At 70.7% G+C, this 106,852-nt stretch carries 105 protein-coding genes and 1 riboswitch; of the genes, 46 read left to right on the plus strand and 59 right to left on the minus strand.

All coding sequences use genetic code 11. The annotated features are described in order from the left end of the window. On the minus strand, positions 1-628 hold a 628-nt coding region (locus ACFPZ3_RS52085), incomplete at its 3' end, for a DUF5931 domain-containing protein (protein ID WP_379521889.1). A gap of 112 nt (positions 629-740) precedes the next feature. Between ACFPZ3_RS52085 and ACFPZ3_RS52090 the strand changes: the two genes are divergently transcribed. Both ACFPZ3_RS52090 and ACFPZ3_RS52095 read left to right on the plus strand, forming a co-directional pair. After that, positions 741-1,592: an MHYT domain-containing protein gene (locus ACFPZ3_RS52090; RefSeq protein ID WP_379521890.1), complete on the plus strand. Its 852-nt coding sequence runs from the start codon at positions 741-743 to the stop codon at positions 1,590-1,592. A 137-nt stretch (positions 1,593-1,729) separates the two neighbouring features. Beyond that, the gene (locus tag ACFPZ3_RS52095; RefSeq protein ID WP_379521891.1) at positions 1,730-2,470 is read left to right on the plus strand and encodes an MHYT domain-containing protein; all 741 of its coding nucleotides are present in this window, start codon (positions 1,730-1,732) and stop codon (positions 2,468-2,470) included. A gap of 135 nt (positions 2,471-2,605) precedes the next feature. Here ACFPZ3_RS52095 and ACFPZ3_RS52100 read toward each other — a convergent pair whose 3' ends face one another. From ACFPZ3_RS52100 to ACFPZ3_RS52110, 3 genes are all read right to left on the minus strand, one after another. Further along, positions 2,606-3,631, minus strand: a complete 1,026-nt coding sequence (locus ACFPZ3_RS52100) for a 6-phosphofructokinase (RefSeq protein WP_379521892.1) — start codon at positions 3,629-3,631, stop codon at positions 2,606-2,608. Positions 3,632-3,749: 118 nt separating this feature from the next. Then, positions 3,750-5,114 (minus strand): N,N-dimethylformamidase beta subunit family domain-containing protein, encoded by a 1,365-nt coding sequence (locus ACFPZ3_RS52105; protein ID WP_379521893.1) that lies wholly within the window; start codon positions 5,112-5,114, stop codon positions 3,750-3,752. 52 nt (positions 5,115-5,166) lie between these two features. Beyond that, positions 5,167-6,078, minus strand: coding sequence for a lactonase family protein (locus tag ACFPZ3_RS52110; RefSeq protein ID WP_379521894.1), 912 nt, complete (start codon positions 6,076-6,078; stop codon positions 5,167-5,169). Between the two features lie 94 nt (positions 6,079-6,172). Between ACFPZ3_RS52110 and ACFPZ3_RS52115 the strand changes: the two genes are divergently transcribed. After that, positions 6,173-7,033 (plus strand): bifunctional helix-turn-helix transcriptional regulator/GNAT family N-acetyltransferase, encoded by an 861-nt coding sequence (locus tag ACFPZ3_RS52115; protein WP_379521895.1) that lies wholly within the window; start codon positions 6,173-6,175, stop codon positions 7,031-7,033. Here the strand turns inward: ACFPZ3_RS52115 and ACFPZ3_RS52120 are convergent. After that, on the minus strand, positions 6,990-9,149 hold the full coding sequence (locus ACFPZ3_RS52120) for an MMPL family transporter (protein ID WP_379521896.1): 2,160 nt from the start codon (positions 9,147-9,149) through the stop codon (positions 6,990-6,992). The two genes, ACFPZ3_RS52115 and ACFPZ3_RS52120, sit on opposite strands and share 44 nt — an antisense overlap. Before the next feature lie 90 nt (positions 9,150-9,239). Between ACFPZ3_RS52120 and ACFPZ3_RS52125 the strand changes: the two genes are divergently transcribed. Then, positions 9,240-9,833 carry a TetR/AcrR family transcriptional regulator gene (locus tag ACFPZ3_RS52125; RefSeq protein WP_379521897.1) on the plus strand — a complete coding sequence of 198 codons (594 nt, stop codon included), beginning with the start codon at positions 9,240-9,242 and terminating at the stop codon, positions 9,831-9,833. 35 nt (positions 9,834-9,868) lie between these two features. Here the strand turns inward: ACFPZ3_RS52125 and ACFPZ3_RS52130 are convergent, their stop codons facing one another. The 4 genes from ACFPZ3_RS52130 to ACFPZ3_RS52145 form a co-directional block, all read right to left on the minus strand. Further along, positions 9,869-10,891 (minus strand): alkaline phosphatase PhoX, encoded by a 1,023-nt coding sequence (locus tag ACFPZ3_RS52130; RefSeq protein ID WP_379521898.1) that lies wholly within the window; start codon positions 10,889-10,891, stop codon positions 9,869-9,871. A 122-nt stretch (positions 10,892-11,013) separates the two neighbouring features. Further along, positions 11,014-11,625 carry a methyltransferase domain-containing protein gene (locus tag ACFPZ3_RS52135; protein WP_379521899.1) on the minus strand — a complete coding sequence of 204 codons (612 nt, stop codon included), beginning with the start codon at positions 11,623-11,625 and terminating at the stop codon, positions 11,014-11,016. Then, positions 11,622-12,428, minus strand: coding sequence for a TIGR04282 family arsenosugar biosynthesis glycosyltransferase (locus ACFPZ3_RS52140; RefSeq protein WP_379521900.1), 807 nt, complete (start codon positions 12,426-12,428; stop codon positions 11,622-11,624). The genes ACFPZ3_RS52135 and ACFPZ3_RS52140 overlap by 4 nt, the downstream gene beginning before the upstream one ends. A gap of 99 nt (positions 12,429-12,527) precedes the next feature. Then, positions 12,528-12,995: a Dps family protein gene (locus ACFPZ3_RS52145; RefSeq protein ID WP_379521901.1), complete on the minus strand. Its 468-nt coding sequence runs from the start codon at positions 12,993-12,995 to the stop codon at positions 12,528-12,530. Between the two features lie 117 nt (positions 12,996-13,112). Between ACFPZ3_RS52145 and ACFPZ3_RS52150 the strand changes: the two genes are divergently transcribed. The 3 genes from ACFPZ3_RS52150 to mmuM all read left to right on the plus strand — a co-directional run bounded on the left by ACFPZ3_RS52150 (position 13,113) and on the right by mmuM (position 17,264). Continuing rightward, entirely contained in the window at positions 13,113-13,832 is a 720-nt protein-coding gene (locus tag ACFPZ3_RS52150; RefSeq protein ID WP_379521902.1) for a helix-turn-helix domain-containing protein, read from the plus strand. Next, a complete protein-coding gene (locus ACFPZ3_RS52155; protein WP_379521903.1) occupies positions 13,829-16,243 on the plus strand; it encodes a VIT domain-containing protein in 2,415 nt (804 codons plus the stop codon). Before ACFPZ3_RS52150 ends, ACFPZ3_RS52155 begins: the two co-directional genes overlap by 4 nt. Positions 16,244-16,397: 154 nt before the next feature. Further along, positions 16,398-17,264, plus strand: coding sequence for a homocysteine S-methyltransferase (gene mmuM, locus ACFPZ3_RS52160; protein ID WP_379521904.1), 867 nt, complete (start codon positions 16,398-16,400; stop codon positions 17,262-17,264). Between the two features lie 194 nt (positions 17,265-17,458). On the opposite strand, the gene ACFPZ3_RS52165 is transcribed toward mmuM, so the two are convergent. Then, positions 17,459-17,884, minus strand: a complete 426-nt coding sequence (locus ACFPZ3_RS52165; RefSeq protein WP_379521905.1) for a DoxX family protein — start codon at positions 17,882-17,884, stop codon at positions 17,459-17,461. An 83-nt stretch (positions 17,885-17,967) separates the two neighbouring features. On the opposite strand from ACFPZ3_RS52165, the gene ACFPZ3_RS52170 reads away from it, so the two are divergent. Then, positions 17,968-18,429, plus strand: a complete 462-nt coding sequence (locus ACFPZ3_RS52170; RefSeq protein WP_379521906.1) for a MarR family winged helix-turn-helix transcriptional regulator — start codon at positions 17,968-17,970, stop codon at positions 18,427-18,429. 31 nt (positions 18,430-18,460) lie between these two features. Here the strand turns inward: ACFPZ3_RS52170 and ACFPZ3_RS52175 are convergent, their stop codons facing one another. Then, complete coding sequence (locus ACFPZ3_RS52175) at positions 18,461-19,168, minus strand: lysophospholipid acyltransferase family protein (protein WP_379521907.1); 708 nt, start codon at positions 19,166-19,168, stop codon at positions 18,461-18,463. Between the two features lie 172 nt (positions 19,169-19,340). Between ACFPZ3_RS52175 and ACFPZ3_RS52180 the strand changes: the two genes are divergently transcribed. Together ACFPZ3_RS52180 and ACFPZ3_RS52185 are read left to right on the plus strand one after the other, a co-directional pair. Then, on the plus strand, positions 19,341-20,099 hold the full coding sequence (locus ACFPZ3_RS52180; RefSeq protein WP_379521908.1) for an alpha/beta hydrolase: 759 nt from the start codon (positions 19,341-19,343) through the stop codon (positions 20,097-20,099). Positions 20,100-20,145: 46 nt separating this feature from the next. Beyond that, positions 20,146-20,601, plus strand: a complete 456-nt coding sequence (locus ACFPZ3_RS52185; protein ID WP_379521909.1) for a hypothetical protein — start codon at positions 20,146-20,148, stop codon at positions 20,599-20,601. Between the two features lie 6 nt (positions 20,602-20,607). Here ACFPZ3_RS52185 and ACFPZ3_RS52190 read toward each other — a convergent pair whose 3' ends face one another. The 7 genes from ACFPZ3_RS52190 to ACFPZ3_RS52220 form a co-directional block, all read right to left on the minus strand. Next, on the minus strand, positions 20,608-21,717 hold the full coding sequence (locus ACFPZ3_RS52190) for a hypothetical protein (RefSeq protein ID WP_379521910.1): 1,110 nt from the start codon (positions 21,715-21,717) through the stop codon (positions 20,608-20,610). A 37-nt stretch (positions 21,718-21,754) separates the two neighbouring features. Continuing rightward, entirely contained in the window at positions 21,755-22,450 is a 696-nt protein-coding gene (locus ACFPZ3_RS52195; protein WP_379521911.1) for an endonuclease/exonuclease/phosphatase family protein, read from the minus strand. Between the two features lie 63 nt (positions 22,451-22,513). Beyond that, on the minus strand, positions 22,514-23,446 hold the full coding sequence (locus ACFPZ3_RS52200; RefSeq protein WP_379521912.1) for an ROK family glucokinase: 933 nt from the start codon (positions 23,444-23,446) through the stop codon (positions 22,514-22,516). A 13-nt stretch (positions 23,447-23,459) separates the two neighbouring features. Continuing rightward, on the minus strand, positions 23,460-23,885 hold the full coding sequence (locus tag ACFPZ3_RS52205) for a DUF5304 family protein (RefSeq protein WP_379521913.1): 426 nt from the start codon (positions 23,883-23,885) through the stop codon (positions 23,460-23,462). A gap of 26 nt (positions 23,886-23,911) precedes the next feature. Then, entirely contained in the window at positions 23,912-25,132 is a 1,221-nt protein-coding gene (locus tag ACFPZ3_RS52210; RefSeq protein WP_379521914.1) for an ArsA family ATPase, read from the minus strand. A gap of 1 nt (position 25,133) precedes the next feature. Further along, positions 25,134-25,571 carry an SRPBCC family protein gene (locus tag ACFPZ3_RS52215; protein ID WP_379521915.1) on the minus strand — a complete coding sequence of 146 codons (438 nt, stop codon included), beginning with the start codon at positions 25,569-25,571 and terminating at the stop codon, positions 25,134-25,136. Between the two features lie 59 nt (positions 25,572-25,630). Continuing rightward, positions 25,631-26,398, minus strand: coding sequence for a metallophosphoesterase family protein (locus tag ACFPZ3_RS52220; RefSeq protein WP_379521916.1), 768 nt, complete (start codon positions 26,396-26,398; stop codon positions 25,631-25,633). Between the two features lie 127 nt (positions 26,399-26,525). On the opposite strand from ACFPZ3_RS52220, the gene ACFPZ3_RS52225 reads away from it, so the two are divergent. Beyond that, a complete protein-coding gene (locus tag ACFPZ3_RS52225; protein WP_379521917.1) occupies positions 26,526-28,277 on the plus strand; it encodes an AMP-dependent synthetase/ligase in 1,752 nt (583 codons plus the stop codon). Positions 28,278-28,294: 17 nt separating this feature from the next. On the opposite strand, the gene ACFPZ3_RS52230 is transcribed toward ACFPZ3_RS52225, so the two are convergent. Together ACFPZ3_RS52230 and ACFPZ3_RS52235 are read right to left on the minus strand one after the other, a co-directional pair. Continuing rightward, positions 28,295-28,660 carry a MerR family transcriptional regulator gene (locus tag ACFPZ3_RS52230; protein WP_379521918.1) on the minus strand — a complete coding sequence of 122 codons (366 nt, stop codon included), beginning with the start codon at positions 28,658-28,660 and terminating at the stop codon, positions 28,295-28,297. 211 nt (positions 28,661-28,871) lie between these two features. Then, positions 28,872-29,477 (minus strand): TetR/AcrR family transcriptional regulator, encoded by a 606-nt coding sequence (locus ACFPZ3_RS52235; RefSeq protein WP_379521919.1) that lies wholly within the window; start codon positions 29,475-29,477, stop codon positions 28,872-28,874. A 94-nt stretch (positions 29,478-29,571) separates the two neighbouring features. Between ACFPZ3_RS52235 and ACFPZ3_RS52240 the strand changes: the two genes are divergently transcribed. The 3 genes from ACFPZ3_RS52240 to ACFPZ3_RS52250 are packed head-to-tail and all read left to right on the plus strand — an operon-like array spanning position 29,572 to position 32,137. Beyond that, positions 29,572-30,765, plus strand: a complete 1,194-nt coding sequence (locus tag ACFPZ3_RS52240; protein ID WP_379521920.1) for a cytochrome P450 — start codon at positions 29,572-29,574, stop codon at positions 30,763-30,765. A gap of 14 nt (positions 30,766-30,779) precedes the next feature. After that, positions 30,780-30,974 carry a ferredoxin gene (locus ACFPZ3_RS52245; RefSeq protein WP_379521921.1) on the plus strand — a complete coding sequence of 65 codons (195 nt, stop codon included), beginning with the start codon at positions 30,780-30,782 and terminating at the stop codon, positions 30,972-30,974. Continuing rightward, a complete protein-coding gene (locus tag ACFPZ3_RS52250; protein WP_379521922.1) occupies positions 30,971-32,137 on the plus strand; it encodes an NAD(P)/FAD-dependent oxidoreductase in 1,167 nt (388 codons plus the stop codon). The genes ACFPZ3_RS52245 and ACFPZ3_RS52250 overlap by 4 nt, the downstream gene beginning before the upstream one ends. A gap of 93 nt (positions 32,138-32,230) precedes the next feature. On the opposite strand, the gene ACFPZ3_RS52255 is transcribed toward ACFPZ3_RS52250, so the two are convergent. The 7 genes from ACFPZ3_RS52255 to ACFPZ3_RS52285 all read right to left on the minus strand — a co-directional run bounded on the left by ACFPZ3_RS52255 (position 32,231) and on the right by ACFPZ3_RS52285 (position 42,062). Further along, positions 32,231-34,084: an ABC transporter ATP-binding protein gene (locus ACFPZ3_RS52255; protein WP_379521923.1), complete on the minus strand. Its 1,854-nt coding sequence runs from the start codon at positions 34,082-34,084 to the stop codon at positions 32,231-32,233. Between the two features lie 250 nt (positions 34,085-34,334). Next, positions 34,335-35,432 (minus strand): glycosyltransferase family 4 protein, encoded by a 1,098-nt coding sequence (locus ACFPZ3_RS52260; RefSeq protein WP_379521924.1) that lies wholly within the window; start codon positions 35,430-35,432, stop codon positions 34,335-34,337. After that, positions 35,429-36,772, minus strand: a complete 1,344-nt coding sequence (locus ACFPZ3_RS52265) for a M48 family metallopeptidase (protein ID WP_379521925.1) — start codon at positions 36,770-36,772, stop codon at positions 35,429-35,431. The genes ACFPZ3_RS52260 and ACFPZ3_RS52265 overlap by 4 nt, the downstream gene beginning before the upstream one ends. Before the next feature lie 37 nt (positions 36,773-36,809). Beyond that, the gene (locus ACFPZ3_RS52270; RefSeq protein WP_379521926.1) at positions 36,810-37,619 is read right to left on the minus strand and encodes a gluzincin family metallopeptidase; all 810 of its coding nucleotides are present in this window, start codon (positions 37,617-37,619) and stop codon (positions 36,810-36,812) included. 376 nt (positions 37,620-37,995) lie between these two features. Continuing rightward, complete coding sequence (locus tag ACFPZ3_RS52275) at positions 37,996-38,523, minus strand: C40 family peptidase (RefSeq protein ID WP_379521927.1); 528 nt, start codon at positions 38,521-38,523, stop codon at positions 37,996-37,998. Positions 38,524-38,596: 73 nt separating this feature from the next. Then, positions 38,597-38,762, minus strand: a riboswitch (cyclic di-AMP (ydaO/yuaA leader). 917 nt (positions 38,763-39,679) lie between these two features. Then, a complete protein-coding gene (locus ACFPZ3_RS52280) occupies positions 39,680-40,654 on the minus strand; it encodes a C40 family peptidase (RefSeq protein ID WP_379521928.1) in 975 nt (324 codons plus the stop codon). An 85-nt stretch (positions 40,655-40,739) separates the two neighbouring features. Continuing rightward, on the minus strand, positions 40,740-42,062 hold the full coding sequence (locus ACFPZ3_RS52285) for an NYN domain-containing protein (RefSeq protein ID WP_379521929.1): 1,323 nt from the start codon (positions 42,060-42,062) through the stop codon (positions 40,740-40,742). A 144-nt stretch (positions 42,063-42,206) separates the two neighbouring features. Between ACFPZ3_RS52285 and ACFPZ3_RS52290 the strand changes: the two genes are divergently transcribed. Next, entirely contained in the window at positions 42,207-43,283 is a 1,077-nt protein-coding gene (locus ACFPZ3_RS52290; RefSeq protein ID WP_379521930.1) for a phosphotransferase family protein, read from the plus strand. Here ACFPZ3_RS52290 and ACFPZ3_RS52295 read toward each other — a convergent pair. After that, entirely contained in the window at positions 43,265-43,927 is a 663-nt protein-coding gene (locus tag ACFPZ3_RS52295; protein ID WP_379521931.1) for a response regulator, read from the minus strand. The genes ACFPZ3_RS52290 and ACFPZ3_RS52295 overlap by 19 nt on opposite strands. Before the next feature lie 74 nt (positions 43,928-44,001). Beyond that, positions 44,002-45,234, minus strand: a complete 1,233-nt coding sequence (locus tag ACFPZ3_RS52300) for a sensor histidine kinase (RefSeq protein ID WP_379521932.1) — start codon at positions 45,232-45,234, stop codon at positions 44,002-44,004. Between the two features lie 111 nt (positions 45,235-45,345). Between ACFPZ3_RS52300 and ACFPZ3_RS52305 the strand changes: the two genes are divergently transcribed. The 3 genes from ACFPZ3_RS52305 (at position 45,346) to ACFPZ3_RS52315 (ending at position 48,073) form a co-directional block, all read left to right on the plus strand. Further along, positions 45,346-45,573, plus strand: a complete 228-nt coding sequence (locus tag ACFPZ3_RS52305; RefSeq protein ID WP_379521933.1) for a hypothetical protein — start codon at positions 45,346-45,348, stop codon at positions 45,571-45,573. Continuing rightward, complete coding sequence (locus tag ACFPZ3_RS52310; protein WP_379521934.1) at positions 45,570-46,061, plus strand: PH domain-containing protein; 492 nt, start codon at positions 45,570-45,572, stop codon at positions 46,059-46,061. The genes ACFPZ3_RS52305 and ACFPZ3_RS52310 overlap by 4 nt, the downstream gene beginning before the upstream one ends. A 323-nt stretch (positions 46,062-46,384) precedes the next feature. Next, positions 46,385-48,073, plus strand: a complete 1,689-nt coding sequence (locus ACFPZ3_RS52315; protein WP_379521935.1) for a PH domain-containing protein — start codon at positions 46,385-46,387, stop codon at positions 48,071-48,073. A 236-nt stretch (positions 48,074-48,309) separates the two neighbouring features. Here the strand turns inward: ACFPZ3_RS52315 and ACFPZ3_RS52320 are convergent, their stop codons facing one another. From ACFPZ3_RS52320 to ACFPZ3_RS52335, 4 genes are all read right to left on the minus strand, one after another. Then, a complete protein-coding gene (locus ACFPZ3_RS52320) occupies positions 48,310-48,648 on the minus strand; it encodes a hypothetical protein (RefSeq protein ID WP_379521936.1) in 339 nt (112 codons plus the stop codon). 139 nt (positions 48,649-48,787) lie between these two features. Beyond that, complete coding sequence (locus ACFPZ3_RS52325) at positions 48,788-50,230, minus strand: hypothetical protein (protein ID WP_379521937.1); 1,443 nt, start codon at positions 50,228-50,230, stop codon at positions 48,788-48,790. A gap of 206 nt (positions 50,231-50,436) precedes the next feature. After that, the gene (locus tag ACFPZ3_RS52330) at positions 50,437-51,897 is read right to left on the minus strand and encodes a serine/threonine-protein kinase (RefSeq protein WP_379521938.1); all 1,461 of its coding nucleotides are present in this window, start codon (positions 51,895-51,897) and stop codon (positions 50,437-50,439) included. Continuing rightward, entirely contained in the window at positions 51,887-53,389 is a 1,503-nt protein-coding gene (locus ACFPZ3_RS52335) for a serine/threonine-protein kinase (RefSeq protein ID WP_379521939.1), read from the minus strand. The genes ACFPZ3_RS52330 and ACFPZ3_RS52335 overlap by 11 nt, the downstream gene beginning before the upstream one ends. Before the next feature lie 75 nt (positions 53,390-53,464). On the opposite strand from ACFPZ3_RS52335, the gene ACFPZ3_RS52340 reads away from it, so the two are divergent. Together ACFPZ3_RS52340 and ACFPZ3_RS52345 are read left to right on the plus strand one after the other, a co-directional pair. Continuing rightward, entirely contained in the window at positions 53,465-55,189 is a 1,725-nt protein-coding gene (locus ACFPZ3_RS52340; RefSeq protein ID WP_379521940.1) for a DEDD exonuclease domain-containing protein, read from the plus strand. Positions 55,190-55,206: 17 nt separating this feature from the next. Continuing rightward, positions 55,207-55,494 carry an Lrp/AsnC family transcriptional regulator gene (locus tag ACFPZ3_RS52345; RefSeq protein WP_379521941.1) on the plus strand — a complete coding sequence of 96 codons (288 nt, stop codon included), beginning with the start codon at positions 55,207-55,209 and terminating at the stop codon, positions 55,492-55,494. A 92-nt stretch (positions 55,495-55,586) separates the two neighbouring features. On the opposite strand, the gene qcrB is transcribed toward ACFPZ3_RS52345, so the two are convergent. The 4 genes from qcrB to ctaE are packed head-to-tail and all read right to left on the minus strand — an operon-like array spanning position 55,587 to position 59,849. Continuing rightward, positions 55,587-57,236 carry a cytochrome bc1 complex cytochrome b subunit gene (gene qcrB / locus ACFPZ3_RS52350; protein ID WP_379521942.1) on the minus strand — a complete coding sequence of 550 codons (1,650 nt, stop codon included), beginning with the start codon at positions 57,234-57,236 and terminating at the stop codon, positions 55,587-55,589. Continuing rightward, positions 57,233-58,345, minus strand: a complete 1,113-nt coding sequence (qcrA, locus tag ACFPZ3_RS52355; protein ID WP_379521943.1) for a cytochrome bc1 complex Rieske iron-sulfur subunit — start codon at positions 58,343-58,345, stop codon at positions 57,233-57,235. The genes qcrB and qcrA overlap by 4 nt, the downstream gene beginning before the upstream one ends. Continuing rightward, the gene (qcrC, locus tag ACFPZ3_RS52360) at positions 58,342-59,151 is read right to left on the minus strand and encodes a cytochrome bc1 complex diheme cytochrome c subunit (RefSeq protein WP_379521944.1); all 810 of its coding nucleotides are present in this window, start codon (positions 59,149-59,151) and stop codon (positions 58,342-58,344) included. The genes qcrA and qcrC overlap by 4 nt, the downstream gene beginning before the upstream one ends. 14 nt (positions 59,152-59,165) lie before the next feature. After that, on the minus strand, positions 59,166-59,849 hold the full coding sequence (ctaE, locus tag ACFPZ3_RS52365) for an aa3-type cytochrome oxidase subunit III (protein ID WP_465263591.1): 684 nt from the start codon (positions 59,847-59,849) through the stop codon (positions 59,166-59,168). Positions 59,850-59,997: 148 nt separating this feature from the next. On the opposite strand from ctaE, the gene ACFPZ3_RS52370 reads away from it, so the two are divergent. Together ACFPZ3_RS52370 and trpD are read left to right on the plus strand one after the other, a co-directional pair. After that, entirely contained in the window at positions 59,998-60,423 is a 426-nt protein-coding gene (locus ACFPZ3_RS52370) for a response regulator (protein ID WP_379521945.1), read from the plus strand. A 6-nt stretch (positions 60,424-60,429) separates the two neighbouring features. After that, a complete protein-coding gene (trpD, locus tag ACFPZ3_RS52375) occupies positions 60,430-61,467 on the plus strand; it encodes an anthranilate phosphoribosyltransferase (protein ID WP_379521946.1) in 1,038 nt (345 codons plus the stop codon). Between the two features lie 63 nt (positions 61,468-61,530). On the opposite strand, the gene ACFPZ3_RS52380 is transcribed toward trpD, so the two are convergent. From ACFPZ3_RS52380 to ctaC, 4 genes are all read right to left on the minus strand, one after another. Then, a complete protein-coding gene (locus tag ACFPZ3_RS52380; RefSeq protein WP_379521947.1) occupies positions 61,531-62,739 on the minus strand; it encodes a L,D-transpeptidase in 1,209 nt (402 codons plus the stop codon). A 141-nt stretch (positions 62,740-62,880) separates the two neighbouring features. After that, complete coding sequence (locus ACFPZ3_RS52385; protein WP_379521948.1) at positions 62,881-63,294, minus strand: cytochrome c oxidase subunit 4; 414 nt, start codon at positions 63,292-63,294, stop codon at positions 62,881-62,883. Next, positions 63,291-64,883 carry an aa3-type cytochrome oxidase subunit I gene (gene ctaD, locus ACFPZ3_RS52390; protein WP_379521991.1) on the minus strand — a complete coding sequence of 531 codons (1,593 nt, stop codon included), beginning with the start codon at positions 64,881-64,883 and terminating at the stop codon, positions 63,291-63,293. The genes ACFPZ3_RS52385 and ctaD overlap by 4 nt, the downstream gene beginning before the upstream one ends. A 71-nt stretch (positions 64,884-64,954) precedes the next feature. Beyond that, the gene (ctaC, locus tag ACFPZ3_RS52395; protein WP_465263592.1) at positions 64,955-65,785 is read right to left on the minus strand and encodes an aa3-type cytochrome oxidase subunit II; all 831 of its coding nucleotides are present in this window, start codon (positions 65,783-65,785) and stop codon (positions 64,955-64,957) included. Positions 65,786-65,927: 142 nt separating this feature from the next. Here ctaC and ACFPZ3_RS52400 point away from each other — a divergent pair, with 142 nt between their 5' ends. Genes ACFPZ3_RS52400 through ACFPZ3_RS52410 form a run of 3 tightly spaced genes read left to right on the plus strand, consistent with a single transcriptional unit; the run spans position 65,928 to position 67,806 of the window. Then, positions 65,928-67,070, plus strand: coding sequence for a cysteine desulfurase family protein (locus tag ACFPZ3_RS52400; RefSeq protein WP_379521950.1), 1,143 nt, complete (start codon positions 65,928-65,930; stop codon positions 67,068-67,070). Then, the gene (locus ACFPZ3_RS52405) at positions 67,067-67,312 is read left to right on the plus strand and encodes a sulfurtransferase TusA family protein (RefSeq protein WP_043638353.1); all 246 of its coding nucleotides are present in this window, start codon (positions 67,067-67,069) and stop codon (positions 67,310-67,312) included. Before ACFPZ3_RS52400 ends, ACFPZ3_RS52405 begins: the two co-directional genes overlap by 4 nt. A 59-nt stretch (positions 67,313-67,371) precedes the next feature. Beyond that, positions 67,372-67,806: a CBS domain-containing protein gene (locus ACFPZ3_RS52410; protein WP_379521951.1), complete on the plus strand. Its 435-nt coding sequence runs from the start codon at positions 67,372-67,374 to the stop codon at positions 67,804-67,806. A 49-nt stretch (positions 67,807-67,855) separates the two neighbouring features. Here ACFPZ3_RS52410 and ACFPZ3_RS52415 read toward each other — a convergent pair whose 3' ends face one another. Next, a complete protein-coding gene (locus ACFPZ3_RS52415) occupies positions 67,856-68,842 on the minus strand; it encodes a carbohydrate kinase family protein (RefSeq protein WP_379521952.1) in 987 nt (328 codons plus the stop codon). 107 nt (positions 68,843-68,949) lie between these two features. Continuing rightward, entirely contained in the window at positions 68,950-69,303 is a 354-nt protein-coding gene (erpA, locus tag ACFPZ3_RS52420; protein WP_379521953.1) for an iron-sulfur cluster insertion protein ErpA, read from the minus strand. 163 nt (positions 69,304-69,466) lie between these two features. Here erpA and nadA point away from each other — a divergent pair, with 163 nt between their 5' ends. Next, a complete protein-coding gene (nadA, locus tag ACFPZ3_RS52425; protein ID WP_379521954.1) occupies positions 69,467-70,618 on the plus strand; it encodes a quinolinate synthase NadA in 1,152 nt (383 codons plus the stop codon). 97 nt (positions 70,619-70,715) lie between these two features. On the opposite strand, the gene ACFPZ3_RS52430 is transcribed toward nadA, so the two are convergent. From ACFPZ3_RS52430 to ACFPZ3_RS52460, 7 genes are read right to left on the minus strand one after another with little or no spacing between them, the layout of a single operon-like run. After that, complete coding sequence (locus ACFPZ3_RS52430; RefSeq protein ID WP_379521955.1) at positions 70,716-71,321, minus strand: SIMPL domain-containing protein; 606 nt, start codon at positions 71,319-71,321, stop codon at positions 70,716-70,718. Between the two features lie 54 nt (positions 71,322-71,375). After that, positions 71,376-73,907 (minus strand): serine/threonine protein kinase, encoded by a 2,532-nt coding sequence (locus ACFPZ3_RS52435; RefSeq protein ID WP_379521956.1) that lies wholly within the window; start codon positions 73,905-73,907, stop codon positions 71,376-71,378. Between the two features lie 57 nt (positions 73,908-73,964). Then, complete coding sequence (locus tag ACFPZ3_RS52440) at positions 73,965-75,653, minus strand: alpha/beta fold hydrolase (protein WP_379521957.1); 1,689 nt, start codon at positions 75,651-75,653, stop codon at positions 73,965-73,967. Positions 75,654-75,713: 60 nt separating this feature from the next. Then, on the minus strand, positions 75,714-76,271 hold the full coding sequence (gene pspAB / locus ACFPZ3_RS52445; protein ID WP_379521958.1) for a PspA-associated protein PspAB: 558 nt from the start codon (positions 76,269-76,271) through the stop codon (positions 75,714-75,716). A 9-nt stretch (positions 76,272-76,280) separates the two neighbouring features. Next, positions 76,281-77,180, minus strand: coding sequence for a zinc metalloprotease HtpX (gene htpX, locus ACFPZ3_RS52450; RefSeq protein WP_379521959.1), 900 nt, complete (start codon positions 77,178-77,180; stop codon positions 76,281-76,283). A gap of 5 nt (positions 77,181-77,185) precedes the next feature. Next, complete coding sequence (pspAA, locus tag ACFPZ3_RS52455; protein ID WP_132519798.1) at positions 77,186-77,464, minus strand: PspA-associated protein PspAA; 279 nt, start codon at positions 77,462-77,464, stop codon at positions 77,186-77,188. Further along, positions 77,461-78,273 (minus strand): PspA/IM30 family protein, encoded by an 813-nt coding sequence (locus tag ACFPZ3_RS52460; protein ID WP_379521960.1) that lies wholly within the window; start codon positions 78,271-78,273, stop codon positions 77,461-77,463. Before ACFPZ3_RS52460 ends, pspAA begins: the two co-directional genes overlap by 4 nt. 126 nt (positions 78,274-78,399) lie before the next feature. Here ACFPZ3_RS52460 and ACFPZ3_RS52465 point away from each other — a divergent pair, with 126 nt between their 5' ends. After that, positions 78,400-79,011, plus strand: coding sequence for a DUF3043 domain-containing protein (locus tag ACFPZ3_RS52465; protein WP_379521961.1), 612 nt, complete (start codon positions 78,400-78,402; stop codon positions 79,009-79,011). A 4-nt stretch (positions 79,012-79,015) separates the two neighbouring features. On the opposite strand, the gene ACFPZ3_RS52470 is transcribed toward ACFPZ3_RS52465, so the two are convergent. Beyond that, the gene (locus tag ACFPZ3_RS52470; RefSeq protein WP_379521962.1) at positions 79,016-79,987 is read right to left on the minus strand and encodes an SMI1/KNR4 family protein; all 972 of its coding nucleotides are present in this window, start codon (positions 79,985-79,987) and stop codon (positions 79,016-79,018) included. Positions 79,988-80,044: 57 nt separating this feature from the next. Between ACFPZ3_RS52470 and ACFPZ3_RS52475 the strand changes: the two genes are divergently transcribed. Beyond that, a complete protein-coding gene (locus ACFPZ3_RS52475; RefSeq protein WP_379521963.1) occupies positions 80,045-81,043 on the plus strand; it encodes an aldo/keto reductase family protein in 999 nt (332 codons plus the stop codon). A 65-nt stretch (positions 81,044-81,108) separates the two neighbouring features. Here the strand turns inward: ACFPZ3_RS52475 and ACFPZ3_RS52480 are convergent, their stop codons facing one another. Continuing rightward, a complete protein-coding gene (locus ACFPZ3_RS52480) occupies positions 81,109-81,315 on the minus strand; it encodes a hypothetical protein (protein ID WP_379521964.1) in 207 nt (68 codons plus the stop codon). Between the two features lie 147 nt (positions 81,316-81,462). Here ACFPZ3_RS52480 and ACFPZ3_RS52485 point away from each other — a divergent pair, with 147 nt between their 5' ends. Beyond that, entirely contained in the window at positions 81,463-82,476 is a 1,014-nt protein-coding gene (locus tag ACFPZ3_RS52485; protein ID WP_379521965.1) for a bifunctional adenosylcobinamide kinase/adenosylcobinamide-phosphate guanylyltransferase, read from the plus strand. An 85-nt stretch (positions 82,477-82,561) separates the two neighbouring features. Here ACFPZ3_RS52485 and ACFPZ3_RS52490 read toward each other — a convergent pair whose 3' ends face one another. Beyond that, the gene (locus tag ACFPZ3_RS52490) at positions 82,562-83,362 is read right to left on the minus strand and encodes an ABC transporter ATP-binding protein (RefSeq protein WP_379521966.1); all 801 of its coding nucleotides are present in this window, start codon (positions 83,360-83,362) and stop codon (positions 82,562-82,564) included. Positions 83,363-83,396: 34 nt separating this feature from the next. Between ACFPZ3_RS52490 and ACFPZ3_RS52495 the strand changes: the two genes are divergently transcribed. Next, positions 83,397-84,248: an adenosylcobinamide-GDP ribazoletransferase gene (locus tag ACFPZ3_RS52495; protein ID WP_379521967.1), complete on the plus strand. Its 852-nt coding sequence runs from the start codon at positions 83,397-83,399 to the stop codon at positions 84,246-84,248. Here ACFPZ3_RS52495 and ACFPZ3_RS52500 read toward each other — a convergent pair. Genes ACFPZ3_RS52500 through ACFPZ3_RS52510 form a run of 3 tightly spaced genes read right to left on the minus strand, consistent with a single transcriptional unit; the run spans position 84,241 to position 86,446 of the window. After that, on the minus strand, positions 84,241-85,137 hold the full coding sequence (locus ACFPZ3_RS52500; protein ID WP_379521968.1) for a CPBP family intramembrane glutamic endopeptidase: 897 nt from the start codon (positions 85,135-85,137) through the stop codon (positions 84,241-84,243). The two genes, ACFPZ3_RS52495 and ACFPZ3_RS52500, sit on opposite strands and share 8 nt — an antisense overlap. Next, positions 85,134-86,102 (minus strand): DUF1648 domain-containing protein, encoded by a 969-nt coding sequence (locus ACFPZ3_RS52505; RefSeq protein ID WP_379521969.1) that lies wholly within the window; start codon positions 86,100-86,102, stop codon positions 85,134-85,136. Before ACFPZ3_RS52505 ends, ACFPZ3_RS52500 begins: the two co-directional genes overlap by 4 nt. Then, positions 86,099-86,446 (minus strand): GntR family transcriptional regulator, encoded by a 348-nt coding sequence (locus tag ACFPZ3_RS52510; protein WP_379521970.1) that lies wholly within the window; start codon positions 86,444-86,446, stop codon positions 86,099-86,101. Before ACFPZ3_RS52510 ends, ACFPZ3_RS52505 begins: the two co-directional genes overlap by 4 nt. A 105-nt stretch (positions 86,447-86,551) precedes the next feature. On the opposite strand from ACFPZ3_RS52510, the gene ACFPZ3_RS52515 reads away from it, so the two are divergent. The 14 genes from ACFPZ3_RS52515 to ACFPZ3_RS52580 all read left to right on the plus strand — a co-directional run bounded on the left by ACFPZ3_RS52515 (position 86,552) and on the right by ACFPZ3_RS52580 (position 101,946). Further along, positions 86,552-88,021 (plus strand): leucyl aminopeptidase, encoded by a 1,470-nt coding sequence (locus ACFPZ3_RS52515; RefSeq protein ID WP_379521971.1) that lies wholly within the window; start codon positions 86,552-86,554, stop codon positions 88,019-88,021. Between the two features lie 51 nt (positions 88,022-88,072). Next, positions 88,073-89,437 carry a dihydrolipoyl dehydrogenase gene (lpdA, locus tag ACFPZ3_RS52520; protein WP_379521972.1) on the plus strand — a complete coding sequence of 455 codons (1,365 nt, stop codon included), beginning with the start codon at positions 88,073-88,075 and terminating at the stop codon, positions 89,435-89,437. 39 nt (positions 89,438-89,476) lie between these two features. Then, positions 89,477-90,931, plus strand: a complete 1,455-nt coding sequence (sucB, locus tag ACFPZ3_RS52525) for a 2-oxoglutarate dehydrogenase, E2 component, dihydrolipoamide succinyltransferase (protein WP_379521973.1) — start codon at positions 89,477-89,479, stop codon at positions 90,929-90,931. Positions 90,932-91,003: 72 nt separating this feature from the next. Then, a complete protein-coding gene (locus ACFPZ3_RS52530; protein WP_379521974.1) occupies positions 91,004-91,897 on the plus strand; it encodes a TIGR01777 family oxidoreductase in 894 nt (297 codons plus the stop codon). A 36-nt stretch (positions 91,898-91,933) separates the two neighbouring features. Further along, positions 91,934-92,671 (plus strand): Type 1 glutamine amidotransferase-like domain-containing protein, encoded by a 738-nt coding sequence (locus ACFPZ3_RS52535; RefSeq protein WP_379521975.1) that lies wholly within the window; start codon positions 91,934-91,936, stop codon positions 92,669-92,671. 37 nt (positions 92,672-92,708) lie between these two features. Continuing rightward, positions 92,709-93,401 carry a lipoyl(octanoyl) transferase LipB gene (lipB, locus tag ACFPZ3_RS52540; RefSeq protein WP_379521976.1) on the plus strand — a complete coding sequence of 231 codons (693 nt, stop codon included), beginning with the start codon at positions 92,709-92,711 and terminating at the stop codon, positions 93,399-93,401. A 190-nt stretch (positions 93,402-93,591) separates the two neighbouring features. Continuing rightward, a complete protein-coding gene (locus tag ACFPZ3_RS52545; protein ID WP_379521977.1) occupies positions 93,592-94,578 on the plus strand; it encodes a M48 family metalloprotease in 987 nt (328 codons plus the stop codon). Positions 94,579-94,620: 42 nt separating this feature from the next. Continuing rightward, positions 94,621-95,550 carry a lipoyl synthase gene (gene lipA / locus ACFPZ3_RS52550; RefSeq protein WP_379521978.1) on the plus strand — a complete coding sequence of 310 codons (930 nt, stop codon included), beginning with the start codon at positions 94,621-94,623 and terminating at the stop codon, positions 95,548-95,550. Between the two features lie 231 nt (positions 95,551-95,781). Continuing rightward, positions 95,782-96,738, plus strand: a complete 957-nt coding sequence (locus ACFPZ3_RS52555) for an AraC-like ligand-binding domain-containing protein (RefSeq protein ID WP_379521979.1) — start codon at positions 95,782-95,784, stop codon at positions 96,736-96,738. 87 nt (positions 96,739-96,825) lie between these two features. Then, positions 96,826-97,212: a VOC family protein gene (locus tag ACFPZ3_RS52560; RefSeq protein ID WP_379521980.1), complete on the plus strand. Its 387-nt coding sequence runs from the start codon at positions 96,826-96,828 to the stop codon at positions 97,210-97,212. After that, on the plus strand, positions 97,188-97,982 hold the full coding sequence (locus tag ACFPZ3_RS52565) for an alpha/beta fold hydrolase (RefSeq protein WP_379521981.1): 795 nt from the start codon (positions 97,188-97,190) through the stop codon (positions 97,980-97,982). The genes ACFPZ3_RS52560 and ACFPZ3_RS52565 overlap by 25 nt, the downstream gene beginning before the upstream one ends. A 106-nt stretch (positions 97,983-98,088) precedes the next feature. Continuing rightward, on the plus strand, positions 98,089-100,434 hold the full coding sequence (locus tag ACFPZ3_RS52570; protein WP_379521982.1) for a glycoside hydrolase family 3 protein: 2,346 nt from the start codon (positions 98,089-98,091) through the stop codon (positions 100,432-100,434). Between the two features lie 67 nt (positions 100,435-100,501). Then, complete coding sequence (locus tag ACFPZ3_RS52575; RefSeq protein WP_379521983.1) at positions 100,502-101,182, plus strand: DUF4191 domain-containing protein; 681 nt, start codon at positions 100,502-100,504, stop codon at positions 101,180-101,182. Next, positions 101,182-101,946, plus strand: coding sequence for a class I SAM-dependent methyltransferase (locus ACFPZ3_RS52580; RefSeq protein ID WP_379521984.1), 765 nt, complete (start codon positions 101,182-101,184; stop codon positions 101,944-101,946). Before ACFPZ3_RS52575 ends, ACFPZ3_RS52580 begins: the two co-directional genes overlap by 1 nt. On the opposite strand, the gene ACFPZ3_RS52585 is transcribed toward ACFPZ3_RS52580, so the two are convergent. The 3 genes from ACFPZ3_RS52585 to ACFPZ3_RS52595 are packed head-to-tail and all read right to left on the minus strand — an operon-like array spanning position 101,927 to position 103,996. Continuing rightward, complete coding sequence (locus tag ACFPZ3_RS52585; protein ID WP_379521985.1) at positions 101,927-102,865, minus strand: hypothetical protein; 939 nt, start codon at positions 102,863-102,865, stop codon at positions 101,927-101,929. The genes ACFPZ3_RS52580 and ACFPZ3_RS52585 overlap by 20 nt on opposite strands. Further along, the gene (locus ACFPZ3_RS52590; RefSeq protein ID WP_379521986.1) at positions 102,862-103,485 is read right to left on the minus strand and encodes a TetR/AcrR family transcriptional regulator; all 624 of its coding nucleotides are present in this window, start codon (positions 103,483-103,485) and stop codon (positions 102,862-102,864) included. The genes ACFPZ3_RS52585 and ACFPZ3_RS52590 overlap by 4 nt, the downstream gene beginning before the upstream one ends. Before the next feature lie 49 nt (positions 103,486-103,534). Further along, complete coding sequence (locus ACFPZ3_RS52595) at positions 103,535-103,996, minus strand: RDD family protein (protein ID WP_379521987.1); 462 nt, start codon at positions 103,994-103,996, stop codon at positions 103,535-103,537. A gap of 77 nt (positions 103,997-104,073) precedes the next feature. On the opposite strand from ACFPZ3_RS52595, the gene ACFPZ3_RS52600 reads away from it, so the two are divergent. Together ACFPZ3_RS52600 and glnA are read left to right on the plus strand one after the other, a co-directional pair. Then, the gene (locus ACFPZ3_RS52600) at positions 104,074-105,126 is read left to right on the plus strand and encodes a hypothetical protein (RefSeq protein WP_379521988.1); all 1,053 of its coding nucleotides are present in this window, start codon (positions 104,074-104,076) and stop codon (positions 105,124-105,126) included. 126 nt (positions 105,127-105,252) lie between these two features. Continuing rightward, on the plus strand, positions 105,253-106,677 hold the full coding sequence (glnA, locus tag ACFPZ3_RS52605; RefSeq protein ID WP_379521989.1) for a type I glutamate--ammonia ligase: 1,425 nt from the start codon (positions 105,253-105,255) through the stop codon (positions 106,675-106,677). Positions 106,678-106,852: the final 175 nt, after the last annotated feature.

The following is a 106,852-nucleotide window of genomic DNA, read 5'->3' on the forward strand; positions in this document are numbered from 1 at the left end:
CGCCGAGCCGCCGCCCGCGCCGCTGCACCAGGGCGAGGACCTGCAGGACGGAGTCGTGGATGTCGCGGGCCAGGCGCTCGCGCTCACGCTGGGCGGCCTCCATCTCGGCGGCGCGCTGCATGCGCCCCTCGGCCTGCCGGGCCAGCCGGGCCACGTGTCCGACGACCACTCCTGACAGGAACAGCAACACCGCGCCGTTGACGAGGATCGGCGCCTCGGGGGTGCGCACCCGTAACCACAGGTCGCCCGCCGCGACCACGGCCGCCGCCAGGGCGCCCGCGCGCCGCCCGCCGTGCACGGCCCAGGCGAGCACCGGCCCGGCCACCCAGGTCGCGGGCACGGGCATGGTGCCGGCCACGCCCTGCCACACGCCCTCGACGTACGGGCTGGCCAGCAGACACGCCATCGTCACCAGCAGGTCGACGGCCAGCAGCGGCCACCGCCGCAGCGCCGGGATGGAGTAGGCGAACGCCGCCCCGGCCGTCCACAGCGCCATCACCACGATCACCAGCCAGCCGAGCACCGGTTGCTCGTAGCCGCGGTGCTGGGCCATGAGCACGGCCGCGTACACCAGGGAGGCGACGCGGAAGACCGTGATCGCGCGCCAGAACGGGCCCTCGATAGCCATGAGACCTTCTCATGTTTCCGACACGAACAGTTGACAGATAGTTGCAGTATCCATGCGAAAGGGACATCCGGGATGGCACAATCCGGGAACCCCTAATGCAAGGAACAGATAGATGACCTCCGCCGTGAATCATTTCACCTACGGGTTGCTCACGCCGTTGCTCGCATACGTGATGTCCTGCATCGGATCGATGCTCGGGCTACGGCTCACCGCGCAGGCGCACGCCTCGCGCGGCGGCTCCCGCGTACGCTGGCTGCTCGGCGCGGCCATCTCCATCGGTGGCACCGGCATCTGGGTCATGCACTTCATCGGCATGATGGGCTTCGAGGTGGAGGGAACCCAGATCAAGTACGACGTGTGGCTCACCGTCGCCTCCGCGGTCGTGGCCATCGTCGTCGTCGGCACCGGCCTGTTCCTGGTCTCCTGGGGCCGCGGCCGCATCCTCGCGCTCCTCGGCGGCGGCCTGCTCACGGGTCTCGGCGTGGCCTCCATGCACTACCTCGGCATGTACGCGATGAACATGTCGGCCCACGTCTCCTACGACCGCGTCACCGTGGGCATCTCCGTGGCCATCGCCGTGGTGGCCGCGACGGTCGCCCTGTGGTTCACGCTGCGCGTCAAGAAGCCCATCTGGATCACCGGCGCCGCCATGGTCATGGGCATCGCCGTGTCCGGCATGCACTACACCGGCATGTACGCCATGCACGTCACCGTCGACGCCCAGCCCTCCATGATCGCCGGGGCCGACGCGCTCGACTTCCTCGTCCCCCTCATGACGGTCATCAGCCTCATCACCCTGACCATGCTCCTCATGGTCATCCTGTCGCCCTCGGAGGAAGAACTGCACGAGGACGCCGAACTCGTGGCCAAGCTCGAACTGCGCCGCCGCACCGCTCAGCAGCAACAACTCACCTATCCCAACCCGATGCAGCAGCAACAGCCGATCCAGGCGCGTAGAAGGTAGTTGCGCAGGCGACGACTCACTGTTCATACTCCCTTATCGGTGCGTAAGGGATGGGTGGGGGTATGTCGCCGGTTGATCATTTCTCTTTTGGGCTGTTAACGCCCGTACTCGCTTACATCATGTCCAGCGTGGGGTCCATGCTCGGTCTCCTGCTGACGTCGCGCGCGAGGTTGATGGGGGGCCGCGAGGCCAAGTACTGGCTCGTCGGGGCCGCGCTCGCGATCGGCGGCACGGGTATCTGGACCATGCACTTCATCGCCATGCTCGGCTTCTCCGTGAGCGGCTCGGTGATCCGGTACGACGTGCCGCTCACGGTCGCCTCGGCGCTCATCGCGATCCTCGTCGTGGGGATGGGCCTGTTCATGGCCTCCCACGGCGGCCGGCGATTAAGTTCCCTGCTCGGCGGCGGCGTCCTGACCGGAGTCGGCGTGGCGAGCATGCACTATCTCGGCATGGCCGCGATGAACATGTCCGGCAGCGTCTCCTACGACCCGGTGGTCGTCACGCTGTCGGTGCTGGTAGCGGTGGCGGCGGCCACGGTGGCGCTCTGGTTCACGCTGCGGGTCAGCGGAGCGCTCAGGATCGGCGGTGCGGCGCTGGTCATGGGTGTGGCGGTCTCGGGCATGCACTACACGGGGATGTACTCGATGTCGGTCGCGACGCACTCCGAGATGGTGCCCGTGCCCGGCGCGCAGGCCATCGACTTCCTGATGCCGCTCATCGTCGGCATCAGCCTGATCACGGTGGGGCTGCTGCTCGCCGTCATCCTGTCGCCGTCGGAGAAGGAGCTGCGCTCCGAGGCGGAGTTCAGGGAACGGCTGCGCGGACGCGACGAGGGCGCGCCGGAGGTGGATCTCTTCGGCACGCCCCGCGGTTGAGCTATGTCCTGAGTAAGGCTTGCGACGCATAGTGGGCCGCCGACTCGCTGCGTCGCAAGCCGTACCCCGAGGGGGTTGTAGCGGTAACCCCGCTGCTCAGAAAGGTACGGCCCGCCGCTTGCAGGCCGCTTTCAGTCAGCCGAAGAACACCTCCGACTCGGAGTAACGCGACTCCGGCACGGTCTTCAGCTCGGCCGTGGCCTCGTCGAGCCCGACGCGGACGATGTCGGTGCCGCGCAGGGCGACCATCTTGCCGTAATCGCCCTCGTGGGCCGCGTCGATGGCCTGGAGGCCGAACCTGGTGGCCAGCACGCGGTCGTAGGCCGTCGGGGTGCCGCCGCGCTGGATGTGGCCGAGCACCGTGGTGCGGGCCTCCTTGCCGGTGCGCTTCTCGATCTCCTTGGCCAGCACCTCGCCGATACCGCCGAGACGTACGTGGCCGAACGCGTCGAGCTCGCCCGCCTGCAGCGCTATCTGGCCCTCCATCGGGTGCGCGCCCTCGGCGACCACGATGATCGGCGAGTAGCGCGTGCGGAAGCGCGACTCGACGTATTCGCAGACCAGGTCGATGTCGAACGGCTTCTCGGGGATGAGGATGACGTTCGCGCCGCCCGCCATGCCCGCGTGCAGGGCGATCCAGCCCGCGTGCCGGCCCATGACCTCGCAGATGAGCGCCCGGTGGTGCGACTCGGCGGTGGTGTGCAGCCGGTCGATGGCCTCCATGGCGATGTTGACCGCGGTGTCGAAGCCGAAGGTGTAGTCGGTGCCCGAAAGGTCGTTGTCGATCGTCTTGGGCACGCCCACGACGTTGACCTCGCGGTCGTAGAGCTGCTTGGCCACTCCGAGGGTGTCCTCGCCGCCGATGGCGATCAGGGCGTCCACCCCGGTCGCGAGGAGGTTCTCCTTGATCCGGTCGACACCGCCCTCGATCTTGATCGGGTTGGTCCTCGAAGAGCCGAGAATGGTCCCGCCACGTGGCAGGATGCCTCGTACGGCCTGAATGTCGAGGGGCATCGTGTCGCCTTCGAGGGGGCCGCGCCAGCCGTCGCGGAAGCCGACGAACTCATGGCCGTAGACGCTCACCCCCTTACGCACCACTGCCCTGATCACGGCGTTGAGTCCGGGGCAGTCGCCGCCTCCGGTGAGCACTCCAATACGCATGGCGGGTTCCTCCCGATAGGGGTCACGAGCCAGACCTTGATGTCAGACTCGCATTGTGCCCGGCATCACAGGCAGTGGTCTAGACCAAACGCCAGCCTTCGAAACTAAACCCTTACCTTTAGGAAATTTCGTGCGGATGACCGGCCGGGCCTTTCGCGAACCGCCTCAGCACGTTGGTCGTGGCGCGACTGGTGAAGGCGGCGGCGGAGTCGGTGACCCCGTGGCCGCACCGCCTGCCGCGCAGCGCGCACACCCAGCGCATCGTGCCCGAGGCGAACACCCCGGCCCCGCTCGGCGCGGTGTAGTACGTGCTGTGGGTGACGCTCGACCGGTCCCCGCACGAGAACGGCGACTCGGCCAGCACCTTGACGTCGCCGGGTGAGCCGCGCGAGACGCGGTCGGTCTCCACGCCGAGCATCCCGGGGAAGCTGCGCCCCTTCGTGCCGGCGAAGATCCAGTGGCCCGGCCTGCGCACCCGGTAGACGCCCTCCGCCGGGAAGCAGTCGTACATCTGCCCCACCAGCGCGCTCTCCGGCCGCGACTCCCGCCACAACCGGCAGACGCGCTCCTTGTCGCAGACGACGTCCCTGCCCCGCAGGGCGATGCGCCAGTAGACGGCGTTGGCGCCGAGGAAGGCGAGGTTCGTGCCGTCGTCCCTGGCCTGGGTGACGACCTCGCGCATGCCGGGCGACCAGTACTCGTCGTGGCCGAGCGAGACCACCGCGCGGGCGCCGTCGAGCGCGCCGGGGACGAGGTCGAGGTTGGTCAGGTACGCCAGCGGCACGCCGCTCCGCTCGGCCACGGCCAGGGCCTCCTTCTCGAAGTCGAGGAAGAGCCGGGCGCCGGTGCCGTCGTAGGGGCGGTCGAAGGTGACCGCCCGGGAGCGCGCGGCGAACCCGCCGGGGCCCTGGTAGAGGCTGCGGCCGCCCCACAGGTTGTACGCCTGCCAGGTGGTGACCGCGTTCACCATCACCACGCGGCCGGCGGTGGAGGCCGAGCGCACGGTGATCGGCACGTACCGCTGGGCGCCGGTGGATGCGTCGAGCCTGATGAGGTACGCGCCCTCGGGCCAGCCCCTGGTGTCCACGGGCAGCGACGGGGTCCAGTGGGCGGCGCTCACGGTGCCGTCCACGAGTTTCATCGGCGCCTGGCGGGCACCCTTGACCTGGGCCGACTCCCACACCTTCGACGGGTTCGCGCCCATGCGGAACGCCGCGGCCGAGAAGCGCGGCGCGGTCGTGGAGACCCGCAGGTGGAACCGCTCGCCCGGCAGGACGCTCACCCGGTCGGCGTAACCCTCGATCTCGTGGTCGGCGCCGTGCCGGGTGATCCGCCAGGACTCCTGGACGTCCGCGACCGGCACCGGCCGGCCGGTCTGCCCATTGACCGGCCCATTGACCGGCTCATTTACCGGCCGGGCGACGGGAGGTGGCTCGCCACAGCCGGCGGCCAGCAGGACGAGGACGAGAAAGATCTTGCACACCAGCCCATGGTCATGACCGGAGGCCGCGGCGAGGCGTGACTTGGCGAACTCCTTACATGATCAGCACACAGGCCGGGCTTTCCACCTCGTACGCCTCCCCCGTCGGCTCGGGGACGCCGTCGCGCAGCGCGAAGACGGTCACGGTGTCCGACCGCTGGTTGGCCACGTACATCCGGTCCCCGTCGATGGCGAAGTGCCGGGGCCAGTCGCCGCCCGAGGGCACCTCGGCCACCGGTGAGAGGTCGGCGGCGCGCAGCACCGAGATCGTGTTGGGGCCGCGGTTGGCCACGTAGACCAGGTCGCCGTCGAGCTGCAGGTGGGAGGGGCCGTTCTCGCCCTCCTGCCGGGAGGCGGGCACGGTGGTGCGGTGCTCGCCGTCGATCAGGGTGACGGTGGCGTCGAGTTCGCCCGCGACGTACAGGCGTCCCTGGGAGAAGGCGAAGTGGCGCGGGCCGGTGCCGGGGGCGAGCCTGATCGGCTCCAGCGGGGTGCCGTCGTGGTGGTAGCGGCGGATCTCGTCGGTGCCGAGGTCGGAGACGTGCACGAGGCCGTCGTGGAAGACCGTCTGATGGGCGTGCGGGCCCTGCTGGCGCTCGGCGTCCGGGCCCGAACCCTGGTGGCGCAGCACGATCGGCTCTCCCGCGAAGGCGCCCCGGTCGTCGAGGTGGTAGAGGGTGGCCGTGCCGTCGCCGTAGTTGGCCACCGCGAGCAGGCCGCCCCCGGGCTCGACGGCGACGTGGCAGGGGCTGCTGCCCTCGCTGGGGCGTTCGTCCAGCGGGGCGAGCTCCTCACCGTGGAAGGCGGTGAGCCAGCCGCGTTCGAGTTCGCCCACCGCGTACAGCACCGGCAGTGAGGGGTGGGCGGCCAGGAACGACGGCGCCGCCACCCTGGTGAGGCTCCGTTGTTCCCGGCCGCCGATCGTGACGATTCCCGGGCCGTATCCGCCAATGCGCACATGCTTCACAGCGGGAGTCCTCCTATGGTTGACTAAGGCAATGAGTTCGTTGACAGAAGCAAGGGTTTCTGAGGTCAGAGCCTTCAACCGGTTCTATACGAAGGTGATCGGCGCGCTCCAGGCGGGGATGCTCGACTCGCCGTACTCTCTGACCGAGTTGAGGGTGCTGTTCGAGCTGGCGCAGACCGAGCGGATGGAGACCGGCGAGCTGCGCGGCCTGCTCGACCTGGACGCGGGCTACCTCAGCCGGATCCTGGCCCGCTTCGAGAGCGACGGAATGGTCACGCGCGAGCGCTCCGCCGCCGACGCGCGCAAGCAGCTCCTCCGGCTCACGCCGGCCGGCGCCGACGTCTTCGCGGGCCTCGACCGGCGCTCAGGCGACGAGATCGGGCTGCTGCTGGCCGGGCTGGCCGAGGACGACCAGCAGCGGCTGGTCGCCAGCATGGCGGCGATCAGGACGCTCCTGGGCGGGGCTGAGGCGCGCGAGCCGTACGTGATCAGGGCCCCGCGCACCGGCGACCTGGGCTGGGTGGTCTTCCGTCACGGCGCGCTCTACAGCGCCGAGTACGGCTGGGGCACCGAGTTCGAGCAGCTCGTCGCCAGGATCGTCGGTGGTCTCGACCTCACCCGCGACGCCGGGTGGATCGCCGAGGTGGACGGGGAGCGGGCCGGGTGCGTGTTCTACGTGCGCCAGGACGACACCACGGCCAAGCTGCGGATGCTCCTGGTCGAGCCGTCCGCCCGGGGTCTGGGCATCGGGCGGCGGCTCGTGGAGGAGTGCCTGCGGCACGCGCGCGCCGAGGGCTGCAAGCGGATCACGTTGTGGACGCGCGACAACCTGGTGAGCGCGCGGCGCATCTACCAGGCGGCCGGGTTCGAGCTGGAGTCGGAGGAGAAGGGCATGGAGAACGGCGTCGAGGTCAACGAGCAGGTGTGGTCGCTCGACCTCTCGGCCACCAGTTGAGCGGGCCAGCCAGGCGCATCAGGCTCGGCACCAGCACCGCCCTGATCACGGTCGCGTCCACCAGCACGGCCACCGCCATACCGACGCCCAGCATCTGCACGAACATCACCTGCGCGGTGGCGTAGGCGGCGAACGTGAGCGCCAGGATGCCCCCGGCCGCGGTGATCAGGGGCGCCCCTCGCTGGAGCCCCACGGCCACGGCCGTCTCCGCGTCGCCGGTCCTGTCGTACTCCTCCTTGATCCGGGAGAGCAGGAACACCTCGTAGTCCATGGACAGGCCGTAGGCGACGCACAACATGAGGATCGGGATGCTCGCGTCGAGGGTGCCCGTGGGGGTGAAGCCGAGCAGGCCCGACAGGTTGCCGTCCTGGAAGACCCAGACGATGGCGCCGAACATGACGCCGAGGCTGAGGACGTTCATGAGGGTCGCCTTGACGGGCAGGATCAGGCTCCTCGTCATGAGGAACAACACCAGGAACGTCACGCCCAGCATGAGCGCCAGCACCAGCGGGAGGCGGTCCACGATGGAGGCGCGGTAGTCGGACAACTCGGCCGGGTAGCCGCCGACCAGGACCTCGAAGGGCGGCTTCACCGCGCGCACGGTCTCGACGAGGCGCACGGGGTCGCCGGCCAGCGCCTCGGCCGACGGGACCACGGACAACCACGTGCCCCGCCCCTGGAACCTGGCCAGGTCGCCGTCCCCGACGCGCGTGCCTTCCGCGTACGAGCCCGCGGCCGAGTCCACCTGGGCCACGCCGGGCAGGCGGGACAGGACGGAGGCGTACCGCGAGACGTCGCCGCTCTGCCTGGAGACGAGCTGGATCGCGTCGGTCTCCTCGGCGGGGAAGGACTGGCGGATGACCTCCTGGGTCTGCCTGGAGGACGCCTCCAGGGGCAGGATGCGGTCGTCGGCCACGCCGAAGCGCAGCCCGAGGAAGGGTGAAGCGAGCACCAGCAGCAGCACCGTGGCCAGCCCGCCGAACACCAGCGGCCGTCGCATCACCCTCATGGCCAGGCCGTGCCAGAAGGTTCGTTCGGGTCTGACCCGCTTGGGAAGCATCGTGCCCCCGACCGTGGCGAGCACGGCCGGGAGCACGACGACCGCCGCCACCAGGCCGCCCGCGACCACGGCGATGCCGGCGTAGGCGAAGGAGCGCAGGAAGTCGAACGGCAGCGCGAACAACACGGCCAGGGACGAGGCCACCGTCAGGCCGCTGAAGAGCACGGTCCTGCCCGCGTGCTCGACGGCCCCCGCGACCGCCGACGCCCGGTCCGCGCCGTTCCCGATCTCCTCGCGGAAGCGCTGGATGACGAACAGGCAGTAGTCGATGCCGAGGCCGAGGCCCATGGCCAGGGTCAGGTTGAGGGCGAACGTCGAGATCTCGGTGAACAGCAGGACGCCGCTCAGGATCGCCAGGCCCAGCACCATGGCGAACACCCCGGCCAGGATCGGCACCAGGGCCGCCATGGCGCGCCGCTGGTAGAGCCAGAGCAGCACGAACGCCAGCGGGAAGATGACCAGCTCGGCACGGACGAAGTCCTGCCTGGCCAGCGGCACCGTCTCCCTGAACACCTCCTCCCCTCCCCCGGCCCGCACCTGGAGCAGCTCGGTGCCCTTGGTGATCTCGGGGACGAGCCTGGGCAGGACCTCGGCGCGTACGTGGTCGGCGTCGCCCGGGATGCGCACCACGACGAGGGCGTGCCTGCCGTCCTGGCTGCGCAGGGTGGCCGGTCTGCCGCGGGTCCAGTAGGAGGCGGACTCGGCCACGCCCTCCTCGCGGCCCACGCGTTCCGTCAGCTCCCTGCCGGCCGCCTCGACCGCCGGATCGTCCACCGTGCCGCTCCTGGCGGTCACCAGGAAGATCATGTCGGGGCTGCCGGTGCCGAACCGCTCGGCCAGCTCGGCCTGAGCCCGGTCGGACTCCGAGCCCGGCGCCTCGAACCTGGCCAGCGACAACCCCGACGCCGCGCCCGCGGCCAGCACGCCGGCGCCGATCAGCAGGGCCAGGGCCAGGGAGAGGACGAGCCTGCGGCGGCGTACGAGGAGATATCCGAACCTGCGCAGGGGTGTCGTCACCTCCCGCGTCGCCGTCATGGTGGCGGTCACGGTTTTCATGGGTCCCCCCGAAACTCGGTAAACTACTCGTGTTTTGCTTCCCAGCTCAGAAATACAAGTAAATGCTCGTATTTGTCAACGAGGGGACTCATGGCTGAACGCACGGTCCGCCGGCAGGCGCGCGGCCTGAAGCGCATGGCGGAGATCCTCGACGCCGCCGAACTGGTGATCGCCGAGGTCGGCTACCCGGACATGACCACGAACCAGGTCGCCGCGCGGGCGGGGGTGTCGCCGGGGTCGCTGTATCAGTTCTTCAGGAACAAGGAGGAGATCCTGGACGGGCTCGTGGCCCGCTACACCGTCGACCGGCAGGAGTTCTGGGCCGCCCGCCTGGCGGCCGTCACGCCGGAGATCCCGCTGGAGTCGCTGGTGGGGCAGCTCGTGGACGAGAGCGTGGAGTTCAAGAGCGCGTCGCCGGCGTACTGGTCGCTGCTGTACGGGAGCGCGACCGGCGATCAGCTCGCCACGGCCTCGCAGAAGCTGCACGCGGACATCGCCCGGCAGATCGCGGCCATGTTGCGCCGCCGCTCCCCCGGGCTGCCCGAGGACCGCGCCGGGCTCATGGGGACGATGACGCTGGCCATGGTGAAGGCGGTGATGCCGATGATCACCTCGACGTCACCGGAACGGTCAGCCGAACTGGTGCACGAGCTCAAACACATGCTCGTGCGCTACCTGGCCTGAGCGCGGGCCAGGGCGCGCGGGTCAGGGCGCGCGGGTCAGGGGCGGAAGGGGCCCGCCACCTCGAACGTGTGGCCCTCGGTGCGGCCGCGGCGGGCCGAGAAGTAGAGCCGTGCGCCGTCCGGCGAGAAGGCCAGGCCGGTCAGCTCGGCCCCGTGGTGCCCCTCCAGCCGGAGGAACGGGGTCACCGCGCGGTCCGGCGCGATGACGTCGATCTCCGGGTGCTCCCTGGCGACGTAGAGGTCGCCGGAGGGGGCGGCGGTGATGGCGCGCACGCCCTCGCATAGCCGGTCGAGCGTCGAGGTCTGCGCGTCGTAGGCCCACAGGCCCGTGTCGCTCTTCGTGGTGAAATAGCAGACCCCGCCGGCGTAGTGGCAACTGTCGCCGCCGTCGAAGTGGCGGGCGTCCTCGACCTGGTGGCGCGCCTCCTGGAGCAGGGCGGCCGGGGACGGCACCTGCTGCCAGCGGCCCGAGGCGCACAGGACCTCCAGCGTGCCCTCCGTCAGGTCGCCCCAGTCGCCCGGCCGGAAGCGGTAGAAGCAGCCGTCGGGCTCGTCCTCGGTCATGTAGATCACGCCGCGCTCGGGGTCGCAGGCGGCGGCCTCGTGCTTGAAGCGGCCCATCGACAGGCGGGGCCGCGCGGCACGGGCGCCGTAGGGGTCGCATTCGAAGACGCGGCCCCGGTGGCCGAGCTCGCACGACAGCCAGGTGTGCCACGGCGTGGCGCCGCCCGCGCAGTTGAGATCGGTGCCCGACAGGATGCGGTAGGCGTCGCCGACGCTGCCGTCGGCGCGGAAGCGCAGCGCCGAGGCGCCCCCGAGCAGCGGGAGCTCGGAGTTGGACACGTAGATCCAGCCGCCGCCGTCGGGGAAGCAGGCGCCGCCGTCGGGCGCCGCGTGCCAGGTCAGGCCGGCGACCTTCTGGCCGGAGCTGGCCACGACCCTGCCGGTGAATCCGGCGGGCAGCGCCAGTGCGCCCGGGCCCTGCAGGCCGAGTGGTCCGTACGGGCTGATGCCACCAGGCAAGAGCGGGCCCGTGCGGAGGAGAGTCTTGCGCGACATCGTGGGGCCTCCCTCTAGGTGCCACGCTAGTCGACCGCACCGACATGAATGGCAGGGACTCGCGACATCAAACTCTGCGCAAACCCCGCGATGGCCCGGTCCGACGGTGACGTTGCGTGTACCTAACCGAGGCAGGCGAACCACCGACCGCCCGCCTCGTGACGGTCCGTGACGGTGAAACCGCTTTCCCTGGCCAGCGAGGAAATATCGGAAACCGAGACGTCGGCCCATCGGAACCAGGCGCCGGTGACAGCACCGTGGCGCAGTCGCACACGTTCCGCCCCGGTCGGCGTGCCGGGCGGCGCGAGCTCGGCGATCACCTCGCCGCCCGGCCTGACGAGCTCACGCATGCGGCGCAGCAGGGCCAGGGGGTCGCCGCCGATGCCGATGTTGCCGTCGGCCAGCAGCGCGGTGGCCCACCGGCCGAGACCCGGCACCTGTCCGAAGACGTCCCTGCACAGGGCCAGGCCGCCCGCCTGCCTGGTCAGGCGTACGGCGTGCGGGGTGACGTCGATGCCGAGCGCGGCCACGCCGCGCCGGGTGAGCGCGACCGTCAGCCGCCCGGGGCCGGAGCCGACGTCGAGGGTGGGGCCGCCGCAGCGCGACAACATGACCTCGTCGCCCTCGATCGGCTCCAGCCAGCGCATGGCCTGGAGAGGGCGGCGGCGGCCGTTCTCGTACTCGACGTCGATCTCGGCGCCCGCCAGGGAGTCCGCGTAGAGCTCACCGATCACCTGGCGGCTCCCGCGCCGAGGCGGGCCAGGGTGGCGGCGAAGCGGGTGTGCGGGGCCAGCCCGGCGACCTCACGGGCGCCGGCCGCGTCGTCCACGTCGGTGAGCGTCGGCATGATCGCGACGGACATCCCTCGCAGGCGCCTGAGCTGGGCGGCGCCCGTGTCGGACCTGGACATCGGCACGCCCAGGAGCAGGGCGGGGTCGGGGCGGCGCAGGCCGAGCAGCCAGAACCCGCCGTCGGTGGCGGGGCCGAAGACGGCGTCATGGGTACGGAGCGCGGTCGCGGCCTCGGTGAGCAGCGCCGGGGTGAGCTGGGGGGTGTCCATGCCGACGAGGAGGACGGGGGCGGGGCGGAGGGCGTACACGTCCTCGAACGCCCACGCCAGCCGTTCGTCGAGCCCGTCGCCACGCTGCCTGATCACCTCGAAGCCGCGGCTGTCGAAGTCCGGCACATCCGCGGCGGGGACGTCGGAGACGTCACGGAGGTCAGAGACGTCACGGAGGTCGGGGACGTCGGGGACGTCGGGGACGTCGGGGACGTCGGGGACGTCGGGGAGGGCGGGGACGTCGGGGAGGGCGGGGACGTCGGGGAGGGCGGGGACGTCGGGGAGGGCGGGGACGTCGTCGAGGGCCAGCACGTGGGCGGCGGCGGGGGTCGCGGCGACGGCGTCCAGGGTGTCGCGCAGCGCGCCCGCGGCCAGCGCGGCCGCCTCGGCCGGCGTGTACGGCGGCGTCAGACGCGTCTTCACGCGCCCGGGCCGCGGCCGCTTGGCGAGCACGACGATCTGCGTGCGGTTGTTCATATCCCGGCACGCTAGATCCACAAGAGATGATCACCTCTTACGTGCCGCTTACGGCATGCGAAAGCCCGGGCCACCTCGCCCGGGCTCTCTCGCGATGCGTCAGCGCTGGGCCTGGAACATCCAGTGCTGCTTGTCGATGTCCTGCGCCACGGCGATCAGCAGATCCTGGCTGACGGGGTCAGGCTCGTCGGTGGCCCGGATGCGCTCGTACATGCGCTTGCTGATGCCGTCGAGGACGTCGGTGATGGTCGCCACCACCTTGCCGTCCTCCAGCCAGCCGCTCTCCGGCTGGGAGAGCTTCGTGGAGCGGGAGATCGTGGCGGCGCGGCCGTCCGGGTTGACCCCGAGGGCGACGGCGCGCTCCGCGATGGTGTCCATGTGGTTTCTGGCCAGCTCGGTGAGTTCGTCGAGCTGGAGGTGAAGGGGGCGGAAGTGGGAGCCGATGAGGTTCCAGTGCGCCTGCTTGGCGACCAGTGAGAGATCGATGAGATCGACCAGGGCGCCTTGCAGGGCTTCCGCGACGGTGTTCCTGGCGTCGCCCGAAAGTGGGCCGGTGATCGTAGCCATGTCGTCATTCCTCCCCGTCTATCGGACTTTACACATGAATCAACGCAAATCCGGCTGTGCTTCTTCCGATCCGAACCGTCATTGACAGTGTAATAGTGACAGTGTAATTGTGGAGGTATGAGTGACACCTGGACGATCGGCGAGCTGGCCGAGCACGCGGCCCTCGCGCTGCGCGACGGCGCGCCGCCCGCTGCCAACGGGCGGGTCCGTGACGTGCCCGGGGAGCGGCTGATCAGGTGGTATACGACGATCGGGCTGGTGGACCCGCCGCTGACCAGACGCGGCAGAATCGCGCGGTACGGGCGGCGCCACCTGCTGCAGATCGTGGCCGTGAAGCGGCTGCAGGCGGCCGGGCGCTCGATCGCCGAGATCCAGACGGCCCTGGCGGGGGCCACGGATCGCATGCTGGAGACGGCGGCGGGGCTGGATGACACTCCGGTGGCCGGCGAGACGTGGGCGGCCGGGGCCCCGGCGGGCACATCGCGAGCGACGGACGGTGAGCCGGTGCGCGAGCGGTTCTGGGCGGAACGGCCGGGCACTGGGACCGCGCAGTCGCGGGACACGGGGGCGCGGGACACGGGGGCGCGGGACACGGGGGCGCGGGACACGGGGGCGCGCCTCGACGCTGGAGCAGGTCCCCGGCCGGGTGGCGATCCGGCCGGCGAGAGCGCCGATGACGTCGCGGTTCGTGGCCGGGCTGTCACGGGGATCAGGCTGAGGGACGGGGTGCGGATCGTGCTGGACGCGGGCCGGGTCCCGTCCGAGGAGGACATCAAGGCGGTGCTGGCGGCGGCAGGACCGCTGCTCGCGGTGCTCGAAGAGAGGGAGCTGACATGAACATCACGTCGCTGGAGCCCGCACGGTGCCTGCCGGTGCCCGACGCCGGGTTCGGCGCCCTGCGGACCGAGCGGGGCAACCTGCCGCTGGAGAGCGTGGACGTGGCCGCCGGCATCTCAGGCCTCGTCGCCGGGGTCGAGGTCACGCAGGGGTTCAGAAACCCGTTCGACGTCACGCTGGAGGCCACGTACGTCTTCCCGCTGCCCGACCGGGCGGCCGTGACGGGGTTCCGCATGGAGGCCGACGACCGGGTGGTCGAAGGCATGCTGAAGGAGCGCGGCGAGGCCAGGGCGGACTACGACCGGGCGCTGCGCGAGGGCAGGCGGGCGGCCATCGCCGAGGAGGACCGGCCCGACGTGTTCACGATCAGGGTGGGCAACATCCTGCCCGGCGAGCGCGTCTCGGTGAAGCTGAGCATGAGCCAGCCGCTCCCGTACGAGGACGGCGCGGCCACGTTCAGGTTCCCGCTGGTCGTGGCTCCGCGCTACATCCCGGGCAGCCCCATCGACGGCCCGCCGGCCGGTGACGGCGCGGCGCCCGACACCGACGCCGTGCCGGACGCCTCCAGGATCAGCCCGCCCGTCCTGCTGCCCGGCTTCCCCGACCCCGTGCGGCTGTCGCTGACCGCGACCCTGGACGCCGCCGGGCTGGAGCTGCGCGAGCTGGCCTCCAGCCTGCACGTGGTGGAGGAGGAGGGGCACACCATGCGCGTGCGTCCCGGCGAACGCCTCGACCGCGACTTCATCCTGCGGATGTCGTTCGACGCCTCCACGTCGTTGCAGCTCGACGAGCGGCGCGACGGCGGGCCTGACGACAGGGGCACGTTCGCGCTGACCGTGCTCCCGCCGCCGCTGCAGGCCACCCGCGCCCCGCGCGACCTGGTGCTGCTGCTCGACCGTTCCGGCAGCATGAGCGGCTGGAAGATGGTCTGCGCCCGCCGGGCCGCCGCGCGCATCGTGGACACGCTGACACCGCGGGACAGGTTCGCGGTGCTGGCGTTCGACTCGGTGGTGGAGGAGGCGTTCGAGGGGCTGGTGGAGGCGTCCGACCGCAACCGCTACCGCGCGGTCGAGCACCTGGCCCGGGTGGACGCGCGCGGCGGCACCGAACTGCTCGAACCGCTGCGCCAGGCCATCGCGCTGCTGGGCGGCCGGAGCGAGCGGGAGCGCGTCGTGGTGCTGGTCACCGACGGGCAGGTGGGCAACGAGGACCAGATCCTGGAGCAGGCGGGCGGCGCGTTGTCGGCCATGCGCGTGCACACCGTCGGCATCGACCGGGCGGTGAACGCCGGGTTCCTGGGCCGGCTGGCCGGGCTCGGCGCGGGCCGGTGCGAGCTGGTCGAGTCGGAGGACCGTCTCGACGCCGCCATGGAGCACATCCACCGCAGGATCGGCGCTCCCCTGGTCACCGACCTGCAGCTCAAGGATCTCGAGATCGAGCCGGACACGGTCACCCACCTGGGCTCGATCTTCCCCGGCGTGCCGCTGCGCGCGTACGGGCGATACCGCGAGGGCACCTCGGTCACCGTTCGCGGGATGGCGGCGGGCACGCCGTGGGAGGAGCGGGTGGCGGGGGTGCGGGTGGACAATCCGGCCATCCGGGCTGTCTGGGCCCGCGCGCACCTGCGGGAGCTGGAGGACCGGTACGCGATGGGCGAGCACGACCTGGAGCAGCGCATCGTGCGCACGTCCCTCGACTACGGCGTGTTGTGCCGCTTCACCGCGTACGTGGCCGTCGACACCCGGCAGGTCGCCGGCGAGGGCGGGCCCGAGCACCGCGTCATCCAGCCGGTGGAGCCGCCGAGCGGGTGGGAGCAGCCGCAAGGGGCGTTCGGCGCGGGCCATTTCGGCGCCAACGTGATGCTGGCCGCCTCCTCCGCCCCCTCGCCCCGGATGCGGATGCCCGAGGCGGGCCTGCTCGACCAGGGGTTCGGCGGGGGTCAGCCGCAGAGCGCGCCCGCGTACGGCGGGCCGCCGATGCCCGGTCAGGCGATGCCCGCGATGCCCGGCGGCGGGGGCTCGCGCGGTTACGCGGGACGGGCGGGGCACCGCCTGGAGTCGGTACGGCCGCAGCTCGTTGCCGAACTCGACCGCCTCAACGCGCTTCCGGCGCCTGACCTGCTGTACCTGGCGGATCTGGGCACCCGGCTGACGGCGCTGGCGGCCTACCTCGGGGGGAACGCCGAGCTGGAGGCGCTGGCGCGGGAGCTGGAGTCGGCCGAGCGGCCCGGCGTGGACGCGCGGGCGCTGCACGATCGCGCCGTCGAGGTCCTGGCCACGCTCGCCGGCACCGGGTCACCGGCCCCCGGGCGGCCGGGGACTCCCGGTGACGGACGGCCCGGGACTCCCGGTGACGGACGGCCGGGGACTCCCGGTGACAGGCGGCGGGGCCCCTTCTGGAAGCGCACCTGACCGGCTCATGTGATCGCGGAGGCAGGAGCGCTTCTGGAGGCGCACCTGACCTCCGCCCCGGGCCCCGCGTGATGGCGGAGGCGGACACGCCGGCCAGGCTCGGCCACGTGGCCGGCGCGTCCCAGGGCCGCCCACGTGCTCGTACCCTGGAGAAGTGACGACACTTGTCCTGGACGGGGGGCTGGCCACCCAGCTGGAGCGGCTCGGCGCGGATCTGGCCGACGAGCTGTGGTCGGCGCGGCTGCTGCTGGAGGAGCCCGAGCTGATCAGGCGCGCGCACGCGGACTTCTTCGCGGCGGGAGCCGACGTGGCCACCACCGCCGGCTATCAGGCCACGCTGCCCGGGTTCGCGCGGCGCGGGCTGGACTCCGCGGAGGCGGAGCGGCTGATCCGGCTGGCGGTCGAGCTGGCCGGTCAGGCCCGCGACGAGGCGGGGCGGGGGCTGGTGGCGGCCTCGGTGGGCCCGTACGGCGCCTATCTGGCCAACGGCGCCGAATACACCGGCGACTACGACCTCGACGAGGACGGCCTCTACACCTGGCACCTGCCGCGCTGGGAGATCCTCGCCTCGGCCGGGGCCGACCTGCTGGCCTGCGAGACCATCCCGTCCTACGCGGAGGCGAGGGCGCTGGTCAGGCTGCTGGCCGGCACACCCGGGGTGAAGGCGTGGGTGAGCTTCTCGTGCCGCGACGGCGAGCACCTCAACGACGGCACGCCGATCCGCGAGGCCGCGGCCCTGTTCGGCGGTAACCCGCAGGTGGTGGCCGTCGGCGCGAACTGCACCGCGCCGCGCCACATCCCCGGGCTGATCGCGTGCCTGTCCGGTGGGCTGCCCGTGGTGGTCTACCCGAATTCGGGCGAGACGTGGGACGCGGGCCTGCGCGGCTGGCGGGGGCTGGCGGAGCCGGTGGAGTTCGGCCAGGCCGCCAAGGAGTGGGAGCGGGCGGGGGCGTCGCTGATCGGCGGCTGCTGCCGTACGACGCCCGAGCACATCAGACAGATCCGCGCGCACCTGTCCTGAGCCACCAGCTCGTCAGCAGGCCCCCGGCGAGGACGACTGTGGCATCCCCGCTACGACGCCGACCCCGCGCACGCCTGGCTACGGGAGCGGGTGCGCGGGGTCCTCGGCGACCGGAGCGCGTAGAGCCCTCGGCCGTCGGAGCGCGTTGGGGCCCCTCGGCGAGGAGGGGGCGTCGGGGCCCCTTCGCGACGCGGTCAGACGGAGACGGCGGCGGTGCGGCGGCGGCGGGTCAGGGCACCGTCGAGGGCGAGCGCGCCGCCCCCGGTGAAGCCGACCGCCAGGCTGGCCGCGGCCAGCGCCAGCACGAACTCGTAGCCGCCGTCGCCGGCCAGGCCGTTCGCGCCGTGCACGAAGACGATCGCGCCCAGCATGTCGAGCGCCAGCAGCGTGCCGGCGACGGGCAGCGCCACGCCCAGGATGAGCGCCAGGCCGCCGACGACCTCCAGGGCCGCCACGGCCGGAGCGGCCACGCCGGCCAGCGGGATGCCGGCGGACTCGAAGAACTTGGTCGTGCCCGCGATCCCCATGGTCGCGAACTTCTGGTAGCCGTGCACCAGGAAGATCACGCCGACGGCGATCCTGGCGAGCAGCAGGACAACGGGACGCGCCTGGTCCACCATGCGCCCTCCTCAGATGGTCGTTCAGATTTGAACGACAACTCTAGCAGCGATTGTTCAAATCTGAACGACAGTACACTGTTGCAGTGACGGACCCCCGATGGCTAGACGCGACGGAGATGGCCGCCTGGCGCGCGTTCCTCTCCACATCCCACCTGCTCGAGCGGCGCATCGAGGAGCAGCTCAAAGCCGCCGCCGGGCTCACGCATCCCCAGTACGAGATCCTCGTGCGGCTCGCCGACGCCCCCGGGCGGCAAATGCGCATGACTGAGCTGGCCAGGGGCGTCGTGGTGTCGAAGAGCGCGCTGACGTACCAGGTGACCCAGCTGGAGAAGGCCGGGCTGGTGGAGCGGGCGAACTGCCCGTCCGACGACCGCGGCGTGCTGGCGGTGCTCACAGAGGCGGGGATGGGGTGTCTGCGGCGGGTGGCGCCGGGGCACCTGGAGGTCGTGCGGGCCTACCTGATCGACCGGCTCAGCCGCGAGGAGCTGCACGCGATGACCAGCGCCATGCAGAAGACGGAAGAGGCCTTACGATCCTCCGTGTGACCGCCTCCAGCGGACGCACGGAGGTCACCCCCTACCCTTTGGCCGCGGCGGCGCGGGCGGCGCGCTCCAGCTCGACCCGGGCGCTGGCGGCGTATTTGTCGACGTATTCCTGCTCTGACAGCTCCATCAGCGCATACATGATCTCGTCGGTCACCGCGCGCAGCACCAGCCGGTCGTCCTCCATGCCGTAGTAGCGGGAGAAGTCGAGCGGCTTGCCGAACCGCACCCCCGGCCGGATGCCCAGCTTGGGCAGCGGCCGCCCCGGCGGCATCATCTCGTAGGTGTTGACCATCGCCCACGGGATCACCGGCACCCGCGACTCCAGGGCGAGCCGGGCCACGCCGGTCTTGCCCTTGTAGAGGCGGCCGTCAGGCGATCGGGTGCCCTCGGGGTAGATGCCCAGGATGTGGCCCTCGCGCAGAATGCGCAGCCCGGTGCGCAGCGCCGCCTCACTGGCCTTGCCGCCCGAGCGGTCGATCGGCACGGTGCCGACCCCGCTGAAGAACAGCCGGGTGAAGAAGCCCTTGATGCCGCTTCCTGTGAAGTAGTCGGCCTTGCCGAGCGAGATCACCTTGCGGCGGATCTGCAGCGGGCCGAAGAAGTGATCGGCGAAGGACAGGTGGTTGCCGGCCAGAATCACGGGGCCCTGCTTGGGGACGTTTTCGCCGCCCTCGGTCCACGGCCTGAACACGAGGCGCAGGAACGGCCCCAAGATGGCCTTGACCACCCAGTAGAACACCCTGGCACCTCTTCCTGCGCATTCGTCGGCGAGCACTTGGCAGCGGCAGAGTCATCTTCCCATCTCGAGGGCTATGCTCCTACATCACCTCTCGCACAAATACCCCGGAACGTGCGACGATCGGGCCGTTCCAGCGGAAATTGCTGGAATGAAACAGCACGGAGGAGCTGTTATGCCGCTCATGCCAGGCGCGGAGCCCTACCACCACGATGCAGGCCAGATCGGCGTGCTGCTGTGCCACGGTTTCACCGGCACGCCGCAGTCGATGCGGCCATGGGGCGAGTATCTGGCCGGGCACGGGATCAGTGTTTCGCTGCCCCGTCAGCCCGGGCACGGCACCAGGTGGCAGGAGATGAACCGTACTCGCTGGGAGGACTGGTACGCCGAGGTGGAGAAGGCGTTCGCGGACCTCCAGGGCCGCTGCGCGGAGGTGTTCCTGGCGGGGCTGTCGCTGGGCGGCTGCCTGGCGCTGCGGCTCGCCGAGGTGCACGGCGCGGCGATCAGGGGTCTGCTGCTGGTCAACCCGTCGATCGCGAACGACGTGCCGCTGATGAGGCTCGCTCCGCTGCTCAAATGGTTCGTGCCGTCGGTGCCCGGCGTCGCCAACGACGTCAAGAAACCCGGCGTGACCGAGTTGGCCTACACGCGCACCCCGGTGAAGGCCGCGGCCTCGCTGCCGGGGTTGTGGTCGCTGGTGCAGGCCGACCTGGCTAAGGTGACACAACCCTTGCTGGTCTTCCACAGTGCGGAGGACCACGTGGTCAAGCCCACGAGTGTCGCGATCATCCGTGAGAAGGTCCCTCAGGCCACGATCGAGGAGCTTACCGATAGCTACCATGTTGCGACGCTGGACAACGATGCCGACAGGATCTTTGCCGGGAGCCTCGACTTCATCCGGACACATGCCTCGGTACCCTTGCAGAGGGACTGATCGCACCCAGGGGGAAGTCGCGATCGCTGCGGAGAGGCCCATCTAGGTGACGCCCCAGAGTGACGAGGACGAGGTCTGGCGGCAGATCGTCGCGTCCTTCAACGACACAGCCGAGCGCGACTCGGCCGACCAGCCATGGCCGGACAGTGAGAACGTCCCCGCCGAGCCCACCCGCCGGGTGGTCAAGCCTCCGGACGAGGACGATCCGCCGCTGGACGACGACCCGGTGGACGAGGCGGACGACGAGGAGGACGAGGGGCACTTCGAGCCCCCGCCCCCGCCTCCGCTGCCCAAGCTGGACCTGACGACCAAGCTGGCGTGGGTGGCGCTCTTCGGCGGCCCCGCCTATCTCCTGGTCGCGGCGATGGCGAGCTGGCACATGGAGGGGTGGGCGCTGTTCACGGCGGTGGCGGCGTTCATCGGCGGGTTCGTGGCGCTGGTGGTGCGGATGGGCGACGGCCCGCCCAACGACTCCGGCTGGGACGACGGGGCCGTCCTCTAAGGGCTCCTACGACTTCTGGGCGGTCGTCCTGGGGGCGAACGTCTCGACCACGTCGGTGTAGCGGTCGCCGGTGTCGACCGCGTGCCCGACCGCCCACACCGTCCCCTTGCCGGCCAGATAGGTCACACCCTGCAGGCGTACGCTGCTGCTGCCCTTCTTGGCCTCGCCCCTTATCGTCTCGCACTTCCCCTTGTCGCAGCGCGTCACGAACGGCTCGGCCGCCCGCGAGGGGTCGTAGCCGGTCATCCAGTAGCGGCCCTTGCCGTCGCCGGTCACCCCGTAGAGCCTGGCCTCGGAGCCGGGCAGCCCGAGCTGGCGCCAGCGCTTGCCGTTCCAGGTCAGCACGAGCGGCGCGATGTCGCCGGGCCCGCGGTAGACGCCGCCCACGGCCAGCGCCCGCTTGGAGTTGTCGACCTGCACGTCGCGCAGGTAGCCGCCGGGGATGGAGGGCAGCGGCATGGACTTCCACGAGCCGCCGGAGTAGTGCTCGATCAGCGGCTCGGTGCCGGTGTCGCCGACCGCGAAGCCGCCCGCCACCGCGTAGAGCGCGCCCTCCTCCTTGGTCTCCTGAACGGTCCAGGAGTTGCCCTGGCCGGTCAGGATGAGCCCGTTCTTCTCGCGGCTGCCCACGGCCACGATCCGGCCGGACTTGGCGTCGACGCCGCCGAGCCAGTCTCCGGCCCGCATGCCCTGCGGCCTGACCCGGTCGAACCCGCCCGCGTCGCCGTGCGCCAGGTAGGGGAGCCCGTCGTGCCCGTCGCCGACCGCCCACACGTCGGACGCCGAGTCGGCGGCCAGCCCGCGCAGGTTGCCCGCGGCCGTGGCGTCGCGGATGCCCACCTCGGCCCACTGGCTGCCGTTCCAGTGGCGGATGGTGCCGCGGTTCTTCCACACGTCCCAGATCTCCTGCTGACCCACCGCCCACACGTCGGTCGAGGAGATCGCCAGCACGTCGGAGAGCGAGCCGTCTGCTTGGAGACGCACGCTGGTCGACTGCTGCCACGCCTCGATCTGGGCGGGGCGGGGATCGGCATGCGCGGCGGGCGTGACCTGTGTCAAGGCCACGAACGTCGCCAAGATCAGAGAGAGCGCACGCCGCTGATAGCGACGGGTCATGAGGAAATGCTACGGGCTGGTGAGCCTGTCTTGCCCTTTAGTGCCCAACTCGCAACTCCGCCACTACCGGCAGATGGTCACTGGCCCCGGTCAGATCGGCGATCGGCGCGTCCACTCCCCCGCACGACACGACACGCAGGTCGCGCGCGGCGAACACGCCGTCGATGCGCGCGGAGGGGCTCGCCGCGGGGAAGCTCAGCCCGTCGCCGTCGGGCGCCACGGCGTGGCAGTCGGCCAGCCGCCCGGCGAGGTAACGCCAGGCCGGCTGGTGCGCCTGCTCGTTGACGTCGCCGGCGAGCACGATCGCGGCCTCGTACGCCCCCGCGACCCGTTCCATGAGCGCCACGGCCTCGGCGGCGTGATGCATGCGGGCCGGCGCGCTGAGGTCGAGGTGGAGCGAGCCGACGGCCAGCCGCGTCCCCTCGGCCTGCACCACGGCGACGGCCAGCCCGCGCCGCTCCAGCCCGAGGAAGGGCCGCAGCGCGTGGCTCTCGGCGTGCAACACGCGGAGGCGCCGCCCGACGAGCACCGCCACGCCGCCGACCCTGCCGGGGGTCGCCACCGCGAGCCCCGCCGACGCCGCCAGCGCGGCCCGCCTGGCCCGCCAGCGGCCGGACCTGCGCGCCTCCTGCACGCACAGCACGTCGGCGCGCGCGGCGGCGATGACCCTGGTCAGCGCGGCGGCGTCGTCACGCATCCCGTGCAGGTTGTAGGTCCCGACCCTGATCGTCACGCGTGCGCGGCCCTGGTCGATCGCCGCGCTCCCTGATCCGTCATGTACGGCGGCGCTACGCGCTCAGCGCTGCCTGGCCAGGTCCGCGGCGCCCACCACGCCCGCGGAGGCGCCCAGCTCGGCCAGCCTGATCTCGGCCAGCGGCCGGTGCCCGCGCCCGGTGAGCCGTTCGGCGAAGGTCTCCCTGGCCCGGTCGATGAACAGGTCGGCGGCCCGTGAGACGCCGCCGCCGACGATGAAGCAGCCGGGGTCGAGGATGGCGACCAGGTCGGCCATGCCCTGCCCGAGCCAGTCGGCCAGGCTGCGGAAGGCGGCCAGCGAGGCGTCGTCGCCCTGCCGGGCGGCCTCGGTGATCTCCTCGCCCTCGATCGTGCCGTCGGCCAGGCCGAGCAGGACGCGGGCGCGGTCAGGCTCGGCGGCGGCGATCTCCCTGGCATCCTTGACCAGGGCCTGGCCGCTGGCGTACTGCTCCCAGCAGCCGATGTTGCCGCACCCGCACAGCCGCCCTCCCGGCAGGACCTGCATGTGGCCCAGCTCGGCGCCCATGCCCCAGCGGCCCCGGTAGAGCGCGCCGTCGATGACCAGGCCGCCGCCGATGCCGGTGCCGAGCGTCAGGCAGACCACGTGGGACTGGCCCCTGCCCGCCCCGAACCGGGTCTCGCCCCAGGCCATGGCGTTGGCGTCGTTCTCGATCACGACGGGCAGGCCGACCAGGCCGCTGATCTTCTTCTGCAGCGGTTCCTCGCGCCAGGCGAGGTTGGGGGCGAAGCGCACCATCGACCGGCTCTCGTCGACGAACCCGGCCGCGCCCACCCCTACGGCCTCGATCTCCCTGCCCGCGGACAACTCGCGAACGACGTCGGCCACCGTCTCGGCCACCACGTCCGGGCGGTCGGCGGCGGTAGGCCTGAGCGTGTGTTCGACGATCTCGCCATTGTCGTCGACCACGCCGGCGGCCACCTTCGTTCCGCCGATGTCGACACCGATCGTGAGCATGCCCCGTGTCTCCCTATCCGAGATCTATGTGTTCCACGTCGTCGCGCCGGTCGCGGTCGTCTCGCGGCCCGCGAGGGGTGGGCCTGCTCAGCGCGTCGAGAGCGCCGCGGAACGCGGCGAACAACTCACCGCCCGCCGCCACCAGGTGCCCCGTCACTTCGCCGCCGGACTCCCGCTGCGCCGCGATGGCCCGGCAGACCGGGCAGGCGCGGCAGATGTACTCGTCGTGGGACTCGGACACGGCCTCCTCCCACACGTCCCGCTCCTTACGGCCACCGCCGGTGAAGGAGTTGAACACGCTCTTGCCGACCTGGCGTGTGGCCCGCCCCTGGATCGACTCGAACAACTTGCGCGCCTCGTCGGCGACGGTGCCGATCGGGTCCCTGCCGGTGTCTCCGGTGTCCCTGTCGGTCTGTCTGCCGTTGTTGTTCTCGGTCATTCTGGCCCTCCCTGCGTATGGGTCGCTCATCCATTCAACTCGTCAGGCCGCGGATTCGCTCCCGACTCGAACGGTAGTGCAGACCCCGCCTCAGCGAGCGGCTCAGCGGGCGCCCATGTCACACGCAGCACGCCGCCCCTGAGCACGGCGCTGTTGATCTTCCTGCGGGCCAGCGCCGCGGGCAGTGCCAGGATCCTCCGGTACGGCCCCGCGGTGACGATCAGCTCGTCGCCCTTGCGGGCCAGGTCGATGTCGTCGCGGTCGGCGCCGGGCAGGTCGAGCTCCAGCCCGTCGGCGTGCATCCGCAGCGGCGGCTCGACGGAGTGGGCGGCGAACGGGTCGGACTCGCCGTACATCGAGGCGCCCACCTCGGACAGCGCGTCCTTGCCGACGGGCTCGGCGGGCAGGTAGGGCACGACGTGGATGGGCAGCGGCGCGAACGACTGCTCCGCCTCGGCCAGCAGCCGGGACTGCGCCGCCACCCACTGGGCGCGCCACTCGTCGGCGCCCTCCGCGGGGAAGACCCGGTTGGCGATGACGGCGTCGACGCGGTAGCCGTACAGGTTGAGCGAGGTCAGGGTGCGCCTGGCCTCGGCGAGCACCACGGACTCCGGCGTGAGCACGAGCCGCACGGAGGCGTGGTCGCCGGTGAGCAGTTCGCGCACCTCCATGAGACCGCGGTGGAAGCGCTCGCCCGCGCTCATGACGTCGTCGCCGGGGGCGCTGACGCGGGCCACGCTGCGCACGAACGGCGAGACGAGCCGCATGACCTTGCGGCCGACCGGCATGAGACGGGAGACGTGCCAGTCGAGCGCCTCGGGCAGGGCCAGCAGCCGCAGCGTCTCCGCGGTGGGCGCGCAGTCGACCACGATCACGTCCCAGCGGCCGTCGCGGGCGTGCTGGCGCAGCTCCAGCAGGGCGATGATCTCCTCCGCGCCCGGCAGCACGGTGATCTCCTCGGAGGTGATCTCGTCGAGGCCCAGCTCGACGAGCACTCCCCTGGCGTAGTCGCGCAGCTCGCCCCAGTGGCGCTCCAGCGTCTTCTGCGTGTCGACCTGGTGCAGGTGCAGGCCGGGCGCGATCTCGCCCGGCTCGACCGCGAGCGCGTCGGACAACGAGTGTGCCGTGTCGGTGGACACGATCAGCGTCTTGAGGCCGCGGCCGGCCGCGAGCGTGGCGGTCGCGGCGGCGGCCGTCGTCTTGCCGACGCCGCCCTTGCCGGTGAAGAGCAGGACCCGCGGGCTCAACTCAGCGGCCTTCGACGCGCTTCTTGAGGCCCTTGAGCGCGGCGTCCACGATCACTTTCTCCGCCTTGCGCTTGATCAGGCCGATCATGGGGACGCTCAGATCGACCGTCAGCTCGTACGTCACCTCAGTGCCACTGCCCGTGTCGGCCAGCCGGTAACTTCCCCTGAGGTCGGAGACCATCTTCCCCGGCTCGACCACCTGCCAGCTCACGCCGTCGTCGCCCTGCCAGGTGTAGCCGAGGGTGTAGGTGTCGCTGATCGGACCCGCGTCCAGGGCGAAGCGCACCGTCCGCGCCTTGCCGTCCTCGTCACTGGTGAGGACCTCGGCGTCCTTGACCTGCCCCGCCCACTGCGGATAGGAGGGGAAGTCCGCGATGACCGCCATGACCTCGGCGCGCCCGGCGCCGATGCTGGTGCTCGAAGTGGTGCGATCAGCCATGCGACCACCGTAGTGCACAAACCGCCTCTTGCGGCGGACCCCCGGACGGGCTGCTCAGATCACCATTCGAGGACGTACGGGACGCCCTTTCCCCGGAAATGACCCACGTTCACACATTCGGTACGGCCCACGCGGGCGCGCGCGTGGAGAGGATTGTGCACGTGGCCGAACAGGGCGTAGCGCGGCTGTGTACGCCTGATCGCCTCCAGGGTGGCCTCGCTGCCACGCTCGAACCTCCGGGCCACCACGTCGTACAGCAACTCGGGCAGGGCGGGCGGGATGTGGCAGCACAGCACGTCGACCGCGCCGACGGCCTCGACCTTGGTCGCGTATTCCTCGTCGGTGATCTCGTGCGGGGTGCGGTAAGGGGTCTTGAGCCCGCCGCCCACGAACCCGAACCGCAGGCCGCCGATCTCGGCCACCTCACCGTCGAGGACCCGGTGGCCCGGCCCGAGGTAGTCGGCCCACAGCCGCGGGATGTCGACGTTGCCGTAGGTGAGGTAGGCGGGGGCCGGCATGGCGGCGAACAGGGACGCGTACTGGGCGCGTACGTTGCGCTCGATGTGCTCGCGCGGATCGCCCTCCAGCGTCGCCCACAACCGCGCCGACATGGCCCTGGCCTCGTCGAAGCGCTTGACCGTGCGCAGCGCGATGAACTCCCTGGCGTTGTCCTCGCCGAACAGGTCGGCGAAGATGCCCTGCGCGTGGTCGTCGTAGTCGACGAACAGGATCAGGTCGCCCAGGCAGATCAGCGCGTCGGCCCCGTCACCCGCCGTGGCCAGCGCGTCGGCCCTTCCGTGGACGTCGCTGACTACATGGACCCTCATGGGGGAAACTCTACGGGTGCCGACTGCTAGCGTGAGAAATGCCCTCCATCACACCTCAATGACGGAGCTACCGGCGCGTAACTTGAGAGGGTAACGTCCAGGCGGTCCCCCAAGAGGAGTTGAGTTCGTGCGCGAGTACAGCGTCCCCGTCCTGGTGGATGTGCCGGCCTCCGCGGGCCTGGCCGACACCGTCTTCCGGCGGGCGGAGCAGGAGCCAGGCGCCGTGGTGATGCGCCGCAAGATCGGCTCCGGCTGGCCCCTCGTCACCGCGGCCGAGTTCCGCGACCAGGTGGTCGAGATCGCCAAGGGACTGATCGCGGCGGGTGTCGAGCAGGGCGACAGGGTCGCGCTCATGTCCCGCACGCGTTACGAGTGGACGCTCATCGACTACGCCATCTGGTCCGTCGGCGCGGTGACCGTGCCGGTCTACGAGACCTCCTCGGTCGAGCAGGTCAGGTGGATCCTGCACGACAGCGAGGCCAAGGCCGCGTTCGTGGAGCTGGACGCGCACGAGGAGGCCGTGAAGGAGGCGGCGCCCGAGCTGAAGGCGCTCTGGCGGGTGGACGGCGCGCTGGAGACGGGCGCGGTCACCGGCTCCGAGGTGGACGAGCGCAGGCAGCGCGTGACCTCCTCCGACCTGGCCACGATCGTCTACACCTCCGGCACCACGGGCCGACCCAAGGGCTGCCGGATCACCCACGACAACCTGCTGTTCACCGCGCTCAACGTGCTGCGGGGGCCGCTGGAGCCGCTGTTCGCCCGCAAGGACCCGGCCGCGCTGCTGTTCCTGCCGCTGGCGCACATCTTCGCGCGGATGATCCAGGTGGTGCTGATCGAGGCGGGCGCGGTCATGGCGCACACCCCGAACATGAAGAACGTCGCCCCCGACCTGCAGGACTTCAAGCCGACGTTCCTGCTGGGCGTGCCCCGGGTGTTCGAGAAGGTCTACAACAGCGCCGAGCAGAAGGCCATCTCGGGCGGCAAGGGCAAGATCTTCGCCAGCGCGGTGGACGTGGCGGTGGCCTGGAGCAAGGCGGAGAGCGCGGGAGGCGCGCCCCTCGGGCTGCGGCTGCGGCGGGCCGTGTTCGACCGGCTCGTCTACTCCAAGCTGCGCGCGGCCACCGGCGGCCGGCTCTCGGCCTCGGTGTGCGGCGGCTCGGCGCTGGGCGACCGGCTCGGCCACTTCTTCAGGGGCGTCGGCATCGAGGTCTTCGAGGGCTACGGCCTGACCGAGACCTCGGCCCCGGTCTCGGTCAACATGCCGGGCGCCAACAAGATCGGCACCGTCGGCAAGCCGCTGCCCGGCGTCACGCTGCGCATCGGCGACGACGGGGAGATCCTGGCCAAGGGCAGGAATGTCTTCCTCGGCTACTGGAAGAACGACGCCGCCACGGACGACGTGATCGACTCCGAGGGCTGGTTCCACACCGGCGACGTCGGCGAACTGGACTCTGACGGCTACCTGCGGATCACCGGGCGCAAGAAGGAGATCCTGGTGACGGCGGCGGGCAAGAACGTGGCGCCGGGGCCGCTGGAAGACGCGTTGCGGGCGCACCCGCTGATCTCCCAGGCCATGATCGTCGGTGACGGGCGGCCGTTCGTCGGGGCCCTGATCACGCTCGACCCGGAGGCCGTGCCGGCCGGCTCGACCGTCGCGGAGCTGCGGTCCGACCCCAAGATCCGCGCGGAGATCCAGACGGCGGTGGACCGGGCGAACCTGTCGGTGTCCAAGGCCGAGCAGATCAAGAAGTTCACGATCCTGGACACCGACATCACCGAGGAGAGCGGGCACCTCACGCCCACGCTCAAGGTCAAGCGCAACGTGGTGATGCGGGACTTCACGAAGGAGATCGACGAGCTCTACGATTCGCGATCGTAGAGCGGCCCGGCCTTGGGTCAGACCGCCGCGGGAGCGCCTGACCGCTCGGTGGCCGTGACGATGCCGGCCAGGATCTCGCGCGTGGCCTGGAGCCCGGCCAGCTGCTCCTCCAGGCCCGTGAGCCGCTGCCGCAGGTGGCCGAGGGTGCAGGCGTCGAGGATGTCGCCCGATCCCGACACGCAGGGAAGCACGTCCCTGATGACCCTCGTCGGCAGGCCGGCGGCAAGGAGCGTGCGGATGCGGCGTACGACGACCGGGGCCTCCCGGTCGTAGTGGCGGTGGCCGCCGTCGGCGCGGTAGGAGGTCAGCAACTCCTGCTCCTCGTAGTAGCGCAGCAGCCTCGGGCCGACTCCCGTCTCGCGGGACAGCTCCCCGATCCTCATGTGACACTCCTCACAACCTGGTCACTTGAATCTCACATCTACGTCACCTCCCAGCGTGCCGGCCATGAGAGAAATTCCACGCGAGATCGTTTCCCTTGGCGGCGGCTGACAGACCACCAGTACGACCGGCCGTCCCGCACGACCCGACGGGCCCGATGATCGGCGCGCCCGCCCTGACCCGCTGCGGCCGGCGGGCCGGGCCTGGTCCTCCTCACGCCCACCATCGCGTGATCGGCGCGCCGGACAGCGGGGTCGGGGAGTCCGCTCGCAGCCCGTCGAACATCACGTCCGAGAAACGATCCGGCAACCCGGCCCCCAGCTCGGCCGGCAGCCCCGCCAGCGGCCGGGTCAGCAGGTTGAGCATCAGCAGCACGTCGCCAGGGGCCACGTCCCCGCGCATGTCGCCCGCCTCCTGCGCCGCCACCACCATCCTCGACAGCAGCTCGAACCAGGCCACCCCGGCCTGGAACAGCTCCTCGTCGTCGGGCACCGCGTCGATCAGGTGCGGTCGCACCGCCGCCACCACCCTGTTCAGCTCGCTGCCCTCGTGGACGAAGCGGCGCAGCGCGCTCCACGCGTCCCGCTCCTCCTGCCAGGCGATCTCCCCCAGCGCCGTCACCTGCTGGATGGCGTCGATGGCCAGCCCTCTGAGCAGCGCGTCGCGGTCGGGGAAGCGCCGGTAGAGGGTGCCCACCCCCACCCCGGCGGCGCGGGCGATCTCGTCCATCGGCACCGTGAAGCCCTCCGCCAGGTAGATCTTCCTGGCGGCCGCGAGGATCTGGTCGCGGTTGCGCCGCGCGTCGGCCCTCATGCTCATGCACCCCTCTCCGTCGTCGACCAGCATAACTGGACGAATTCCTCCGTATCGGCGTACAGTCGAAGCGGAAGAAATCATCCACTTAGGAGGATTCATGGCCGACGACACGTTCCCGTGGCGCAGGACCTGCCCTTTCGCCCCGCCGGAGCAGTACAAGGACCTCCCGCCCGTCTCCCGGCACGAGCTGGCCTCCGGGCGGCCCGCCTGGCTGGTCGCCGGATATGAGGAGGTCAGGCAGGTGCTCAGCGACCCGCACATCAGCTCCGACCGCACCCGCCCCGACTTCCCCGTCGTGTTCCCGGCGGCGCAGCGGGCGCTCGGCAAGGCCCGGGTCAAACCGTCGTACGGCGGGATGGACCGGCCCGAGCACACCATGCACCGGCAGTTCGTGGCCGGGGAGTTCACGGTCAGGCGGGTGGAGACGATGCGCCCGCGCGTGCGGGCCATCGTGACCGAGCACGTCGAGGCCATGCTGGCCGGGCCGAAGCCGGCGGACCTGGTGGAGGCGCTGGCGCTGCCGGTTCCCTCGCTGGTGATCTGCGAGCTGCTCGGCGTGCCGTACGAGGACAGGGACGACTTCCAGCGGCGTACCCGGCTGATCCTCTCCCGTGGCAGCGACCCGCGGGAGAGCACGGAGGCGTTCGTGGGGCTGATGACGTACCTGGACGGGCTCGTCACCGCGAAGAGGGAGCGGCCGGACGGCGAGGACCTGCTCGGCCGGCTGATCGCCAAGTACGTCGAGGCGGGCGTCTACGACCGCGAGCAGATGGTGAGCCTGGCGTCCGGGCTGCTGATCGCGGGCCACGAGACCACGGCGAACATGATCGCCCTGGGCACGGTCGCGCTGCTCGAACACCCTGACCAGCTCGCCGAGCTCCGCCGGGACCCGGCCCTGACCAGGAACGCGGTGGATGAGCTGCTGCGTTACTTCAGCGTCGCCGACCTGGTCACCGCCCGGGTGGCCACCGGCGACATCGAGGTCGGCGGCGTGCGCATCAGGGCGGGTGAGAGCGTGCTCAGCCTCGGTGCGGCGGCCGACCGCGACCCGGCCGCCTTCGACCGGCCGGACGAGCTGGACGTGCGCCGCGACGCCGCCCACCACGTCGCCTTCGGCTACGGCATCCATCAGTGCCTGGGGCAGAACCTGGCCCGGATGGAGCTGGAGATCGTCTTCGACACGCTCTTCGGCCGGGTGCCGGACCTGCGGCTGGCGTCCGCTCTTGAGGAGCTGCCGTTCAAGACCGACGGGATCATGTTCGGGCTGCACGCGCTGCCCGTGACCTGGTGAGGAGGGGTTCGGAGATGAGGATCGAGGTCGACGTGGAGGCCTGCGTGAGCGGCGGGCAGTGTGTGCTGGCCGCGCCGGAGGTCTTCGACCAGCGCGAGGAGGACGGTGTCGTGGTGGTGCTGGACGCCACACCGCCGGACGGGCTCGCGGAGGCGGTCCGCGAGGCGGCCGTCAGATGCCCGGCCAGGGCCATCCGGGTGCGCCCGTGAGCGGGGCAGGGCGCCGGGTCGTGATCGTCGGGGCGTCCGTCGCCGGGCTGACCGTGGCGGAGACGCTGCGCGAGGGCGGGTTCGACGGGCGTCTGACGCTCGTCGGGGATGAGGCCCACCCGCCCTATGACCGTCCGCCGCTGTCGAAGCAGGTGTTGTCGGGGGCGTGGGAGCCGGACCGGGTGCTGCTGCGGCCGTCCGCCGGCGAGCTGGGTGCCGAATTGCTCACCGGCCGGGCCGCCACCTCGCTGGATCTGGAGCGGCGGGTGGTCGGGATCGGCGATGGCGAGCAGGTGCCGTACGACACGGTGGTGATCGCCACCGGGGTGCGGGCGCGGCGGCCCCGGTACATGGAAGGGGTGGCGGGCGTGCAGGTGTTGCGGACGCTCGGCGACGCGGTGCGGCTGCGGGCCGCGCTGCTCGGGCGGCCCCGGCTGGTGGTGATCGGCGGCGGCTTCCTGGGCACCGAGGTGGCGGGCGTGGCCCGCGGGATGGGCGCGGAGGTGACGGTCGTGGAGCCGGGTCCGGTGCCGCTGGCCGGGCCGCTGGGGATGGCGGTGGGTGCGCGGGTCGCCGCCCTGCACCGCGAGCACGGTGTACGGCTGCGCACCGGCGTCACGGCAGGCGGCCTGACGTCGTCGGGCGGGCGGGTGACCGGGGTGGAGCTGGACGACGGGAGCGTGGCCGGGGCCGAGGTGGTGCTGGTCGCGATCGGGTCCGTCCCGGCCACCGGCTGGCTGGCCGGGTCGGGGGTGCCGGTGGGCGACGGCGTGTTGTGCGACGGTTTCGGGCGGGCCGCGCCCGGGGTGTACGCGGCCGGGGACGTGGCGCGGTGGGACAGTGACCGGTGGGACGGTGACCGGTGGGACGGGGCCCGCTTCGAGCACCGTACGAACGCCACTGACCAGGGCAGGGCCGTGGCCAGGACGATCCTGGGCGATCCCCGGCCCCTGTCCGTCACGCCGTACTTCTGGAGCGACCAGTACGACGTCAAGCTCCAGGTCTACGGCACACCCGACGGCGCCGACGCCGAACTGACCGAAGGCGGGAACGGCGGCCGGTTCACGGCCCGTTACCTGCGCGGCGGCCGGGTGACGGCCGTGCTCGGCTGGAACAGCCCCCGCGAGGTCCTGCGCCGGCGTGAACTGCTCCTCACCGGCTGAGACTCCTCACGCCTGCGGGCGGGAGCTGCTCCTTTACTGGCTGAGGCGCCCCACGCCTGCGGGCGTAAGCTGCTCCTTACTGGCTGAGGCGCCTCACGGATGGGCCTGCGGGCCGCGGGCGGTCCCTGGGCTGAGGGGCGGCGCGCCGTCCTGGTAGCCGCTGGCCTGGACGCGGAACATGCGCGCGTACAGCCCGTCGGCCGCCATCAGCTCCTCATGGCCGCCCAGCTCCACGATCGTCCCATCCTCCAGCACCGCGATCACATCCGCCTCCCGCACCGCGCTGAGCCGGTGGGAGATCAGCAGGCTGGTCCGGTCGGTGCGGTAGCGGCGCATGCGCAGATGCACGTCGTGCTCGGCCTCAGGGTCCAGGCCCGAGCTGGGCTCGTCGAGGATCATGAAGTCGGCGTGTTCCCGGAGGAACGCCCTGGCCAGCGCCACCCGCTGCCACTGCCCGCCCGACAGCACCACCCCGGTCGACGGCCGCTTGGACGACTTGAGCGACAGGAAGAACATCCTGGTCAGGGCCGTGTCGTAGCCGTCGGGCAGCTCGGCGATGGTCTCGTCCACGCCGGCGTGGGCCGCGGCGGCGCGGATGCGGTCGAGGTCGTCCATCGCGGTCAGGTCGCCGACGGCGATGTTGTCGCGGGCGCTCATGTCGTAGGTCATGTGGTCCTGGAACACCACGCCGAGCCGGGTGCGCAACTCGGCCGGGTCCAGGTCGCGCAGGTCCACGCCGTCCCAGTGGATCGACCCGCGCACGGGGTCGTAGAAGCGGCACAGCAGCTTCGCCAGGGTGCTCTTGCCGGCGCCGTTGAGCCCGACGACGGCGATGGCCTGCCCGTACGGGAGGGTGAGCGTGATCCCGCGCAGCACCCAGGGCAGGTCGTCGGCGTAGCGGAACCACACGTCGCGCAGTTCGATGCCGGTGCCCAGCGGCCCGGCCGGGACGGGCGAGGCGGCCACGGGCAGGTCGGGCTCGGCGTGCACGACGTCGGCGTAGTGGCCGAACATCAGCAGCCACTGGTGGGTGCCCGCCAGGCCGTGGACCAGCGACGACATCCCACCCTGCAGCCCCGCCACGGCGGCGATGAACATCGACACGTCGCCGATCGTGATCGCGCCCGACCGGGCCGCGAGCACCGCCCACGCCAGCCCGCCGCCGGCGATGAGGGCGCCGAGCAGTTCGAGGCCGATCTGGATGGACAGTTCGCCGCGCTCCATGGTCCGCTCCGCGACGTTGGCGCTCTCGCGCTCGGCGAGCATGCGGCGGCGCAGGAACGCCCCCAGGCCGAACAGCCGGATCTCCTTGGCCGCCTCGACGCTGGTGAGCAGGTGGGAGTAGGAGAACTCGCGGCGCTGCGAGGGGGCGATGTCCAGCATCAGCTTGGCCCGCCGCCTGGCCAGCGCCACCTGCGCGACCAGCGCCGGGATGCCCGCGACCAGCACGACTCCGGCCATCACCGGGGAGATCACGACGACCGAGGTGATGAAGCCGCCGAGCGTCAGGACGGCCCTGCCCAGCTCGAAGGCGGTGCTGATGAGGGTTCTGGCCAGCTGGCCGCCCTGCGATGCGAGCCGTAGGCGGTCGAGGAAGGCCGGGGCCTCGAAGGGGGCGAGGCCGACGAAGCGCTCCATCGCGAGGTAGAGCCGGTCGAGGGCGTACAGGGAGACCTGCCTGCCCATCTGGGCCCCGACGTACGTGCCGACCTGCGGCAGCACGGCCATCGCGACGCCGACGGCCACCATGAGGACGAGCAGGACCGTCAGCTCGCCCACCGGGGCCCCGCGGACCAGGTCGTCGAGGATGAGTTTGGTGAGCCAGGCGACCGCGACGGGCAGTCCGGCCTGGACCAGGGTGACGCATGCGTGGCACACCGCCCGGACCGGGCCGGCGCGCCAGACTAAACCCGCGGCTTCTGCGGCACTGCGCCGCATCGAGCTCATGGCGCCAGGCTATGTCCGCGACGGCAGGCGACGGGAAGACGTGCGATGAGCGTCCGAAACGTCGCGGCTCCGTCCGGGTCGTTCCGAACGGTTACGCTGGAGCGCGCTCCGCCCGCCGGTAGTACTATCGCCGGCCGTAGTGGGCTTCGCCTACCGGTAGCACTATCACCGGCCCTAGTGGGCTTCGCCTGCCGGTAGCACCATCGCCGGCCCTAGCGGGCTTCGTCGCGCGGCTCGTCCGCTCCTCCGGCTAGAGCAGGGCGTGAAAGCGGGCGGCCACCTGCTCCCACGCCCATTCGCGGGCGACCCAGTCGCGGCCGCCCGCGCCCATCTTGCGCGCCTTCTCCGCGTCGGTCAGCAGTTCGACGATGGCCTGCGCCACCTCGCCGGCGTCCTCGCCGTTCACCACCAGCCCGGTCTCGCCGTGCCGCACCGCGTCGGGCGCGCCGCCGGACGCGCCCGCCACCACCGGCAGCCCGGTCGCGGACGCCTCCAGGAACACGATCCCGAGCCCCTCCACGTCCACCCCGTTCAGCCGGGTACGGCACGGCATCGCGAACACGTCGCCCGCCGCGTAGTAGCCGGGCAGGCTCGCCGCCGGCACCGTCCCGGCGAACCTGATCGACTCCCGCCCGCCCGCCAGCCGCTCCAGCGTCTTCCGGTACGGGCCGCCGCCCACCAGCAGCAGCACCGCGTCCGGCACCGAGCGCAGGACCTCGGGCCAGGCCGCGATGAGCTGGTCCTGGCCCTTGCGCGGCACCAGGCGCGACACGCACACGACCACCGGCCTGTCGGACAGGCCCAGGTCGGCCTTGAGATTCCGCGAGGGCGTGCGGGGGTGGAACTGCCCGACGTCCACGCCGGGCGCGAGCCGTACGAGCTTGCCGGCCGGGATGGCGGCGGCCAGCCGCTCGCGCGTGTACTCGCCCAGATACGTCACCACGTCGGCGTTCTCGCCGATCCTGCGCAACACCGCGCGGAAGCCCGGCGCGCTCGCCCACGACGCCTCGTGGCCGTGGGTGAGCATCACCACCCGCCGCGCGCCCGCCCGCCGCAGGCGCGGGGCGAGCAGGCCGAGCGGCGCCGCCGCGCCGAACACGACGGTGTGAGCGCCGTGCTCGGCCACCAGCCCGGCCGCCGTCCGCGCGACGGCTGGAGTGGGCAGCATGAGCCGCGTCGGATGCCGCACGATCCGGTACGGCTGCCGCCGGTCGAACTCCGCGCTGCCCGGCCAGGCGGGGGCGTACACCACCACGCCCGGCGTGCGCAGCGCGAGCCCGTGCACGAACGACTGGATGCCGCCCGGCCTGGGTGGGAAGTCGTTCGTGACGAACAGCACCTTGATCACGGCTCGGGGATGCCGTTCAGCTTGGCCCATGAGCGGGCCATGGCGATGCGCTCAGGGCTGGAAGGATGGGAGGCATAGAGCACATATTCCACCGCATCCGGCGACAAGTCGGAAATATTGGTTACGGCGAGCCGTTTCTGCATCGCGATGAACGTGCCCGGGTCCTTCGTGAGGTCGAGCGCGTGCACGTCGGCCCTGGCCTCGATGTGCCGGCTGATCAGGTTCTGGGCGGGGCCGATGATCAGTGAGCCGACGGTCATCAGGCCCATGATCGCGCCGACCGCCCGCGGATCGGTGATCGAGGTGACGCCCACGCGCCGTCGTAGCGGGTCGAACACGAGGAACAGCAGGATCGCGCCCAGCCCGGCGGCCAGGCCGCCGACGAGCGTGCCGTACAGGACGTCGTCATGCTTGGCGTGGCCCAGCTCATGCGCCACGACCAGCTCGACCTCCCGCGGCGGGGCCCGGAGCAGTGTGTCGTAGACGACGATGCGGCGGGTGGCGCCGAAGCCGGACACATACGCGTTGAGCGCCGTCGTCCGCCGTGAGGCGTCGGCCACCAGCACGTCCTCGACCGGCACCCCGTCGCGCTCGGCCATCTCCAGCAGGTTCGCGCGCAGCGAGCCCCGCGGCATCGAGGTGAAGTCGTTGAACATCGGCTCGAAGACCACGGGATACACGAACGAGGCCACGATCGTCAGCGCGAACGCGCCCAGCGAGGCGGGGATCCACCAGCGCCTGACCTTGCGGGCCAGCGCCACGAGGGCCAGCAGCATCACGCAGAGCAGGAACGCCTCCACGCCCAGGTTCTTCAGCCGGTCCCCCGCCCAGCCGGCCCAGTCCTGGGTGGACAGGCCGTAGTCCCGCATGATCGTCTCGAACCAGACACCCAGAGGCCACCTGACCAGCTCGACGATCGCGGTGATCACCACGACGCCGAGGATCACCCGCAGCCACCGCGGGCCCCTGAGCACCCCCAGCACCTTGGCCCCGAACGGGGTGGCGACCAGGAGCCCGGCGAAGATGATCGTGAGCGCCAGCGAGAGGTAGCTCGGCAGGCTCGTGGCCACGTCGAACGCCTCCGCCCTGGCGATCTGCGTGGCGCTGAAGTCGCGGGCCGGATCCGGCGGGCCGCCCGTCAGCACGTCCCACGGGGTGCTGAAGACGGCCACGGCCAGGATGGCCAGGCCGAGCAGCACCAGCGCGACGGCGGCCTGCCGTCTCGGCCCGCTTCTCCCCACGGGCGCCTCCCCATCGGGCTCCGTCGCACCCCGGCCGGACCGCGCCGCGGTGGCCGTTCCGCCCTCTTGAGGGTCGTCCGCGTCCAGTTGTTCGCTCATCCGCCTCCCCTTCACACGAGCTGATCCCGTACGCACTTCACACGAGCCGATCCCGTACGTACGCGCGCCACCTTTCCGTCAGCGTGGCGACGGAGAGTCCCAGGGAGGCGAGTGCCTTTTCGACGCCGGCCACCTGGGCTTCACGGTAGAGCCTCACCAGGGTCCCCTCACCGAACCGGTCAGCGAGGAAACGACACGCGAGCCACGCCTCCTGGTACGCACGCGCCAGCCGGCCCGGGTCCCGCCCGTCCGCCACGAAAGCCTCAGGGCCGGGCAAAGCGCTGGGCAAGCGTCCGGCCTGTATCTCGGCGGCGAGTTCGGCGGCGGCGCTCGCCAGGGGCAGCCCTGCGTCCCGGTAGCCGACATAGTCGGCGAATCCCTCGTAGAGCCAGACGGGGAGGTGGTCGGTACCGGCCGCGACATGGGTGAGCTCGTGGGTGAGGACGACGTCCTTCCCCGTGGAGGTGAGGGTGGCGAACGTCTCGGGCACGACGATCACGCGCCCGCCGTCGGCCAGCGCCGCCAGACCGTCGAGCCGGTCCGCGCGGGCCAGCCGGGCGGCCTCGCCTGCCGACTCCGGTACGACGATCAGGGCTCGTACGGGCCTGCCCAGCACCTGCGAGACGCGCAGCCCGGCCCTGTCGGCCCTGTCGGCCAGTTCGCCGAGTGAGCCCGCGCCGTGGCCCACGACGACGGAGCGCCGGCCGTGAGAGACGATCGTGGGGCCTCCTGGCCACAGGCCACGCAACTCCGGGGGGAGGGCGGGGATGCCGGGGGCGCTGGCGGGGGCGAAGGCGAGGAGCAGCAGGGCGGTCACCGCCGCGCGTCGGCTCACCTGCTCGGACACGCTGCCTGATGGTAGTCGGCCAATCCCGTGCCCGACATGCGCCAGCCTGCGCCCCACGGGCGAAACCTGCGCCCGACCTGCGCAAGTCTGTACCTGACGGGCGAAGCCCGCGCCCCACGGGCGAAATCTGCGCCCCACGGGCGAAATCTGCGCCCCACGGGCGAAGCCCGCGCCCCACGGGCGAAATCTGCGCCCGACCTGCGCAAGTCTGTACCTGACGGGCGAAGCCCGCGCCCCACGGGCGAAATCTGCGCCCCACGGGCGAAGCCTGCGCCCCACGGGCGAAATCTGCGCCTCACGGGCGGAGCCTGCGCCTCACATGCGAAAGCCCCGTCCGAACTCAGGAAAGTCTCCAGAGAATCCGGACGGGGCTTGTTCACATGCCGGGACGGACCGCGCCGACGAACGACGACCTGCGCCATCCGCCCAGCTTGTCTATGCGCACCCGTTCGCCTGTCCGCGGCGAATGGATCATCTTGCCCTTGCCGACGTACATGCCCACGTGGCCCAACCCGCTGAAGAACATCAGGTCACCTGGCTTCAGTTTGCGCCAGGAGATCTTGTGCCTGATACGGGCGAACTGGCTGCTCGCCACGCGCGGGAGTTTCACCCCGGCCCTCTTCCAGGCGAACTGGACGAGTCCGGAGCAGTCAAACGAACCAGGTCCTGTGCCCCCGTATCGATACGGGTCACCGATCTGATCCTTGGCCACGGCGACGGCCGTGCGGGCCTTCGATTTCTGCCGAGCGGCTTTGGCGGCCTTTCTCTGGGCCGTCGTGACCGACTTCGCCGAGGTCAGGGCGGTGGTAGCCGCCTTCACCGTCGTCGTGCCGGCCGATGCGCTCGTCGTCGCCGCTTGAGCCGTGGGGGCATGGAGGACGAGACCTCCGGCCGTCACGGTCATCGTGAGTGCAACGCCACTCAGGGCAAGGCGGGACAGGCGGGGGTTCTGCAGGGAGTTAGACAGGATTTCTCCTTGTGTCTTCCACGAACGCCTACCGGGTTAGCTGACGGATTCGGGCCTGGAAGTCGCCCTACGGCGCGATTGGCGCGCCGATTCACCCCTGATCCCTGGGGAAACATGGGATCGCTGGGTCCCCGGCTCCGTGCCTCCTGGCTGCACGGATTCGGCAGGTCGCAAGCCCCGATTTGTCTGCGATATGGGGATATCGGGAGCGACCGGCGGATATTTATCTGTCTCGCATCGGGAGGGACCGATGCCGGTTCGCAGCGACATGGCTTGTTCACCGCGACGACGCCAGAAGCTACGCCGAACGGTCAAGGATCGGCAAAGGGTGAACCCGGTTGTAAAGATCAGATAGTGGTGTCGGTCAAATGCCGAACCCCTGCTGGAGCACCAGGTTCCGTTATTGAAATGTGACCCTGCTCACACTTGGACACAGCGGCTGTTGTCAGGTCCCAATCATCACTCGCGCCCCAAACGTCACATCTGAAACGCGACCACCCGCGCCGGGGAGCGCTCTCGCGATCACATCGCGATGGCCTACGAGGTGACGTAGTAGTCACGAAGATGGTCGATTCCGGAGCTTCACGGAAGGGCTTTGACCTGCGCAAAAGCGCTTACACCCGACCAACCGGCATGACCGAAACCTTTGGTGACAAACAACACAGCCGTCCGGCAGCCGAAATCCCCGCCGGCAGAGACCGAAACGGCGGGCATGGCGGCGAACGCTTGAACCACGGAAGTCGGGCAACTCGGGCTCGCGTAACGGCGGCTCGCCACTGAATGGTCAGAGGGCGTTTCCTGGAGGGCCATCAGGCGGAGTGCGGCGGGTGGTTGGCCGTGGCAGCGCGTAAAGGATGGGGCTAAGACGTTTCCTGGAGGGCCGTCAGCGGAGTGCGGCGGGTGGCCGACCAGTCACGGCGTAAAGGATGGCGCCAAACGCGGGTCAGGGCGTTTCCTGGAGGGCCGTCAGGCGAAGTGCGGCGGGTTACCGGCCATGGCAGCGCGTAAAGGTGCGCGGGTCAGTCCTGGACGGCGGTCAGCCGGAGCGGTCGGTGGACAGGCCACCCACCGCAGTCGAACTAAGGGAGAAAAGTCACGGACGGATCGCGCCGACGAGACCGCCCCCGTAGGCGGACAGTTTTACGACCTTGACGACGTCGCCGGTCTGCGGCGCATGGACGATATTCCCATTGCCCGCATAAATGCTGACGTGTCCGAGCCCATTACTGAAAATCAGGTCCCCGGGCTGCAGGGCGTCCATGCTCACCTTGCGGCTGGCCCCCCAGGCCCACTGCGACCACGTCGTACGCGGCAGCGAGACCCCAGCCGCCGCCCAGGCCGCCTGCGTCAGCCCCGAGCAGTCGAAGCCGCCAGGACCCGTCCCGCCGAATATGTACGGCTTGCCCACCTGCGCGTAGGCGAACCGCAGCACCGCGGCCGCGTTCCCCGAGGCCGCGCCGGTGTATTTGAGGCCCACGCTGTTCGGGTTGCCGGCGTTGTAGGCCCCGAGCTTCTTCAGCAGTTTCTTCTGCTGCTCGACCAGCTTGAGGATGTCGGAGCGCTCCTTCTGGACGGAGTCCCGCTCCTTGTCGGCGCCCCGCAGGGCGTCCTGCGCCTTGTCGCGGTCGGCCTTCAGCCCCCGGTTCGCCTGGTTGAAGGCCGCCAGCTTCCGGGCCCGCTCCTGCTGCACCTGGCCGGCCACCGCCAGCCCCGTCAGCATGCCCTGGGGGTTCTGCGAGCCGAGGATGCCGGGCCAGGAGGTCACGTCCTCGCCGAGCTTGTAGCTGTCGACGGCCATGCCGATCACCTGAGCGCGCAGGTCCTCAACGGTCGCCAGCTTGCGCTTGTAGCTGTCGTTCAGCGTGGTGTAGGTGGACTTGGCCTTCTTGTAGCGCTCTGTCGCCGTGTTGTACCGGTCGACGACCTTGTCGGCCTTGTCGTTGAGCTTGTCGAGCTTGGCCTTGGCTTGGCCGAGAGTGGGTTTGGGATCGGCGACCGCCGCTCCCATCGGGATCAGCACCAGCCCGAACATGAGACCCGTGGCCACCGGCACCCGGCCAAACCTCACTGTATCGCCTCCATGGGATTACATCTGGGGCGAAATAGTACAGAAGTGGCGGGTGGGCCATGACCCAAACGCGGCAATTCGTAACCTACGCGCGACCCAACCGGCGCAGCAGCAAAGCCGACGGAACGGGTCTGGCTCCCATGCGCCTGACCGACTCGGCGACCTCGCGGTCCGACGACACCACGGCGATGGCCCGGCCGGGTGGCTCAGCGCGTACGAGCTGGCGGATGAGGTCGTCGGCGATCTCCCCCGGCGCGCTGAACAACACCCGCACCCCGCGCGGCGCCACCACCTGCACGGGGGCGTTGAGCTCGGCGCCGTCGAACACCACGGTCACCTCGACCCTGGTCTGCGCCACGAGCCCGCCGAGCCCGGTCATGAGACGCGTGCGCTGGTCGGCGAGCGTGTGGGTGCCGTAGCCGGTCTTGGTGACGTTGTAGCCGTCGATGATCAGGTGCACCTGGGGCAGCGCCAGGAGCTGGTCGAGCAGTTGCGGGTCGTCGTCGGCCAGGGCCCGCGCGGGCACCCCGCGCACTCCGGGTCGCTCGCCGGTGACCGCCGCGACCGAGTCGGCGGGTCGGCTGATCGTGGTGGGCAGGGCCAGCTCGCGGCGCAGCCCGGCCGAGGCGTCCTGCAGCGCGTCGAGCAGCACCCGGACGCGGGCGTCCTCGATGCTCCTGCCCTCGCGGGCGGCCCGGCGCGAGGCTTCGAGCTGTTTCTCCACGTCGGCCAGCCGCTCGCGCAGCCGCCGCAGCTCGGACTCGCCGGCGCTGCCCGCGACCGTGGCGGCCGTCCTGGCCTCCTCGGCGACGTGCTCCATCTCCTCGGAGCGCCGCGCCGCGGCCTTGGCCCGCTCACGGGCGTCGTGCAGCTTGCGGCGCAGGTCGGAGTTCTCCGCGCGGGCCGACTTGATCTGCTCGCGCAGCCGGTCGGCCTCCTCCTTGGCGGAGCTCTTCTGCGCGGCGAGTTGCTCGCGCAGCCGGGTCACCACCTCTTCGCGCTCGGTGCCCTCGGCCGCCACCGCCGCCTGCTCCAGGTCGGTGCGGGCGGTCTCGATCATCTCCGCCCAGCCCGGGGGCCTGGTGAGGTATGCCGCCGCGGCCACCAGCACGGGGTCGGCCGCCGGGGGCACGTTGCCCTCCGCCAGCGCCGTGACCAGCTCCGGCCAGCCGGCCGCCACGGACTCGGCGACCAGTTCGCGGAACTTCTTGTCGTTCTCGAGCTGCGCCGCTATGGGGGCACTGCCGAGTTTGGCCCGTTTACGGGGGTCGAACTTGGCGATGCCGCGCAGGGGCGGCGGTATGGAGACAGCGGGCATCGTTCCGAGGACCTGAGAGGCCAGATCGACCACGTTGAGCCGCACCTGCTCGGGAAGCGGGCGAGCCAGGCCTTCACCCGCTGAACTCATCCCACTTGTCCCTTCGTGACATGCCCTTTCAGACAAGGGTACGGCTGTTGCGTACCTGACCGTAACGAGCGTCTCTATATGGACAAGCGCTTGCTAGGCGGTATACGACTGTCGAAGGGCACATGTCCAGCCGGGAGGCCCACCGTGACAGAGCCGATGCGCACCTCCACGCGTGACCTGGAAGAACTGCGGGAACGCACCGCCGTCTGGCTCCGGGGCAGGATCGGCGGGAGCGTCACCGTGTCCGAGATGTCCAGACCGTCGGAAAACGGCCTGTCAAGCGAGACCCTGTTCTTCACCGCGACCTGGGAGGCCGGCAGTACGCGCTGCGTAGCCAGGCTCGCACCAGCGGTGGAAGCCGTTCCCGTTTTCCCTGCCTACGATCTCGGGGCGCAGTTCGAGATAATGCGGCTGGCCAGGGAAAAAGCTGGAATCCCAGCGCCGCGGGCCCTGTGGTTCGAGCCGGATCCCGGGCCGCTCGGCTCGCCGTTCTTCGTCATGGAGCGGGCGGACGGGGAGGTGCCGCCGGACGTGCTGCCATACACGTTCGGAGGCTGGCTGCACGATGCCTCCCCCGCCGACCAGCGCCGTTTACAGGACTCGAGCGTGGGGATCCTGGCGGCGCTGCACCAGAGCGCGTTCACGCCGACCGAGTTGTCCCCGTTCGGAACCCCGGGGCTGCGCGCGCACGTCGAGAGACAGCGCGCGTACTACGAGTGGGCGCACGGCAAGCATCGCATTCCGCTGCTGGAGCGGGCGTTCGACTGGCTGGAGGCGCACTGGCCGGACTCTCCCGGGCCCGACGTGCTCTCCTGGGGCGACGCCAGGATCGGCAACATCATGTTCAGGGACTTCACGCCGGTCGCGGTGTTCGACTGGGAGATGGCCGCCGTGGGGCCGCGCGAGCTGGACCTGTCCTGGATGATCTTCCTGCACCGGTTCTTCCAGGACCTCACCACCGGTGCGGGCCTGCCCGGCATGCCCGGCTTCATGCGCCGCGCCGACGTCTGCCGCACCTACCGCGAGCTGACCGGCTACGAGCCACGCGACCTGGACTTCTACGAGATGTACGCAGCCCTGCGCCACGGCGTCATCATGGCCAGGGTCTGGCAGCGCAGGGTGCACTTCGGCGAGCAGCCCATGCCGGACGACCCCGACGACCTGGTGCTGCACCGGGCGACCCTGGAGGAGCTGCTCGCCGGCTACGAACCGGCGTCGTAGACGAGCAGCGCCACCTGGACCCGGTTGTTGAGGCCGAGCTTGGTGAGGATCCGCGAGACGTGCGCCTTGACCGTGGGCACGCTCATGAACAGCTCCCGCCCGATCTCCGCGTTCGACTTGCCCTGCCCCACGGCCATGGCCACCTCCCGCTCCCGCTCGCTGAGCCGGCCGAGCAACTTCTTGGCCCGTTCGGTACGCTCCCCCGCCCCGCCGTCGGACACGTGCGTGATGAGCTGCCGCGTCACCACCGGCGACAAGATCGGCTCCCCGTCGGCCACCTGCCTGATCGCCCGCACCAGGTCGCCGGGCGCGATGTCCTTCAGCAGGAACCCGGCCGCCCCGGCCCGCAACGCCCGCAACACCTGCGCGTCGGCGTGGAAGGTGGTCAGCACCACCACCTCGGGCGGCGCGGCCGTGCGGCGCAACGTCTCGGTGGCGGTCAGCCCGTCGATCCCCGGCATGCGGATGTCCATCAGCACCACGTCCGGCCGGTGCTCGGCCACCAGCGGCGGCACCTCGGCGCCGTCGCCCGCCTGCGCGACGATCTCGATGTCGCCCGCGCCGCCGAGGATCATCGACAGCCCGGCCCGCACCATCGCGTCGTCGTCCACGATCAGCACCTTGATCGGCCCATCCGAGGCCATACGTCGTCCTCCCGAGTCATCTCCACCCGCCAGGGTCATGCGCCTTCCTCCTGAGCCGCCTCCACCGATCGGGGTCATGCGTCGTCCTCCTGGGTCGCCTCCACCGGCCACGGCAGCCAGGCGCGTACCAGGAACTCGCCCTCAGGCGTCGCGCCGTGCTCCAGCCTGCCGCCCGCGAGCTCGGCCCGCTCGGTCAGCCCGATGAGCCCGGCGCCGGCCCCCGGGATGCGCGAGCCGTACCGCGCCTGCAGCGCGTTGCGTACTTCCACCGACAACCCCTTGCCGCGCGTCCCCTCGACGGCGACGGTCACCGGCACGTCGCCGGCGTGCTTGCGCGCGTTGGTGAGCGCCTCCTGGACGATGCGGTAGAGGTTGCGCCCCAGCCCCTCGGGCGCGCCGTCGGCCCGCAGGTCGAGATGTATGACCATGCCCGCCTGCCTGCACTCCTCCACCAGCGCAGGCAGGTCGGCGAGGGTGGGCTGCGGCCGGTCGGGCACCACGTCGTCCCCGGCCGGAGCCGAGTGGCGCAGCACGCCGATCACCTCACGCAGGTCCTGCAGCGCCAGGTGGGCGTTGGTCCTGATGGCCCCGGCCGCCCTGGCGATCTCCGCGGGGGGCGCGTCAGGCCGGAACTCCAGCGCGCCCGCGTGCAGGCTGAGCATCGAGATGCGGTGGGCCAGCACGTCGTGCATCTCCCTGGCTATGCGCTCGCGTTCGAGCCGCTTGGCCTCCTCGGCCGCGCTGTCGGCGCGCTGCCTGAGCGACCAGACGAGCTGCCGCCTGGCCCTGGCCACGATCCCCCAAGCGAACACGGTCAGCACGATCGCCGTGCCGAGCGCCGCCGTCCAGCCCCTGTCGAGGTCGCTCTGGGGCCGCAGCGCGACATAGGGGGCCAGGGTGATGAGGTTGAGCAGCGTGATCGGCCCCGAGACCTTGAACGGCCGGTGCACCGCCACCGTGAACAGCGCCACCACCGAGGCCCCGCCGACCAGCTCCAGATAGGACGAGAGCACGGCCAGCACCACCGCGAGCCCGACCGGCCACCTGCGCCGCAGCCACACGGACGCGCACGACAGCGCCCCCGTCACCTGTTCCACCGCCAGCAGCGGCTCGGGCTGGTGCTGGTCCTGGAGCTCGATCAGGGACAGGAACGTCAGGCCGCAGGCGAACAGGAACATGACGGTGTCGACGATCCAGTCGCGCGTCGAGCGCCGCACGCGGCCCTCACCCGGATCGCCGAGCAGCACCGACGGCAGCGCCCACCGGTATTCGTGGGTGGGAGCGCCGTCTCCCCGCAGTTCCGTCACGTTCATCGAGGTTAAGGCCTGTCAGGGGTACGGCGACAGCGACCAAAGTCGGTGTCACCCAAGACCTACGGCCGACGCGGGCCACCCGGTGCCACGGCGAGGCTGGATGGCATGGAAGCGGTGCTGACGGTGTTCGGCTGGCTGCTGCTCGCGCAGGGCGTGGGCGGCCTGATGAACACCCTGTTCGGGTGGTGGCGCTGGGCCCACGGATTGCTCGTGGTCAACGTCCTGCCGATTCTGAAGGGATATGAGGTGTTCGCGTCCATCGTGATCGGAGTGCTCGGCTTCGTGCTGCTCGCCGTGGCCGGGTCGATGAAGAGGGCGGAGGACGGCCAGTGAGCACGACCAGGCTGCGCCCGCCGCGCAACCAGGCCGATCCCCGGGCGATCACGTGGTGGACGGTGCAGGGGCTGATCCTCCTGGTGCCCGTGGCCGGGGCGGCGGCGGCCGCGTACTGGATCTTCACCGACCGGCCGATGTGGCTGGGGGGCGTCGTGGCGGTGTTCGCGGCGGGCTGCCTGGCGCTGGCCCTGGTGGGGCCGCGGGCCTCCTACAGGGTGGAACGGTGGGAGGTCACCGACCAGGCGGTCTACACGCGCAAGGGGTGGCTGACACACACATGGCGGGTGGCGCCGATGTCGCGCATCCAGCGGGTCGACACCGCGCGGGGGCCGGTGCAGCGACTCTTCGGGCTGGCCGACGTCACGGTGACCACCGCGTCCTCGGCGGGTGCCGTCAAGATCGAGGCGCTCGACCACGAGGTGGCGGCCGACCTGGCCGAACGCCTGACCGCCCTGACCCAGGCGACGCCGGGGGACGCGACGTGACCTCACATCGGAACGAACGCGCCCGACCGACAGGCCGAGTACAGGCGGGCCCGCCGTCCCGGCCGCAGACTGCACCACCGGCCAGGGCACAGGTCCCACACCCGACCGAGCCACAGTACGGCGCCGCGCCAAAAGCGCACGGCGAGCCGAGCACCGGAGCACATGCCGGGCCGGGAGACAGGGCGGAGGGCGAACCGGCGGCCGGAGCGCACGCCGGGTCAGAGGGTCAGGCGCGGGGCGAGCTGAGCGGAGGAGGGCACGTCGGGCTGGGAGACGGGGACACGTCCGGGGATGTGGAGTGGCGGGGGCTGGCGGGGAGGAGTTTGTGGGCCTCTGGGGTCAAGTCGCTGGCCATCGTGGTGGGGGCCACGGCCGGGCTGGTGCGGTTTCTGGCGGGGCGTGACTGGGCGATGGGCGGGATGGTGGCGGCGTGTGCCGGGGCGGCGGTGCTGATCATCGCCGCCGTGGTCGCGTACGACGTGCTCAGGCTGCGCGCCACCCGCTGGCGCCTCACCCCCGGCCGCCTCGAACTGCGCTCGGGCATCACCACCCGCCAGCACCGCTCGATCCCCCGCGACCGCGTCCGCAGCGTGGATCTGCGCGCCGACCCGGTGAACAGGGTGTTCGGCCTGACGGTGGTCAAGGTGGGCACGGGAGAGCACGCGGCCGACAGGACCGAGGTGGTGCTCGACCCCCTGGGCAGGCACGAGGCCGAGGCCCTGCGCCGTACCCTGCTGCACCAGGGGCCGCACCTCGCCCCTGGGGATGCCGCGCGCCGCCTCCAGGACGTGGAGGCGGCGGCGGAGCGGCCGCTGGCGGAGTTGCGCTGGTCGTGGATCAGGTACGCGCCGCTGTCGGTGTGGACCTTCACCGGCGCGGCGATCCTGCTCGGCGCGCTGTACAAGGCGCTCGACTCGTTCGGGCTGAAGAAGTACACCACCCAGGTGGCGACCGGCCTGTGGGAGTGGGTGACGGCGCAGCCGCTGCTGGCGGTCCCGCTGCTGCTCGCGGTCAATCTGGCCGTCGGCGTGCTGGGCGCGCTGCTGCTGTTCGCCGAATCGTGGGGCCGCTATCGGCTGGAGCGCGAACCGGGACGGATCCGGCTTCGCCGCGGCCTGCTGACCAGCCGGTCCCTGACGCTGGAGGAGCGCAGACTGCGCGGGGTGGAGATCGGTGAGCCGCTGCTGCTGCGGCTGGCCGGCGGGGCCAGGGTCAGGACCATCGCCACCGGCCTGGGCAAGAGTTCCGAGGACGGCGCCGAGGACGCGGCCGCGCTCACCCCGCCGGTCCCCCGCGCCCTGGCCGCCGCGATCGCCGCCGACATCGCGGGCGCCGGTGTGCCCCCGCTGGTGCCGCACCCTCCGGCGGCCAGGCGCAGGCGGCTCGTGCGGGCCGTGGTGACCGCACTGGTCGTGACGGCGCTGGTGACCGCCGTGTCCAAGCCGCCGTGGCCCTGGCCGGGGAGCCAGGCGGGCGTCCGGCCGGGCGGCTGGACGGGCGGCTGGACGGGCGGCTGGACGGGCGGCTGGCTGGACGGCTGGACGGACGACTGGACCGGTGGATGGGCGAGTGGCTGGCTGGACGGCTGGACGGGCGACTGGACCGGTGGATGGGCGAGTGGCTGGCTGGACGGCTGGACCGGCGGATGGGCGAGCGGGTGGCTGGGCGGGTGGGTGTGGCTGGTGCCGGTGGTGACGCTGGCGTACGGGCTGTGGCTGGCCGTGGCGAGCGCCGCGAGCCTCGGGCACGCGCTGGGCCCCCGTCACCTCGTCATGAGGAGGGGCGCCGTGGCCAGGCGGACGACCGCGCTCGACCGCAGGGGCATCGCGGGTTGGACGATCACCGAGTCGTTCTTCCAGCGGCGTTCCGGCCTTCTGACCATCTCCGCCACGACGGCGGCGGGCAAGGGCCACTACGAGGTGCTCGATGTGGGCCGCGGCGACGGGCTCGACCTGGCGTCGGATGCCGTGCCGGGGCTGCTGGAGCCGTTCGTGACCCGGGCAAAGCAATGAGCCGCGAGATCCCCCATGAGTTTGCCCATGCCCCTGTACTGGACAAACTATGATCGCGCGGCTCAGGTGCTTGCAGGTATAACGGTATTTGTCCCGCTTGCAACCGGGTTGCAGGCTCATTAACCGTTGACGGGTACCTCCAGTCAGGGAGCCGATCCGGCGCGTGGCGGCTCCTCCCGCACGCGTCTGCCGAGGCCCCACCTACCGCGCGGACGACCGCACGATCATCGACGGCCTCACCCTGGAACCGGCCCCGGACGAGCGCGTGGCCCTCGTCTGTCCCAGGCGGTCGCCGCCGGCGCTGGGGCGCATCCTCCAGCCTCACCGAGCCTCCGGCGACGCCGCCGCACACCGTCGGCGGCGCCCGTCGCACCAGCGCCGGTCGCGACGGCGCTCGTCGTGGCGGCGCTCGTCGTGGCGGCGCTCGTCGTGGCGGCGCTCGTCGTGGCGGCGCTCGTCGTGGCGGCGCTCGTCGTGGCGGCGCTCGTCGTGGCGGCGCTCGTCGTGGCGGGGCCCGTCGTGGCGGCGCTCGTCGTGGCGGGGCCCGTCGTGGCGGGGCCCGTCGTGGCCGTCATCGGTGCCGTCCTGCCGGTCGGGCTGCCGGCCGTGGTGGTGGACCGTGGTGGTGGAACGGAGGTGCTGCCGTGCGGCGTCCGGTGGGAACGCCCGCGCGACGCACCTGCCGGTTGCCCGGCCGGCGACTGGAGACAGCTCTTAGGCCAGTTGCGCCAGGTACGCCTTGGCCAGGGTGAGCGCCCCGGACAGCGCCTCCTTCTCGGGCATCATCTCGACCTTGGGCGAGTTGGTCGCGGCCTTCTCGGGGCGCTGGTGCCCGGAGTAGTCGACCTGGACGACCACCGGCCCCTTGCGGAGGATCACGGTGCCGCTGGCGGCCGCGACCTCGCCGCTCCTGGTCTGCACGTACTGCTGGTACGCCTGGTCGCCCAGCTCCTTGACGTCCGTCAGCCCGCCCCACTTGATGCGGCCGATCGCGGAGTCGGCCATGGCCTTGTCGCCGCCGTACTCGCCGGCGTAGAAGGCCTTGGCCGCGGGCTCGTCCACCGCGCCCGACCGGTTGGTGAACCGGTGCACGGTGATCAGCGCGCTGCGGATCTTCTTCTCGCCCTCACCGCCGGGCAGTTCCAGGTTGAGCCAGCGGCACTCGGTCTGGCTGTCCTCGCCGGCCGCGGTGCCGCGCGCGCGGGTGGCAGGCTCGGGCACGAGCCGCGTGGCCGTCTCGCCGACGGCCTCGCAGTCGGCGGGGAAGGCGGCCAGCACCGTGGGCGAGGGCGTCGCGCGGACGCTCGGCGAGGCGGTCGCGGTCGCCGCCGCCGACGGCTTCGCCTCTGCCAGCACGTCGGGGTGCTGCGCCTGCCAGGCGGCCACCCCTTTGGCGAACTGCGCGGCCAGGCCGCTCACCTCGCGGATGGCGTTGTCCTCCGTGACCGACTGGGTGCTCTCGTTGGACAGGATCTGGGCGTCCTTGCGCTGCTGGCCGGCCTGGAACTTGACCTCGATCGTCATGTCGCCGACGCGGGCGTGGGCGGTGCCGAAGGCGTACCAGAGGAGTTTGCCGTCGCGGCGCCAGGTGTATTGGGCGAACGCGCCGTCGCCCACCCCCTGGACGTCCTTGATCGCGGAGATGTACTCCTTCTCGTCGGGGTCGAGCGACGGCTTGGCGGTCGCGCCGTACTTGCCGCTGCGGTATTCGGACTCGTACGAGCTCTGGGCCATCGCCCTGCCGGTCTTGGCGGCCTCGCCCTTGTGCTGCGCGACCCTGACGTCGACCTCCCTGCTGCGCCAGAACTCGCCGAACGAGATGCGCTGGTTCTTCCAGTTGCAGGTGAAGTCGATCGTGTAGTCGCCGTCCCTGGACGACTCGGCCACGGTCGCGTCGGGCACCAGCCGGTCGGCCTCCTCCTTGGGCAACATGGCGCACACGTCGGGACCGGCCGCCGCGGTGGCGGGCTGCCCCGTGGCCGGCGACGTCCTGGCGGGCGGGGACGTGCCGATGCCCGACACCTTGCCGTACACGAGGTAGGCGCCCACACCGCCGGCGGCGACCAGCACGACGAGGGCGGCGGCCAGCGCCGGCAGCAGCCAGACGGGCCGTCTGGGCCGCGGCGGCGGTTGCGGCATGAAAGGCATGGGATGCATGGGAGGCATGGGAGGCATGGGAGGCATCGTCGGCGGCAGGGGCGGCGGCACTCTCGGCGGCTCGAACTGCCTGCCCGGCACCTGGTGAGGGGTGGTCGGCGGCTCGTGGTCGCTACCGGGATTCACTGGGACTCCTGGGGTTGCCCTGACTTGCGGGGAGACATGCTAGTCAAACCCCTTGCATGGTGCTTGCAGCAGCGCCTCGTTCATCTCGCCAGCGCCGCGGAGACCAGCCGGGCGGCGGCGATGGCTGTCTCCTTGTCCGCCGGGTTCTTGGCCGCCACGTCCTCACGATGCCAGACCACTTCGCCCAGCAGGTTGCTCATGCGGAAGAGCAGCGTGCTGTCCGCGGTGCCGCTGTCGGTGGAGTTGATGTGGAAGGTGAAGCTGTTCTGGACGATCGCCGTCTCCCCCACCCCGGGGACGTCGGACACGGCGCCGTGGGACACGCGCAGGCTGGTGCCCTTCGCCGCGGCGCGGCTGCTCTTCTCGCTGGCGAAGCGGCGCTGCGCCGTCTGGGGCCCGTCGAGGTCGCCGTTGGGCCGCTCGGCCCAGGCGCGCACGATGAGGCGGCGGCTCGGGCCGGAACCCTGGCGGACCAGCCACTGGCATTCGCCTGGCCGGGTGAGGCTGCGTTCGGGGGTTTCCTTGAGGAGCTTGGCGGCGTCGGCGTCGCCGAGGAGGGAGCAGGGGTCGGGGGCCTTGGCGTATCTGCCCGTCTCAGATGGTGTGCCGCCGAGTGCGGTGGCGGCGTACCAGCCGCCCGCGCCCAGCGCCACGACGGCGGCGAGCACGGCGGGCAGCAGCCACCGGCGGGGGCGGGCGGAGGCCCGGCGGCGCCGGGAAGCCGTGCCGGGGCCGGTCAGCCCGCTCAGCTCCTGGCGTACTTGGGCGGGGCTCGGGCGGACGGACGGGTCCTTGGCGAGCATGGCCATCAGCAGGCGGCCCAGGTCACGGCCCGCCCTGGCCGGGAACGGCGGCTCGTGCAGCAGCACCGCCGCCGCGATCGCGGCCGGCAGCGCCCGCTCGAAGGGCGCGCGGCCCTCCACCGCGGTGTACAGGCTGGCGCCCAGCGACCACAGGTCGGAGGCCGGGCCGGAGGGCTGCTCGTTGAGCCGCTCGGGGGCCATGTAGCCGGGCGAGCCCGCGCTGCCGTAGCGGTCGCCCTGCCCGCCCATCGGCGCGGCGATGCCGAAGTCGGTGAGCATGGCGGAGCCGTCGCCGTCGAGCAGGATGTTGGCCGGTTTGACGTCCTGGTGCAACATGCCGTGCGCGTGCGCGACCTCCAGCGCCGACAACACGCGCAGCCCGACCGCGGCCACGAAACCGGGCGGCTGCGGCCCCTGCTCCTTGATCACCTTGTCCAGGGAGCGGCCGGTGACCAGGTCCATGATGATCCACGGCTGGTCGCCCTCCAGGACGACGTCGTGCACGAGCACGATGGCCGGGTCGCGCAGCCGGCCCGCGGACCTGGCCTCGTGGATGGCCCGGTCGGCGAACTCGGCGCGCTCCGGGGGACTCATGCCCTGCGGCACGCGTACCTGCTTGACGGCGACCTGCCGGTCGAGCATCTCGTCGATCGCCCGCCACACCGTGCCCGCGCCGCCCTGCCCGAGCCGCTCGATCAGCCGGTAGCGGCCCGCCAGCAGGTAGAGGTCACCCTGCATGACGCAACGCCCGCTCGCTCGCCTGCGCGGCTTTCAGGGCCGCCTGCTTGACGTCCTCGTCGGTCGGCCGGTCGGCGAGCGTGGAGTATTCGACGCTCACCACCAGGTTGGCCAGCCGGTAGTAGACGTGGGCGGAGTGGATCCGGCCCGTGGGGCCCTTCAGCTCGAAGCCGAACGCCTCCTCGCCGATGCCGTTGATCGGGTGCAGCGGGGTGCGCTTGGCCCTCCTGGAGTCCTTCACGCCGATCTCGGGCCATGTCCAGTCGATGTCGTCGTACTTGCCCCAGTGGCGCTTCTGGTTCTGGAACAGCGTGCGGGCCGAGACGTCGGTCATGGACCAGGGGTCGACGGTGTCGGAGTCCTTCTGCACCTGCAGGCCCACGCCGGTGCCGGAGATCGGCCAGCCGCACCTGGGGCCGACGTCGTCGGAGTCGGGCTGCGCCTTGGGCGGGCTCTGCGTACGCAGCAGGCCGCCCACCTCCTGCGAGGTGATCAGCGTGCACACGTCCATCGGCACGGTGAACGCCGACGGCGTCGCGCCGCCCGTGTCGTTCAGCAGGACGAAGCCCGTCGCGCCCCCCGCCACGGCCACCACCGCGCCGGCGGCGATCAGCAGGACGGCCCGGCCGCGCCGCTTCACCCTGCGCGGCGCGGTCGCCACGGCGTTGACCGGCAGCCGCGGCGCGGGACCGCCCGCCGCGACCTGCCTGAGCGCCTGCACGGCCACCTGCGCGTCGGGGCGGGCGGGCGGCTGGTAGGCCATCATCGCCGCAAGCAGCGGCCCGAGCGCCCCCTGCGCGACGGGCACCGGCTGCGTCAGCGTGGCGCGCAGCCGCTGGGCCGCCGTGCCCTCGTAGGCGGGCCCGCCGGTGAGCGCGACGTAGAGCGTGGCGCCGAGCGACCACAGGTCACTGGCCGGGCCGCCGGGCTGGCCCTCCAGGCGCTCGGGCGCGATGAACCCGGGCGAGCCGATCATCAGGCCCTGCTCGGTGAGCGTGGCCTGGCCTTCCTGCCTGGCGATGCCGAAGTCGGTGAGCACCACCCGGCCGCTCTCGGTCAGGAAGACGTTGCCCGGCTTGACGTCGCGGTGCTGCAGGCCCTGGGCGTGGGCGACGCTCAGCGCCTCCAGCACGTCGGCGCCGACGCGGGCGGCGTGGACGGCCGGCATGGGCCCAGACTCGCGTACGGTCTCCGCCAGCGTGCGGCCCCGCAGCAGCTCCATGACCAGCCACGGCCGATCCTGCTCGACCACGACGTCGTGCAGCGCCACGATGCCGGGATGGCGCAGCCGCGCGGTGGCCTGAGCCTCGCGCACGGCCCTGGTCACCGAGTCGGCCCGATCCTTGGGCGCCATGCCTTCTGGCAGCGTGAGCTCCTTGACCGCGACGTCGCGGTCGAGCATCTCGTCCCTGGCCAGCCACACCTTTCCCATGCCGCCCGCACCGAGCGGGCGCAGCAGTGAGTAGCGGCCGGCGAGTCTTCCCGAGGACATAAAGGGAAGGGTAACTAAGGATCAAAAGGGTTGGTTACTCGTTCCTGTCGGTCGACCTCTCTATGGTCTTGGTTCGTGGATCCGGTTCAAGGCACTCTCGACGAGCTCGGCACACCGCTGAGCGACGTCACGTTCGTCGTGTTCGACCTCGAGACGACCGGCGGTGCGCCCGCCGAGGACGCCATCACCGAGATCGGCGCGGTCAAGGTGCGGGCGGGCGAGGTGCTCGGCGAGTTCTCCACGCTGGTCGATCCCGGAGGGCCGATACCGCCGTTCATCTCCGTGCTGACCGGCATCACCGACGCCATGGTGGTGGCGGCGCCCAAGATCTCGTCGGTGCTGCCGAGTTTTCTCGAGTTCATCCGCGGGGCGACGCTGGTGGCGCACAACGCCGGTTTCGACACCCGTTTCGTCAAGGCCGCCTGCGCCACGCTCGGCTATCCCCCGCCGGCCAACCCGGTCGTCGACACCGTCGACCTGGCCCGGCGCGTGCTGACCCGCGACGAGACGCCCAACGCCAAGCTGGGCACGCTGGCCAGGTTCTTCCGCAGCCCGGTCGAGCCGTGCCACCGCGCCCTGCAGGACGCCAGGGCCACGGTGGACGTGCTGCACGGGCTGATCGAGCGGGCCGGCTCCTTCCAGGTGCACACGCTGGAGGAGCTCAAGTCGTTCGTCCGCGCTCCCACGCCCGAGCAGCAGCGCAAGCGGCACCTGGCCGAGTCGGTCCCGCACGCGCCCGGCGTCTACTTCTTCGAGGACGAGCGCGGCGAGGTCCTCTACATCGGCAAGAGCACCAACCTGCGCAACCGGGTGCGCTCCTACTTCACCGCCGCCGAGACCCGCCCGCGCATCCGGGAGATGATCGGCATCGCCGACCGGGTGCGCCACGTCGTCTGCTCGACCGGGCTGGAGGCCGAGGTCAGGGAGCTGCGCCTGATCGGCGGCGCCAAGCCGCGCTACAACCGCCGCTCCCGCTTCCCTGAGAAGGTGGTGTGGCTCAAGCTCACCACCGAGGTCTTCCCCCGCCTGTCGATCGTGCGCGAGCTCAAGGACGACGGCGCCACCTACCTCGGCCCCTTCACCAGCGCCCGCCAGGCCGACGACGCCCGCATCGCCCTGCACGAGGCGGTCCCGCTGCGCCAGTGCACCCAGCCGGTCACGTTGCGCACCCGGCGCGCGGCCTGCGCGCTGCACGAGATGGGCCGCTGCGGCGCGCCCTGCGAGGGCGGGGAGAGCCCGGAGGAATACGCTTTCCACGTCGAGAGCGCCCGCCGCGCCATGACGCTCGACGCCTCGCCGGTCTTCAGCGCCGTCTCGGCGCGCATGGAGCGGCTGTCGGTGGAGCAGCGTTACGAGGAGGCCTCGGTCGACCGGGACCGGCTGGCCTCCTTCGTCCGTACGGCGGCCCGCATGCAGCGTCTCAGCGCCATCACGCGCCTCCCTCAGCTCGTCGCCGCCAGCCCGGCGTTCGGCGGCGGCTGGGACATCCACGTCGTGCGCTACGGCCGGCTGGCCGCGGCCGGCGTCATGCAGAAGGGCACCCATCCGACCCCTTTCGTCGACGGCCTGAAGGCCACCGCGGAGGCCGTGCAGCCCGGCCCCGGGCCCGTCCACGCCGCCAGCGCCGAGGAGACCGAGTGCATCCTGCGGTGGCTGGAGTCACCAGGGGTGCGGCTGGTGGAGGTGGAGGGCGAGTGGAGCCTGCCCGCGCGCGGGGCCGGACGGCACAAGGCCCGCATCGACCTCGCCTATCGCCATCTCGATCAGCGCAGAAATCGGGAGGGGCGACCTTTGAGGTGAAACGATAGAGTTGATGCATGGTCACGGCTATCGTCCACATAAACGCAGAGGTAGACCGGATCGCGGAGGTCGCCCAGACGATCGCCGAGATCGAAGGGGTCAGCGAGGTCTACTCCATCACCGGCGAATACGACCTGCTGGCCATGGTCAGGGTCGCCGCCTACGAGGAGATCGCCGAGGTCGTGCCGGGTCGCATCAACAAGGTGACCGGGGTGCTGCACACCGAGACGCACATCGCCTTCCGCGCCTACTCCAAGCACGACCTGGACGCCGCCTTCTCCATCGGCTTCCCCGAATCCGACTGACTTCGCCCCCGCCGGCCACGGCAGCGCGTGAAGGATGATGAAACAACACGGGCCCGGACGAAACGTCCGGGCCCGTGTGATCAAGGCGTCGTTCAGTGCGTGATGCTGCGATCGTCGCCTGAGCCGATGGCGGCGTGCTCGTCCTCGTGCCCATGCCCGTCGTCCAGCGGGATCTTCTCCCCGCCGTACGCCTTGGACATGCGCCCGCGCAGCTTGCCGAGCGGCCCGCGCATGCCCTTCGGCGGGATGCCCGAGCTGTCCTCGTCCACCGGCAACATCGGCACGGCGGTCTTGCCGCGCATGTGCGCCTCGATGTCCTCCGCCGGCGGCGTGTGGACCTCGATGAATTCACCGTGCGGCAGCCGCTTGATCACACCGGACTCCACGCCGTGCGAGATGATCGCCTGGTCGGAGCGCTGCAGGCCGAGGCACATGCGGTAGGTGATCAGGTACGCCAGGGCGGGCGCCACGAAGATCAGCACGCGGCCGGCGTACGTGGTGACGTTGAGGCTGATGTGGAAGTTCGCGGCGATCTCGTCGTTGGCGCCGAGCAGCCACAACACACCGTAGAACGTGATCGCCGACATGCCGATCGAGGTGCGGTGCGGGTTGTTGCGCGGGCGGTCCACGACGTGGTGCTCGCGGTTGTCGCCCGTCACCCAGCGTTCCAGGAACGGATAGAGCGCCAGGCCCGTCATGATGATGCCCATCGGCACCAATGCCGGAATGATGACGCTCAGCGGCAGTGTGCCCGCGTGGGCGGTGCCGAAGAGGTTGATCTCCCACGCCGGCATGATGCGCAGCGCGCCTTCGAGGAAGCCCATGTAGAAGTCGGGCTGCGAACCCGCCGACACGTCCGCCGGTGTGTAGGGGCCGAACAGCCAGATCGGGTTGATCTGGGTGAACGTCGCCAGGCCGCTGATCACGGCGAGCGTGAACAGCATGTACGCCCCCGCCTTCGCCATGAAGGCCGGGTAGAACGGCGCGCCTACCACGTTCTGGTTCGTCCGTCCCTTGCCCGGCATCTGCGTGTGCTTCTGCACCCACATGAGCACCATGTGCGCCGAGATCAGCGCCAGCAGGATGCCCGGGATGAGCAGGATGTGCAGCGAGTAGAACCGGGGGATGACATCCTCACCCGGATATTCCCCGCCGAACAGGAAGAACGTGATGTACGTGCCGACCAGCGGCAGCGAGATCGCCACACCCTCGGTGATCCGCAGACCGGCGCCGGAGAGCAGGTCGTCGGGCAGGGAGTAACCGGTCAGACCCTCGGCCAGCGCCAGCGTCAGCAGCAGCACGCCGATGATCCAGTTGAGCTCGCGCGGCTTGCGGTAGGCGCCGGTGAAGAACACGCGCAGCGCGTGGACCATCATGCCGGCCACGAAGAGCAGGGCCGCCCAGTGGTGCATCTGCCGCATGAGCAGACCACCCCGGACGTCGAAGCTGATCTCCAGCGACGACGCGTAGGCCTCGGACATCATGACGCCCTTGAGCGGCGCGTACGAGCCGTCGTAGGCGACCTCCATCATGCTGGGCTTGAACCAGAGCGTCAGGAACGTCCCGGTCAGCAGCAGGATGATGAACGAGTAGAGCGCGATCTCACCCAGCAGGAACGACCAGTGGTCGGGGAAGATCTTGCGCATGTTGCGCTTGAGGAAGTTGGCACCGCCCAGGCGCTCGTCGAGGAAGTTCGACGGTCCGGCGATGGCCTTCGGCGTGTCCTTCAGCTCATCACTCATGCCTGGCCTCCCTTCGACCTGGCCTCGGCCTCGGCGTCACCGCGTTCCCAGTAGCTGGGCCCCGGCGGCACCTCGAAGTCGCCCTGGGCGATGAGGTAGCCCTCCGGGTCGACGGCGATCGGCAGCTGCGGCAGCGGCCGGGCGGCCGGGCCGAAGATGACCTTCGCGCCGTCGGCGGCGTCGAACGTCGACTGGTGGCACGGGCAGAGGATGTGGTGGGTGTTCTGCTCGTACAGGGCCGCGGGGCAGCCCACGTGCGTGCAGATCTTGGAGTAGGCGACGATGCCGTCGTGCGTCCAGTTCTGCCTGACGCCGCTCTTGATCTCCTCCGGGCGGAACTTGATCAGGATGAGCGTGGCCTTGGCCAGGGCGGTCAGGTCATGCTGGTAACCCTCGGGCACGACCGACAGGATGCCGCCGGGCGAGTTGAAGTCGGCCGCCCTGATGGGCTGGCCGGTGCCCTCGACGACAAGCCTGAGCGGCTTGCCCTCCTTGGTCTTGTTGCCCCAGACCGAGTGGCGCAACTCGTCGTTGAACTTGGCGCCGGGCATCTCGCTGTTGTCGAGGTCGCGCAGCAGCACCAGCGGGACCAGCCCGAGCGGCGCGGCCGCCAGCAGCAGCGTGCGGCGCAGCAGCTTGCGCTTGACGAAGCCGCTCTCGTTGGCGCCCTGCACGAACGTGTCCGCCACGACCTCGCGCGCGCTCTCCTCGGAGGCCATGGGGTGGCGCTCCTGGACGAGCGAGTATTTCGGCATGATCTGGCGGACCCAGATCACGATGCCGACCGCCAGGCCCAGGATCGCCACCGTGAGCGTCCCGCCCAGCGCCAGGTTGGAGTTGCCCGTCGCCTCGGGGCTGCCCACCTGGAAATACACGTACGAGATGATGAACGCGATGGCGGCCAGGAACGTGATCGTGAAGCAGAGCGCCACGATCTTCTCCGCCTTGCGGGCCTTGGCCTCGTCAGGCAGCGTGACGCCGGGGACGTCCTGGTCGATCTCCGCCGCTTCGGCGGCGCCGAGCATCGAGGTGCCCGGTGCGGGGGTGCCGATGACGCGCTTGGGTACGCGCTCGTCCGGCTGCTCGATCTCGTGCTCGTTGTCTGTCATGACTTCTGTCGCTTCTTCGCGGTGATCCAGATGGCGGCGATGACGAGGACACTGAGGCCCACCAGGAACGCTACGAGACCTTCGGTGACCGGGCCAATACGCCCGAGGGCGAAACCTCCCGGGTCCCTCTGCGAGCGAACCTGGGTGATGTAGGCGATCATGCTGCGCTTCTCTTCTGGCGTGATCGTCGTGTCGTTGAACACCGGCATCGCCTGCGGACCGGTGACCATCGCCTCGTAGATCTGCGTCGGGGTCGCCTCGTTGAGGTTGGGCGCGTATTTGCCCTGCGTCAAGGCGCCGCCGGCGCCGACCCAGTTGTGGCACTGGATGCAGTTGGCGCGGAACAGCTCGCCACCCTTGCCCGCGTCACCGAGCTTCGCGTCGACCTGCTCCTGACCGGGCACCTGCGGGCCGCCGCCGAGCGACTGCACGTAGGCCGCGATCTGGCGGGTCTTCGTCTCGTCGACCCAGGGCGCCTGTGGCTTGCGGGGGGCCTGGGCGGCGGGGGCGGCGGCGGGCATGCGCCCGGTGCTCATCTGGAAGTCGACGGCCGCGGCGCCGACGCCGATGAGCGTGGGCGCCGACGTGGTGCCCTGCGCGTTCATGCCGTGGCAGCTTGAGCAGTGCTTGACGAACAGGCTCTTGCCCTCGGCCACGTCATCGACCTTGCCAGCCGCCAGAGCCGCGTCGGCGGGCTTACCCGCCTGGGCAAAGGCGGTGTATGCCATCCCGACCAGCGCCAGCGCGAAAATCAGGACGGCATATCTCGCGAGGGGATGCCGCCGCCAAGCGGTGATCCTAGTCACAGAGATCCCGTTCCTTAACGAATGATGTAAATGGTCGCGAAAAGACCGATCCAGACGACGTCTACGAAGTGCCAGTAGTAGGACACGACGATGGCGCTGGTGGCCTGCTCATGCGTGAAGCGCTTCGCGGCGTACGTGCGTCCCAGCATGAACAGGAACGCGATCAAGCCACCGGTCACGTGCAGGCCGTGGAAGCCCGTCGTCAGGTAGAACACCGAAGTGAAGGCGTTAGCGGACAAGGTCGCGCCCTCTGACGCCAGCTCGCCGTACTCGTACAGCTGTCCTCCGACGAAGACCGCGCCCATGAGGAAGCTGATGAGATACCAGAAGCGGAGCTTGCCGACCTGCCCCTTCTCCGCGGCCCACACGCCCAGCTGGCACGTCACACTCGACAGAACCAGGATGATCGTGTTGACCGTCGCGAACGGGATGTTCAGGTGAGCGCCTTCCGCGGCCTCTACGCCCGCGGGAAACAGCGAGGGACCCCACTCGAGGCCCTTGCCTACGCTCACTGACCGGATGGTGAAGTACATCGCGAACAGCGCCGCGAAGAACATGAGCTCAGAGGACAGCCAGACGATCGTGCCCACACTGACCAGGTTTGGTCTGCGGTACGACTGTGCTGTCGTCGTCGAAGTTATTGCGGATGCTGTCGCCACGCCAGCATTATTGCGGTTCCCATGGTCGGTCGGTCGCACGACCCCCCGTTAGCAGGTACAAACCTCTACCCAACCTGGGATAATCAACACGAATCACCCACCAGGCATGGTGGCCTGGGTCTGCACGCCCGCGCACCGGTACGATCCCAGGTGACCCTACCTCTTCAACGGATAGTGAGCGCGACCGATGTCCACTGGGAGCACCGACGAGAAGATGAAAATCCTCGTCTACAGCGACGACGCCGCCACCAGGGCCGAGGTGAGCCAGGCGATCGGCAGGCGACCCGCGGCCGACCTCCCCCTCGTGGAGATCGTGGAGTGCGCCACCGAGCCCAAGGTGCACCAGTGGCTGGGCTCCGGCGAGATCGACGTGGCCGTCCTCGACGGCGAGACGCAGCCCGCGGGCGGCATGGGCGTCTCCCGCCAGGCCAAGGACGAGGTCTACGACTGCCCGCCCATCTGCCTGATCATCGCCAGGCGCGACGACCGCTGGCTGGCCGACTGGTCCAAGGCCGACGCCGTCGTGCCGCAGCCCCTGGAGCCCATGGTGCTGGCCGACACGGTGGCCGACCTGATGCGCCGCCGCTCCTCCACCCGCCTCAACGCTAAGTAGGTGCCCATGGACTCCCGGACGACCTGGCCCACCCTGCTCTCGGCTCTCCTGTCAGGAGAGCACCTCACTTCTGACGAGTCGGCCTGGGCGATGCGGGAGATCATGTCCGGCGCCGCGACGCCGTCCCAGATCGCCGGCTTCGTGATCGCGCTGCGCGCCAAGGGCGAGACCGTGGCCGAGGTGGTGGGCCTGGCCCGCACCATGCTCGACCTGGCCACGCCGCTGCACGTGGAGGGGCCCGTGGTCGACGTCGTCGGCACGGGCGGCGACCGCGCGCACACCGTCAACGTCTCCACGATGGCCGCCGTCGTGGCCGCCGCCGCGGGCGCCCGCGTCGTCAAGCACGGCAACCGCGCCGCCTCCTCCTCCTGCGGCGCCGCAGACGTCCTGGAGCACCTGGGCATCCGGCTCGACCTCACGCCCGAGCAGACGGCGCAGGTGGCGCGCGAGGCGGGCATCGCCTTCTGCTTCGCCCCCGTCTACCACCCCGCGCTGCGCTTCGCGGGGCCGACGCGCAAGGAGATCGGCGTTCCGACGGTCTTCAACTTCCTCGGCCCGCTCACCAACCCGGCCCGCCCCGCGGCCCAGGCCATCGGCGTCTACGACGCGAACATGCTGCCGGTGCTCGCGGGCGTCTTCGCCGAGCGCGGCGTCTCGGCCCTGGTCTTCCGCGGCGACGACGGCCTCGACGAGCTCACCATCGCCGCGACCTCGACGGTCTGGGTGGTCAAGGACGGCGCGGCGACGCAGACGACGTTCGACCCGGCGGTCCTCGGCATCCCCAAGGCCGACGTGGGCGCGCTGCGGGGCGGCGACGTGGCGTTCAACGCCCAGGCCGTCCACGACCTGGTGGGCGGGAAGACCGGTCCTGTGCGCGACGCGGTGCTGCTCAACGCGGCCGCGGCCCTGGTGGCGCTCAACGGGCCGGGCGACGACCTCGACTCGGCCATGATCGACGGGTATGCCCGCGCGGTCCAGGCCGTGGACTCCGGCTCCGCCGCCGCCGTCCTGGACCGCTGGGTGAAGGCCAGCAGCGCCTTCTGACCGCCTCAGCGCAGGAGAACCGGCTCAGCGCGGGAGAACCGGCTCAGTGCAGGAGAACCGGGCTCAGTGCAGGAGAACGGTCGGCCCCGCCTTCAGTGAGCTCCACTTGAGCCACTGCTTCCAGTTCTCCTGCCAGTGCCCCCACCCGTTGGTGGGCTCCAGCGGCCGCGGCGTCCCCGTGATGATGATCGGGTCCCCGATCAGCGTGTTCTTGATGAACCATGACGCGTTGTCGGGGCTGACGTTCACGCAGCCGTGGCTGACGTTCGAGTTTCCCTGTGAGCCCACCGACCACGGCGCGCTGTGCACGTACTCGCCGCTGTTGGAGATGCGCACGGTGTTGTAGACGGTCAGCTGGTAGTAGCCGGCCGAGCCCGGCCCGATCCCCGGCGAGGTCATCACCGTGACGGGCTCACGCGACATGGCCAGATGCACGCCCGAGGTCGTGTGGTACTTCATCTGCCCGCCCTGCCCGGCGCTCATCGGCATCTCGCGGATCTTCTTGCCGTCCCGCCGGACTATGAGCACATGCTCATTGGTGCTGCCCTTGGTGATCTGCGAGCGGCCGATCTTGAAGTCGAGCCGTACGTCCCGCTTGCCGTACATGCCCGGTCCGCCGCGCACCCCCGCCAGTTTGGCGTCCACCCGCACCTTCGTGCGCGCCGGCCAGTACTTCTGCGGCCGGAAGTCCACGTGCTTCTCGTCGAACCAGTGCCACGCCCCCTCCACCGGCTTCGAGCTGTGGATGGACAGGTTGCGCTCGACGGCCACCCGGTCGGCCACGGGCTTGTCGAAGGCGATCATGACGGGCATGCCGATCCCGACCGTCAGCCCGGTGTCGTCCTTGTTCGGGGTGATGGTCTCGATGTCGAACGTCTTGTCGCCCTTGACCGTCGTGTACGTGCTCGTGGTCTCGCTCTGCTTGCCCGCGGCGTCCACGGACAGGGCGGTGACCGTGTACGCGGTGCCGGGCCTGGCGGTGCCGAGGCTGCGCCAGCGGGTGCCGTCGGAGCTCAGGACGCCCTTCATGGGCCCAGACTTGCCCCCGTCCACCCGTACGCTCCTCAGCCTGCCTCCCTGGGCCGACACGACCACGGGCTGGTCTGTGGGCACGTTCGCCGTCTTGTCCGCCGGAGAGACGCCCACAGAGGCGCCGCGCGCCCCGCCCGCCATGGCGGCCCCCTGCGGGGGCTCGGCCGGGCTGTTCACCGAGCACGCCGTCAGCAACGCCAAGGCCAGCAGGCCGGCAGATCCATACGCTCCGCGCCCCACGAGTACTCCCTCGTCCAAGATCGAACCGCTTCTGCCTCCTTTATTACCCTGAGTGATCGAATCACCACATCCGTGCACTGGTAAAGAACACCAAAAAGCGGGCGTCCTCCCCGAGGGAGGGCGCCCGCTCCAGGTGTGGGCTCAGTGCGAGAAGTGACCCCGGTAGTACTGGAACACGAACCCGATCATCGCCATGAGGATCAGGAACACGCCGATCAGGAACATCCAGAACCCGATCACGAACCCGGCGAAGGCGAAGGCCGCCGCCAGGCACAGGAACAGCGGCCACCAGCTGCTCGGGCTGAAGAACCCGATCTCGCCCGCGCCGTCGCTGATGTCGGCCTGCTTGTTGTCCTCCGGCTGGGCGCCGATGCGCCGCGCGGTGAACATCAGGTAGTAGCCCACCATGAACGCGAACCCGACCGAGATGGCCATGGCCGTGGTTCCGACCGGCTCACCGTGCCCGGTCGCCGCCTTGGTCCAGAACCAGTAGGCGATGTCGACCCCGGCGAAGAACACGCCGCACAGCAGGAACAGCCAACCCTGGACCTTCATGAGCCCTCGACCTCCGGGGCGGACTTGGCGGAAGCGTGCGGATAGTGCAGGTCGAACGCGGGACGCTCGGACCGGATGCGCGGCAGCGAGGAGAAGTTGTGCCGCGGCGGCGGGCAGGAGGTCGCCCATTCGAGCGAGCCGCCGTAGCCCCACGGGTCGTCGACGGTGACCTTGGGCGCGCTGCGCCAGGTCTTCCAGACGTTGTAGAAGAACGGCAGCGTCGAGGCGCCCAGGACGAACGCGCCCACCGACGAGAGCAGGTTGAGGTCGGTGAAGCCGTCGGCCGGGCTGTAGTCGGCGTAACGACGCGGGAACCCGGCCATGCCCAGCCAGTGCTGGACCAGGAACGTCGTGTGGAAGCCGATGAACAGCAGCCAGAAGTGCAGCTTGCCCAGCTTGTCATCGAGCATCTTGCCGGTGAACTTGGGCCACCAGAAGTAGAAGCCCGCGAACATCGCGAACACGACGGTGCCGAAGACCACGTAGTGGAAGTGGGCGACGACGAAGTAGGTGTCGCTGATGTGGAAGTCGAGCGGCGGCGAGGCCAGGATGACGCCCGTCAGACCGCCCAGGAGGAAGGTGATGAGGAAGCCGACCGAGAACAACATCGGCGACTCGAAGCTCAGGTGCCCTCGCCACATCGTGCCGATCCAGTTGAAGAACTTCACCCCGGTCGGGACCGCGATGAGGAACGTCATGAAAGAGAAGAACGGCAGCAGCACCTGCCCGGTCGGGAACATGTGGTGCGCCCAGACCGTGATGGACAGACCGGCGATCGAGATCGTCGCGGCCACGAGGCTGATGTAACCGAAGATCGGCTTACGGCTGAAGACCGGCAGCACCTCGGTCACGATGCCGAAGAACGGCAAGGCGATGATGTAGACCTCTGGATGGCCGAAGAACCAGAACAGATGTTGCCAGAGCATCGCGCCGCCGTTGTCGGAGGCGAATATCTGTGTGCCCAGTTTTCTGTCTGCCTCAAGAGCGAGCAGCGCGGCGGCCAGCACGGGGAAGGCCATCAGCACGAGCATGCTGGTCAGCAGGATGTTCCAGGTGAAGATCGGCATTCTGAACATGGTCATGCCGGGCGCGCGCATGCAGATGATCGTGGTGATGAAGTTGACCGCGCCGAGGATCGTACCGAGACCCGACAGAGCCAGACCCATGATCCACAGGTCGCCGCCGACGCCGGGCGAGTTGATCGCGTTGGACAGCGGCGTGTAGGCGAACCAGCCGAACGAGGCCGCGCCGCCCGGGGTGAAGAAGCCCGACACGGCGATGAGGCTGCCGAACAGGTAGAGCCAGTAGCTGACCATGTTCAGGCGCGGGAAGGCCACGTCGGGGGCGCCGATCTGCAGCGGCATCAGCTCGTTGGCGAAACCGGCGAACAGCGGCGTCGCGAACATCAGCAGCATGATCGTGCCGTGCATGGTGAACAGCTGGTTGAACTGCTCGTTGCTGGTGAACTGCAGCCCCGGCTGCGCGAGCTCGGCCCGCATGATCAGCGCCATGACGCCGCCGATCAGGAAGAAAGCGAACGACGTGATCAAGTACATGTGCCCGATGATCTTGTGATCGGTCGAGGACATCCACTTGGCGATGATCTGGCCCTTGGTGATGGGCCGGACCGGCGCCGTCGTCAGTGGTTCGTGGATGGCGGTCACTGGGCACTCCCAGCTTGTTGGGTCGCGACGTACTGGTCGAACTCTTGCTGTGGCACGAGCTTCACCGAGAAGAGCATCCGGCTGTGGTCCACACCGCAGAGCTCCGCGCAGCGGCCGGCGAAGACGCCGGTCCTGTCGAGCGTCGTGATCTCGAACTTGCGACCCGGGTTGTCCTCCGCGATGCCGGGAAGGACGTCCCGCTTGAACAGGAACTCCGGCACCCAGAACGAATGAATGACGTCATCGGTCGACAGGTCGAACTCGATCTTCGACTTCGCCGGCAGGACCAGCTGAGGGCCCTGGTGGAAGTCGCTGACCGGCGTGCCCGCGACCGGCGGCAGCGTCTTGCCGTTGTAGGTCGTGGTGAAGCGCCAGCTCCACTGGAACGCCTCGACCTTCACCTTGACGGTGGCATTGCCGTCGACCTTGGTCAGCGCCTCGCTGTCACGGGCGGTGAAGAAGAAGAACACCGAGACCATGACCAGCGGGATCAAGGTGTAGAGCATCTCGATCGGCAGGTTGTAACGCACCTGCGGCGGGAGCTCGGCCTTGGCCCTGCGCTTGCGGTGGAAGATCGCCGCCCAGAGGATCAGGACGATGACGACCACGCCCGTGGCGAGTGCGGCGATCCAGGCCCCGTTCCACAGACTCTGAACCACGTCACCCTGCTCGGTGATGTGGTCAGGAAGAAGGCCGCGAGACCAGTTGGCCTCGGGGACGTCATTAGCACACGCCGTAGCAGTGGCCAGCAGCAACGCCAACGCGGCGGCTCGTGGCACCCTGCGCCGGGCCAACGAACGCCGCGTCGTACGGCGAGTCGGACTCACGGATCGCCTACCCCACAGATGTAGCCCAAGAGTCTCTCCCTTGGGCGCTCGTATTTCCAAATGCACAGCTGATTGCAGACACATTAGCGTGCAAGGCCCTTGCCCCCTTGCGCGACCCCTCGATGGTGCCGGAAGTGGGACGATGGGTCTCGTGGCGTACTTCGACGCGGCTTCCAGCGAGCCGCTCCACCCCCAGGCACGCGAGGCGCTGCTGGAGGCGATCGACGTCGGCTGGGCCGACCCCGCGAGACTGTACGGCCAGGCCCGCCGCGCGCACCTGCTTCTCGAACAGGCCCGCACGAACGTGGCCGAGGTGCTCGGCGCGCGCCCTGACGAGGTGTCGTTCACTTCGTCGGGCACCCAGGCCGTGCATCTCGGCGTCCTCGGCACCCTACACGGCAGGCGCAGGGCCGGGCGCCACCTGGTGACGAGCGCGATCGAGCACTCCAGCGTGCTGCACGCGGGCCAGGTTCACGAACGCGAGGGCGGGACGGTCGAGACGGTGGGCGTGGGCCTGACCGGGCGCGTGGACCCCGTCCGGTTCGCCGAGGCGGTGTCGCGGCCCGACACGGCGCTGGCGTGCCTGCAGACGGCCAACCACGAGGTCGGCACGCTGCAACCGGTGGCGCAGGCGGCCGAGGCCTGCCGCGCGCACGGCGTGCCGCTGCTGGTGGACGCCGCGCAGACGGCGGGCAGGATGCCGATCCCGCCCGGCTGGTCGGTGCTGACGGCCAGCGCCCACAAATGGGGCGGCCCGGCCGGCGTGGGCGTGCTGGTGGTGCGCAAGGGCACGCGGTTCAGCTCCTACCTGCCGGAGGACGAGCGGGAGCGGCGGCGGGTGCCGGGCTTCGAGAACGTGCCGGCCATCGTCGCGGCGGCGGCGGGCCTGCGCGCGATGGCCGAGGAGGCGGAGCGGGAGCAGACGAGGCTCTCCGGCCTCGTCGCCACGATCAGGGACACGGTCCCGAAGGTCGTGCCGGACGTGGAGGTCATCGGGGAGCCCGCCGACCGGGCGCCGCACATCGTGACCTTTTCGTGCCTGTACGTGGACGGCGAGGCGCTGCTGACCGAGCTCGACAAGGCGGGATTCGCCGTATCGTCCGGAAGTTCGTGCACCGCTAGTACGCTTCGTCCATCGCACGTCCTGGAAGCCATGGGCGTGCTCACGCATGGGAATGTCCGGGTGTCGCTGCCCAGGGGCACCTCTGCGGACGAGGTCGACAGATTCCTCTCCGTGCTGCCCGATCTGGTGCGCCGCATCCGCCAGGACACGGGAGTCGCATGACCGAGGTTACTCAGCCGGCTTTGACGATCGACGCGCTCGGGAAGAAGTGCCCGATCCCGATCATCATGCTCGCCGAACAGATCAACTACGTCCCATTGAACGCCGTGGTGGCCGTGCTGGCCGACGACCCCGCGGCCTACACGGACGTGCCGGCGTGGTGCAGGCTGAAGTCGCATCGCCACGTCGGGTCGTACGAGCTGCCCGAGGGCGGCTGGGCGATCCACGTCAGGCGTAACTACTGACCTTCCGCACAGCGGGTAGGGGGCCTTCGGAAGGAGTCATCGACATCCGGGGGGAAGCCATGAACAGCGGACATCCGCACGAGACCGCCCGCGACGTCATGAGCGCCGGGGCCGAGTGCGTCAGCGCGCACGAGACCCTGGACCGGGCGGCGCAGATGATGCGGAACAGCGACGTGGGAGCGCTCCCCGTGTGCGGGAGCGACGACCGCGTGATCGGCATCATCACCGACCGCGACATCGTGACGAAGTGCGTCGCGGAGGGGCACGACCCCGCCCAGGTGACGGCCGGCGAGCTGGCCACCGGGGTGGTCTGGGTGCCGTCGGACGCGACCGTGCAGGACGCGCTCGCGCGCATGGAGGAGCACCAGATCAAGCGCCTGCCGGTGATGGAGGGCGGCCGCATCGTGGGCATGATCAGCGAGGCGGACCTGGCCAGGCACCTGCCCGACGACGAGCTCGCCGAGTTCGTGCACCGCGTCTACGCCCTGCGCTGAGATCCCGGGACCCGGGCCGTGCACGAGAACGGCCCGGGCTCGCGGTCGCTCAGGGGTGGTAGCAGCGTACGTGCCCGGCGATCTCCCCGGCCGCCTCGGCGCCGTAGGCGGCGGTGAAGCGCGCCAGGAAGTCCTTCTGGCCGAGTTCGTACTCCTGGCCGCCCACGCGCTCCAGCACGTGCGTGGCGGTCAGGTTGCCGATCTGCCCGCACCGCTCCAGCGGCAGGCCCCAGGCGACGCCGGCCAGGAAGCCGGCGCGGAAGGCGTCGCCGACGCCGGTGGGGTCGGCCTTGCCCGTCTCGGGGGCGGGGGCGACCTGGATGGACGGCTCGCCCTCGCGGTCGATGACGGCGCCCTTGGGGCCGAGCGTGGTGATCCGCACGCCGACGCGGCCGAGGATCTCCTCGTGGGACCAGCCGGTCTTCTGCTCGATGAGCCCCTTCTCGTAGTCGTTGGAGAAAAGGTAGGCGGCGCCGTCGACGAGCTGGCGGATCTGCTCGTCCTCCATGCGGGCGAGCTGCTGGGAGATGTCGGCGGCGAACGGGATGCCGCGCCGGCGGCACTCGTCGGAGTGGCGCAGCATCGCGTCGGGGTCGTTGGGGCTGATCAGGACCAGGTCGAGACCGTCCACCCGGGCGGCGACGGGCTGCAGCTCGATGAGCCGCGCCTCGGCCATGGCGCCGGTGTAGAACGAGGCGATCTGGTTGTGGTTCTCGTCCGTGGTGCACAGGAAACGGGCGGTGTGCTGTGTCTCCGAGATGTGCACGGATCCGCAGTCGACACCGTGCCGCTCCAGCCACGACCGGTAGTCGGCGAAGTCGTCGCCGACGGCGCCCACGAGAATCGGCTTCAGGCCGAGGCAGGCCATTCCGAAAGCGATGTTCGCGGCGCAGCCGCCACGACGTATCTGCAGATCATCGACCAGGAACGAGAGCGACACCCGATCGAGCTGCTCGGCGATGAGCTGATCGCCGAAACTTCCAGGGAAGGTCATCAGGTGGTCAGTCGCGATGGAGCCGGTTACGGCGATGCGCACGGGATTCTTCTTCCTCGTTGTCAGCAGGCCAATGGGCCCCACGAGGATACGCGAAGGTCCCGCCCGCACAAAGGCGAGCGGGACCTGCCGGCCACCGGCGAACCGTCCTAGTTGAAGGAGTCACCACAGGCGCATGAGCCCGTGGCGTTGGGGTTGTCGATGGTGAAGCCCTGCTTCTCGATGGTGTCGACGAAGTCGATGGAGGCGCCCAACAGGTAAGGGGCACTCATCCGGTCGGTGACAACGCTCACACCGCCGAAGTCCGACACGACGTCGCCGTCCATCGAACGGTCGTCGAAGAAGAGCTGGTAGCGCAGGCCGGAGCAACCTCCCGGCTGCACGGCGACCCGCAGCTGCAGACTCTCCTCGCCCTGCTGCTCCAGCAGGCTCTTGACCTTCGCGGCGGCCGCGTCAGTCAGGATCAGGCCCTGCGTCGTGGTCTCGCTGCTCTCAACCGTCATCTGCTGACTCCCTAACCCGGCTGTCTGTTTCCGACGTCCTACTAATGACGCTACCAACACCAGGGCGTCGCCACACATTCCCGAGGTCACATCCCACGGAATGACCACTTTGCGGCATGTGCCATGATGGGTATCGTCATAACGACGATAAGGGGGTACGGCCATGGCCACCCAGACTGGACTGCCGCTCTTCGTCCTCGGCCGCGATGCCGATGCGCACAGCGAGAAGGGCGTCGACTGTCCCGGCGAACTGCCGCCCGCCTCCGACCCCGGACTGGTGGAACGCGCCCGCAAGGCCAAGGAGGCGCTCGGCGACCGCCTCTTCGTGCTGGGCCACCATTACCAGCGCGACGAGGTCATTCAGTTCGCCGACGTGACGGGCGACTCGTTCAAGCTCGCCCAGCAGGCGGCCGCGCGGCCGGAGGCGGAGTTCATCGTCTTCTGCGGCGTGCATTTCATGGCCGAGTCCGCCGACATCCTGACCGGTGATGTCCAGAAGGTGATTCTTCCGGACCTGGCGGCCGGGTGCTCCATGGCGGACATGGCCACGTTCGACCAGGTCGAGGAGTGCTGGGACGCTCTGGAGGACGCGGGGCTCGCCGATCAGGTGATCCCGGTCACGTACATGAACTCCAGCGCCGACATCAAGGCCTTCTGCGGCAGGAACGGCGGCGCCGTCTGCACCTCCTCCAACGCCCGGCGCGCCCTGGACTGGGCGTTCGAGAAGGGGCGGAAGGTGCTGTTCCTGCCCGACCAGCACCTGGGGCGCAACACGGCGGTGCTGGAGATGGGCATGTCGCTGGAGGACTGCGTGGTGTGGAACCCGCACCGCCCGAACGGCGGCCTCACCCAGGAGCAGCTGGAGCGCGCCCGGATGATCCTGTGGCGGGGTCACTGCTCGGTGCACGGCCGTTTCACGGCGGAGTCCGTGGACGACGTACGCTCGCGCATCCCCGGCGTGAACGTGCTCGTGCACCCGGAGTGCCGTCACGAGGTCGTGCTCAAGGCCGACCACGTGGGCTCGACAGAGCACATCATCAAGGTCCTGGAGGCGGCCCCCTCGGGCTCCAGCTGGGCCATCGGCACGGAGCTGAACCTGGTCAAGCGGCTGGCCCAGACCTTCCCCGACAAGAACATCTCCTTCCTCGACCGGACGGTGTGCTACTGCTCGACCATGAACCGGATCGACCTGCCGCACCTCGTCTGGGCGTTGGAGTCGCTGGTGCTGGGCGAGGTCGTCAACCAGATCGCGGTCGACGACGACACCACCCACTGGGCCAAGGTCGCCCTGGACCGCATGCTCGCCCTCTCCTGACCGGTGACGAACGCGCGGCTCCCGCGCGTGCCGCTCCATCGCGAGCGGCCGCCGCGGGAGGCCCGCCACGGGATCTCTCGCCGGAGTGAGGGACGCGTCAGGCGAAGTCGTAGCCGAGGGTGACGCTGACCTTGAGGGCTTGGCGGCCGGGCCTGAAGGAGGCGTTGCCCTCGTCGGCGGCCATCATGGTCCTCTGCATCGGCACGGGCGGGCCCATCCGGAGGTCCTCGGTCACCGACACGACCCGTCCCAGTGGCCGGCCGGCCAGCTCGGCGTACTGGGCGGCCTTGGCGGCGGCGTCCCTGAAGGCCCCGACCCGGGCCACGCCGAGCGCCTCGGCCGGGTCGGACAGGTCGAAGGAGACGCCGTTGAGCCTGGCCTCCTCCCCCACTCCCGCCACGGTGTCGATGATGTGGTCTGCTCTGTTCACGTCGCGGACGACCACCTCGACCCCCTGCACCGCCCGGTATGCGGCCACCTTCGGGTAGGCCTCGTACTCCGGCCCCAGGGAGAGCTCCACCGTCGTCACGTCCTGCGCCGCGATCCCCGCCCGGTCGAGCGCCTCGGCGAGCCGGGCCGCGGCGGCCCGCGCGGCGGCGAACGACTCCGCGGCGGAGGCCCGGCGGACCTCGACGCCCGCGTGCAGCCGCAGGATGTCGGGCTCGGCCATGACGACGCCCTCGCCGACCACGGTGATGTCCACGGGTAAGACCCCCTCGAAGTGGGTTTCGCCCCGATCTTAGGACGCCTCGGGCCGCTACGAGGGGACCCGGCCGAAGCGGAAGGCCATCTTGTCGAACTGGGCCTTCTGGGGAGCCGTCGCCAGCACCCGGCTCACCTCCCCGGACAGGTCGACGACGACGGCCTCGTACCCGCTTCCCTTGGTCCGCCACACCGCCAGGTGCTCGTCGTCCCACCACCCGATGAGCCGGTTGGCGGTGAACGGGACGGTGACGCTCCCGGTGTCGTCGCCGGAGGTGGGGCGGGCGCACAGTGTGGTGCCCGCCGCCGTGCAGTGGGCCAGGAAGCGGGTGCCGGACGGCGAGACGTCGTCGCCCTCCACCCATACCGGCGACCCGACGTCGGACAGGGTCCGCAGGAGCTTGCCGTCCAGGTCGTAGAACCTCATCTCGGAGCCGACCCAGGTGCCCACCGCCTCACCGCCGGCGTCCCAGAAGAACCGCCACCGCCCCGCGCCCTTGTCCTTGATCTCGAACGCCCGGCCCTTGCCCGCGGCCACGTCGATGATGCCGAAGCCGTACTCGGCGGTGTCGCCCGCCGTGCCCTTGTAGAGGGTGACCAGGCCGTACCTGCCGTCGGGGGACCAGCGGGGCGTGGTGGGGTAGATCGGCTTGGGGCTGAGCTTGACGACACGCTTTTCGTCGGTGGCGTGGTCGATGATGGACACGGTGGCGAACAGGTCGGTGGTGTAGTCCACGTCGGTGCCGAGGGCCTGGTCGCCGCCGGGGCTCAGGGCGTACTCGAAGTAGCGGGTGTCGAGGGCGAACGCGCCGGTGGCGTGTTTCTTGACGTAGAGGCGTTTGCCGCTGTCCAGGGTGTAGGAGGCGAGCTTGATGGGGTCGGCGTCGTGCTCCTCGACCCGCACCGACGTGCCCGGCAGGGTGATCGAGCGGGTGGCGGGCGGCGCCGTCGTGGTCGGCGTGCTGGGGGCGGGCGTCGTGCTGGGGGCGGCCGTGGTGCTGGGGGCGGGCGTGGTGGTCTGTGCCGCCGCGGAGGGGCTGGGCGAGGTGGTGGGGCCTGGGGCGGAGGTCAGGCGGACGGCGACGAACGCGCTGGCCGCCGCGAGCGTGAGCGCGCCCGCCACGGCGGCCGTGACGATCCAGCCGGTCCTCCTCCGCGTGGCCGGCTGCCCGGGTCGGGGCGGACCTTGCGGGTACGTCTGCGGTACAGACCCCGGCCCATGCTGTACGGACCCCGTCCCGTACGACCCGGAACCCACCCCGTGCGGCCCGGAACCCACCCCGTACGACCCGGGACCCGGCCCGTGGGACTCGGAACCGGGATCGTGCGGCGCGGACCACAGCGTGTGCGGCACAGGCCCCTGGGCAGGTTGCCCGGACCCCGACGTGTACGGCCCAGAACCTGCCCCGTGCGGCCCGGAACCCTGCGCGGGCGGCCCGGAACCCTGCGCGGGTGGCCCGGAACCCTGCGCGGGTGGCCCGAATGTCCGCGTGCGCGGCACGGACGCAGGCCCACGCTGCCCGGCCCCTGACGCCGGCGCAACGGGCCCCGAAGTATGCGGAACCTGACCCGACGCGTGCTGACCGGCTCCTGACGTGCGCGGTTGGGGGCCTGACGCGGGCGGAACGGCCCCCGACGCGGGCGGAAGGGGTCCTGACGCGGGCGGGACCGGCCCGGATGTGTGCCGTGCGGGCCCTGAGGCGGCCGCTGCGCTGCCCTCCTGGAGGAGGGCCGGGGACTGGCCCGTGGGGGTGCGGCCGGGAGGGTGCGGGGCCGGGGTGTGGCCGAGGAGGCGCATGAGGGCCTCGTCCGCCGACGGCCGCCGCGCAGGATCCTTGGCCAGGCAGTCCACGACCAGCGCGCGCAACGCCGGGTCCGCCACCGTGCTGACGTCGGCCTCGGCGTGCAGGATCCGGTTGACCACCGCGGGCACGCTGTCCTGCCCGAACGGCGGCCGGCCCGACGCGGCGAACAGCAGCGTGCACGCCCACGCGAACAGGTCCGCCTTCGGCCCGGGCACGGACTCGGTGAGCTGCTCGGGTGCCATGAACGACGGTGTCCCGATCACGGCGCCGGTGAGGGTCGAGGTGCGGTCGAGTGCCTTGGCGATGCCGAAGTCGATCACGCGGGGGCCGTCGGAGGCCAGCACCACGTTCGACGGCTTGAAGTCGCGGTGCACGATGCCGGCCTGGTGGATGGCCACCAGCGCGGTGACGGTGCCGATGGCCAGCCGGTGCAGGGAGGTGCCGGAGCGCGGGCCCTGTTCGCGTACGACGTCGGTGAGGGTGGGGCCGTCGATGTACTCGCTGACGATGTACGGGCGCCCGCCGTACAGCCCGGTCTCGACCACCTGGGCCGTGCAGAACGGCGCCACCCTGCGCGCCATCGCCACCTCGCGGACGAACCGCTCCGACGCCTCGGCGTCACCGGCGAGGTCGGAGCGCAGGAGTTTGAGCGCCACCTTCGTCCCGTCCCGGGCCGTGGCGAGGTAGACGATGCCCTGTCCGCCTTCGCCCAGCCGTCCGGACAGGCCGTAACCACCCACCGTCGCGGGATCCCCTGGCCGCAGGGCCGCGAGATCCGGCATTGGCACCCCCACATATGGCGTCTTTCCCGCCATTCTGCTGGGTGTGGCGCAATTCCGTCAGGTGTTCGGGCAAGGGGGGCCGACCGAGATCGCGTCGGCGATCGCCTGGGGGTCGCGGAGGGGCAGGCGGCGGCCGGTTCCCGGCAGGCGTACGTGCTCGGCGCCGAGGTCGTCCGCTAGCCGCTCGGGGCACCCGTCCCGATCGTCCGCGCTGATCACGGTGACCGGCACGTCGGGGAACGGCTTCTCGGCCCTGAGCCGGTGCAGGTCGGCGGCCATGTCACGGCGGGCCAGCCACTCCCCCGCCGCCGCCGCGGGCACCTTGCCCATGGTGTACACGCCCGACAGGTCCGGCAGGCCGGTGAGCAGCCGGTGCGCGGCCGGCCCCGCCAGGCGGGCCAGCACGGTCGCGCCCCACGTGCCGCCCAGCGCGGGCAGCCAGGTTCCCGCGGCCCTGGCGATCTGCAGCGGGCGGCGGTGTCCGGCGCAGACGGGGTCCACCAGGACGAGCCTGGCCAGGCACAGCGGGTGCGTCAGGGCGAACGCCTCCGCGTGCCAGCAGGCCACGCCGTGGGCGACGAGGGTGACCTGTTCCGGGTGGGCGGGTGACAGCGCGGCCAGGCGGGCGACCTCTCCGTACAGGGTGGGCGGGTCGGGCGAGTGCGGGCTGAGACCGAGACCGGGGCGGTCGAAGCGGATGACGCGGCGGCTTCCCGCGAGCCGGCCGGCGACCGCATCCCAGTGGAACCAGGCACCGCCGGGCCCAGCCGTGATCAGCACTACGGGGCCGGAGCCCTGGACGACCACGTGCGGGCTTCCACACCCGGCCTCGTGAAAGGCCCCCGCACGGCCGCACCCGGCCTCAGGAGGAATCTCCGCGCGGCCGAATCCGCTCTCGGCAATGGCCCCTCCGGGACCGTGCCCAGTCTCGGGAGGGGCCTCCGCGCGACCGTACCCAGTCTCGGGCAGGACCCCGATCTCGGGAGGGGCGTCCGTGCGGCCTAGGCCACCCTCGGGAAAGATCCCCGCGCGGCCCTCTGGGAGGATCCCCACGCCGCCCAGCAGCCCGAGGCCGTACCCCGTCCCGGGAAGGACCGGCGCGCCGCCCAGCCGTCCTGGGGCGAATCGCGGCTCCCCGGAGGCGTCGTCGTCGGCGATGAGCAGGCGGAGGGCCACGTACACGAGCCAGATGGCGATCATCGTGAGCTGGGCGCGATGCGCGAGCCCCACCCCGTGCCGGTCGGCCAGCGCGGCCACGGTGAGCAGCGTGGCCGCCAGGGTCAGCCAGGTGAACAGCCACGACACCCAGGACCGCCAGCGCGTGCTGAGCAGCGCCATGGCGGCCAGCACGGCGCCCGTGCCCAGCACCCCGGCCAGCAGGTGGACCAGGTGGCCGAAGGAGGTGCCCTGCCGCCCGCAGAGCGGGTCGCTGAGCGTGGCGCAGTCGAGCGGGAACAGCCCGGCCACGAACGTGAGCAGCCCGTACACGGCCAGCGCCAGCCAGCCGGCCCACTCGCGCGCCACCCTCGGCACGAGCGCCACCCCGAGCGCGCACGCCAGCCCCGACAGCCCGTCGCTGATCCGGAACAGCCGCGTCCACGGCTGGTCGCGGGCGGCCAGCTCGCTGACGTAGCCGTCGGTCCTGTCCACGGCGGGCGTGGTGAACTGCCCGGTTATCCAGGCGCTGCCGAGCACCGCCGCCACGATGAACGCGCAAGCGGCGAGCACGAACAACCTTCGCTCCACGTAACAATTAGATCACCATGGGCGATCGCCGCACATAAGCGGCCCAGTCACAGAGCGCGATCAGACGCCGGGAGCGCCCCAGACGGGAAACCAGCGGCTGAGGTCCTTCTCCAGCGGCAGCTCGCCTTCCAGAGCGCCTCTGGCCTGCAGTTCGAGCGAATTATCGCGCTTCTGCCCTGGCAGCGGGGCGAACGGGTAGAAGGTGCCGCGTTTGTACAGGTACACGATGGCCAGGCGCCTGCCGTCCGGGGCGGCGAACGACACCAGCGAGCACAGCAGCGACGGCCCGAACCCGGCCTCCTCCAGCGAGGAGTTGACCGCGTGCAACTCGGTGACGAGGTCGCTGAGGGCGTCTGGCTCACGGCGTACGAGGAGCCAGGTGTAGCCGTAGCCGTCGTCCGACTCCTCGACGCGCTCCCCCAGCAGCGCCTTGACGTCGCGTTCGAGCGTGGCGAACGCGCCGCCCTCCGCGGCCCTGAACGCCACAGAGCCGAGACCGGTGGGGACGAGCCCGGTCGCGGCCTGCAGTGTCACGGCCGCCGAGGGCAGCGCGAACAGCGCGTCGAGGTTGGGCTTGACCGGCTTCGACCGGCCGAGCAGCGCGTCGAGCCAGCCCATGTGCCTCTCTCAGCCCCTTCCCAGTTGCCGCGAGATGTCCGCCAGCTGCTCCAGCCGGCGCTCCAGCGGCGGGTGCGTGGCGAACAGGTTCGCCAGCGTCTGACCCTTGGCCAGTGCCGGGGCGAAGTAGAAGGCGTTGAACGGCTCCGCCTCGCGCAGGTCCCTGGTCGGGATCCTGGCCATCTCGCCGCTCACCTTGGTCAGCGCGCTGGCCAGGGCCGAGGGGCGCTGCGTGAGCAGGGCGCCCGCCCGGTCGGCGGCCAGTTCGCGGTAGCGCGACAGGGCGCGGGTGAGCAGGAAACTGACGGCGTACACCAGGACGGACACCAGCAGGACGATCGCGCCGACGGGCACCCCGCCCTGGCCGCCGTTGCGGCGGCCGGCCAGCCCCGAGTAGAGCGCGAACCTCGTCATCAGCCCCGCCACGATCCCGAGGAACGAGGCGATCGTCATGACGGCCACGTCGCGGTGCGCGACGTGCGACAACTCGTGGGCGATCACGCCCTCGAGCTCCTGCGGCTCCAGACGGCGCAGGATGCCGGTCGTCACGCAGACGACGGCCCGCTTCTGGTTTCGGCCGGTGGCGAACGCGTTGGGGACGTCGGAATCCGCGATCGCCACCCTTGGCTTGGGCATGTCGGCCAGCGCGCACAGCCGATCGATCAGGCCGTGCAGCTCCGGGGCCTCCTGAGGTGAGACCTCCCGCCCATGCATCGCGAACAGCGCGATGCGGTCGGACAGGAAATACTGCACCAGCAGCAGGCCTCCCGCCAGCACCAGCACGCTCAGTGCCCGCACGCCCAGGGATATCAGGACGCCGACGAACACCACGTAGAGCAGCCCGAGCAGGAACATCGTCACGACCATGCGGCTGGTCAGGCCGCGATCGGACGCGAACCGCGTACGCACGGGGCTCAGCCCGGGATCAGGCCCTGGTCGCCCAGCATCTCCCGGACTTCCTCGATCGAGGCGTCCGCGGGGGGAAGGATCAGCTCTGACGGCTCAAGGCTGTCGTCGGGAAGCGCCTTGCCCACGTGGCGCACTTTGTCGAGCAACGCGTGCAGCTTGACGCGGAAGGACTTCTCGTCGCCCGCGTCGATGGCCGCTTCCAGCTCGGTGTCCAGCTCGTTGAGGACCGAGATGTCGTCGGCGGAGATCTCCACCTGACCCTCGCCCATGATCCTGACAATCATGCGCCCTCCCCAGGCTGGCGGAGCTGCTGCGTACCGCCCTGCTGCTGAGGCTGTGACTGAGGCTGGGGCTGGCCCTGACCCGGCTCGATCGCCGACTTCGGCGCCGGGCCCTGGCCCAGCTCGGCCTTCATCCTGGCCAGCTCCAGCTCGACGTCCATGCCGCCGCCCATGCGGTCGAGCTCGTTCTGGATGTCGTCGCCGCGGGTGCCGCTGTAGTCGTCGAGCGCGCCGCTGGCCAGCAGTTCGTCGATGGCGCCCGCACGGGCCTGCATCTGCGCCGTCTTGTCCTCGGCGCGCTGGATCGCCAGGCCGACGTCGCCCATCTCCTCGGAGATGCCGGAGAACGCCTCGTTGATGCGCGTCTGCGCCTCGGCCGCGGTGTAGGTCGCCTTGATCGTCTCCTTCTTCGTGCGGAAGGAGTCGACCTTGGCCTGCAGCCGCTGGGAAGCCGTGGTCAGCTTCTCCTCCTCGGCCTGCAGATTGTCGTGCTGGACCTTCAGATCGGCCATCTGCGTCTGCAGGCCGGACCTGCGCTGCAGGGCCTCACGGGCCAGGTCCTCACGTCCCACGGACAGCGCCTTGCGGCCCTGCTCCTCATAGCGCGTGGCCTGCTTCTCCAAGCCGGTTATCTGCAGCTCCACCCTCTTGCGCGAGGTGGCGACGTCGGCCACCCCCCTGCGCACCTTCTGCAGCAGCTCGAGCTGCCGCTGGTAGGAGTAGTCAAGGGTCTCGCGCGGATCCTCCATCTTGTCCAGGGCCTTGTTGGCCTTGGACTTGAAGATCATGGAAAGTCTCTTCATCACGCTCATGCGCGTCGGCCGTCCCCTTCTAGGTCGTGCTGGTGTTAATCCCAATGCAGCGCAGCCGCCTTGGGATTACCCTACGCATAACGCACGGGGGCGTCACTAAGTTGCGCTCCAGGTAGGGTTGACGTTGTGTTGCGACGCCGTTCCCAAACCTCCCTGGACGACACCCCCGTCCCCGTTGACGATCCTAAGCCCCAGGGCAAAGGTCGTCCCACACCCAAGCGCCGGACTCAAGAGAGCAACCGGCGCCAGTACGTCTCCGCTCCGAAGGACCGCAAAGAGGCCTATCGGCAGATGCGGTCCAAGCAGGCCTCGGAGCGCGACCGGGCCCGGCAGGGCATGCTGGCAGGTGACGAGCGCTATCTGCCGGTCCGCGACAAGGGCCCCGCGCGCAAGTTCGCGCGTGACTGGGTCGACTCGCGGCGGCTGCCGAGCCAATACTTCCTGCCGTTCTCGCTGGTGATCCTGCTGGCCACGTGGGTTCCCTGGCCGATGGCGATCCGGGCTCAGGTGCTCGGCTACGTCGTCACGATCGGCTGGCCGATCATGATGATCGGCGTGCTGTTCACCTCGGTCTTCGTGGCCTGGAAGATGAAGAAGCTGGTCACCGAGAAGTTGCCCAAGGAGAGCCCGAAGGGCGTGGGCTTCTACGCGGCGATGCGGGCGTTGCAGATCCGCAAGCTGCGCTTCCCGCCGCCCACGGTGCTGCCGGGCGGCAAGCCGGTGCCGCCCAAGAAGTGACGGGCTACAACTCGCCTTCGTCCGCCTTTTCCCAGCGCAGCACGCCTCGCGTGACCGCGGGCCGCCAGCCGTCGAACTCCTCGCCCCGCTCCAGGGCGTCGGCGACGGCCCGCATCAGCGCGTAGTAGGACGACACGCGGGGCGCCATGCCCCCGATCGTGTCGTCCCATCCGACCGCGCCGTCCACGGAGTCGACCACGGCGTACTCACTGCCCTCGCCGTCCCGGCCCGCGAAGTAGAGGAACGGGATCATCCGGCCGTTCCAGTGCTCGATCGAGGGATCGGGGCCCAGGTCGGTGTCGTCCCAGGAGCAGTACCAGCGCCAGGTGTCCCTGATCTCGCGGACGGACAGGTTGGAGGCGGCGCCGAACCAGGCGCCGAACCCGAACGCCCGTGCTCCGCGCGCGCCGTTGTGGCGCAGCAGGGAGGCGCGCAGGTCGTCGGGGAAGTCCACGCCCATCTGGGACTCGGCGATCGCGATCGTGCGGGCCCTGCCGGGTGCTCCGAGCGTCCGGTACGTACGCGGCGCGTTCGCCTTCAGCCATCGCTCGATCCGCACCCACTGCCGGTCCACGGCCCGCTTCACCTTCGGGTCGATCGGCCGCACGGCCACCGGGCGCGGCGCGGGCGAGCAATTGGGGTCGGGGATCTCGGCGGGCGTGGGGACAGGCGTCTGGACGGGCGCCGGGGACGGCGTCACCGTGACCCTCCGCACTGCCGACAGGGCCTCCTGCCGCACCTCGAAGGCCCTCTGGGCGGCCCCCTCGTCGGCGGGCAGCAGCGCGGCCACCAGGGTGAGCGCCACGATCGCCGCGATGGCGGCCCACACCATGACCATCCTCAGCGACCGGGCCCGGCGTGGGCTCGGCGCCGGGGGCTCGGGCTGCTTGGCGGGCATGCGGGCGCGACGACGCAGCCGGACCGCGATCGCGGCCAGGATGGCCGCCGTCAGCGCCAGCCGTACGAGCTTCAGCACGTCGCGCACCCTATCCCGAAACGAATCACCCCATGCGCCGGGATTAAAGTCGGTTGCATGGAATTCCGACACCTCGGTCGCAGCGGTCTCATGGTCAGTGAGATCAGCTACGGCAACTGGCTCACCCACGGCTCCCAGGTCGAGGAGGACGCCGCCAAGAAGTGCGTGAAAGCGGCACTCGACGAGGGCATCACCACGTTCGACACCGCCGACGTCTACGCGGGCACGAAGGCCGAGGAGGTGCTCGGCAGAGCGCTGAACGGCGTGCGCAGGGAGTCGCTGGAGATCTTCACGAAGGTCTACTGGCCGACGGGTCCCGGGCGCAACGACCGCGGCCTGTCGCGCAAGCACATCACCGAGTCGATCAACGGCTCGCTGCGCCGCCTGCAGACCGACTACGTGGACCTGTACCAGGCGCACCGCTTCGACGTGGAGACTCCGCTGGAGGAGACCCTCAAGACGTTCGACGACCTCGTGCGCCAGGGCAAGGTCCTCTACATCGGCGTCAGCGAGTGGACCGCCGACCAGATCGCCCAGGCCCTGAAGATCGCCGATGAGATGGGCTTCGACCGGCTCGTCTCGAACCAGCCCCAGTACTCCATGTTGTGGCGCGTCATCGAGTCCGAGGTCGTGCCGCTGAGCGAGAAGGAAGGCGTGGGCCAGATCGTCTGGTCCCCGATCGGCCAGGGGGTGCTCACCGGCAAGTACGTGCCGGGGCAGCAGCCGCCGGAGGGCTCGCGGGCGACCGACAAGAGCGGCAGCGCCATGATCTCGCGGTTCATGAAGGACGACGTGCTCGCCCGCGTGCAGGAGCTCAAGCCCGTCGCCGCCGACCTCGGTGTCAGCATGGCCCAGCTCGCCATCGCCTGGGTCCTGCAGAACCCGAATGTCTCCAGCGCCATCATCGGGGCCAGCCGGCCCGAGCAGGTGCGCGACAACGTGAAGGCCGCGGGGGTGAAGCTGGAGGACGGTGTCCTGCAGCGGATCGACGAGATTCTGGGTGACGTCGTGGAGCGCGACCCGTCCAAGACCGTCAGTCCGCGTAGCCGCCCATAACACCCGCCATGACAAAAACCCCTTGAGTCGCGACGGCGCTCAAGGGGTTTTCTTTCACCCGGGGCTCACTCCGGACGCAATGACAATCCCACGTATTCAACGCGGTCCTCGTCGAGCAGCGCCACCTGCTCGACACCGGATTCCAGCAGGTCACGCCAGTTTTCGCCGAGCCAGGACTCCGCGTCGGCCTGGCTTGGAAAAACCTCTCGCGGCAAAGGGCGATCTGTCACCTCACCACCATTTGCATTTTCATAACGCCACCGCCATGTCATGCCATACGCTCCTTTTCCGCGGGTTCGCCGGCGCACCCTCCGCAGGCAATGGAACCCTACTCCCGAGCTTGGAGGCCAATCGATGCCGCGCGCATGTCGTGTTGCGGCGGCGCCGCCCTCGGGGCGGCCGGTTGTACGCTCGGCGCGGTGAAAGTCCTTCTCACCGGTACGGGAGGCGGCGCGGGCCGGCTGGAGCCCGGCTGCCGATGCGCTTCGTGCGCCGCCCTGCCGCCCGGCCATCGCCGCCCCTTCGGCCTCGTCGTGGACGGTCTGGTCCGATTTCCCTTCCGCGGCCTCCCCGCCGGGTACCGGTCCTGCTCCGACGGCCTGGGGCTGTCCTGCCCGGACGGCACCCGGCTCCTCTACCTGCCCCAGGAGCGCTCCATGCCCTCCGGTGGCACTTCCAGGTACGACCTGGTGCTGATCGACCTCCTCGAACGCCCTGAGCGCCTGGGAGAGCTACGGCGGGCGGGGCTGGCGGACGACGCGACCGTGGTGGTGGCCGTCGGGCTGGATCACCGGATCAGGTCGGAGGCGGAGCTGTCCAGACGGCTGGGGCTGTGGGGAGCGATCACCGTCCCCGACGGCACGGAACTGGAGATCGGGGCGGAACGGCCGGTCCCGATCCCCCGCGAGGCCGAGCCGCCGTGGCGGGCTCTGTTGCTGGGCGGGTCCAGGTCGGGGAAGTCGGCCGAGGCGGAGTCGCGGCTGGCGGCGGAGCCGTACGTGACCTACGTGGCCACGGGGCCGGACGGCGCGGGTGACGGCGAGTGGGCGGCGCGGGTGCGGGCACATCGGGAGCGGCGGCCCGCGCACTGGGCCACCGCCGAGACCACCGACCTGGCCGCGACCATCAGGAACTCCACCACGCCGCTGCTGATCGACGGGCTGGGCACCTGGATGGCGGCGGTGTTCGACGAGCACGGCGCCTGGGAGGGCGATCGCGCGCCGGTCGCCGCCCGCTGCGACGACCTCGTGGCGGCGTGGCGTCAGACGCCGCGGCCGATCGTGGCGGTGTCGGACGAGGTGGGGATGGGCGTGGTGCCCGCGACGGCCAGCGGGCGGGCGTTCAGGGACGCGCTCGGGCGGCTCAACGAGCGGCTGGCCGCCGAGTCCGAGTACGTGGCGCTGGTGGTCGCCGGCCGCCTGCTGGAGCTGTGACCCCCGGCCGTGGACGGCGCCTGCGGGACCATGGAATTCAGGTGCGAGCGGCCTTGGCGGTCAGGTGCGGGGGCGACCGGGACGGTCAGGTGCGGGCGGCTCTGGCGTACCAGCGGCCGTCGAGGCGGTCCACGTGCAGCGCGCGGCCGAAGCAGTCGCTGAGGAGGTCCGAGGTGAGCACGTCAGCCACCGGCCCGGCGGCCAGGACGCGGGAGTCGCGCATGAGCATGGCGTGCGTGGTCGTGGCGGGCACCTCCTCCAGGTGGTGCGTCACCGTCACGGTGGTGAGCACGGGCCTGGTCGTGGCGAGGTCCTCGACGGCGGTGATGAGGTCTTCGCGCGCCGGCAGGTCGAGCCCCGCGAACGGCTCGTCGAGCAGCAGCACCGCCGGATCGGCCATGAGCGCCCTCGCCACCCTGATCCTGGCCCGCTCCCCCTGGGAGCAGACCCGGAACTTCCGCTCCGCCAGGTCCTTGCAGCCCAAGTCGGACAGCAGCCGGTGGGCGCGGTCCCGCTCAGTGTCGCCGTACTTGTCCCAGAGGGGAACACTCGTCCCCGTGTGACCGGTGAGCACGACGGCGAGAGCGGTGGCGCCCTCCTCCTCCATCAGCTCCTCGTCGATCAGCCGCTGGCTCGCCGCGACCAGGCCGATGTGGCGGCGCAGCTCCCGCAGATCGACCTGGCCGAGCCGGTGGCCGAGCACCTTGACCGTTCCCTCGCTGGGATGCCGCACGGCGCCGGCCAGCGACAACAGCGTCGTCTTGCCCGCGCCGTTGGGCCCGAGGATCGCCCAATGGTCGCCGTAGTCCACCTGCCAATCGATGCCGTCCAGCAGCGATTTGCCGACAACCCGGACACCTACGCCTTCCAGTTCAACCACGTGCATCCCGCCACACTAGTGGGCCCTAGGATCGTCCGTTATGCGGCTGATGGACGGGCTGAGGTTCGCCCTGGGCACGCTCACGGTCTTCCCCGTACGCGTGGAACGGGTGGATCGGCAGGTGGCGGGGGACGCCATGGTGCTGGCGCCGGCCGTCGGGCTGGTGCTCGGGGCGGTCGCCGGGGTGCCGCTGCTGCTGCCCGTGCCGCCGTTGCTGGGCGCCGCGCTGGCGCTCGGGCTGCTGGCGCTGCTCAGCCGCGGGCTGCACCTGGACGGGCTCGCCGATCTCGCGGACGGCCTGGGGAGCGGCAAGCCGCCCGCCCAGGCCCTCGACATCATGAAGAAGTCGGACATCGGGCCGTTCGGCGTGATGACGCTGCTGTTCACGCTGGTCATCCAGGTCGTGGCGCTCGCGGAGGGCGGGTACTGGGCGCTGGTGACGGCGTGTGTGGCGGGGCGGCTGGCCCTGACGTGGGCCTGCCGGTCGGGCGTGCCCGCCGCCCGCCCCGACGGGCTGGGCGCGATGGTCGCGGGCACCGTACGCCGCCCCGCCGCCTGGCTCGCCACCCTGGCCGCCCTGCTCGCTGCCGCCGCGATCGGCCTGCTCACCGCCCCGGGCGCGGGTCTCTGGGCCGCCCCGCGCGACGGCTCCCTCGCACCGGGCATACGAGACCTGACCGTCGAATACGCGCCGCCGGTAGTCCTGCCTGCGTTCTCCGGGCTCCTCGTGCCGCCTCTCGCGCTGCTCGCCGGGCTCGGGGCCGCCCTGCTGCTGCTCGGCCACGCCAGGCGCCGTCTCGGCGGGATCACCGGGGACGTGCTCGGCGCGCTCGTGGAGAGCGCCGTGGCCGCCACGCTGGTGGTGTGCGTGATCCTCCAGTACGTCAGGTGACCGACTCGGCCGGTTGCGGCGGTCGTACCGGATAGAAGCGGAGCAAGGCCGCGCCGAGCAGCGCGAGCAGCAGCCAGCCGACCACGCCGGTGATGCCGGCCAGCAGTTCGTTCGGCGGGGCGGCGGCGTCGCCGAGCAGCAGCGCGGTCCCGGCGATGGCGTTCAGTGAGCCGTGCGCGACGACCGCCGGCCACACGCTCCCCGTACGCAGCCGCAGCCACCCCATCAGCACCCCGGCCACCACGCAGAAGCCGATGAAGAACAGCGCGGCCCACGAGCCGAGTCTCGGGTAGTTGTAGCCGAGCAGGGTCAAGGGGGCGTGCCAGAGGCCCCAGATCGCACCGGAGATGAGCAGCCCAGGGAGCACGCCGTTGGTGGCGACGAGCCGGGGCACCAGCCAGCCGCGCCAGCCCCACTCCTCCCCCAGCGCCGGGATCGCGTTCAGCACGGGCCCGGCCACGGCGGCGATCACGATCTGCAGCACGGCCACCGTGCCCAGGTCGGCGGGCGCCTGGGCGCCGTTCGCCCGCAGGCCCTTGCCGAGCAGGCTGAGCCCGCCGAGGTCCAGCGAGACCAGGCCCACGGCGGCGCTGAGCCCCAGGGCGAGGAAGGTCAGCAGCGGCACGCCCAGCCAGGCCGTCAGCACCAGCACGCCGGTGCGGCCTTTGCGCTCGCCCAGGGTGAGGCCGGTCTGCCTGGCCCACTCGCGGAACGGCGTGCGCGACAGGGCCCACACGCCGAGCACGCCCGCGGTCGGCGTGAACATCATCAGCGTGCCCAGTCCCTGCGTCAGCGGCGAGCTCAGCCCGCCGCCGAACCACAGGGGCAGGGCGACGGCCCAGGACAGTCCGAAGGCCAGGACGAGGAAGACGAGGAGGGGTCTTTTCATGAGGTCACACGCTCCGCGATGAGGGTGTTGATGAGGGATGCGCCGCGCTCGGCATCGTCGATGCTGATGGCGATCTGCCCGCCGGAGCGGTAACGCAGAACCAGGCATTCGCCGCCGCGCAGCATGATGGTGGAGCTTCCTGGCAGCCCGCGGACACCCCAGCCGCCGACGTCCCGCGGCCGCCGGTCCTCCGCCCAGGCTGCGTCGATCTTGGACAGCCGAATCCTGCGCCTCGGCCACGCCACGGGCCCGAAACCGATCGCGACCTCGTCGTCGCGCACCCTGACGGTGATCGACATCGTCGCCAGCCCCACCAGGAGCACGAGGACGAACACGGGCAGGATCCCGGCGGCGACCGCCCCCGTCATGCCGCCCGAGCTCAGCCACACGACCGTGACGACGTTGACGGCCAGCGAGCCGAGGACGACCGCGGTGAGCCACCGGTTGACGACGCGGCTGACCCACACGGCCCGCTGGCCGGGCCCGAGCCTGAGCCGGGGCGGCGCCGGGCTCTCGGGGGAGGGCTCGTCGCGGGCGCCCCTGCCCAGGTAGGCGGCGAGGGCGCCGGTGACGACCGCGACGGCCAGGACCGCGGGGATGTGCCAGTCCGGCATCGCCGCCGCCCGCCAGTCCGGTGCGTCGAGGTTGGCGAGCAGTGTCGCGGCGTTCGCGCCGAGCAGAAGGACGCCCAGCCCGAACAGGCAGCCCCAATAGCTCGCCCGGTACGGGCGCCGCGACACCTTACGCGTGCTCACCGCGAGCATGGCCGGCCAGAGCACGACCCAGATGATCGCGACGGTGAGCAGATACCCCGTGAACGAGTTGGAGCCGTCGGGCGTGCTGCCCGACGCGCCCCAGTGCGTGGCCATGGGATCCGGCAGTCGGTCGCGCACCGAGAGCGGAACCAGGATCAGCACGGCGGTCACGGCCAGGCCCCACACGGCGGCGATGGCACGGGGTATCACGTCAATTCCTCCAAAATGGTGATGAGGTCGTCACGGCTGTAGCCGTACTTCTTGGCCTCCTCGAGCAGCTCTCGCGCCCGCTGGGCGAGCAGGGCGCGCCCGTCGGCGCGCCCGGCCACGCTGACGCCGCGGCCCCGCCTGAACTCCAGCAGCCCCTCGTCCCGCAGGCCGCGCAGCGCGCGCAGGACGGTGTTGGGGTTGATGCCGAGCGCGCCGGCCAGGTCGCGGGCCGACGGCAGGCGGTCGCCCGGCCGGTACGAGCCCTCACCGATGGCACGGCGGATGGCGCCGGCGACCTGTTCGTGCAGGGGCCGGGCGTCATTGAGATCGAGCGTCAGCAGCATGGTGCTAATGACACTAGCACCATCACTCGGGAGATACTGACCGGCGATTGGTAGGATGAACCCCTGTTTGTGAGTACTCAGAAACCGTGGATAGCATCGGTTTACGTGACCACTGTGCGGCTGAACTCAGCAGACCTCGTCTCCATAGGCACCGACGCCTTGATCGTCGGCTTCAGGCCAGGCCAGGACGGCCCCGTCCCCGCCGCGGGAGCCGAGTCGCTGGAGACGGCCTTCGCCGGCGGACTCGCCGGCTCACTCAGCGCCATGGCGTTCTCCGGCAAGCCCGGCGAGCTCGCCAAACTGCCGACGTTCGGCGCCATCGCCGCCCCGCTGCTGGTCGCGGTCGGCCTGGGAGACTCCCCCGAGCCCGAGGGCCTGCGCCGTGCCGCCGGCGCCGCCGTACGCTCGCTCGCCGGCACCTCCCGCGCCGCGCTCGCCCTGCCCACCGGCACCGCGGAAGAGGCCGAAGCCGTCGCGCTCGGCGCGCTGCTCGGCGCGTACGCCTTCTCCCGTTACCGCACGAACGGCGAGCAGAAGGCGCCCGTCGCGGACCTCACGGTGATCTCCGAGCAGGACGCCGCCGCCGCCGATCGCGCCGGCGTGCTGGCCGAGTCGGTCGCCCTCGTGCGCGACCTGGTCAACACGCCTCCCTCCGACCTGTGGCCGGCCAAGTTCGCCGACCTCGCCGAGCAGGCGGGCGGCAAGGCCGGGGTGAGCGTCGAGGTGCTGGACGACACGCAGCTCAAGGACGGCGGCTACGGCGGGCTCGTCGGCGTCGGCCAGGGCTCGGCCAACCCGCCGCGCCTGGTCCGCCTCTCCTACAACCACCCCGAGGCGGGCAAGACGCTCGCCTTCGTGGGCAAGGGCATCACGTTCGACTCGGGCGGCCTGTCGCTCAAGCCGGCCGCCTCCATGGACTGGATGAAGTCCGACATGGGCGGCGCCGCCGCCGTGCTCGGCGCGGTGATCGGCATCGCGCGGCTCGGCCTGCCGGTCAACGCCGTCGGCTACCTCTGCCTGGCCGAGAACCTGCCGAGCGGCACCGCGCAGCGCCCCTCCGACGTGATCCACAGCTACAGCGGCAAGACCGTCGAGGTGCTCGACACCGACGCCGAGGGCCGCCTGGTGCTCATGGACGGCATCGCGCGCGCGGCCGAGGACTCCCCCGACCTGATCGTCGACGTGGCCACCCTGACCGGCGCCCAGATCGTCGCGCTCGGCTGGCGCACCGCCGGCGTCATGTCCAACGACGACGCCATCAGGGAGCTCGTCGTCGAGGCCGCGGACGCCGCCGGCGAGAGCGCGTGGGGCATGCCGCTGCCCGAGGAACTGCGCAAGGGCCTCGACTCACCGATCGCCGACATCGCCAACCTGCACCCGGAGCGGTGGGGCGGCATGCTGACGGCGGGCATCTTCCTGCGGGAGTTCGTGCCCAGCGGCGTCCGCTGGGCGCACATCGACATGGCCGGTCCCGCCTTCAACAAGGGCGAGCCGTACGGTTACACACCGAAGGGCGGCACGGGCGCCATCACCCGCACCCTCATCGGACTCGCAGAGCGGCACGCGAGCATCTGAAACAAATGAAAAGATGACGGCATCACGAACACCCCGACAAGGAGCCTTCCTGTGGCCTATGACATCGTCGTCCTAGGGGGCGGCAGCGGCGGTTACGCCTGCGCGCTAAGGGCGGCTGAGCTGGGCAAGTCGGTCGCCCTGATCGAGAGGGACAAGATCGGCGGCACCTGCCTCCACAGGGGATGCATCCCCACGAAGGCCCTGCTGCACTCCGCCGAGGTCGCCGACGAGACCCGCGAGAGCGAGTCCTTCGGCGTCATGGCGCGCTTCGAGGGCATCGACGTCCAGGGCGTCCACGCCTTCAAGGACAAGATCGTCACCCGGGCCTGGAAGGGCGTCCAGGGCCTGCTGAAGGGCGCGGGCGTGACGATCGTCGAGGGCGAGGGCCGCCTCGTCGGCGCCAACCGGATCCAGGTCGGCTCCGAGGTCTACGAGGGCCGCAACCTCGTCCTGGCCACCGGCTCGGCCCCCAAGTCGCTGCCGGGCCTGGAGATCGACGGTCAGCGCGTCATCACCAGCGAGCACACGCTGAAGATGGACCGCGTGCCCACCTCGGTGATCGTGCTGGGCGGCGGCGTGATCGGCGTCGAGCTGGCCAGCGTCTACCGCTCGTTCGGGGCCGAGGTCACGATCGTCGAGGCGCTGCCGCACCTGCTGCCGACCGAGGAGGAGTCCAGCTCCAAGCTGCTGGAGCGGGCCTTCCGCCGCCGCGGCATCAAATACGAGCTGGGCGTCTTCTTCGACGGCGCCAAGACCACCGAGACCGGCGTGGTCGTCACCCTGGCCAACGGCAAGACCCTCGACGCCGAGTTGCTGCTCGTCGCGGTCGGCCGCGGCGCGGTGTCGGCGGGCATGGGCTTCGAGGAGCAGGGCATCACCGTCGAGCGCGGCGCGGTGGTGGTCGACGAGCACTGCCAGACCTCCGTGCCCGGGGTCTACGCCATCGGCGACCTGATCCCGACCCTGCAGCTCGCGCACGCCGGTTTCGCCGAGGGCATCATGGTGGCCGAGCACATCGCCGGCCTCAACCCGCCGCCCATCGACTACGCGGGCGTGCCCCGCATCACCTACTCCGACCCCGAGGTGGCCTCGGTCGGGATCACCTCGGCGCAGGCCGCCGAGCGGGGCATCGAGATCGTCGAGCAGGTCTACGACCTCGCGGGCAACCCCAAGAGCCAGATCCTCGGCACCGCGGGCGCCGTGAAGGTCATCGCCCAGAAGGACGGCCCCGTCGTCGGTGTCCACATGGTGGGCCGGCGCATCGGGGAGCTCGTCACGGAGGGCCAGCTGATCTACAACTGGGAGGCCCTGCCCGCGGAGGTCGCCCAGCTCATCCACGCACACCCGACGCAGTCCGAGGCGGTCGGTGAGGCGATGCTGGCCCTGGCCGGCAAGCCGCTGCACGTACACAACTAAGTCCAGCCCTCGAGATCAGAACGCGAGAGAAGAATAACGATGCCGGTCTCCGTACAGATGCCCCAGCTCGGCGAGAGCGTGACCGAGGGCACGGTAACCCGTTGGCTGAAGAAGGAGGGCGAGCGCGTCGAGGCCGACGAGCCGCTCCTCGAAGTGTCGACCGACAAGGTCGACACCGAGATCCCGTCCCCGTCCGCCGGTGTCCTCACCAAGATCGTCGTGGCTGAGGACGAGACGGTCGAGGTCGGGGCCGAACTCGCCGTCATCGACGAGAACGGCCAGCCGGGCGCCTCCGCCCCGGCGCCGGAGGCGGCGGCCCCGCCGGCTCCCGAGCCCGAGCCGGAGCCCGAGCCCGCCCCCGCGCAGGCTCCCCCGGTCTCCTCGATCCCGCAGCCCGCCCCGGCGCAGGCCGCCCCGGCTCCCGCCCCCGCTCCCCAGGCGCCCGCGCCGCAGGCCGCTCCTCCGGCGCAGCCCGCTCCGGTCGCCGAGTCCGCTCCGGTCGTCTCCGGTGAGAGCCCCTACGTGACGCCGCTGGTGCGCAAGCTCGCCAACGAGCACGGTGTGGACCTCGACGCCATCAACGGCACCGGCGTGGGCGGCCGGATCCGCAAGCAGGACGTGCTCGAGGCCGCCAAGTCGCAGCGCGAGCAGGCTGCCGCCCCGGCCGCCGCCGCTCCGGCTCCCGCCGCCGCCCCGGCCGCCGCTCAGGCCCCGGCACCGCAGGCTCCGGCCGCCGCCGCCGCGCCCGAGCCGGTGGAGGTCGACACGACGCTGCGTGGCCACACCGAGAAGATGTCGCGCCTGCGTCAGACCATCGCCAAGCGCATGGTCGAGTCGCTGCAGACGGCGGCGCAGCTCACGTCGGTCGTCGAGGTCGACATGACGAAGATCGCGCGGCTGCGGGCGAAGGCGAAGGACGACTTCCTCCGCCGCGAGGGCGTGAAGCTGACCTTCACCCCGTTCTTCGCGATGGCCACGGTCGAGGCGCTCAAGCAGCACCCGAAGCTCAACGCCACGATCAACAACGAGACCAACGAGGTCACCTACTTCGACGTCGAGAACCTCGGCATCGCGGTGGACACCGAGCGCGGTCTGCTCGCGGCGGTCGTCAAGAACGCCGGCGACCTCAACCTGGCCGGCATCACCCGCAAGATCACCGACCTCGCCGAGCGCACCCGCAACAACCAGGTGACGCCCGACGAGATCACCGGCGGCACGTTCACGCTGACCAACACGGGCAGCCGCGGCGCGTTGTTCGACACGCCGATCCTCAACCAGCCGCAGGTCGGCATGCTCGGCACGGGCGCCGTCGTGAAGCGGCCCGTGGTGATCGACACGCCCGAGGGCGAGGTCATCGCGGTTCGGTCGATGGTCTACCTGGCGCTGACCTACGACCACCGGCTGGTCGACGGCGCCGACGCGGCCCGCTTCCTGACGACGATCAAGCGTCGTCTCGAGGAGGGGCGCTTCGAGGCGCAACTCGGTCTCGCGTAACGAGGCATCTTCGTAGAGGCCGGGCGCCTGGCGCGCCCGGCCTTTTCGTTGTTCCGGGCGTACTGTGGTCGCATGGCGATCATCGTGACGGGGGCGTCGGGGTTGCTGGGGACGGCGCTGGTGGAGGCGTTGCGGGCCGGGGGGCGAGAGGTCGTCAGGCTCGTCCGCCACCCGCCCCGGCAGGACGACGAGGCCTACTGGCAGCCGGCCGAGCCGGTCGTGGACCTGGCCGCGCTCGAAGGCGCCGAGGCCGTCGTGCACCTGGCCGGGGCGTCCATCGGCGACAGGCGCTGGACGCCCGCGTACAAGCGCGAGCTGGTCACCAGCCGGGTTCAGGGCACCCGCGTGCTGGTGGACGCCCTGCGGGAGTTGTCCAAGCCACCTGAGGTGCTTCTGTCGGCCTCGGGGGTGGACTTCTACGGCGACACCGGTGACCGGGTGATCGACGAGAGCCAGGGCAAGGGCCGCGGGTTCCTGGCCGACCTGTGCGAGCGGTGGGAGGCCGAGGCGCGCCGGGCCGGGGAGGCGGGGATCAGGACCGTGCAGTCGCGTTCTGGGCTGGTGCTCAGCCGGCGCGGCGGGGCGCTCGGCCGGATCCTGCCGATCTTCCGGATGGGCCTGGGCGCGCCGCTGGGATCCGGGAAGCAGTACTGGTCGTGGATCAGCATCGACGACTGGGTGGGGGCCGCCCTCCATGTCCTGAAAAATCGTGATGTCGAGGGCGCAGTCAATCTCACGTCCCCTACGCCCGTGACGAACGCCGAATTCACCAGGACGCTCGGAAAAGCCCTGCGCAGGAGCACGATGCCGATCCCCGTGCCGGCCTTCGCACTGGCCGCCGGGCTGGGCGAATTCGCCCGCGAGGGGCTGCTGCCCGGGCACCGGATCGAGCCCGCCAAGCTGGTCGCGAGCGGTTATCGCTTCTCTCATAGCAGCCTCGACGAGGCGCTGCGAGCCGTACTCTAGTGGCCGTTCGTCTTCAACAGGTGGGAGAATCTTGACATGAGCCGGTCAGGACAGTCGCACATCCTCGCCATCGGAGGCGGATCCTTCCGCCCCAGCAGCCGCCACAACCAGATCGAGGCCGGCGCGCTGTTGCGCTACGCCCTCGACCTGACCGGCCAGGACCGGCCGAAGCTGGGCCTCGTGGCCACGGCGATGGGCGACTCCTCCGACTGGGTGCTGAAGATGTACGGCGCGTTCGCGGGCTGGGACGTCGAGGTGAGCCACCTGACGGTCTTCCCGATGCCCAACGTGGCCGACCCCCGGGCCTGGATGCTGGAGCAGGACGTGATCTACGTCAGCGGCGGCAGCGTGGCCAACCTGATGGCGTTGTGGCGGCTGCACGGCCTCGACGAGGCGTTCGAGGAGGCGTGGCGGTCCGGGGTGGTGCTGTCGGGGCAGAGCGCGGGCGCGTTGTGCTGGCACGTGGGCGGCAACACCGACTCCTTCGGTCCCGACCTGCGGGTGTGGGCCGAGGGCATGGGGCTGCTGCCCTACTCGTGCGGGGTCCACTACGACTCCGACCCGCAGCGCCGCAGGCTCCTGCACGAGTCGGTGGCCGCCGGCGAGCTGCCCGGGGGCTACGCGGCCGACGAGGGCGTGGCGCTGCACTACGTGGGCACGGAGTTCATCCAGGCGGTGAGCGTGGAGCCGGGCGGATACGCGTACAAGGTGGAGAACGAGGGCCCGGGAAGGGTAAAGGAGTTCAGGATCGAGCCACGTTTGCTGACCCCCTGATTACCCTTCAAGGGTGAGGGAACGGCACAATAGGCTCATGCGCCCCATCCAAGGGGACGATCCCCACGCACTCGCCATCGTCCGACTCGGCGTCGACGTCCCCTATGAGCAGGCCTGGTCGCTGCAGCGCTGGGTGCACGGCAAGCGGGCCGCCGGAGAGCTCACCGACACCGTCCTGTTCCTTGAGCACGCGCCCGTCTACACCGCGGGCAAACGCACCGAGCCGCACGAACGGCCCTCCGACGGCACCCCGGTCGTGGACGTCGACCGGGGTGGGCGCCTGACCTGGCACGGTCCCGGGCAGCTCGTCGCCTATCCGATCGTGGCGACCACCGACGTGGTCGCCTACGCCTGCCGTCTCGCGGAGACGATGATCCAGGTGTGCGCCGACTTCGGCGTCACGGCCCGGCAGGTGCCCGGCCGGGGCGGCGTGTGGGCGGCCGGCGACCCGGCCCTGGGCCTGCCCGACCGCCAGCTCGGCGCGGTCGGCCTGCGCTTCTCGCGCGGGGTGACCATGCACGGCTTCGCGCTCAACTGCGCCAACGATCCCCGCTGGTTCAACCGCATCACGCCGTGCGGCATCCCCGATGTGGGGGTCTCCTCCCTGTCGGCCGAGACGGGGCGGCGCATCGTGGCCGAGGAGGTCCTGCCGATCGCGGAGAAGCGGCTGGCGGAGGCGCTCGGCAAGGAGCCCTTCGACCTGCACGAAGAGGACCTCCTCCGCCGATAGCCCCGCTCTGCCGATAGCCCCGCTCTGCCAACAGCCCTGCTCCTCCGACAGCCTCGCTCCTCCGCGCACGCCGATGGCCCGGATCCGCGCTCCGCGCGCCTTGCGGGACGCGGGGGCGAGCCGGGGCGGTGACCGAATCGGCATCCAACGGCAGCGGAATCGGGAAGATCGCGGGCTTACGATCGCCCGTGTGAAGCGTCTCGCCGCTCTCGTCCTCGCTCTCGTGGTGCACCTGCTGACCCTGGCCTCCCTCGCGCTGGGCGTGTGGGTCATCGTGCGGGACCCGGGCTCGATCCTGTGGTGGCTCCTGGGCGCCACGAGCCTGGCCATCGGGTGGGCGCTGCGGCCGCGGCTGGGCCGCCTGCCCGCCGACGTGGAAGTGCTCGACCGCGCCACGGCCGGGGAGTTGTACGGCGCCGCCGACCGCGTGGCCGACCGCGTGGGCGTCAAGCGGCCCAGGAAGGTCGCGATCAGGGATCTGGCCACGCGGACGAGCTATGACCGCGTCGGCTTGGCGCGTACCCCTGTCCTGGTCGTGGGCCTGCCGCTGTGGCTGGCGCTGCCGCCGGGGCTTCGGGTGGCGCTGCTGGCCACGGCGTACGCGCGGCTGCCGACCGGCGACGAGCGGGTGGTGAGCGAGGCGCTGGACACGCTGGAGTCCTGGCGGGACGCCCTGCTGGGAGCCGCCGCGCCCCTGCCGATCAGGGAGGAGGCGCAGACCAAGATCGCGGCCTCGTCGCTGGGGGCGATGGACCACCCGGGCACCACGTACGAGGCGGCGGGCGCCTTCGGCCGGCTGATCGGCCGGGTGCTGGGCGGGCCGGTGCTGCTGCTCCGGTACGCGCTGGCCAGGCTGGCCCGCGCCGGTGAGAGCCGTACCCTGGCCAGGGAGCGAGCTCTGGCGCTGCGCGTCGCCTCCGCCGCGGAGCTGGCCACGCTGGAGGAGCTGGCGGCGGGCGGCGGCTACCTGGCGCCGATGCAGGCGGCGGCGCTGCGCGGTGAGAGCGTGGCCTCGATCAGGCAGAGCGCGCTGGCCAGGTCCCGGCTCACCGACGACGGCGTGCTGCCCTCGCCGCCGCACTCAGAACTGCTCGGCACGACGGAGTCCGAGCGGATCGACGAGGAGTTGCTGGCGCATTATGTACGGGCGATCCGCGGTTTCGGGCTCATCTCCTGACCCTGGACCAGGCCGCTTCCCCAGGAGACGTAAGCTGAGGAGGTGACCGTTGCTCCTGAAGGCCGAAAGCTCCTCCGCCTGGAGGTGCGTAACGCCGAAACCCCTATCGAGCGCAAGCCCCCGTGGATCAAGACCAAGCTGAAAACGGGCCCCGAATACACCGAGCTCAAATCGCTCGTGCGCCGGGAGGGCCTGCACACGGTCTGTGAAGAGGCGGGCTGTCCCAATATCTATGAGTGCTGGGAAGATCGCGAGGCGACCTTCCTCATCGGCGGCGACCAGTGCACCCGCCGCTGCGACTTCTGCCAGATCGACACGGGCAAGCCGAAGGAATACGACCGCGACGAGCCGCGCAGGGTGGCCGAGTCCGTCCAGCAGATGGGCCTGAGATACGCGACCGTGACCGGCGTGGCCCGCGACGACCTGCCCGACGGCGGTGCCTGGCTCTACGCCGAGACCGCGCGCCAGATCCACACGCTGCTGCCCGGCTGCGGCGTCGAGCTGCTGGTGCCCGACTTCAACGGCAACCGCGAGCAACTGGAGGAGGTCTTCTCCAGCAAGCCCGAGGTGTTCGCGCACAATGTGGAGACGGTGCCGCGCATCTTCAAGCGCATCCGTCCCGCGTTCCGCTACGAGCGTTCGCTCGGCGTGATCACGATGGCTCGCGAGGCCGGGCTGGTCACCAAGTCCAACCTGATCCTGGGCATGGGCGAGACCCGCGAGGAGGTCGTCGAGGCCATGCGCGACCTGCACGCGGCCGGCACCGACCTGCTGACGATCACCCAATACCTGCGGCCGACGCCGCGACACCACCCGGTGGAGCGGTGGGTCAAGCCGGAGGAGTTCGTCGAACTGCAGGCCGAGGCCGAGGCCATCGGGTTCGCCGGGGTCCTGTCGGGGCCGCTGGTGCGTTCGTCGTACCGGGCGGGCCGGCTCTACAAGCAGGCCATCGAGGCCCGCCAGACCGCCTGACCTCAGACCAGGACGGCACGAGAGCCCCGGGACATGTGTTCCGGGGCTTTCTCGATGCTCGGGGGCTTTCTTGATGCCCGGAGCTTTCTCGATGCCCGGAGCTTTCTCGATGCCCGGGGCTTTCTCGATGCCCGGGACGTCGCTGCCCGGAAGGCGCAGACTGTCGGGAGAGACAGACTGTCGGGGGGCGTGGCTAGCATCGGGGCAGCGCAGCCGATGGAGGCAACCCGCATGGCCGTTCTGATCCGCACCAGTGACCTGCCCGCCGACCACCGGCACGAGGCGTGGCGGAGCGTCGTGTGCGACACGCTGGGTCCACTCGACCTGCGCATCGATCCCGGCGCGCCGCTGAAGGGCGAGATCGAGTTCGGCAGGCTCGGCGCGGTCGGCGTCGGGAGGATCAGCACCTCCACGCCGCACAGCGTGCACCGCACCTCGGGCCTGATCCGCCGGGACAACCCCGAGCACTACCGCGTGGTGCTCACCTTGGCGGGCAGCCCGCGGGTGACTCAGGACGGAAGGTCCACCCAGCTCAGCAGGGGCGAGTTCGCGATCTACGACTTCACCCGGCCCTATGAGCTGGCCTACGACTCGGCGGTGCGGCTGGCGGTGTTCAGTTTCCCGCGTGAGCGGCTCGGGCTGCCGGTGGACGCGGTGGCGTCGCTGGCCGCGTTACCGATCGGGGCCGAGTCGGGGGCCGCGGCGCTGGCGGTGCCGCTGTTGCGGCGGGTGGCGCTGGATCACGAGACCTACCGCCCCGGCAGCGCGTCGAGGTTGTCCACGGTGGTGATGGACGTGGTCAGCGCCGCCGTCGCCGAGCGCCTCGACCAGATGCGGGCGCTGCCCGCCGACTCCCGGCAGCGCACGCTGCTGCTGCAGGTGCACGCCTTCATCGAGGAGCGCCTGGGCGAGGTCGACCTCGCCCCCGCGGCCATCGCCGCCGCCCACCACATCTCCCTGCGCAACCTGCACCGCCTGTTCGAGTCGGAGAACACTACGGTGGCCGCCTGGATCCGGCACCGACGGCTCGAACGGTGCCGCGCGGACCTGCTGACGGGCAACGGCCAGTCCGTCAGCACCGTCGGGGCCCGATGGGGGCTGCCGGATTCGGCGCATTTCAGCAGGTTGTTCCGGCGTGCGTACGGGCTGCCGCCCGCCGAATACCGCCGCGAGAACACAAGGCGCTGAACGTCAACCGGCATGGCGTCCAGATGCAAGACCGGCGTGCCCCCGCTGCAGCAGACTGAGGACATCGCAACGGGAAAGGGTAAGAAAATGCAGCTCTTCGTCAATCTACCGGTCAGGGATCTGGACCGGTCGAAGAAGTTCTTCACCGAACTCGGCTTCAATCTGTTCGGCATGGGCGAGGGAATGGCGTCGGTGGTCATCAACGAGGAGACGCAGGTCATGATATTGACCGAGCCGCTGTTCGCCTCGTACATCACCAAGGAGACCACCGACGCGGAGAAGAGCACGGAGGCGATCCTCGTGCTCGGGCTGGAGAACCCGGCGGCGGTGGACGCGCTGGTGGACAAGGCGCTGGCGGCCGGGGCCACTCCGGCGGGTGTGAAGCAGGAGCCCGGGTTCCGCTACCAGCGCGGCTTCGCCGACCTCGACGGCCACCACTGGGAGGCGCTGTGCCTGGTGCAGCCGGCGAGCTGAAGTCGGCCGACGGCACGGCCATCGCCTTCGACCGCTACGGCACGGGCCCGGCGATCGTCCTGGTCCAGGGCGCGTTCGCGGACCGGCGGGATCCCATGATGACCGCCGCCGCGACCGCCCTGGCGCGGTGGTTCACCGTCTACGCCTACGACCGCAGGGGGCGCGGCGACAGCGGCGACACCTTCCCCTACGCCGTCGAGCGGGAGATCGAGGACCTGGCCGCCGTCATCGAGGCGGCGGGCGGGTCGGCCATGGTGTTCGGCGGCTCCTCCGGGGCGGCGCTGGCGCTGGAGGCGGCGGCCGTGAGCCCGGCGATCTCGAAGGTGGCGGTCTGGGAGCCGCCCTACCACGTGGACGACAGCGCGCCCCCGCTCCCCTCCGACTTCGCGGCGCAGCTCGGCGCGCTGATCGAGGCCGGGCGGCCGGGGGAGGTGGTGGAGCGGTTCATGCTGGCGGCCGACGTGCCGCAGGAGGCCGTGGCCGCGATGCGGGCGATGCCGGAGTGGTCGCACGCCGAGAGCATGGCGCGCTCGCTGGTGTACGAGGCGGCCGTGCTGGGCAGTTCGCTGCCCGAGGAGCGGCTCGCCACGATCAGGCAGCCGACGCTCGTGCTCAACGGGGCCGACAGCCCGCGGTGGCTGGCGAACGCGGGGCTGGCGGTGGTGGAGTTCGTGCCGGGCGCGGTCCGGCGGGTGCTGGAGGATCAGGCGCACAACGTGGCGCCCGAGGCGCTGGTGCCTGAACTCCTGGAGTTCTTCGTGACCGCCTGAGGCCGAGGGACCGCCTTGGGTCCGCGCGAGGTGCGGTGCGAGGGCTTTGCGTAACGCGAAGGTGACAAACCTACCGAGTGCTCGGTTTTCGGTGAACACTGTGGTCGTGGACTTCGACGAACTGATCTCCCGGCTCGACCTTCCCACCAAGATCCGCCTGCTCACCGGCGCCGACATGTGGTCGCTGCCGCCGCTGCCCGAGATCGGCCTCGACGCGATCGTGATGAGCGACGGGCCCATCGGCGTACGCGGTGGGCAGTGGCGCCCCGGCGACCCCTCGATCGCCCTGCCCAGCCCCACGGCCCTGGCCGCGACCTGGGACGTGGACCTGGTCAGGCGGGCGGGCCGGCTGCTGGCCCAGGAGGCGCGACGCAAGGGTGTGCACGTGTTGCTCGCCCCCACGCTCAACCTGCACCGCTCCCCGCTCGGCGGCCGGCATTTCGAGTGCTTCTCGGAGGATCCGTACCTGACGGGCGAGATCGGCGCGGCCTACGTCGAGGGCGTCCAGGAGGGCGGGGTCGCGACCACGCCCAAGCACTTCGTGGCCAACGACTTCGAGACGGAGCGCTTCACCGCGGACGTCGTGGTGGCGGAGAAGACGTTGCGGGAGGTGTACCTGCGGCCGTTCGAACGGGTTGTGGCGGCCGGGGCGTGGGGGCTGATGACGGCCTACAACTCCGTGAACGGCACCACCATGAGCGAGAACTCCGGCCTGGTGAACGGCGTGCTGAAGGGCGAGTGGGGGTTCGACGGGTTCGTCGTGTCGGACTGGACGGCGGTGCGCTCGACGGAGGCGTCCGCCCTGGGCGGCACGGACGTGGCCATGCCGGGGCCGTACGGGCCGTGGGGCAGGCGACTGGAGGCGGCCGTACGGGAGGGGCGGGTGCCGGAGTCGGCCGTGGACGATCGTGTGCGGCGCATCCTGCGCCTGGCCGAGCGGGTCGGCGCCCTGCGCCTCCCCGAGCAGCAGCCGTCGGAGTTGCAGCCGTCGGAACTGCAGGCTTCGGAGCGCATCGACGGCGTGGCGCTGGTCCGCGAGATCGCCGGGCGCGCCTTCACCCTGCTCGCCAACGACGGCGTCCTGCCGCTCAGGGCGGGCGCGACGATCGCGCTCATCGGCGCGGCCGGCCGCGAGGCGCGCGTCATGGGCGGCGGCAGCGCGCAGGTCTTCCCCGAGCACGTCGTCTCGCCGCTGACCGGGCTGGCCGAGCGGGCCGAGGTCCGCTACGCCGTCGGCACCGACCCCCGCATCCGCCTGTCACCGCTCCCCGGCCCGGTCACCGCGCTGTTCCTGGACGAGACGGGCACGGTGTTGTCGGAGCAGCCGCTGGCCGACGGCGAGGCCCGCTGGATCGGGCAGTTGCCGCCGGGCGTGGACGGCGAACGGCTCAGGACGGTACGGCTGCTGGCGGCGTACACGCCGGAGGTGTCGGGCGAGCACGAGCTGTCGATCGTCGGCGCGGGCGCGTTCACGCTCACCGTGAACGGCGAGAGCGTGCTCGACGTGACCATCGACCTCGACAGCGACGACCTCGCCGTGGCGTTCCTGGCGCCGCCCGAGCGGCGGGTGAGTGTGCCGATGACGGCGGGAGAGACGTACGAACTGGCCCTGACACACCGGGAGGACGCCTCCGGCGGCCTGGTGATCGTCTCCTTCACCCTCGGCCTCGCCGGCCCGAGCGCCGGCGAGGAGGAGCTCATGGCCGAGGCCGTGCGCGTGGCGGGCGAGTGCGACGTGGCGGTGGTCGTGGCGGCGACCACGCCGGAAGTGGAGAGCGAGGGCTTCGACCGTAAGGATCTACGGCTGCCGGGGCGGCAGGACGAGCTGATAGGCGCGGTCGCGGCGGCCAACCCGCGCACGGTCGTCGTGGTCAACGCGGGCTCGCCGGTCGAGATGCCGTGGCTGGATGAGGTGGCGGCGGTGCTGCTGACCTGGTTCCCGGGGCAGGAGGCGGGGGCCGCGCTGGCCGACGTGCTGTTCGGGGACGCCGAGCCGGGCGGGCGACTGCCCACGACGTGGCCGCGCCGGCTGGCGGACGCGCCGGTGACGAACGTGACGCCGGTGGACGGGAAGCTGGCCTACGACGAGGGCACGCTCGTCGGCTACCCGGCGTGGGAGCGATCTCCGGCGTTCTGGTTCGGGCACGGGCTGGGGTACACGACCTGGTCCTACGACGCGATCGCGGCCGAGGGCACCAGTGTGACCGTCTCCGTCACCAACACCGGCGACCGCCCTGGCAGGGAGGTCGTGCAGGTCTACGTCGAGGGGCGGCTGGCCGGGTTCGACGTGGTCGAGGCCGAGCCGGGGCAGAGTGTGGTGACCACCGTCTTCCTGCCGGAGCGGGCCTTCCAGGTGTGGAAGGACGGCTGGCGTACGGCCGGGGGCGAGCACACGGTACGCGCTGGGCGCAACGCGGCCGACCTTCCGCTGTCCGCAACGGTGAAGATGTAGTCACAACGGGCAAAACGACCGGGGCGCGTTTTCCCTCGCGCACCAGTTGGTTTGTATCCTTCTGAGCATGGCAAAGTCCGAGGACACAGAGAAGCCGGGGCGTATCAAGCAGCTCCGCATGATCGCGCAGATCATCAAGCAGGCCAATCCCAAGGGGATGCCGATCGTCTTCCTCTCGGCGGTAGGCACGCTGGCGGTGGTCGTCGTGATCGGCCTGGTCACGGACTACCTGTGGTATTCGGTGTTCATCGGCGTCCTGGCCGCGCTCACGGTCGGGCTGTTGGTGTTCGGGCAACTCGCGCAGCGGGCCCAATACTCGATCCTGCACGGCCAGACCGGCGCCGCGGCGGCCGTGCTGCAGGGCATGCGCGGCAACTGGCAGGTCACCCCGGCCATCGCGGTCAACCGCGACCAGGACATCATTCACCTCGTGGTCGGCTATCCCGGCGTGGTGCTGGTGTCCGAGGGGCCGGGCAACCGGGTGGCGAAGATGCTGGCGGCCGAGAAGAAGCGGGTCGCGCGGGTGGTGCTGGGCATCGAGATCTACGACATCCAGTGCGGTGACGGCGAGGGTCAGGTGCCGCTCGGCAAGCTGCAGCGCCACATCATGAAGCTGCCGCGCAACCTGAAGAAGCCCTCGGTCAACGAGGTCAAGGACCGCCTCGGCTCGCTGCCGCGCAACGTGCCGATGCCCAAGGGTCCGATGCCCAAGGGCTCCCGCATGCCGCGCGGCCCCAAGATGCGCTAGTGCCGTCCGCCTCGTCGCGGGCCAACCGCGGCTGGTGGGACGGCAACGCCGACGACTACCAGGTCGAGCACGGCGGCTTCCTGCGTGACAGCGGCTTCGTGTGGGGTCCGGAGGGCCTCGACGAGGCCGACGCCGGCCTGCTCGGCGAGGTCGGCGGGCGGCGGGTGCTCGAGATCGGCTGCGGGGCCGCCCAGTGCGCGCGGTGGCTGGTGACGCGGGGGGCGGAGGTGGCGGCGTTCGACATCTCGCACCGCCAGCTCCGCCACTCCCAGCGCATCGACCTCGACAGCGGCGTACGCGTGCCGGTGGTGCAGGCCGACGCCGAAGCGCTGCCGTTCGCCGGCGGCTGCTTCGACGTGGTCTGCTCCGCGTACGGGGCGCTGCCGTTCGTGGCCGATCCCCTGGCGGTCTTCCGCGAGGTGGGCAGGGTGTTGCGGCCGGGTGGCCGGTTCGTGTTCTCGGTGAGCCATCCCGTCCGGTGGGCCTTCCCCGACGACCCGGGGCAACGGGGGCTGACGTCCGACCGGTCCTACTTCGACAGGTCCCCGTACGAGGAGCGCGACGAGCACGGCGAGCTCACCTACGTCGAGCACCACCACACGATGGCCGACTGGGTGAACCTGCTGGCCGCCTCCGGCCTGACGATCACCGGGCTGCTGGAGCCCGAATGGCCCGAGGGGCACGGGCGCGTGTGGGGCGGCTGGAGCCCGCTGCGCGGCCGTCATCTCCCGGGCACGGCCATCTTCAGCTGCGCGAATACCTAGCGGCCATGGTGTGGAAGATCTCCTTGGGCTCCCACCGGCTCTCGTCGAGCATCCTGACGACGCCGTAGGAGCCGAGGTCGGCCTCGCCGGGGCGGTTGTAGGCGGCGTAGGTGAACCACAGGGCGGTGTCCACGCCCTCGGCCTCGAAAACGTCCATCAGCTCGTCGAAGTAGCGGACCTGCTCGCTCTCGTCGCGCACGGCGCCCTCCGGCACCGACCAGGCCATACCGCCCAGATCCCCCGCTCCCTTGTACGGGCAGGTGCCGAACTCGGTGACCGCGACGGGCTTGCCGTGCCCGAACTGGGCGCGCAGCTCGTCCGCGAAGTTGTGCGCGTTGTAGGCGGCGCGGTAGGCGTCGACGCCCACCACGTCGAACGGCGCCCAGTCGACGAACTCCCACGGCCCCGAGGCATAGGTCACCCTGCCGCCGAACAGCGGCCGCACCGTCTCCACCACCCGCGCCAGGTAGGCGTTGAAGCGCGGCATCATCTCCATCAGGCCGAGCCACCACTGCTCGTCCGCCGTCCCCATCGCGGTGAGCCGGTCATAGTAGCCCTCACCCTCGATGAAGCCCTTGCCGAACGCGCTGACCTCGCAGCCCGCGACGAACACGACCTCGGCGCCCGATCGGCGCAGAGACTCGGCCAGCTCCGCCGCCTCGGCGAAGAGCGCGAGCATCTGCTCCTGGTCGAGGTCCACGGGGAACGGCGCGATCCAGACCTCCAGGCCTGCGGCGGCGGCCTGCCGGCCCGCCACGCTCAGCCGCTCCAGGTCCCTTCCCGAGATCCTGACGACCTGGCAGTGCAGGTCGTCGGCGATGATCCGCATCTCGCGGGCGACGGTGCCGGCGTCGAACGTCTTGCGCGAGAGCTCGTCGCCCGGCAGAAATCCCGTGTCGTAGTTGATGCCTTTTTTCACGATTTTTCCCCTTTTATCGATGAAAAGCCGTGTTCAAGGAGGTCGAAGGCCAGCTCGACCTCCTCCCCCAGCAGCCGTCCGGCCTCCTCCAGCGGCACGCCCGTGGAGAGCCGGTGGAAGAACGCCTCCTGCAACGTGGTGAGGGCGGCGGTGATCTGGCCCGCCAGGAGCTGAGGCACGGAACCGGACCCCGGCATGGCCTCGCCGAGCGCGGCGGCCAGCTCGTACCGCTGGCCCATGTTCGCCTGGTGCACGCCCGCCAGCAGGGCCGGGCTCGACGAGATCACCCGGACCCTGGCCAGCAGGCCCTCGACGTCCATCTCACCCATGCCCCGCCGGGCCATCCCCCTGCTGTGCTCACGCAGGGCGCCGAGCGGCGACTGATCGTCGCGCCGCCCCGCCACGATCGCGGCGGTGTCGTCCTTGACCGCGTCGAGGACCAGACATTCCTTGCTGGAGAAGTAGGCGAACAGCGTGACCTTGGCGACCCCGGCCGCCTCGGCGATCTCGTTGACGGTCACCGCGTCGTAGCCACGCTCGTCGAACATCCGCAGCGCGACCTCGGAGATGCGCTGCCGGGTCTGCTCCTTCTTCCGCTCCCTGAGCCCCGCCATCATCATGCGGACAGCATAAACCATACCGGGTAAGAATTTGTACCCGGTACGGTTTTTACATGCGTACCGCCATGGTGTTGGACGCGCGGTCGTGCACCCCGCGGTGGTCGCGATCGAAGATCAGGGCGGGCACGGCCAGGCACAGCAGCACTGTGCGCACGAGAACCGGCAGCAGCCGCGGATTGCCGCCGTCCATCGCGGCGACCCTGATGCCCATCAGCCGGTGCCCGAACGTCTGCCCCATGAGCGCGGTCAGGAGCAGGTACTGCAGCGCGAAGACCAGCACCGGCGCCCATGGCGACTCGGCCGGGTTCATCCGGAGCAGCAGTTGCACGACCACCCACGTGCAGATCATCCAGTCGATGACGAGCGCGCCGAACCTGCGCGCCCAGCCCGCGATCGACCCGCTGCCCTCCTCGGGCAACCCCAGGCGCTCTCCCGGGTATCCGAGATCGACCCCGGCGGACCGGAGCCCGCCCAGCCAGGTCTGCGTCCACCGAGGCTCGTTGCTGCTCATACCCTCCACGGTAGCCGTAGCGAGGGCCGGTCCCGATTGTGACCCAACCGCGTCACGGACCGGTCATCATGTACGCCATGCCACACGGGGATGACCTTGACCAGCGGTTCAATGAGCTGGTCTCGCAGATAGACGCCGAGCAGCAACGCAAGATGCGAACGGCTGCCAAGAAAGGCGCCAGGGAGTCGCGGCGGAGCGCGGGCCGGTCCGGCGATCGCCTGGAGGAGACCCATTTAGTCAGGGCGCCACGCCGGAACGGGCGGCTCTGGCTGGCGGTGGCGGGGATCACGGCGGTGATCGCGGCCGGTGGCGTCGTCATCACCCTCCGCCCCGACCTGCTCGCCCCCGCCGGGCCGGTGCCCGAGGAGACCATGCCGGTGCCCGAGGAGAACGTGCCGGTGGCCGCGGCTCCCCTGTCCTCGGCGAGCCCGGAGGCGAAGGAGGGGCCGTTCGCTGGGTCCAAGGCGGAGGACTGGGCGGAGGGCGTGGACGGTTTCGTCATGCCGGCGGCCAAGGCGGTAGGCGGGCTGTCCAAGAAGGACGTGGCCAAGGGCTTGAAGCGGACCCGCAAGCTACTGGAGGCCGCCTACCTCGACCACAAGACGATCATGGGGGGCAAGCCGACGGCGTTCATGGAACTGCTGCACCCCCAGGAGCGATCCTGGTTCCGCAAGGGCCTCACCCGCAAGGGAGAGAAGGGGACCCGTGAGTGGGTGACGAGCTTCGCCCCCAAGACGGCCGAGCTGACCAGCGACGTGATCAAGGTGCACGGCAAGGCGAAGGTGTCGTCGTACAAGAAGGACGGCCGCACCGGCGCCAAGGTGGAGACGAGCCATATCGTCGTCTACGCCATCCAGCGACCCGGCCAGCCAGGCACGGCGACACGCCTGGTCAGGCACGAGCGAGGCACGGTGCTGTTCTTCCGCTACGCGGGAGAACTGGTCATATCGCTCGACGATTGGGGCGCCAGCTCGACCCCGGCCCGGTGCGATGTGGACGATGGTTACATCCACCCCCAATACGACGACTCCGCCCCGGACAAGGTGGAAGCGAAGGGCCCGCCCACAGACCCGTACGAGCTGGACGAACCAGAGTCCGACGGCGAGTGCGGCGTCTCCGAGGAAACGTGAACGATCTCCGACACGCCCCTGTACTACGCTGACGCTGCGTAACACGTGCGAAACAATCGAGACACCATACGGAAACGGCCACGCCCTAGCGTCGGAATGATGGCCAGTCCCCAGGGAGGTTCGAGAGTGTTCAACTCCGCCGACGACGTCCTGAAGTTCATCAGTGACGAAGGGGTGCAGTTCGTCGATGTCAGGTTCACCGACCTGCCGGGGACGACGCACCACTTCACCTTCCCGGTCGAGAACTTCAGCGCGAGCGTCTTCACCGATGGACTCATGTTCGACGGCTCGTCGATCCGCGGTTTCCAAGCGATCCACGAGTCCGACATGCTCCTGCTGCCCGACCCGACCAGCGCCGTGGTGGACCCGTTCCGCCAGCACAAGACGCTCAATCTGAACTTCTTCGTGCACGACCCGCTGACCGGCGAGGCCTACAGCCGCGACCCGCGCAACGTGGCGCGCAAGGCTGAGGAGTTCCTCAAGGGCACCGGCATCGCCGACACGGTCTACTTCGGCCCCGAGGCCGAGTTCTACATCTTCGACGACGTGCGCTTCGAGACGAAGCAGAACGCCGGCTACTACTACATCGACTCCATCGAGGGCGCCTGGAACACCGGCAAGGCGACCGAGGGCGGCAACCTGGGCTACAAGCCGCGCTACAAGGGCGGCTACTTCCCGGTCCCGCCGATGGACCACTTCACCGACCTGCGCTCGGAGATGGTCCGCAACCTCATCGAGTGCGGCATCGACGTCGAGATGCAGCACCACGAGGTCGGCACCGCCGGTCAGGCGGAGATCGACTTCAGGTTCGGCACGCTGCTCAAGACCGCCGACAACCTGATGCTCTACAAGTACGTCATCAAGAGCACCGCCCTCGAATACGGCCACACGGTCACGTTCATGCCCAAGCCGATCTTCGGTGACAACGGCTCCGGCATGCACTGCCACCAGTCGCTGTGGAAGGACGGCTCGCCGCTCTTCTACGACGAGGTCGGCTACGCGGGCCTGTCCGACACGGCCCGCTACTACATCGGCGGCCTGCTCAGGCACGCGCCGTCGCTGCTGGCCTTCACCAACCCGACGGTCAACTCCTACCACCGTCTGGTGCCCGGCTACGAGGCCCCGGTCAACCTGGTCTACTCGCAGCGCAACCGCTCGGCCTGCGTACGCATCCCGATCACGGGCTCCAACCCGAAGGCCAAGCGCATCGAGTTCCGCGTCCCGGACCCGTCGTGCAACCCGTACTTCGCATTCTCGGCGATGCTGATGGCCGGCATCGACGGCATCCGCAACAAGATCGAGCCGCCGGAGCCCGTCGACAAGGACCTCTACGAGCTTCCTCCGGAGGAGGCCCGCCAGGTGCCGCAGGTGCCCGGCTCCCTCACCGACGTGCTCAACGCGCTGGAGGCCGACCACGACTATCTGCTCGAGGGTGGCGTGTTCACGCCTGACCTGATCGAGACGTGGGTGGCGTACAAGCGGGAGAACGAGGTCGACCCGATCCGGCTGCGCCCGCACCCGCACGAGTTCGAGCTCTACTACGACGTGTGACGGCTGGGTTTTCCGGTCTCGGCGAGCTTCCTGAAACGGGGCGCTGAGCTGGAAGGTCGTTGTTCGTCGTTGCCGAGCAACGTCAGAGGCAACAGAAGGGCCCGGCGCCTTGATCCTTGGGTTCTAGGGTTCGTTGCAACACCCCAGTTCGGGGGATGCGATGGACTTCGAGATC

The organism is Nonomuraea insulae (assembly GCF_042656245.1).

What these genes read in the sequence shown, in the direction of transcription:
- ACFPZ3_RS52490 (WP_379521966.1), bottom strand. Translation starts at nt 83,362, where the DNA reads ATGCACGTGGTTGAACTGGAAGGCGTAGGTGTCCGGGTTGTCGGCAAA.
- ACFPZ3_RS52235 (WP_379521919.1), bottom strand. Translation starts at nt 29,477, where the DNA reads ATGAGCATGAGGGCCGACGCGCGGCGCAACCGCGACCAGATCCTCGCG.
- ACFPZ3_RS52480 (WP_379521964.1), bottom strand. Translation starts at nt 81,315, where the DNA reads ATGACATGGCGGTGGCGTTATGAAAATGCAAATGGTGGTGAGGTGACA.
- ACFPZ3_RS52590 (WP_379521986.1), bottom strand. Translation starts at nt 103,485, where the DNA reads ATGATGATGGCGGGGCTCAGGGAGCGGAAGAAGGAGCAGACCCGGCAG.
- ACFPZ3_RS52220 (WP_379521916.1), bottom strand. Translation starts at nt 26,398, where the DNA reads ATGAGGGTCCATGTAGTCAGCGACGTCCACGGAAGGGCCGACGCGCTG.
- sucB (WP_379521973.1), top strand. Translation starts at nt 89,477, where the DNA reads ATGCCGGTCTCCGTACAGATGCCCCAGCTCGGCGAGAGCGTGACCGAG.
- ACFPZ3_RS52330 (WP_379521938.1), bottom strand. Translation starts at nt 51,897, where the DNA reads ATGCAGGGTGACCTCTACCTGCTGGCGGGCCGCTACCGGCTGATCGAG.
- ACFPZ3_RS52285 (WP_379521929.1), bottom strand. Translation starts at nt 42,062, where the DNA reads ATGAGTTCAGCGGGTGAAGGCCTGGCTCGCCCGCTTCCCGAGCAGGTG.
- ACFPZ3_RS52295 (WP_379521931.1), bottom strand. Translation starts at nt 43,927, where the DNA reads ATGGCCTCGGATGGGCCGATCAAGGTGCTGATCGTGGACGACGACGCG.
- ACFPZ3_RS52555 (WP_379521979.1), top strand. Translation starts at nt 95,782, where the DNA reads ATGGCCGTTCTGATCCGCACCAGTGACCTGCCCGCCGACCACCGGCAC.
- ACFPZ3_RS52495 (WP_379521967.1), top strand. Translation starts at nt 83,397, where the DNA reads ATGCGGCTGATGGACGGGCTGAGGTTCGCCCTGGGCACGCTCACGGTC.
- ACFPZ3_RS52595 (WP_379521987.1), bottom strand. Translation starts at nt 103,996, where the DNA reads ATGAGCAGCAACGAGCCTCGGTGGACGCAGACCTGGCTGGGCGGGCTC.
- ACFPZ3_RS52530 (WP_379521974.1), top strand. Translation starts at nt 91,004, where the DNA reads ATGGCGATCATCGTGACGGGGGCGTCGGGGTTGCTGGGGACGGCGCTG.
- ACFPZ3_RS52265 (WP_379521925.1), bottom strand. Translation starts at nt 36,772, where the DNA reads ATGAGCGAACAACTGGACGCGGACGACCCTCAAGAGGGCGGAACGGCC.
- ACFPZ3_RS52385 (WP_379521948.1), bottom strand. Translation starts at nt 63,294, where the DNA reads ATGAAGGTCCAGGGTTGGCTGTTCCTGCTGTGCGGCGTGTTCTTCGCC.
- ACFPZ3_RS52120 (WP_379521896.1), bottom strand. Translation starts at nt 9,149, where the DNA reads ATGAAAACCGTGACCGCCACCATGACGGCGACGCGGGAGGTGACGACA.
- ACFPZ3_RS52405 (WP_043638353.1), top strand. Translation starts at nt 67,067, where the DNA reads ATGACCGAGGTTACTCAGCCGGCTTTGACGATCGACGCGCTCGGGAAG.
- lipB (WP_379521976.1), top strand. Translation starts at nt 92,709, where the DNA reads ATGCGCCCCATCCAAGGGGACGATCCCCACGCACTCGCCATCGTCCGA.
- ACFPZ3_RS52095 (WP_379521891.1), top strand. Translation starts at nt 1,730, where the DNA reads ATGCTCGGTCTCCTGCTGACGTCGCGCGCGAGGTTGATGGGGGGCCGC.
- ACFPZ3_RS52130 (WP_379521898.1), bottom strand. Translation starts at nt 10,891, where the DNA reads ATGTCGCGCAAGACTCTCCTCCGCACGGGCCCGCTCTTGCCTGGTGGC.
- ACFPZ3_RS52410 (WP_379521951.1), top strand. Translation starts at nt 67,372, where the DNA reads ATGAACAGCGGACATCCGCACGAGACCGCCCGCGACGTCATGAGCGCC.
- ACFPZ3_RS52215 (WP_379521915.1), bottom strand. Translation starts at nt 25,571, where the DNA reads ATGGCTGATCGCACCACTTCGAGCACCAGCATCGGCGCCGGGCGCGCC.
- nadA (WP_379521954.1), top strand. Translation starts at nt 69,467, where the DNA reads ATGGCCACCCAGACTGGACTGCCGCTCTTCGTCCTCGGCCGCGATGCC.
- ACFPZ3_RS52205 (WP_379521913.1), bottom strand. Translation starts at nt 23,885, where the DNA reads ATGACCGAGAACAACAACGGCAGACAGACCGACAGGGACACCGGAGAC.
- ACFPZ3_RS52370 (WP_379521945.1), top strand. Translation starts at nt 59,998, where the DNA reads ATGTCCACTGGGAGCACCGACGAGAAGATGAAAATCCTCGTCTACAGC.
- ctaD (WP_379521991.1), bottom strand. Translation starts at nt 64,883, where the DNA reads ATGTCCTCGACCGATCACAAGATCATCGGGCACATGTACTTGATCACG.
- ACFPZ3_RS52140 (WP_379521900.1), bottom strand. Translation starts at nt 12,428, where the DNA reads ATGAACAACCGCACGCAGATCGTCGTGCTCGCCAAGCGGCCGCGGCCC.
- pspAA (WP_132519798.1), bottom strand. Translation starts at nt 77,464, where the DNA reads ATGATTGTCAGGATCATGGGCGAGGGTCAGGTGGAGATCTCCGCCGAC.
- ACFPZ3_RS52155 (WP_379521903.1), top strand. Translation starts at nt 13,829, where the DNA reads ATGAACATCACGTCGCTGGAGCCCGCACGGTGCCTGCCGGTGCCCGAC.
- ACFPZ3_RS52325 (WP_379521937.1), bottom strand. Translation starts at nt 50,230, where the DNA reads ATGCATCCCATGCCTTTCATGCCGCAACCGCCGCCGCGGCCCAGACGG.
- ACFPZ3_RS52345 (WP_379521941.1), top strand. Translation starts at nt 55,207, where the DNA reads ATGGTCACGGCTATCGTCCACATAAACGCAGAGGTAGACCGGATCGCG.
- ACFPZ3_RS52335 (WP_379521939.1), bottom strand. Translation starts at nt 53,389, where the DNA reads ATGTCCTCGGGAAGACTCGCCGGCCGCTACTCACTGCTGCGCCCGCTC.
- ACFPZ3_RS52255 (WP_379521923.1), bottom strand. Translation starts at nt 34,084, where the DNA reads ATGAGCTCGATGCGGCGCAGTGCCGCAGAAGCCGCGGGTTTAGTCTGG.
- pspAB (WP_379521958.1), bottom strand. Translation starts at nt 76,271, where the DNA reads ATGGGCTGGCTCGACGCGCTGCTCGGCCGGTCGAAGCCGGTCAAGCCC.
- qcrB (WP_379521942.1), bottom strand. Translation starts at nt 57,236, where the DNA reads ATGAGTGATGAGCTGAAGGACACGCCGAAGGCCATCGCCGGACCGTCG.
- ACFPZ3_RS52305 (WP_379521933.1), top strand. Translation starts at nt 45,346, where the DNA reads ATGGAAGCGGTGCTGACGGTGTTCGGCTGGCTGCTGCTCGCGCAGGGC.
- ACFPZ3_RS52560 (WP_379521980.1), top strand. Translation starts at nt 96,826, where the DNA reads ATGCAGCTCTTCGTCAATCTACCGGTCAGGGATCTGGACCGGTCGAAG.
- ACFPZ3_RS52200 (WP_379521912.1), bottom strand. Translation starts at nt 23,446, where the DNA reads ATGCTCACGATCGGTGTCGACATCGGCGGAACGAAGGTGGCCGCCGGC.
- ACFPZ3_RS52435 (WP_379521956.1), bottom strand. Translation starts at nt 73,907, where the DNA reads ATGCCGGATCTCGCGGCCCTGCGGCCAGGGGATCCCGCGACGGTGGGT.
- ACFPZ3_RS52535 (WP_379521975.1), top strand. Translation starts at nt 91,934, where the DNA reads ATGAGCCGGTCAGGACAGTCGCACATCCTCGCCATCGGAGGCGGATCC.
- ACFPZ3_RS52240 (WP_379521920.1), top strand. Translation starts at nt 29,572, where the DNA reads ATGGCCGACGACACGTTCCCGTGGCGCAGGACCTGCCCTTTCGCCCCG.
- ACFPZ3_RS52275 (WP_379521927.1), bottom strand. Translation starts at nt 38,523, where the DNA reads ATGACCGTGACGGCCGGAGGTCTCGTCCTCCATGCCCCCACGGCTCAA.
- ACFPZ3_RS52400 (WP_379521950.1), top strand. Translation starts at nt 65,928, where the DNA reads ATGGGTCTCGTGGCGTACTTCGACGCGGCTTCCAGCGAGCCGCTCCAC.
- ACFPZ3_RS52180 (WP_379521908.1), top strand. Translation starts at nt 19,341, where the DNA reads ATGCCGCTCATGCCAGGCGCGGAGCCCTACCACCACGATGCAGGCCAG.
- ACFPZ3_RS52460 (WP_379521960.1), bottom strand. Translation starts at nt 78,273, where the DNA reads ATGAGCGTGATGAAGAGACTTTCCATGATCTTCAAGTCCAAGGCCAAC.
- qcrA (WP_379521943.1), bottom strand. Translation starts at nt 58,345, where the DNA reads ATGACAGACAACGAGCACGAGATCGAGCAGCCGGACGAGCGCGTACCC.
- ACFPZ3_RS52245 (WP_379521921.1), top strand. Translation starts at nt 30,780, where the DNA reads ATGAGGATCGAGGTCGACGTGGAGGCCTGCGTGAGCGGCGGGCAGTGT.
- ACFPZ3_RS52475 (WP_379521963.1), top strand. Translation starts at nt 80,045, where the DNA reads ATGGAATTCCGACACCTCGGTCGCAGCGGTCTCATGGTCAGTGAGATC.
- ACFPZ3_RS52600 (WP_379521988.1), top strand. Translation starts at nt 104,074, where the DNA reads ATGCCACACGGGGATGACCTTGACCAGCGGTTCAATGAGCTGGTCTCG.
- ACFPZ3_RS52150 (WP_379521902.1), top strand. Translation starts at nt 13,113, where the DNA reads ATGAGTGACACCTGGACGATCGGCGAGCTGGCCGAGCACGCGGCCCTC.
- ACFPZ3_RS52100 (WP_379521892.1), bottom strand. Translation starts at nt 3,631, where the DNA reads ATGCGTATTGGAGTGCTCACCGGAGGCGGCGACTGCCCCGGACTCAAC.
- ACFPZ3_RS52575 (WP_379521983.1), top strand. Translation starts at nt 100,502, where the DNA reads ATGGCAAAGTCCGAGGACACAGAGAAGCCGGGGCGTATCAAGCAGCTC.
- trpD (WP_379521946.1), top strand. Translation starts at nt 60,430, where the DNA reads ATGGACTCCCGGACGACCTGGCCCACCCTGCTCTCGGCTCTCCTGTCA.
- ACFPZ3_RS52510 (WP_379521970.1), bottom strand. Translation starts at nt 86,446, where the DNA reads ATGCTGCTGACGCTCGATCTCAATGACGCCCGGCCCCTGCACGAACAG.
- ACFPZ3_RS52500 (WP_379521968.1), bottom strand. Translation starts at nt 85,137, where the DNA reads ATGAAAAGACCCCTCCTCGTCTTCCTCGTCCTGGCCTTCGGACTGTCC.
- ACFPZ3_RS52320 (WP_379521936.1), bottom strand. Translation starts at nt 48,648, where the DNA reads ATGACGGCCACGACGGGCCCCGCCACGACGGGCCCCGCCACGACGAGC.
- ACFPZ3_RS52145 (WP_379521901.1), bottom strand. Translation starts at nt 12,995, where the DNA reads ATGGCTACGATCACCGGCCCACTTTCGGGCGACGCCAGGAACACCGTC.
- erpA (WP_379521953.1), bottom strand. Translation starts at nt 69,303, where the DNA reads ATGACGGTTGAGAGCAGCGAGACCACGACGCAGGGCCTGATCCTGACT.
- ACFPZ3_RS52090 (WP_379521890.1), top strand. Translation starts at nt 741, where the DNA reads ATGACCTCCGCCGTGAATCATTTCACCTACGGGTTGCTCACGCCGTTG.
- ACFPZ3_RS52190 (WP_379521910.1), bottom strand. Translation starts at nt 21,717, where the DNA reads ATGACCCGTCGCTATCAGCGGCGTGCGCTCTCTCTGATCTTGGCGACG.
- ACFPZ3_RS52125 (WP_379521897.1), top strand. Translation starts at nt 9,240, where the DNA reads ATGGCTGAACGCACGGTCCGCCGGCAGGCGCGCGGCCTGAAGCGCATG.
- ACFPZ3_RS52230 (WP_379521918.1), bottom strand. Translation starts at nt 28,660, where the DNA reads ATGAGGATCGGGGAGCTGTCCCGCGAGACGGGAGTCGGCCCGAGGCTG.
- ACFPZ3_RS52165 (WP_379521905.1), bottom strand. Translation starts at nt 17,884, where the DNA reads ATGGTGGACCAGGCGCGTCCCGTTGTCCTGCTGCTCGCCAGGATCGCC.